Here is a 115,343-nt window from a genome sequence, read left to right as displayed (position 1 = left end):
CAGGAACGAGTGTGGCTTGGTCGGGTTTTGCTTTCAGTACAAGCTCACAAAAGCGTTCACTTGGTTCGCCTTCGATATTGTATTCTTTTTTAGAAAATCCTAATTTAGTAATTTTTTGATTGTATCCTTGTAAAAACTCCTGTAACTCGAATACATCTTGTTTGGTGATATGCCTTTCGTCAGAACGAGGGTGAACAGTGATCCCGTGAGCACCTGAATCCAAAATGAGTTCTGATAATTTCAGGAGATGGGGGAGAGAACCCCCTCGTGAATTGCGGAGAGTGGCGATCTTATTGACATTGACACTTAATTGGGTCATAGGAAAAAAAAAACTTTTCATTAATTTTCATCCAGGAGAAAACCGTCCAATTTCAAAAAGGTTGTCCCAGAGAGGGGATTCCCAAAACTGTCAAAAGTACGTTTATGGTCGCAAAAAAAGCAGCAAAGAAGCAGGCCCCACCCAAAAAGAAGGTGGTAGCCAAAGAAAAGTCGAGTAAGGACTCCAAGTCCTCTTCCCCGAAGGAAGACAACAAAAAGTCAGTAGCCGGGTCAAAAGCCCCAGCTACCAAGGCGAAAGCCGTGCCGGCGCAGAAAACAGCCCAAACCGCGAAGGAGAAACAAGCCCCCGGGGCCAAAGCTCCTGCCGTGAAAATCGATCCGAACAACCCACTCGGAAAGAAATTCAGCTGTTATTCCTGTGGAACGAAGTTTTATGATTTGAACAAACCCGAAAAAAAATGCCCCAAATGTGGAGCTGACCAGTTGGCAAAACCAGCGATCAAATCCCGAATGGCTGCCATTCGCAGTTCGGAATACGAAGTGGAAGAAGAGGAAGAACCAGTCATTGAAGATGATGAACTCTTAGAAGAAACGGAAGAATTAGAAGAGGCCGAAGAAGAGGAGGTCGTTGCCGAGGAAGAGGAGTGATCCTTCCCATCCTTGGTGGACCTACCGGTTCTGGAAAAACCTCTCTTTCGCAAGCACTCGACCCTAAACGATTTGAAATTGTTTCTTTTGACTCGCGCCAAGTCTACCGGGACCTTCCGGTAGGCACTACGGCACCCACTCCCCAAGAATCTTCCACCATACGACATTGGCTCGTCGGTTTTTTAAACGCTGATGAAAGCATCAATGCCAACCAATTTTCCCTTTTGGCCAGGGAGGCAATCAGAGACATCCAAAGTCGCGGAAAAATTCCCTTCCTCATTGGAGGGACTGGGTTTTACCTGAGAGCATTTTTACTCGGTATGTATCCCGTACCAAATGTACCCAATGAAACAAAAGTCTACGTATCCCAACTTTCTTTAGAACGAGCAAGGGAACTCTTGCAAAAGGAAGATCCGAAAGCAATGGAAACCCTTTCCGAAAAAGATGGATACCGGATCAAACGGGCTTTGGAGGTTGTACTCACAGGAGTTTTGTGGTCAGATGTTTCCAAAGAAACGGTAGGTGGGTATTTGGCAGACCATCCAACCGTGAAACTCATCGGCCATTGGATGGATTGGCCTAGAGAAATTCTTTACAAACGAATCAACGGACGTGTGGAAGAGATCGCAAGTGCAATGTTAGAAGAAACGAAACTTGTGGTTTCCAAGTATGGACCAGACTGTCCTGGACTCCGCACCTTAGGTTACAATTTTGCGCTTGCATTCCTAAATGGAATGATAGACAGTAATACATTCATTGAACAGCTGGCGCAAAGTCACAGAAATTATGCGAAGAGGCAAATTACTTGGTTCAAAAAAGAATCATTCCTTTCGCCCATTTCTTATGATGCCGCTGTCCAACTGTATACAAATATAGAACAAAGATAGAGAGAACACTCGGGATTTCCAATGTCGGCAAAAAATAACATCCAAGACCAACTTCTAAACACAGCAAGAAAGGAGAAAATTGATCTCACCATCTACTTGTTAAATGGAGTGCCTTTAAAAGGAAAGGTTGTCAGTTTTGACAATTTCACCATCATTTTAGAAAACGAAAACAAACAGAATTTGGTCTACAAACACGCCATTTCTACCATCATCCCTGCAAAACCGATCAAACTCCACAGTGAGGAAACACCGAAAGAAGCAGGTGGGGCATAACTCTTTTCTAGTTTTCCTCTCTTTCCCTTTCTAAATTCTGGTTCCAAACCCTATGGCAAAATTACCAAAAGAATCACCAGTGGTTCTGATTATGGCGGGAGGAAAGGGGGAGAGGTTTTGGCCTCGTTCCCGCACCAATTCCCCTAAACAGCTCCAAAAAGTATATTCCAACAAAACCCTCTTAAAAGAGACGATCGATAGGGCCCTCACGATCACAACCCTGGATCGGATTTACATTGGAACCAATGCCACTCTAAAAGCGGAAATCCTAAAAAAAGATCCAAAATTCCCATCGGGAAATTTCATCATCGAACCGGAAGGGAAAAATACAGCCCCCATCATCGCCCTTTCAGCCCTCTACTTCCAAAAAAAATACGGAAACCCCAATCTCATTGTTTTATCTGCCGATGCCTTCATTGATCCCATAAGAGAATTCACAAAAACCATCGAACAGGCCCTTTACGAAACGGCCAATGGAATGGTTTTACTTGGCGTCAAACCAAACCGACCAGAAGTGGGGTATGGTTATATCAGCACTGGAAAACCAACTGATGTTGGTTATACGGTTAAAGCCTTCTTTGAAAAACCTGATTTCAAAACCGCACTCAAATACATCAAAAAAAAGAATTTTTATTGGAACCCAGGGATTTTCCTTTTCCGAACCGAAACCATTCTTTCTGAACTCGAACGGCATGCCCCTCATATTTTGGGACCTCTCAAAAATGGATTTCCTTTTAAGAATTTTGGCGATTTGAAAACTGCATTCCAAATGTTGCCTTCCGAAGCGATCGATACTGCCATCATGGAAAAATCCAATCGCATCAGGATGGTGGAAGCCACCTTCAATTGGGATGATGTGGGGTCTTGGATGTCACTCGAACGAATTTTGCCTGGTGATAAAGAGAAGAACCACCACCAAGGGAAAGAAGTGCATTACCACAAAGCGTCCGGGAATATTTCATCGGTTCAGAAAGAGCTCATCGCCTTTCTCGGTGTGAAGGATCTCATCGTTGTGGAAGAACCAGATGTACTCCTAGTGACTTCAAGAGAGGGTGTGGGTGAGATCAAAGCGATGTTATCCAATATGCGGAAAAATAAAGTTTTACAAAAGTACCTCGACTAGAAATTTGACAGAACAGGCTTGATATAAGGAGGAAGGAATGCCTTCCGGAAAAAAGAGAAAGCGCAGAAAAATCGCAACCCACAAACGTAAGAAAAAACGCAGAGCCAACAGACACAAAAAGAAGAAATAATCTTTCTTCAGTGACTTAATGTTTCCTCCGATAGATTTGTTATGAAACAAGTCTGGAGGAAACAGAAACCCCGCACACCCGGTTTCATCCGAGCATTTACCATGGAAACACCTCTCGGGGATGTCCTGGAGGCTGAGTTTAATTTTCACGAACGACTCGTTCGTTTATCTGTCGAAATCAAAGAAGAGAAAGGTCGTATGTACGGCGCCACCGTGAAAAACGGAACCGTACAATCCGAGAAGGACATCACTTCTGGGCGTGCCTATCCGGTCTTTCGTAAGATATGGCCTTTTCGCGAATATTTCAGTTCCCTCCCTGACAAAGACATGTTGGCTACCTTGGGAGGAGCGTATGAAATTTACCCTCCCTTCCAACCAGATGTTTCAGAAAAAAAACGAAGTGCTCGTGGTCCAATGGAGTCGGCACTTTTCCCATCCACACGGTATGATTCCATCTTTGGGATTGTCCGTGAGACAAGGTTCCAACGTTGGAGAAGGGAAAGGAGAGAGGCAAGAGAGGCGCGAGGATCGCTCTGGACACGTTTCAAACGAAGGGTCTGGGGTGATTTACAAGATATCTGCCTCGGAGTCGGATTTGGCTGTTTGGTCTACTATGTATACTATGATTATGTCGTATTAGGTCTCAGTTTGGGGGTCTTAGGGATGGTCGCAGGCCTACTTGATTTTCTTGTGAGAAAACGCTCCGTCCTCATGACAAAAGTGTTGTCATTTCTCAGTTTCGGTTCATATTTTTTCTACAATGGTTACGTCTATTTTTAGACGTAAGTAGTAGAAATTGATATGGCAAAAGAAACATCCCAAGCAAACCAATTCATCCATGAACAGTACATCATATTCAATTTGGGCGATGAAGAGTATGCCATCCCCATCACAATTGTTGAAGAAATTGTAAAAATCACAAACCTAATCCGTGTTCCACAATCCAAAAGTTATTTTGCGGGCATCATGGACATCCGTGGCAAAGTTGTTAGGATGATTGATCTTGCCAAACGATTGAATATTAAAAATGTTTCGGAGACTTCTGATCGTGCGATTGTCATCAATGTGTCTGGCAAATCGATTGGAGTCATTGTGGACAAAGTGTCACATGTGGTACATTTTCCTGCCAACCAAGTGGACCCACCTCCACCGTCGGTCAAAGGGATTTCTTCTCGTTACATCACAGGTGTTGGTAAAAAAGATAACCGTTTTATCATCCTCATTGATATTGAAAAAATCCTCACAGTAGAAGAGATGACGGAGTTAGCAACCGTATAACCTTGGTAAACCGAATCAGAATGGATAAAACATTGATTCAATTGATGGAAGCGAATCTCGTCCCACCAAATGTGTTTTCCATTTTTGATGATTTGGTACATAGATAAAAAGTAAAATGATCATCTCAAAATTTTATTACTTACGAAAAAATTTATACTCCATGGCGGAACTCGTTTTGGAGCAAGTGATCCTCCTCAGTGAAGCACTGGAAGCAGATGATTATGAACAAGCACTCAAAATTGTCGAACGTGATGATCTCATCGATGATTTAGAAAAAGAAAATGATAACCTTTCCCAAAATGCAATATTAGAAGCGGTGAGTAACCGAAACATATTAGGCATGGGAGATGTGGACAATGATATCGTTTTGAAAAAAGACCCGTTGCGTTTTGCACTTTCAGCCATTCGGATCACAAGGAATATGGAACGAATGGGAGACCAAGTGGTGAACTGTGCTGATGTCTTCCGTCATAAAACCATTCGTAAAGGTCTTTTTAAAAATGAAGAACCGATGACGTTGATTTTATCACGAGTCACAACCCTTGCTGGTATGGCAATTGAATCCCTAGTGGAAGAAAAAGAACGGTTTATGGGGAGCGTAAATTCCTTAGAAGATGAACTGAACGACCTTTGTGACCAAGCCTTCCAAAAGTATAGAGCCGTTCCTGATATGGAAAAACAGGAATTTGCAGATGTTTACCGGATCATTCTCGCCTTAGAAAGATTAGGTGACTATGCGGTGAATGTGGCAGAAGAACTTGTACGCCTCAATACTGGAAAAGACATCCGTCACTTGGAAAATGTAAAATCAAAACCAAATTTGTATCCGTAAAATCGTAACTTTTTTTCTTTTTCACACTCCAAAGCAATTCCCAAACAATCCAATCGGGTATTTTTACCACCAAGAGAGACAAACAATTGTCCAACCTATGAACAGATTGTACAGTGGTTTGGTACAAGTTGTTCTTTGTATCGAATCCTTTCATCAGATTAGGGAATTCGAATCAAATGATTAAATTCATTTGACAACAGAAAAGGAATGCTTTTAGAATCCCTTGCTTATGAAACCAAAAGATCATGTTTCCAAACGAAAACCAAAAGGATTTTTTTTAGCATATACCCTCATCACTAATTTGGATCCGTTTCTATTTTTTTTAGGGATGTTACTGATCTTTGGATTGGCAAATTTTGAATCCATTTTGAGAATTTTACTCTATTTAGCACCTCCTATCATTGGGTTACACACAGTTGTATTTTTCTTCCAACACAAAGAGTTTAAAAAACAAATGAACCGCCCCGAAGGGATCATTCATACCGAAAAAGAACTCCAACTCATTCGTAACCTTTCTAAAAATGGTGCACTGAATATCCTCTCTACCAATGTAGGCGGACCTATTCTCACGATGTTCCTTGCTTACCATTATGGTTTGGTAAAATCCTACGGGGAAGTTTTGTTTTTTTCATTTTTAGGTGTTTTACTTGCGATGGCAATTTCTTCTTTTTTTTACATCTATGTTGAGAAAAAAATGTATGATGTATACAATGAATTGAAACTCAAACCCCTCAGTTTGTTTGCCAATTTACTATTTCCAATTTTTTCAACCTTTGTGATTGAATACTTTTTGTTTTCTTTTTATATCTATTCACAATTTCGTAACTTCGTTGATGCCAATCAATTGCAATTGATTTGTATTGGTCTTAGTTTTTTCATTTTGGTGATGATTTCCGTTTTATTTATTGTCCTGTGGAAATTGACAGGCAATACATCGGCCACCATTCGAGATGTATCCAATATTTTGAAATCTTTTGCCGAAGGAGATTTGCGATCAGATGTAAAAATCAATGAAACTCGAAATGAAATTGGTGTGATCTCTCTTTATTTAGAAGAAGCAAAAACGAAACTCAATCGCCTTTTGACTTCCATCACCAACCATTCTTCCAAAATCCAAATGGAAGCCAAAACATTGGAAGGTTTATCAAGTGAGTCTGCAGAACATTCACAGGTACAAGCAGCTTCTTTAGAAGAGGTGGCCGCCGCATTAGAAGAAAATGGTTCTTCGATCAATGGAATTTATACGGATGCCTTGGAACAAAAAAAATTAACGGCAGCAACCAATGAATCCATTGAACATTTATTTACGATTTCATCCAGCGTAAAAGAAATTTCACTTCATGCTAAGGCGAAGGCAGATTCGGTAGAAACCGAAGTGATCAAAAGTGGAAAATCCATCACCAGTGCAATCCAATCCATTGAAGAGGTGGACAAAAATGCAGTTGAGATTGGAAAAATTTTAGAGATCATCAAAGACATATCGGAACAAGTCAACTTACTTGCGTTAAATGCATCCATTGAGGCGGCACGTGCGGGTGATGCAGGGAGAGGATTTGCAGTTGTTGCTTCTGAAGTAGGAAAATTAGCTGAAAGAACCGCTTCCTCCACTAAAACAATTTCAGATCTCATCAAACGAGTTTCCATATCCACACACATGTCCGTTGATTCTGTAAAATCTGCGAGTGAAACATTTCGTTACTTATCGGAAAGTGTCATCGAGATTATCAATAACATTGATAAAGTGAACCAAGCCAATTTAGAACAAATCACTGAAGTGGAAGAAATTAGAAAACAATCGGAAAACATAGTGAACAGGTCCTCATCTGTTTCGTTTGCAACAGAAGAACAAAAAAAAGTCAATGAAGAGATGGGAACATCGGTCCACCATTTGGCAAATGACACTGCAAAATTATCAATGATGTCTGAAAAAACAGCCAAATCATCGGCTGAATTAAATTCTCTGATTGTCGAATTGAACAAAGAATTATCTTTGTTTAAATTATGATTTCTGCAACGTTCATTTTCAAACAAAAATTTACCGATCAGGAATTTGAAACTTTAGATCACTCTATTGAAACTTTTGTAACTAACCATCCTGAATATTTAGGAAGGGACCAATGGGCAAACGAGGAAAAAGGAATACTCGCCGTTGTGTATTACTTCGAAACTGAAAAAGGTTTGGATGCCTTAAAAGTTTTTTCAGATCATAAATCTGCTAAATCGAATTACAACAAATGGTATGAAGGATACCAAGTGATTGTCTCGAATGTTTTGCAATCATATGGCGATGGTAAAATGGAGCACGTAACCAATCGAAAGAGATAAAATCTAATTGATGTATTGGTGTCGGAAATGTGAATTGTGTTAACTTTGATTTTTTAAGATTTTTTTATATGTATCGAATAAGTCTTCGATGTAAAATGGTTTGCTGATAAATCCATCCATTCCCACTTCCGAACACCTTTCTCTATGTTCGTTTAATACATGAGCTGTGACTGCAATGATAATGGATTTTTTCTGTTTGGACATTTCCAATTCTCTGATTTTGAGTGTTGCTTCAAACCCATCCATGACTGGCATTTCACAATCCATTAAAATCAAATCATATTGATTTTTTTGGAACAACTCTAACGCCTCTTTTCCATTTTCTGCTAAATCAAAGGAGATGTGTTGTTTTTTAAGCAAACCACCAATCACCTTTTGGTTTAAAACATTATCTTCCACGACAAGAAATTTTTGGTTCGCGAATGGTATTGAGTCGGTGACTTCTTTTGGTTTGGTTTCCGAAAACATCCCTTCCTGGTTTGGACTGTTTTGGTTAGGAGACTCGGGAGTAAGATTCGGATTTTTATCCAAGTTTTGATGGATTTTGTTATTTTGTGTTTCGGGCATGGAGAAAGGTAATAGGCACCAAAATGTACTTCCCACTCCCTCTACACTTTCGACACCAATGGTTCCACCAAGTAGTTTTACCAATCGTTCTGAAATTGCCAAACCAAGTCCTGTTCCACCATACTTACGTGAGGTGGAAGTATCAACCTGAGAAAATTTTTGGAATAAGGATGGGAGTTTGTTTGCGGAGATACCAATCCCCGAATCCTTGATTTCAAATAAAAGGGAATTGTCTTTTATGCAAATGTTCAAACTCACAAATCCAGTTTCTGTAAATTTAATCGCATTTCCTATTAAATTGAATAAAATTTGGCGGATACGTCCTGGATCGGAGAGAATCTCCTCTGGCACATCAGAATGTATGGTATACGTAAACTCTAAATTTTTAGTACTCGCTTCAATGTGAAAAAGATCAAATATTTCTTTTACTAAATTTTGTAATTGGAATGGAAGGGTTTCAATTGTTAGTTTTCCCGCATCAATTTTAGAAAAATCTAATATATCATTTAAGATATTTAAGAGTGCCTTACCAGCATCTGCGATTGTTTTTATGTATGATTTTTGTTCTTCATCTAAATTGGTTTTAAAAAGAATCTGAGTGATGCCAATCACACCGTTTAAAGGTGTTCTAATTTCATGGCTCATGGAAGCCAAAAATTCGGATTTTGCTCGACTCGCCATTTCCTTTTCTTCGTATAATTCTTGTAATCTTTTTTGTGTGGTGTTCAAACTACTCAGAATGGATGTTGAATCTTTTGTGGGATGAATTTCTCCCGTGAATTTTCCTTCTCCTAATAGAGAAATCCGACGAAACACTTCATCTACACTTCCACCCATTATGGAGATCAGTGATCGATGAGTTAAATACAAACTAAATCCAAAAATGATTCCTGCAAAAATAAGAATGCTACGCAGGAAAAATACTTTTTCTTTGGCATCTAAAATTGCTTTGGTCGTTCTATCGTCCAATTGGTGGTACAAATCATTGATTGGTTTCATAATCTCTGCTTTGCATTTGAGGTAATGGTCATCGAATAAAATTTGGATTGCCTTTGGATTGGTTTTCCCAGTTTTTAATTCCTTTTCGATCATAGCCATCGACTCGAATTCAATTTTGGTTAGGTCATCCGATTTTTCTTTTGATAAGGATAACAAATGATAATCGGATTCTAAAAATTCAGCTTGTTTCATTGCATCATAGATGCTGATTTTTTCTCCATCTTCAGAAGGTGGAGGCAGTTCATCGGCAATCACCAAATCCCAATAAGCATAATCATAATTTTTGGGCCTTGCTCTCAATCCATTTCGAATTTCTAAAATCCTTTCAAAGTAGAGTTTGTACTTAGTTTCCTTTTGGATGGAATACAATCGCACCAAATTGGTAAGTTGGTCTGAAGATTGGCGGAGTTCATTTGCAATTTGAAGGGAACGGTGCCTGTTTTCTTCAGCAGCATCAATCTTTCGTTCGCTTGCAGTATAAAAAGTAAATGCTATGGAAACAAAAATGAATAATACAAAGTTGGTCAGAAGGTAAGGAAACAAACTCCCTTTTGGCGACGAAACTGTATCCAACATGGCGATAGTCTACATAGTTTCGAAAACTAGTAAAGGAGAATATTCGCAACACAAAAGTAAATCCAAATCTGAATGGGAAGAGCTAACCCAACAGCAAACAGAAATTTTATGCTAAGGATCAAAATACCCAATTCAATCTCTTGAGGCATTCAATCAAAAAATGAGAAATAAATGCTAATTTTTTAAGCAATAAAGTTAGTTGTTTCTACTAGGATTTTTCCTTTATGACTTACCTTCCATATATGCCTGCAATTCTTGTTGGAGGCCTTCTGGCAAACTTAAACCCCTTGCCCTGATCCGTTCATTGTATTTATTAAAAGACATTCTATGTTGGTTGGTGTTTAAGTACCCTTCCAATGCCTCCGAAGCCCAGGGGATGATCTCTTTTACAAAATCGTGATTTTCTTCTAATTGGTCACAAAATGGAATGAAAAGTGGGCGATTGACAGGCCTTCCGATGTTTCGATAAAACAATAAACAATAAAGAGTTTCGTCTCCCAAAACAGACTCGGTTCGAATTTTTTCTTCTACATATTTGAGATTGATTGCATCTAAATAATCAATGTTAAATGATTCAGGTGCCAATCGTTTCGTTACATACTTAGAGATTTCTGTTTTAACAAAAGTTAAATTATTGCAGTGAGAAGGACAAGTACCTTGGTCTTTGTGAAGGTCACATTCTAATAATAAAATGCAATCTACGTCAGAAGTGGGATCTACAATTCCAAAATTGATGGAACCCAAAAGTTCGAGGGCTACTTCATAACCTTTTCTGGATAGTTCTTGAGTTGCCAAACGAAAGGCTTGCATACGTTTCAGGGCATACTTGGTATCATAATTTCTGTATTTATTTTTTAGAACAAGATACCTTTCGACTATATTTTTGGACATGGTGTTTTGCCGAATGCGTTTAGGATTGAATTTTAGTGAACGCCATTTGTCCTAAGAATACAACACCTTTTGTATTGGGAATTTTGAAATTTCGCCGATAATTCAGAGTAGGAAGGAATGGAATTTGTTGTCACAGAACTTGGTCAATCTGGTCTCTAAAAAACATAAATCCAAGTTCACCATTATTTTCCTGTTTGGTTTGGTACAGGTGGCCCTCTATGCAGGTGAGGAAGACCGTAGGAATCCACTTTCGGGTTTGTACCTTTCTCCCTTACAAGTGATTTCTATGGACGAAGTCAAATCCCTTGATACTGAAAAACGGATCACCATTGACGAAGATTCTGGAATTGCCCTGCGTGATGAACCAAAACCTGTGGATCCGAATGCTCCTGATGTGCCAGTGGTTCCTGGTGCCGATCTTCCGGTGGATCCTGGCAGTGAAACTGGTCCTAAAAATTTAGAAACTAAGATCCGTGAGGCGGAAGGACTACTCAAACGTTATTATAGCCAATTCATAGAAGAAAAAAGGATTTGGGAAGACCGCGAAAAGGGTAATGTTTACAATTCTCGAACAGAGATGAATGACATCCGTTTATTACTCTGGCAAAGCACTCACAAACATACAGAGACCTTTATTGTCCGTGATTCCCCACTTTTATATTACCTTCATACCAAACTTGCTAAACTCTATGTTGAATCAGAAAAGTTTGCCCCAGCACTTCGGCATTATTTGGCCGCGTTTCGTTACCATCCTTTAGAAATGACAGAAGAAGGGTATCGAAACGGAGAGTGGCAAAAAGAAGATGTACTTGGATATGATGAGAGCGCAGCCAAGGAACACGAGAGGTTGTACAAAGAGTGGATCCAAGCTGAACAAAACTATAAAAAAGTAAAAGATGACATCCATATCAAGGAAAGTAATTGGATACGAGAAGGGAAAAAACTATCCGATTTGAAACTGCAAGCAAACCAATGGAACGACGAAGTACTTAGGTTAGATGGTGTTAGAAAAAAAGCAAAAACAGATTATGAAGATTCTTATAACAAAAGGTATTTGGTTTATCTAAATAAAAGAAGACAAATTGAATCAAATGATTTGTATGCATTTGCCAATGTTGTTAAAAAACTCGAAGATGATAACAAAGAAAGATTAAAAATTGTAAATAAACTTGGTACGGCAGGAAAGGGAATTTATGTACTTTTTGATTACAAACGAAATACTGATTTTTTTGCTTATGAACTGATATTGGAGCGGGCTTATCGGATTTGGAATGAAAATCCAAATGTTCTGAATGATATTGCCGAACAATACAGACAAGATGGGAAAAAGGAAAAGGCTGCCGATTTTTACGAAAAAGCATTAAACGAGTATTTAAAAAATCCAAATCCAACGGACGAAGAAAAAGACAAAATCATCAAAGCAAATTTACGTTTAGCAACGATTAATGCCGATTTAAAACGAAATATTTTGGCCGGAAATTATTATGAAACATTTTTTCGTTTGAGTGCAGATACACCTGAAAAAACACGAGTTTCTTATGAAATTGGAGTGTTTTTTAATCAGAAAATTGGAGATCCAGAAAGAGGGTCTAATTTCTTAGAGTATTGGTTGGATAAAAACAGTAAAGATTGGAATCCAGCTCTTGTGGAAGATACTGGTGTTCCTGAAATGGAATCCATTGCATATTTTTATCTTAGTAAAAAAGATAAAAAACTAAAGAAGTATGAATTAGAACAAAACAAGTTGAACATCGCACTCATGCAATGGAAAAAAATTGATGAGAAACTTATCTTAGCTGAAAAAGAAAGAATGGAGTTAATTGAGAAAAAACAAACTCTCAAAAAAGACCTGATGGTGACCACACTTGATGATGTATTGTCCCAATATCGATTGATGGATTTAAAGATTGAAGACCAAGAAGCGGTGATCCGTGTTTTGGAAACAAAACGAAACAAAATCCCTCTAATCAAAATCTTATTTCGATTGGGTGTGCTTGCAGAAGAAAATAGAGATTTTAAAAGAGCACAAGAGTATTATGAATTTGTGATCAAAGAAGGCGGGGAAACAGAGGTGCGTGTTGCCTTAAAAGAATTGGAAAGGATCAAACGTATATTAGAAACCGGTGATATCCAACCTCCGATTAACGAGAGTATTTGATGATTTCATCAGTTTGATCACCAGCTAATTCTTGTTCTAAATTTTCTTGTGTATATCCTTCGTCTGGTAAAACTCGAAACTTCACTTCATCCACCGTATCACCTTCGTATACAATTTTAATCAAATATTCTCCAGTGCGTAAAAGGGAAAATTCATCTCGAATGGCAAGGGTGTCTGGCTCCACACGTTTCTTTTTGATATCAATTTCTACAAAGTCCAATTCATACCGATTGAGTGAAATGTGGAAATCAGTTTCGAGGCCTGGATTTCTAGAAAATTGGTATACATAATGAATGGTATCACTTGGAGAAAAGATAAGGTCATCACGCATCATTTTATAATCGGTGATGGTTTGGATGTGTTTTTCTAAGATGTCCATCTCTTCCATTTTCGTTGTGGTCCAACCAAATTCCCCCTTGGGAACACCACATTGAATGAAAAATAACAAAAGTAATACGAAAAGAATTTGTTTCAGAGAATTCTGTAAAAAGTGAGCAAGGGAAGGCAATAAAAGAAACTTCTTGGACGAATTCTGTTCCATCTTACTTAAAGTTTCGTCCAAACCTAGGAAATTCCTCTTTCGAAATTCAGGTTCATTCGATAATTTTTCCCCGATCCGAGATGTCTTTTTCTTTGGATTTGGGACTGTAAGGTTGGTTTCGTAGATCTTCTCTCGGATTTTTACCAAGTTCTTCCGCAATTTTTGCCGGAAGGATTAAAATGCGACTCACAAAGCGGAGTAATAAAAACAGTAAAATCGCTAATACAATGATTTTTGCCATTTGGAGTTACCTGGAACGTAAGGTTTTGGGTAGGTAGCGGTCTTCTTCATTTTCACCCCAACCAAGCCTCGTAACACCATACAATCCGATGAGTAAAAAAAGGAAAACAGAAAGATAAAGGATGGGGTTGTATTCTTCTGAATAAAAAACCTTTCCTTCTCCAGGTTTCGGAATTTTTTTCGGTGATAAGGGAAGTCCATAACGTTTTGCCAGGGATTCAATTTGGATGAAATTGATCACGGGTGTTTCTCGTTCTAAAAAGGATTTGATGACCGAATTTGGAATATGAACTTCTTCGGGAAGATTGGTGATCAGTCCATTTTTGAAAACCTGTTTGCCAAGACTTGTTCCAAGGATTGTTGTCCCTCCTCCCACGTTGATAAAAAGTTTGATCGGTTTTCCTTGGGATAATTCATCATAATACTTCATTCGTTTTTCAATTGAGTCTTCAAAGTGGATTGGATCCAATAGTTTGACATTGTTTCGCTTTAAGGCACGTAACAAAAGTTCTTTGCCTTCTTTTGATGTTCCTGCTGCTTTGTCTTGGATTCCACCAAGAGATGCGTAACTGGAGCGAAAAGAAAAAATGCCGGAAGATTCCAATTCTTTTTCCATATCCAACCACAACATCTGTGGATGATTGGCACCAAATTGTGAGGCAGATGCACTTGAGATAATGATTGGTTTTAATTTTAATGTATCGATTGCGGCAAACAAACAAATGTTTAATGCTGGAAAGGAACCAGAAATGGCTACTGCAACTGTATCTCCTTCTTCAACCTTTGCCTTCTTTAAAAATTGGACCATAACGGCGGCAAAATTAGGATTAATCGATGTTTGTTTAGCAGGCAAAGAGCCACTATTGCTTGTTACAGGAGTTAAAAATTCGCCGATAAGTCCTGAGTTGGAAGGATCAAATTCTTTATAATCAGGTTTTTTGTGTTTTAATAATTCTGGTTTTAAGATTTGAAATCCACGTTCTGCAAGTTTTGCAGCATGTAATTTTTTTTTGAAGTATGATTGTTCTTTTTTTACCTTACAGGATTCGATGAGGAGTAAACCCAATACACCAAGTACGGCGAGTAAAAACAAAGCAATTCGCGAATGTTTCCAAGGTGACCAATAAATTTTTGTCATCATAGGGTTTCTAACTCATTTCCCAATAAAAAAATCAAAAGGATTTTGACAAAAACGGCTGCGAGGATTAGGACAGATGTTGTTTCCAAAACACCTTGTCGTTCATACCAAACCGCAATCAGACCAGGTATGATAAATCCAATCCCTCGTACTTCTGAAAGATACGATAGTTCAATTTCTGGCAATATTTGATAATTGAGTAAATATCCAAAAAAATAACCAAATAACAAGATAAAGACGATTTTTCTTTTTCCAAAAATCATTAGGAAATGTGAAAGGATCTCCACACAGATAAAAGATAAAAAAGCAATGAGAAATGTAAGGGCAATATTTTTAGGATGGTTGAGTGATAATGCCAAATATCCTGGTACAACAAGCCCAGTCCCTAAAATTCCAAAAAGTTCGGAGAATACCAAACTGATCACCAAACTAAGTCCAATGGATAGTGGAAGAATATCATTCATACGTTTGTTCTGACCTATTTTTTAGATATAAAGACAAATCCATTCCCAGTCCTACAATATTTCCAATACCGAACACTAATGCTTGTTTGGGTAAGATGGAAAGTAATGATTCAAAGATCACATCCAAATTCATGTGTTCCCAAACATAAATGGGCACATCCACTTGTGAATATGTTTTTAAGTATTGGAACGCTAGAGATGTCGAAGAGCCAATGAGAATCACTGCATCATAACCTTCCCAGTTGGCAAACTCTTTTGTCAGTTGTTTGGTGCGCTCTGGTCGGTCTTCCCTCGTGTGAAATAATATGAAACGTTTCTGGAATGAAACATATCGTTTGGTAATGGAATTCCAAATCAGTTTTGTACTACTTGGATCATTGGCAGCCATCGCATTCACATAGATGAATTCCTTCCCAAAAAAATGGATGGGTAAAACGGTAAGTGCTCCTGGATCAGGTGTGACTTTCCACATTGCTTCCAAGGCAGTTTTACGGTCGGCTCCCAATAGTTCACAAACTTTGAGAGCTAAGCAGACATTTTCTTTGTGTTCCCAATACGGAAATTTTAGTATTTCTTCATCGGTGATTGTGTTGATTTCTTTTTCTTCTATGAATACGGGTTTTGTATTTCTGTCATTACAAACATGTAAAATTTCATTTGGGAATTCATTTGGACCAACAACAAGTGTTCCTTTGATTGGAGTAGCAGATAACAATGTCCTAGCGACATCGATGAGTTCTGGTCCCATTACTTCCAAATGGTCTTCTCGGATGTTTGTGATCACTCCAATATCAGAAAACAAAATTTGTCCTTCACTTGCCCATTGGTATCTGGGTTCTAGGGCCATACATTCCAAAACAACGATATCGGCTTTAACGTCTTTTGCCTTTCGTAAGATTTTGATTTGTTCGAGGATAGACGGTTTTCCAAAACGTGAAATCGAAGTTTCCGAACCATCTGGAAAAATCATTCGTGCTAAAGTCCCTGTTGTTTTTGCAAACACGGAATACCCAGCAGAAGATAATCCTGCTCGGATCAATCTAGTGACACTGGATTTCCCTCGAGTGCCATTCACATGGATTCGATGTTTAAAATTCTTTAACGTTCGTTTGTGTAATAGTGCTTCGATTGTATAATAAAAAACCAAAACCAATAAAATCAGAAAAAATAAGGTGGCATTTGGTTTCATTAGAAAAATTCCATATGATACATTTCCTTCAAAGGAATGTCATTTGATTGTAACGTAAATTTGCGAAGATGCACGTAGTTTTCTATGAGCATACGTTACAAATTCTTATTAATATTGAGTGTGAGTCAAATTCTTCTTGTGATTGCACTCACAACCAGTTTTGCCTATCTTTTACAATCGGTAAAAAACATCCCACAAACCCAACGTGCAGAAGACTTATCTCGGAATTTCCAAAGGGAATTAGAGTTCAAAGAAGAAAAATTAAGATTATTATTAGAAGAAATTACCTTTAACGCAAGGACCAGGGAAATATTAGACAAAGGCCTTCGGGACCGCCAAGTTTTACAAAAGGAACTACCGTATTTACAAGAGATTTTAAAACGATATGGGCTTTCTATCTTTGAATTAGGTGATAACCAAGGAAAGGTGGTGTTTCGTGTCCACAGGCCAAAAGACTTTGGCGATGATAAAAAAAACCAACCGATCATCCAAAATGCATTAAATGGGCAAGCAACAGCTGCTTTAGAAGATGGGCACAGTGGACTTGGCTTTCGATTAGCGGCTCCCCTTTTTGGAAGAGGGACACTTCTCATCGGCCAAGTAGTGGATGATAATTTTACGAAAACGATTTCCAAAGACAATCGAATCCATTTGGCAATCTTCCAGGAAGGAAAAGTGAAAACCATTGGTTCTGATATGGTTCGTATGGTGATGAATGAAAATCCAAATTTACTGCTCGAAGAACAACGATTTCATTTTCAAGATAAACCATATTATTTAGTCAAAATTCCTTATCTTGGAACTTCCCAATCCATCAAACAATTAGTATTCCATGTGATGATTGATGAAAACGAAGTGGAATCAAAAACATGGAAAATTTGGTCATTTTTTGTGGTCGCTTCGTTAGTGTTATGTGGTGTTATCTTTTTGATTTCCTTTTTATTTTCTCGAGATATGGTGGAAGCAATCAAACTTTTAACTTCGGCCATGGTGGATTTAGACCAATGGAAACCTGAAACTCTTCCTACACATCGTAGTGATGAAATTGGACAAATGGGAAGGGTGTTTGTCGAAATGAAAGAAGAATTGGCAGAACACCAAAATCATTTGGAAGAGATGGTGAACCAACGAACTAGGGAATTAAATGAGACACTATCTGAAATGCAGAAAATGCAAGAGAAACAAGATGGTGATTACTTTTTGACATCCCTTTTGATAAGACCTCTCAAAGGATCCTTTGCGAAATCAGAAACCGTTTCTGTTAAAATTTTTGAAAGGCAAATGAAACAATTTAAGTTTCGTAACAAACAATCGGAGATTGGTGGAGATTTATCTGTCTCCGATTCGATTTATTTGATGGGGAAAAAATATACTGTTTTTTTAAACGCTGATGCCATGGGAAAATCCATCCAAGGGGCAGGGGGAGCATTGGTGATGGGTACAGTGTTTAAATCTATCATCACCCGTACGCAAAAACTTAGGTACATGCAAGACCGTCACCCCGAACGTTGGTTAAAGGAATGTTTCCAAGAAGTTCACAATGTGTTTATCAGTTTTGACGGACATATGTTATTATCGGCTATCTTGGGTTTGGTGGACGAAGAAACCGGAACTTTGTATTACATCAATGCGGAACACCCTTGGATTGTATTGTATCGAGATGGTGTTGCAAGTTTCTTAGAAAACGAACATTCCCTACGAAAGATTGGATTTACAGAGATGAGTGGAGATGAGGTGGTCATCCAAATTTATCCGCTAAGACCCGGTGATGTTTTGATTTTAGGATCAGATGGCCGTGATGATTTGTTTGTGGGCCATTCGGGTGGAAATCGAAAAATCAATGATGATGAAACTGTTTTCCTGCGGCACGTGACGGAAGGAGGTGGTGATTTGGCTGAGATCTGTCGTGTGCTTATGTTATTTGGTGAGCTCACAGACGATTTGAGTTTGATGCGGATTTCATTTTTAGAAGAAGTTGCATACGCTGCCAAAGAATCTACCAAAAATAATGTATATTATAAAATGTTGGGTGAAGGAATTCAATCCTACCGAGATGGAGAATGGAACAATGCCATCTATGCATTGGAACTTGCATTGGAATCAGAACCAGATGATTTATATTGTTTGAGAGAATTATCAAAACTATACATGAAATCAAAAGACTATGAGAAAGCCATTGTACTCGCGAATCGGTATTTACAATTAAATCCCGGTGATACCGATTTTTTATTTTACATTGCCTATGCCCATAAACAAAAACGTGATTCTGTTTTAGCAACCGATTATGCAGAAAGACTGAGATACAGAGATCCGAAAAATTTTAACAATTTATTGTTACTTGCAGAGATTTTAATGCACCGTCGGGACATTGAACGATCAAAAGAGGTATTACTTGCCTTACAAGAGATGGCGCCAGAAAATCCGAAACTTTTGAAACTCAAAAACTTTTGGAAAAAAATGGTCACGACATCTGTTACCTAGTTTAGGTAAAATGATGTGTACTAAGTTTTAAATTTGAAATTAAGGATTGAAAGATTGAATGGCTTCTTCTGTGGATTCAAAGATTTGGATGACAGAAGAAATTTTTGAAATTCGAAAGATTTGACGAATCGTTTTGGATACGTTTACAATTCGTAATCCTCCACCTAATTCTGTTAGTTTGTCATTAAGAGACATGATGAGCCCAAATCCAGAGGAGTCGATAAAACTCACACCTTCCAAGTCGAAAATAAATCGATGTTCGGATTGGGACGCAGATTCTTTGATCCTTTCCTTTAAAATGCCGGCATTTAACATGTCTAAGTTGCCGAAAAGTTTCAGGACGACAATCCCGTTAGATTTAGATTCCGTATATTCCATCGAATCGCTTAGAGAATAGCTAGTTTTTTGAATTGGTCAATAGTTTAATTCACAAACTTATCCCATTTTTCATCAACGGAAATGTTTCGTAAAATCCGCCAAATCAGTTTGGATCCATTTTCCGAATTGGTCATAATGACCACCCCATACCCTTTTTCGGCATTGAAGATGGCGAGCGACTTATGTCCCTTTGTATGCCCCCCGTGGAAAAAATACTCCGTTTTCCCGGTGCGGTTCAAAAAGAAACCGTGGGCCACCAGTGCATGCACCGTTAAACTGGCCGCACTCATCTTTGGTGAGAGTAGGTATTCGGCTGATTCTTTACTTAAAAATTCAGAACGTCCTTGTTTTGCTTTGGCCACCTCATTGAACACAATGCCCACTTCTTCTGGTGTTGTCCAAAGCCCTCCTGAGGAAAGTTCAGGTGTTACGAAAATTTTTTCAGGTAAAAGATTTCCTAGTTCATCATAACCATCACAACGATCATTTGTTTCTTTTAAATTCTGCCGGAATGTACTTCGTTTCATTTGTAGTGGTTGGAAAACAGTTTCTTCCATTAGAGTGGGGAATGGTTTTCCCGTACGTTCTGTAAGGATTTCTTGGACGATGCTATACCCTCCACCGGAGTATCGTGATTTCGTTCCTGGTTTGTAGTATAATTTTAATCCATTCCCTTTGGAAGTATTTGTATCTTTTAAATCTTTTAGATGTTTTTTTCCAGAGTTGATTGGATCATCCCAATTCCCTTTTTCTGTGAGCCCACTGGTATGAGATAATAACAAATCCAAATTCACCAAACTTCTTTTTTTACCTTTGGGTACGGACACTTTGTACTGTTTGAGTTTTCCAATCCAATTAGAGTATAAGTCAAGTTGACCAGTCTCTACCAATCGTAAGGTAGCCGTTGCTGTCATTGTTTTGGATAAAGAACCTGCTCGAAACAGAGTTTGTTGTGATTTTGTCCCATACATTTTTTTCCAACTCAATGTATAATTTTTAAATACGGCGATCCCTAAAGAAGGAACCTTTTCTTCTTTCATAAGGTCTTCAATGTAGATTTCGTTTGGGGAACCTGTTTTCTTTTTTAGATTCAGTTTTTTAGCACTGAAAATGATTTCGGTAAGTGTAGATTTTATAGAAGAAAGATCACCTTTACTCACTCCATAGGGACTTACAACCGAGATAAAAATTCTACTTTTTAAATCATGGTAAAGAAAATTAGAAATTCCCTTTTTTTTACCATAGGTCCAATAAAAATAATCACCAACATAAACTCCTTCTCCAAAAGAAATTGGATCTTCGGCGATCGCATCGGTTAACACAGATTTTTTGAGAATGGAATTTTTTGAGTCTGTTGAAATTTGTTTTGTTTTGCGAATGGATTCTACGAAAAGTAATAAGTCTTCGGGTGTACTTAAAATTCCACTGTTTCCGAGTAAAATTTCATTTGCATCAACGGAAGAATGTTTCATCCCAAGTGGTTGGAATATTTCTTCGTTCACAACCGTGGAATAGGGTTTGGAAGTCACAGCTTCAATGGTATAGGCCAAAAACAAATAATCCAATCGGCTGTACTTCCAATATTCTCCCGGTGAAAAATTTGGTTTTAGATTGGATTCTATGAAGGATTTTTTGATATCCTCTCGTTTGTAATTGGATTTTTCAGAATCAAAATTTGGCAAAAATTCAATGATTTTTGGTAAACCTGAAGTATGCCTTAACAAATGTTCGATGGTGGTTTTGGAATGAGGAAACCATTTGATATGGTTTTTGACAGGATCCGTAAGAGATAATTGTTTCTTTTCCACAAGTTTGTGAATGAGAAATGTTGTAAAAAGTTTGGACGACTCCCCCAGAGGGAAATTGTGTTTTTTGTAAAGTTGGGAACGTTTTTTCTGTTTTCCAGAGTAAATGGTTTCCCTAAATAAAACGGTATCATCCTGAGAGATGAGGACAACACCTTGGAAACCTTCTTGTTTGATTTTTTTTCGGATTTTTTCTTTGGTTTCTTCTGAAAAGGAACCAATTTCATCTTCTGAACAGTTGGCAAAAAACAAACTGAACAGAAGGAAAATCAAGATCCGATACATCATACAATTCGTAACAATTAATTTCTATTGATTAGACTTGGATGGTATCCTTCTGGAGCTTCAAAACCTAATAAATCCATCATTGTGGCCGCCACATTTGCAAGTCCAATGCCCTCTAGCTTAGAATTCAGCTGGATTTTTCTTTTCGGATCATAGAGTACAAATTGTACGGGATTGAGTGTGTGACTTGTTTTGGGAACCGGTTTTCCATCTTTTGCCGTTTGTGCATTTCCCTTTTTATCCAATTGGTACATTTCGTCGGCATTACCATGATCAGCAGTGATACAAAGAACGGTATTTGTTTCGTCACAGATTTTTTTGATCCGATCCAAACAAAGATCCAAATATTCCAAGCCCTTAACAGTAGCATCCATATTCCCGGTATGCCCCACCATATCTCCGTTAGCATAATTGACTCGAAGGAATGGATATTTGTGTGATGTTAAAGCTAATACCAAGTTGTCAGTGATTTCTTTTGCCTTCATTTCTGGTTTTTGATCGAAGGGAATGATGTCTGACTTTACTTCTTCATAGGTTTCAATCGTTTGATTGAAATATCCAGATCTGTTTCCATTCCAAAAAAAGGTAACATGTCCAAACTTTTGGGTTTCGGAAAGCGCGTATTGGGCAATCCCTTCATTGGCGAAGTATTCACCCATTGTCCGATCGATGGCAGGAGGAGCAACTAAGTATTGTTTGGGGATAAAAAGATCTCCATCGTATTGCATCATTCCTGCAAATTCAATTTTTGGGAAACGATTGCGATTAAATGTTGTTAGGTTTTCTTCTGTGAATGCTCTTGAGATTTCAATGGCACGATCCCCTCTGAAGTTAAAAAACACAACAGAGTCATTATCTAATACTTTACCGACAGGATTTCCAGTTTGGTCTCCAATCACAAACCCAGGTAAGTATTGGTCAATGACAGATGGGTTTTCTTTTCTAAATGTTTCAATCGCTTCTTTTGCGGAATGAAAAATCCTACCTTCCCCTTCCACATGGTGGTTCCAACCTCTTTCAACCATGGACCAATCGGCATCATAACGATCCATAGTTAATTCCATTCTACCACCGCCAGATGCGATGAAAATATCAATGCCTGCTTTTCTATGAGAATCCAAATACGTTTCGAAAGGAATTAGATAGTCTAACGCTGATTTTTCGGGAACATCACGTCCATCAAGTAAGATGTGTAATCTGATTTTTTTGATATTTTCTTTGATGGCATTGTCGATGAGGGCTTTTAGATGATCGATATGACTATGGACATTTCCATCAGAAAAAAGTCCAAGTAAATGAAAAGTGGATTGGTTGGATAAACAATTAGAAACCAATTTTTTCCAGATTGGTCCTTGGAATAAAGAGCCGTTTTCGATGGATTGAGAAACCAGTTTTGCACCTTGGTCAAAAATTCGACCAGAACCCAAAACATTATGACCGACCTCAGAGTTACCCATGTCTTCGTCACTTGGCATCCCAACGGCAGTTCCATGTGCTTTTAATAAAACAGTGGGATGGTTTTTCCATAAACCTTTTAGAATAGGCATATTGGCTTTTGCTACAGCATTGCCGTTTTCAAATCCTTTTTCTGTGTAACCAACACCATCTAATACGAGAAGTAAAACTTGTTTGGCTAGTGGGCCTTGTGGATGTTTTTTAAGCGTTAACATAAATTAGATTCCCCTGTCTTTTTCCATTTTGAAAATTAGGGAAGATTTTGCAACTGGAAGATATCAAAAGGAGTTAGTTCTACAGAACTAGGAATTGGATTTAACAAAACGTTTCCAATACTTGTATCAAAAACATAAATTCCTGGCCTTGAAAAATCGGTAGAACCTACAAGTAATTTCCCTTCGTTTGTAAGTAATAGTCCCGATAAACTGATTCCTATATTTCCTGGAATTTGTAATAAGGTTCCTAATTTTTCACCGGTGCGAGGGCGAAACACTTGGATGGTTTTGTTGAATCCTGCATCAAGTACAGATGCATATCCAAATTCTTCATTTTTAATCTGAAAGGATAAGATGTCTCCACCTGCTACCTGTTCTGCATACAACCGTTCCGGATGAAATTGTCTAGTGCTCAATCGAAAAGCAATGATGCCAGCATCAATTTGAGAAATAAATCCAACTCTCCCCACACATGAAAATACCAAATGTGGTTCTCCAAACAATATTACCTTTTGGATTTTACTACTTGGGTTACGATAAGGCAAGGTATAGACAGCTCTGATTTGGTTCAAATCCATATCTACTTCTACCAAGTAGGAATCAGAGTTAGGTGGCAAATACCCCGAAACATCGTTTCGATCAAGCCTTTGTAATAAAACAAACAAACTTGAACCATCTTGTGCCATATAAGATGCTTCTACAGATGAGTCTGGAATTCCTGAAGTGGAAAATGTTTCTTTAAGGGAAACAAATGACACAGATCCAACTTTTGCACCAGACGTCCGACTATGAATAGTTAGTTCATCCGCATTGTACAAACTGATAAAGTATTTATCATTCCAGACTGCGATGTCTTGTGGATTTTTCCCTTGTCCGACACTAAACTCTTGTTCGGTGAAAAAACCCAGTTGTGGATTTAAAACTTGGATGGAATCCCGATTGAGACGATTGACAATAAAAACTCGGTCATTGGAATAACGACCAACAGCATCAGAATGGATGGGTATGGATGTCGGGAATGTTGTGAATGAATTGGGTTCAAAGGTTTTAAACCTTCCTCCGCTGGCAAAGTCAGAAGTGACTACACCCACAGAAGTAGGTGAGGCTGATAAAAATAAAAATTGGAACAAACTAGGTTTTTCAATTTCCAATTGGCTACATTGGAAAACCAAGAGAATTAAAAATAAAATCGTATGATGAGGACTTTTATATTTGGTCATTCCATTTTCGAATGCAAGATGAAGGAGTCTGTTTGCTAGATTTTTTTCCATTAGAATCGATAACTCCCTGTTAGATAATAACTTCTACCTGGTAAAGGGTATCCCACCAAATCTTCCACTCGTTTGTCTGTTAGGTTACGGACTTCGAAACCTAAAATCAATTCATTTCCCGTTTCTTTATTTTTGTATGGCGAGTATTGGATGTAGAGGTTCCAGAATTGGCGAGCAGGCAAATATCCCAAATATTCATTGGTTCGGTCACGGAAATTGGCTCCAATGTATTGGTATTCAATTCCAATTTCAGATGATTCGTTAAAAAAGGCAAGTAAGGCACTTCCTTGGCTTTTGGAACGGAGGGGAAGGAATTTGCCGTTTAACGCTGGTGATTCGGAGTAATTCCTTGCATCTTGGTAGGTGTAATTGAAGTTAAATTTTACACCTTGATTCCAAATTAAATTTTGGTTTGTTTCCACTCCTCTGATCAAAGCTTGGTCAACATTTTCAGGCCTTAAAGTGAATTGGGAATTTGGCAAAAATAAAATCATGTCATAAATACGTTTCTGGAAATAAGAGATATCGGATTGGATTTTCCAATTGGAATTTGGTTTTGTATTAAAATAAAAACCGATGTCTCCATTTCTACTTTGTTCTGGTTTTAATGTCGTATTCCCAACAATGCTACCTCTTTCTCCAAATAACTCCAAAAAACTTGGAATTCGAAAATCTTTACTGATATTGGCCAAAGATCCAAATTCTAAATTTTCTTTTTTGACCCATACGATTTTTAATCCAAAACTTGGATTGGTGAAATTTTGTCTTACGTAAAAAACATCTGTCAGAGGATCGAGTAATTGGTTTCGTATACTTGTTTCATCTTTTCCAAATCGGTCCGTGTAACGTTCAAATCGTATTTGAGGGACAAGGAACAATCGATTGGAAAAAAGGCGTATTTCGTCTTGGAATGTAAAACTTTGAGTATCCCTCCTTTTTTTTGGTTCTTTCCTTTCGGTTTCATGATTGGCCCGTTTTTCGTAGCGTGTGAAAAATTCTTGTTCCGTTTGGACCGAAGCTCTAAGGACTTGGTAATACTCTAACAAGTACAATGTGGGTGATAATTGAAAGCCATACTGGTTAGTTTTTGTATAGGCATTGGGTGTTCCAAAACTGAACTCCGATTTTGGATCAAATAAATCATCCTTTGCAAAATTCCCATAGGTTTTGGTTTCTAAGGTTAAGTTGGTAAATAAAAATTCATTGGTTTCTGTGGTGATGGCTGAAGACAGTTTACTAAACACTCTGCCTACAGATGTGGTTTGCCTGTTACCAGGACCAGGTAAACCTTGTTTGCGATGGATGTAATCATTTAATAAATTGATTTTTGTTTTGTCTAAAACAAGGGAAAGATTCCCTGTAAATCCAGTTTTACGAAACTGTGCATTCCTCCTTTCATCTATCGTATCATCATACGTATTAAATAATACAGTTCCTTTGTTATTGAGATAGGTGAAATTTTGGTCTGAAGTTTCTTGCAGAGCCTGGAGAAAATAAGAACCACTTGAAAACTGGTCCATATGGGTAACGGTAGCTTTTGCCGTTTTAAAACTTCCTCCCATTAAATTCACACGAGTGATAGGATGATCAATTTTGGTTTTGGAAACTAAATTGATGCTACCACCAATGGCAGATCCCGAAAAACCTGCTGGTGTCCCTGATTTGTAAATCTCAATTTTTTCTAAATTATCAAATGGTAAATCAGCTAAATTGATCTCACCACCTAACGAATTATTTATAGGGACTCCATTCCAATAAATTTTGGATTGATTGGGGTTTGTTCCTCGAAGGGAAAGTGTGGAATAAGAACCGAGTCCACCAAATTGGCGCACTCTGACACCCGCTTCTCTGCTGAGTACATCAGGAAGGCTCGTATAGCGAGTGTTTGATTGATCCAAATTGATTTCTTTTTGGAAACCTGTTGGGTTTTTGCTAAAATTTGTATTTTTAGTCGAGGATTCAACATTCGCTTTGATTTCAACAGCTTCTGGTTCTTTTTGTGGGGTCACTTGTGAAAAGAGGAGATTTGGTCCGAACAAGAAACCAATAAGGAAAAAGAATTTGAATTGGGAAACCATGAAGTCGTTTTTTCTCGGTACCTTGTCAAACTGGAATAGGAAAATTGAGTGTCAATTCCCTAAAGGAAAAAAGCATTGGTATCATGAGACATTACGACGTATTTGGCGTAGGGAACGCCCTGGTAGATATCATTGCCTTCATTGATCCCAAATTTTTAGAAAAACAAAATATCACCAAAGGTGTGATGACCCTAGTTGACGAATCGAGACAAGGTCAAATTCTTGCCGACCTTCATGATGAAAAAAAGGAACTTAGGTCTGGCGGGAGTGCCGCAAACACGATGATCGCCATTGCCAATTCTGGTGGAACCTGTTGTTACACGGGCAAAGTCACTCACGACACCTATGGTGAGTTTTATAAAAAAGATATGGAAGATGCTGGTGTATTATTTGAAACAACTCCTGACAAAGCTGGTCATACAGGAACTTGTGTCGTACTCACCACACCCGATGCAGAACGTACGATGCTCACGAATCTTGCAATCTCTACATCTCTTGGACCAAATGATATCGATGTTGAAAACTTAAAAAAAAGTAAGTTTGTTTATGTGGAAGGGTATTTGTGGGATGGTGACTCCACTAAAAAAGCAAGTGAACTTACCATGAAACTTGCGAAAGAAAACAAAATTAAAGTATCCTTTACTTATAGTGATCCGTTTTGTGTGAATCGTTCCAGAGACGAATTCATCCACCTAACAAAAGAATACGTTGATGTAGTTTTTTGTAATACAGAAGAAGGACTTGCTTTAAGTGGAGCAAAAACACCAGAAGAAGCAGTACAATTTGTATCCAAACTCTGTCCTTTGGTCTTTATGACAGCTGGGAAAGAGGGAGCCTATGTTGCCGAAAATGGCAAAATTACTCTTGTTCCTGGATTCCCCGTAAAACCAATTGATACAACTGGTGCTGGGGATGCCTTCGCTGCTGGAGTACTGTATGGACTGACCCAAGGTTATTCCGCACAAAAAGCGGCACGATGGGGGAATTATGTTGCCTCGCGTATCGTGTGTGAGGTGGGACCCAGGTTATCTGTCAAACTAATGGGCCGCCAAGATGAAATTTTGGCCGGATTCCAAGAGAAATAAAACACGAAATTTTATCGATTGTGAAAATCTTCCCATAGGGTTTGGATTTTTTCAGAGATTTCAAGAGGGGCAAAGGGTTTTTCAATGACACCAATGCCCCCTCTTTTTTGGTATTCCAAGATTTCATTCTTTAACACGCGTGATGTGATAAATGCCACAGGAATTTCCTTGGTTTCTGGAAAAATTTTTAACTCTTCAATGAGTTCCATCCCATTCATACCTGGCATCAGAACGTCCAAAAGGATCAAATCGGGTTGTAGGATGATTGCCTTTTGTAATCCCTCTGGACCAGTTTTTGCAAAACTGACCTCATAACTTGAGTTAAATGCTAGAGCAATCCTTAAGATTTCAACGATGTCTTCTTCATCTTCCACAATTAACACATGTTTTAAAGTAGGTGCCGTCATTGGTTCATCCCAATTGGAATTTGCCCGGGTTTGTTTATGGGCAATTCAATGGTAAAAACAGTGCCAGTATCATCAGAAAAAAAGTAAATTTTACCATTCATCGCTTCCACAAAACCTTTTGTGATCGAAAGACCAAGCCCCGATCCTCCTACAAGTTTGTCCTTGGGAGGTGCTCCTTGTGCAAACCTGTGAAAAAGCCTTGGTGCAAAATTGGGATCAATTCCTGGCCCATTGTCTCTAATCAGAATTTTTGTTTTGGTTTCATCGGTTTGGACAGAGATGGATACTTCCGAAAACTTCGGAGTGTACTTCACTGCATTGGAAATCAAATTTGTAATGCAGTGGTTCAAACGATCTTCATCTACATAAACACTTGTTTGTGGGAAATTGGAATCAAAATTTAAAAGCACATGGTATTGTTCAGCAAAGGTTCGCATTCCATCCACGGAAGTCTGTAGGATTTCCTTCAGTTGGTAGGTTCTGAACTTAAAGTTAATGTTCCCTGAATCCAATGCTTCGATATCAAGTAGGTCAGTCACAAAGCGAACTAACCTTTGGGTATTCTTTCGGCAAATATTGAGTAAAGATTTGGTTTGGTTGGAAACTTCACCGGCAACACCAGCAAGCAATAAATCAATGGATCCTTTAATCGATGTGAGTGGGGTTCGGAGTTCATGGCTCACCAAACTGATGAATTCATTTTTTAGGGCTTCTGCTTTTTTTCGTTCTGTGATATTCCGAATGATTGCAAGTGCATCCTCATCACCTGCTTTTGTAAACCTTGCTTCAAAATATTTTTCCCCATCTGAATCGTGGATGGAATATTCTACAGATTTACTCACTCCCAAATCGATCACTTGTCTTAGGATTGCATGAACTTCCTCTAATTTATTTTCAGGGAAAATTTCTTTTATGTCTGAATAACGAAGGTTAGTGTCTTTATTTTTGCAGTCCCAACCAGTAAAATGAGGGAATTCTTTGTGATTGATGGTTTGTCCATTTCTGTGGATGCCATACAAAGAATCAGGAAGCGCATTCAAAATGGTTTTGTTTTTGGTGATGATTTGGCTAAATTCATCTTTTGCATTTTTTTGATTTGTCACTTCGGTTGCAATGATGATGGTAAAGTTTTCTTGTGGGAACACTTGCATATCATACCAACCCAAAGTTTCAAAGTAGGTTTCTTCGGATCGAAAGGTTTTTTTTTCTTTGATGGCTTCTGATAATTGGGTTCCAAATTCGATGGATTTCAAAACTGGAAATAAATTCCAAATGTTCTGCCCTAACATTTCTTCTGCGGATTTCCCTGCCATTTCCACAGCTTTTGCATTGACATAGGTGTAATTTCCGTCCTTGTCTAATACATACACCGCATTCGAACGTGTTTCTAGGATTTTGTCAAAGTATTGGGGGACAAAATTGTGCCAATTTTGGCTGAGAAGTTGCTTTGCATCAAAAAAGCTCTCTTCATCCTTGAAAAAGCTTTTGATTTTTTCTAGAAATTCATTCATAGGTGCAGGTATACGAAAACTAAACCAAAGTTATGATACAAGTCAGCAATTTATCCAAATTTTACGGCGAAAAACGAGCCATCTCAGGGCTCAATTTTAAATTAGAAAAAGGTGAGATCGTGGGCCTGCTTGGCCTAAATGGGGCGGGAAAAACCACCACCATTCGCATCCTCACTGGGTATTTGATCCCAAGTGCGGGTGATGCTTCCATCGATGGAAAGTCGATCTTTGATTTTCCATTGGAAGCAAAACAAAAGATCGGATACTTACCAGAAACACCTCCACTTTATGAGGATATGACAATATCCGAATACCTTCAATTTGTGGGTCGTATCAAAAAAATTGAAGCCTCTAAACTAAATTCAGAAATGGATAAGGTGATTGAAAAAACAAATCTCACTCATGTGAAAGATAAACTCATAGGAACCTTATCCCTTGGGTATCGCAAACGTGTGGGAATTGCGCAGGCCATTTTGGGTGATCCTGAAATTGTGATTATGGACGAACCCATCTCTGGACTTGATCCAAAACAAATTGTCGAAATCAGAAGCCTTATCCGAAGTTTGGCGGGAAATCATACGGTTCTCATCTCAAGCCATATCCTCACTGAGATTTATAAAACCTGTGATAAATTTTTATTCATCCACAAGGGAAGTTTGAAACAAGAACTCACTTTGTCACGTTTGGAAGAGGAGATGAACCGACTTGCAGGTTGGGAAGTTGGACTTTCTGGCAAACCAAAAGAGGAATTGAACCAATTTATGAAAACAGTTCTTTCTGGAAATGATACGGTTACCGAACTGGGAACAAATAAAGAAGAAGAACAATTTTTAGTTAGAACATCAAATCCGAAACAATTCAAAGAATCCTTATTTTCAAAGGCTTTGTCTTCAGGGATTCAAATTGAATCATTAAAAAAACAAGAAGTGTCACTCGAACAGATTTTTATGGAGAAAATATGAACTGGCAATCGGCTGTTTGGATCTATAAAAAAGAATTACGATTATTTTTTGGGACATATATGGGGCCACTTGTGCTTGGTGGGACAGCATTTTTAAATGCACTGTTTGTGATGATCCTCAATTTTAATGGCACTGCCAATTATGAAATCGCAACCTACATCACCTTTATCTCGTTTATGACAACCATTCTCATTGCTATGGTGATCATTTCTATGGGTTCCATTGTGGAAGAAAAAAATAAAGGAACACTGGAGCTTCTGTTCACTTCACCAATTACAGATTTGGAAATCGTTTTCGGCAAATTTATGTTTGGTGTGACAGTTTGTGGTATCATCACTGTGTTTATCAACGGACTTTTTCCACTTCTATTGTATACATTCTGGAAAGCTCCATTTTATATGGTTGCTTCTGGGAGCATTGGAGTTTTTTTACTTGGGGTTTTTACCTTCACCATAGGTATGTTTGGTTCCAGTCTTGGAAAAAACCAAATGATATCACTCCTTATATCGGTGCTTATCATTTTGACACTTTGGGTGGTTGGTTATTTTTCTCATCTTTTCCAAGCAACTACGAGAAAAGTATTATTCCATTTACATATTTTTTCACACTTTGCTGCCTTTGCAAAAGGTGTGTTACCGTTAACAGGAATTGTTTTTTTCTTAAGTGGAACTTTCCTATTTTTATACTTAACTGTTAAGGTCTTGGAATCCAGGAGATGGAGAGGTTAAATCATGTTATTATCTGCTGATAGAGTTTTACCATTTGTTAGTTTAGTTTCCCTTTTCGCCTATTTCTTGTTTGATGGAATGGTGGGGGATCCCAAAAGAAAAATCCTTTTTTTGGGTGTTGTGTTTTTGTTTTTAGCATCGGATACAATTGTCCGGGCTTTTTCCAAAGGAATCCGAAAAGAAGACCAAAATCGTTATATTGCTGCAATTTTTGGAATCACCGCATTTTTACTTTCAGTCCTTCGTGACTTTTTAGATTTAAAACCTGTTGCAGGTTTTAACGAGGAAGTGAGCGCCATTCCCAAAATCAGAGAATTTTTACTTTTATGTGTGGTTCTATTTTCTTTGGTATTTTTGTTACAAATCATTTTACTTGAGATTGGTAAGTCTTCTTTGGAAGCACAAAGTAATTTGGCAAAATCCAAAAGTTCTTTGTTACAAAATGCAGTGCTTGGGTTTTTATTTGTATTACCGATCCTTGTAGCGGTAAATTATTTTGCGATCAAACGAAACTATAACTTTGATTTGAGTAGCCAAGGGAAATTTTCATTATCACAAATTTCAAGAAACTTAATCAAACCCATTTCCCAAGATGTTACCATTACTGCTTTTTACCCAAGACCTCTCGAAGCAGATGGACCTGCCAATGGAGACAAATTAGCAGCTTTTGCATTAACTCGAGTACGACCAGATATTGAAATTTTACTCGACCAAATCAAATCCGAAAATTCACACATTACGGTTCAGTTCATCAATGCGGATGTAGAAATTGATTTATTAAAAGAGTTTGGACAAGTTTCGAATGGAACGATTTTTGTTCGTTCTAAAAAACAGTCGTTACTCTCTTCCACAACTCCATTTGCAGAAGAAAGGGTGATCGCCAAAGAACCAAAAGATTTGGAGGACTTAGAACGTAAGTTAGTTGCAGCTTTACTCAATGTCACCACAGATCAGAAAAAAGTGTATTTCACTGTTGCCAATGGCGAACGGTATGGAATGGCATTTCGGGCACTTCCCAATGAACAGGTAAATCGGTTTGTCTCTTCCTTACAGTTTTTAAACTTTAAAGTGGCAGAACTTGGATTTGCGCAAGGTTGGCCTTCCAAATTACCGGAAGATGCTGATATGCTTGTGATCCTTGGGCCAACAGTTCCTTTTTCCAAGGAAGCAAGAGAAGAATTAAACAAATATGTTTTGGAAAAAAATGGGAAAGTTCTTATCACGATGGAACCAAAAGGGAGTGAGGACTTTGGTTGGTTGTTACGATCTGCCGGTTTAAAATTTAATGCTTCTCCACTCATCGAAAGAGATGAAAAACCTGGATTCATCGTCGCAAAACGATTCCCAGACAATCGGCTGACGGACCTATTACAAAAGAAGGATATGGGAATACTTTTCCCTTACAGCGGTTATTTGGAGACGGAACCCAATGCTCCAACACCATTTGTTTGGAAATCAGAGGCCTTACTCGAATCAGGTTTTGATGCCTACCAAGACCTAAACAAAAATGGAAAGTTGGATACAAACGAAAAAAAGGAAAGTAAAATCCTGTCCACTGTCTTATCACCGATGTCTCTCACTGGTGAAAAATCTGGAAAAATCATTTTACATACGGGAACAAGTTGGATTACCGATCAGTTCATTCCGTACGTAATGAACTCTCAATTCTCTACGGTATCCATCACTGGACTTTTCCAGGATAGTATTGTGGCAGAAATTCCGTTGAAAAAAGACGAAGTGGATACCATTACATTGTCCGACAACCAAAAGTTAGTTGCTTGGGCAATTGGTGTCTTTTTGTTTCCTGGATTTATTTTAGCTGTTGGTTCTTACTTTGTGTATGCCAGACGTAAACATTCTTTGTTAGAAGTATGAAACAAAAATTAACTTTAGTAATCATTGCTTTTTTGGGTTTGTTCCTGCTTTTCTATTTGATGGAGGACCATCCAGAAAATATTTCGGAAACCAATTATTGGAAAGAAGATTGGAACGCGATTCGTTACAACCCACCTAAACCAGAATGGTGTGGGAATTTGGTTCCTAGTTTTGCAGATTCCTCTATGGTGTTCCGAAAACTTTCCAGAGGATGGAATGCTCCAGCTTTGTTCACAGTCACATCCGAAAAAAATGGAAACGTTTTGGTGTACGAAGGAAACTATAATGTCAAAAATAGTTTTTCTGAAATTAGTGTACTCAAAACAAAACTCATTGAATCTGCAACAGACGAAATCAAAAAAACATATTGTTTAAATGAATTTTCTCCCTCTTTAACTGTTTCTAAAGAAAATGGAAAGGAAATACAATTTGATTCCGAGAAACAATTGTTATTTGGAAAAAAAATTGGTGCCGATGATGGTAGAGTCGCGGTTGCAATTCAAAATGAGATCATCGCTCCTTACCAATACATCATTGAAAAATTTAGGACACCGGTTACCAATTTCCGGGAGAAGGCATACATTTCTGTTTCGGAAGGATTCATAGAAGAACTAAAATTTTCGGGACAAGGAAATCTCGTGCAGGTGGAAAACCGAGCGAAAAAAAACCAATACAATGTATATGTCAACAATTGGAGTCGGACAACTGGGGAACGAATTGTTTTGCCACCTGATGTAGGAAACCAATGGGAGAATGTAGCGAAAGGGCTTAAGGTTGAGTTTTATCCTGATGAAGCAGGGGCACCTCAGTTTCCATCCCTTCCTGAAAACGTGAACCCTGAGGCCATTTTGGAAGTGAACATTTCCAATGGCACAAAAATCAAATTGTCTTTTTTCCCCGTTTGGGAATCGCCAGAGAGTAAATGGCGCCCTGTTGTTCGCCAATTTCCTTCGCATTTTGATGAATCCATCACATGGATGAAAGAAGAATCCTTCCAAAATTTAGTGAATGCGGTCATGAAAGTGAAAAGTGCTTCCCGATACGAGCGCCCCAACCAGAAAATCCAATAAGGTGCAAAAAGTTTCAACCATCGTACAACGGACGGGACTCATCCGTGATTTATTTTATTCTCCTATGTCTGCATTTGAATCCTACTTTCAAAAATCAGACTTGGGTGGGCGTGATTTATGGTTATGCCATTTACAATTGGCATTACTTGCACCACTTGCCAAATTTCTAGGGAACTGCATCCAAATATTGATTTTTAAAGTTTCCTTTGTTGAAGAAGAAACAAAACTCACTTACACCCAAGGTGTTGGCACCGTATTCTTTTTTTATCTCGGATTTTACTTTGTAGTTAGGCTTGTCGACAGTTTTCGGATGTACCACCAAATGCGAGACCGAACAAAAGATTGGGATGGTCCAGAACCACATGTTTTTATCATTTCCTTTTTGGCATTTACAGCAACTTCTATCTTTTGGATTTTCCCAGCACCAATCCCCTTATTTATGTTAGCTGTCGGGTTCTTATATTCATTACATTTATCGTATTTTTATTTATCCATTCGAAGGGCTTGGAGTTCCCTAGACTTTTTGTTTTTTCTGATGAAAGTGGTTTTATTCTTTTTGGTTCTACTTTCAATTCCTTTGTTTTTTTATAACCTAGTTAGGACGGTACTCTTTTGAAGATTTTTTTGGTAGGAATTGGTGGAATTGCCATGGGCAATTTGGCGTATATGCTCAAACAACAAGGTCATGACGTATCTGGTTCAGATCAAAATTTATACCCACCGATGTCCGATAAATTGGTAGAGTGGGGGCTTTCACCTAAATCTGGTTATCGCAAAGAAAACGTGAAAGGGGCAGACCTTGTCATCATCGGCAACGCCATCTCAAGAGGAAACCCAGAAGTAGAAGAAGTATTAAACACAGGCATTGAATACATGAGTATGGCAGAAGCCATTGGCCATTTTTTCCTAAAAGGGAAAAAACCAATTGTGATTTCAGGAACGCATGGCAAAACCACCACCACATTTCTCACCCATTGGATTTTAGAATCGATTGGTTTAAAACCTGGACTTTTTGTGGGTGGGATTCGTAAGGATGGCTTCCCTGGCTTTGCCATTGGAGAGGGGGATTATTTTGTCATTGAAGGTGATGAATATGATTCTGCTTTCTTTGATAAAAGTTCCAAGTTTTTACATTATCGGCCATTTTACCTAGTGATGAATGCACTTGATTTTGATCACGCGGATATTTTTGCCAATTTAGATGCGATCAAAGTGATGTTCAAACGGCTGTTAAACTTAGTTCCTGGTCGGGGTAAGGTGTTTTACTGGAAAGGTTCCAAAAATTTAAGTGATATCACAAAAGACTACCAACATGCACCTGTAGAATCTTTTGAATTGGGTGATAAAAATTCCATTTTTAAATATGAAAAAGGTATTTTAACTGAGATTCGCACAAAGGCAAAAATCAAACCTTCGCTCATTGGATCACATAACTATCGTAATGCGGAAGTTGCGGTGCGTGTCTGTCTAGAAATTGCTCCACAAAAACGAAAAGAAATTTTGGAAGCTGTGGAATCCTTCCCTGGTGTGAAACGTAGGCAAGAAAACCTGTATGTTTCCGAAAACAGTTTACTTGTAGAAGACTTTGCCCACCACCCAGTTGCCATCCAAGAAACAATCAAAGCCCATAAGGAAGCTTACCCGGGTTACAAAATCATTTCTCTTTTTGAGCCAAGGAGTGCGACTTCGCACCGAAATGTATTCCAAGATGATTTTGCTAAATGTTTTAAAGGCAGTGATGTGAGTGTAGTCACAGAAGTTTACCAAGTGGACAAAGTCAGTAAAACACTACGCCTCAATGTAAAAAAATTGGTAAAGGACATCAAAACGAATACCAAAAAAGAATCATTTTATGTGGTCTCTCCCAAAGACATTCCTTCTCTATTAAAAAAGATATTACCTAAATACAAAAAAGATAAACTCATCATACTTGCCATGTCAAATGGTGCTTTTGGTGGGATTTATTCTGAATTAAAATCCTTAATGGAAACAAGAGAATCAGTATGAGTCTATCCCAAGAAATTGAATCCTTAGTCAAAGAGGCTGAGTCCGTTTTAAATGTTGTTACAACTGAACAAGAGTTAGATGCCGAGAAAAACCAGTTCCTTGGAAAAAAAGGGAAACTCACTTCTGTTCTTAAGGGTCTAGCCTCCTTATCAGTTGAAGAAAAAAAGACAATTGGAAAACAAGCAAACGAAGCACAAACGAAACTCGAAAGCATTGTAGAGGCCAAACGAGTATCGCTCAAAGAAAGTTTTTATGAAAACCAATTGGGAAAAGAATTTTTTGATTCCCTTCGTCCGCTTCCTAAAAAAGAAAGAGGCAGTTTGCATCCCATTTCCCAAATCCAATATGAGATAGAGGATATTTTTACATCCATGGGTTTTTCTGTGATGGATGGCCCAGAAGTGGAAACGGATGAAAACAATTTTGGTGCCTTAAACTTTACGGATGACCACCCTGCACGGGATATGCAAGATACGTTTTATACGGTCGATGGCAATCTGCTTAGAACCCACACTTCTGCCATCCAAGTTAGAGCTCTCCGAAAATTAAAACCACCTTTCCGTATCATTGCGCCAGGACGTGTGTTCCGTTACGAAGAAGTGGACGCTTCCCATGAAAATACTTTTTACCAAGTAGAAGGGATGGTAGTCGGTGAAAACATTTCGGTTGCCCACTTGATTTACACCATGGAAACACTTTTATCAAGAGTGTTCCGAAAGGAAATCAAAACAAGACTCCGCCCTGGATACTTTCCCTTTGTCGAACCTGGTTTTGAATTGGACATCAATTGTTTGGTTTGTAGTGGAGATGGTTGTAGTGTTTGCAAACAATCAGGATGGTTGGAACTGCTTCCTTGTGGGCTTGTCCACCCCAATGTCTTAGAATCTGCTGGTCTTGATTCCAAACAATGGACAGGATTTGCCTTTGGACTTGGGCTTGACCGTTTGGTAATGATGCGTTACGGGATCCACGACATCCGTTATTTCCAATCCGGGAATTTACGGTTTTTAAAACAGTTTTAGGTGAGAAGCCAGGCGATGAAACTTTGTTTGGTATCTGGTTTTTTCTCCGAGCCATAATGAAACTCAAGTCGCCACCATCAAGTTAGGTGGTGACTTTTTCTTGTTAAATCCTTTTGTTTTATCCCAATACCACTGCTTGGATTTTTCCTTCCATCATTTGGAATTCGACTTTGGTTTTTCCAAGTTCCAAACCATCCTTTGATACAATCTCTTTTCCTTCTTTGTCATAGAGGTTTGTAAGAACCATCTCACCATTGTCTTTGGTTGAACAAACAATGAGGTAAGGAGGTTTTTTTTCACCACCTGGATTGAAGTAGATTGTTGTGGCAGAGAGAATGGTGGCTTTTTCCTTCTCCTTGGGACTTGGAACATTTACTTCTAAAGGTTTCATGTCGATGGGTGCTTTCGGTGTTTTTTCAGTTTTGTCTTTGGCAAATAGAATCACAGAATTGATGCTATCAATCCCACCGTTACCTCCAAGCAAACTCACCTTAGGTGGTTCACTGAGAACATTAGGGATCGGATTTACGGCAAGCCCATATTGACTTGCGATATCGACAAGTCCCGTTGCCCCGGAGATGGCCATCGCCGCTTGGTAATTCAAAATCCCTCCACCCAAATTGATGGGAATTTCTTTGGTGCCATTGGAGATTTTTCCTTTGCGAAGGGCACCTGCCATTTCTTTTGGAGAAACTCCGAAGTACAATGAGGCTTCATGGATGATCATCCCTGTAAAACAATCATAAATCCAGGCATATTCAATTTCAGAGCGACTGATCCCACTCGATGCTACTGCTCGTTCACATGCAAGTCCCGCAGGGCTTTTTAAATCCTTTTTTTGGATGAGGTATTCTGCATGGGCACTATGACCCGAACCAATCACATAAATGTGTTTTGCATCAGATTTGATCACTTTGTTTTCAATTAACTTTTGTTTCATGGCCTCAGAAGTGATCAGGGTAGCAAATCCATGGTCTGTGACAATGGCAATCATCGGTGTGCTATAAACCCCAGAAAGTGGTTTTTTTAACTGTTTTTCCACCATTGGTTTTTGGTATTGAAAGGCACGAGGATTGGTCTCAGCTAAGGAACGGAAATGTTTTGTGATTTCTTCTAAGTCTTCACATGTCACACCCGTATCAAACATCATTCGTTCACATAACAAAGAATAGAGGCCGATGAGGGTTGCTCCATAAGGCATCTCCCAATCTTTATGGCATACGGTAGCTGTTAATCGTTTGAGGTCGGAAACTTGTTTGAAAACAGATTTCGGAATGTCCGCGGCAGCGACAAGCACCACAGCGTAGGGATTTGCTTTTACGATGGTATGTGCCGTTTGGATGGCACCACCCACACTAGCCCCACCAAGATCAACCGTATGGCAGGCAAGGCCCCCAAACCCCATATCGTTTGCATCTTTGATTGTAAACCCATACCCCTCTCTGCCAAGAGACTGAGCTTCTACGGAAACAAAATCGGTGAGGTAGGGTTTGAGTGTTTCTCTGGTTGTTCCGAGGAATCCAAAGAGTTTATCTACCGATGTAAAAAGTAAGGAATGGTATTTTTCTAAAGGAGAAAGGTTTTTATAAACTTCTTGGTCAAATTCAGATTCAATGGTGTCACTGACACCAAGTAAAATAGGGTCCATGGAGCCATATTTGAACTAACCTTCGATATTCATCAACGCATTCATTCGAAAATCTTGTATGATTTGTTTGCAGCGTTCAGTGATCCGATTCAAACTTTCCCCAAACTTTTTGCCATTATAAGCATTAAAGGAATTTGGGTATTCCTTTTCGTTCACTTGGACAATCATATCAGGGTTGATCCTGTTTTTTGCTGTTAGATCCTGTACGGCGACGATGATGTTTTTAAGAGCAATACATCCATCTTTTAATAGATTTTGAGAGGCCTTTTCAATCACAATGGCATTCCCATTGGCATCTAACAAAGTTTTGATGAATTCTTGCATTTTCATGGAAGGAAGGCCACGACGGGTGAGCCCAATCCGTTCCACTTGTAGTACGGCATCTTGCAAATAGGAATATTCTGGTGTACCCTTAAAGATATAAATCAGAACCGGAAGTTCCATTTCTGTAAAATCCAACATGGCACCATAAAAGTATCGAGTTTCCAGTTTTGCCAAAGGATGGAAGTCAACCTTTTTGTAATTGGCTAACTTTTCAATCGACTCATCCATAATTCGATTTAAGGTTTGGGCTTTTGCTGCTTCTTTTTTGGCAGCAAGTTCTTGGAATTTTGATTTGAGTTGTTCCAAAAAAGTCACTTCTTCGGTAAGGAATTTTGTGATATTCCCACGAAGTTTTAATACTTGGATGTAACGCTGCTCAAACCCTGTTTGGTCAAATGCTTTGGGATTTAGTTTCCCATGTTCTTTGTATTCCGATCGAATTTTTTCTAATATGGCTTTTGTTTCTGCTTCCGACAATTCTTTCATTTAGATTGTTTCCAGTGTTCAATTTCCAAAATGGTTTTATCTAAGTCCTGTGCAAAATAAAGTGAGGCATTTTTTGCATCCACAAACATCAATTGGTTGGCGTATTGCAATTGTTTCACTTGGATTTCATTTTTGAGATTCAATATATTCAATAACTGCAAACTTAACTTTTTGAGGTCTTTGATGATAGCATCTGTATGCCTTTGCATTTCAAACAAATGTAAATGATTCAATTTTTCTTTGTCTGATTCAATTAACTTCATCTCTTCTCGTTTTTCCACAGGTGATTTGGAAATGTAATAAGTGATTGGACGAGGGTAAGAGGTCATTTCTTTATGAAGATCGATCATTTTATCAATGGCTTCAAAAACTGTGGCTTCCATTTCTCTAGAAAAATTTCCCACAATATTTTTGTTTTCGGAAGGATCTCCTGTGAGTTCAAAAATCCGAGAGGATTGTAGGTTCCGAATGATGGCAGTGATGCGCTCCCGATAGGTTGCGATGATCTTTAAAAAATCGTCGATGCGTTGTTGGGCTGTTTTTTCCCCTGTCCCTTCCTCAAGCCTCATATTTGCTGTGATGGTTGAAGTGTCTTCTTCTTCCTCTGGTTTATGAGGGTCAGGTGTGTTCAGAAGGCCCTCATGGGAAAGGGTTTCTTCTGCCTTGGGAGGTTCCTCTCCTTCAAAGATATCCAAATCCACATCTTCTCGCATCAGGTTCTCTTCCGACAATGGGGTCAGTTTTTCTTTGGAGATTTCCAAAGGTTTGGTTCCTTTTTCAGGCGCGGTGAGTTTCGGATCAGGTGTAGAAATCAATTTCCCTAAAATGGGATTGGCCCTCAGGTCTTCTGAGATGATTGGTGGTGGCGTAGCAGTCGGTTTGGTTTCAGGATTTGGTTCCGTTGTGGTCTTCGTTTCTTTTGTCTGGGAAACTGGATGGAGGGGCAGGACCTCAAAATGGTTCCCCATGAGTTTTAATATTTCGATCCTTCGGATTTCTTTATTGAAACGTAAGGCGTAACGATTGTTATCTTTATCAATATAACGTTGTTGGATCTGGGAAATGGAAAGTTTTTGTGGATCGATGTCTGTGATCGAATCAATTTTAATGTAATGGTATTTTGATTTTTCAGGAGTCACAGTCGCAAAATTTCCAATAAAGCTTCTGTGAAAGCATATGAGAGTAATACGTTCGGGTCAACTTCCTTCTCCCGAGAAATGAGGCTTAAGGTAAAAAAATCATACCGTGAGAGTTCCAATCGTTCATAGTGGCCGAGCTCCCCTTGCGGGTAGTGTCCTACTTCTAATCCTTCCAATTTGAGAGACAAAATAGCCATTTTCACCACAAGGCCGATGTCGAGGTGGCGCTCGGTCAAGATCTTGTAGAGTTCGGAATCAATCCAAATGAGTGCAGAAAACATAGTCCCTCCACCTGAGGAGGTCCAAGGAATGCCATTTGGTACTCATTTTTTTCTCTTTCGCCTTGACCGGCAGAGTGGTACTCAAAAGATAAGTAAAAATTCCTCATAGGGGACATTCCTTGGCTAATTTAAAATCATCTAAAAAAGACATCCGTAGAACTGCTCGTAGAAAAGAGCGAAATGGAGAAGACCGTAGCGAATTACGTACCTACGCACGCCTTCTCATCAAAGCCATCAAATCTGGCGACAAAACGGAAGCATTGTCCGTATTTTCAAAACTTTCTTCTAAATTGGATCGAGCTGCAAAAACAAAACTCATCCACAAAAAAAATGCAGATCGTAAAAAATCCCGTATGGCACTTCGCATCAATTCCATTGAAGCAAAAGCCGCCTAACAATCGCATTTAACTCCTAGGAATGAGGCCACCATCGAGTGGCCTTTTTTATTTCTATTTCTCATTTACAGAATTCGAACACCTAGTTTACTGGTCATAACAACGGGCGATTAGCTCAGCTGGGAGAGCAGCTGCCTTACAAGCAGCGGGTCGGCAGTTCAATCCTGTCATCGCCCAAACCGTTTGCCTTCATTCTATACTGATTTCCCTTTCACAAACAGTTCGCACAAAGCAAAAAGATAGACTTACAGTGCGAATCCAAGAGCCTTGATCGTATTGTATGCATTTTACTAAAGAGTATGATCTGTCCTCTCTTATGATTTCCATCTCCGGTGTTCGGGGTAAAATCACACAAGGATTTGGATTGGAAGAGGCACTTGCTTTCTCTAAATCCTTCGCAACCATGATGAACGGTGGCACGGTTGTGGTTGGTCGGGACTCAAGACCAAGTGGTCCTTATTTAGAATCGCTTCTCACCTCTGCCTTGTTAGCTTCTGGATCTTCCGTTTTAACATTGGGCCTTGTTCCGACTCCCACAACAAAGGCAGTCGTGAATTTGGCAAAAGCAAATGGTGGGATTATGATTTCTGCTTCTCACAATCCGATGGAGTGGAACGCATTTAAATTTATTTCCAAAAAAGGATTTTTCTTTTCTGCCGAAGAAAACCAAAAACTTCTATCCATCCTCCAGTCAGGATCCTTTACCAAAGAACTTGTATCTCCAAAAGGTTATATCGATTCGGGAGAAGATTATATCGACCTCCATTTGTCTTCAGTTTTAAAACGAGTGAATGTAAACAAAATCAAAAAGAAAAAGTTTACTGTTTTTGTGGATGCAGTGGGTGGAGCTGGATCATACGTAGTTCCAAAGTTTTTACAGATGTTAGGCTGTAAGGTAATCTCACACAATTGTAATCCGGATGGAACCTTTCCGAGGCCACCCGAACCAACGGCTGCCGCTTTAAAGACGGTTGAACCTAGTTTTAAAAAATCAAAAGCAAGTATTGGTTTTGCACTCGACCCAGACGCAGACAGATTGGTTTTATTCACTCCCAAACGGGGAGCCATTTCAGAAGAGTATACCCTTCCCTTGGCGCTTTTGAACGTACTCACAAACTCCAAGAAAAAATCAAAGGTTGTGGTTAACCTTTCTACTAGTTTTTTAAACGAAGAAGTGGCTTCTCGATTTGGTTGCGAAGTGATCCGCAGTAAAGTCGGTGAAGCAAACGTTGTCGAAGAAATGATTAGAACCAAGTCAGTGTTTGGTGGCGAAGGGAATGGTGGGGTGATTGATCCCAATATCCCTTCTTTTGGACGGGATACACTCTCAGGGATTGCACATATCCTAAACGTTATGGCAGAAACTGGAAAGTCCATTGATGAACTGATGGATGAGTTGCCAAACCTATATATGGACAAACAATCGTTTCCTTTGGCAAAAGGTATGTCGTTACAAAGTTTATATGAAAAATTTACATCTGAGTTTTCTCCGAAACTCATTTCCGAAAAAGATGGGTTGTGGATGTATGTATCTGATTCTTGGATCCACATACGCCCTTCGAATACGGAACCAATCTTTCGTGTCATTACAGAAACAAAGTCCCAAACTGATTTGGAATCTACCTTAAAGAGGGTAAAACAATGTGTGGAATCGTAGGATATTTAGGTAAGAGAGAAGCTCTCCCCGTCATCATCAAAGGACTCAAACGATTAGAATACCGTGGTTATGATAGTGCCGGAGTAGCATTGTTAAATGGTGGATTGGAAATCGTTAAAAAAAAGGGCAAGGTTGCTGATTTAGAAACAGAAATTGGCAATCGAAAATTAGAAGCTAGCCTTGGAATTGGGCACACTCGTTGGGCAACACACGGTGAACCAAACGATCGTAATGCGCACCCACATACTAGTTCTGATGGAAGTCTCGCAATCATCCACAATGGGATCATTGAAAATTATGGATCCATCAAAAAAGAATTAGAAAGTAGTGGCCATAAGTTTAAGTCTGATACCGACTCAGAAGTCCTTGTCCATTTAATCGAAGAAATTAAAAAGCAAAATAATTGTTCAATTGATGAAGCCGTACGTTTGGCTTTAAATGAAGTGGTTGGAGCATATGCGATCGTCGTACTTTCAAAAGACAATGAAAGAAGTATGATTGCCGCAAGAAAAGGATCACCACTTGTAATTGGAATTGGTGAAGATGAATACTTCGTTGCTTCAGATGCGACACCTATCATTGAATACACGAATAATGTCACTTACCTCAATGACCAAGAGATGGCCATCATCAAAGAAGGAAGTCTTGTTGTTAAAAATTTAGAAAACGTAACCAAAACTCCATTCATTCAAAAACTAGAATTGGATTTGGAAGACATAGAGAAAGGTGGTTACCCACACTTTATGTTAAAAGAAATTTTTGAACAACCCAAATCTGTTCGCGATGCGATGCGTGGTCGATTGGTATCACGGGAACACCATTTGTTCTTAAGTGGGATCAATCAATACCTCAATCGATTTTTGAATGCAGATCGATTGATTTTAGTTGGATGTGGGACTTCTTGGCACGCAGGACTTATTGGTGAGTATTTGTTTGAAGACCTTGCGCGAATTCCCACAGAAGTGGAATATGCATCTGAATTTCGTTACCGTAATCCCATCGTGACCGAACGTGATGTTGTCATTGCGGTTTCTCAGTCTGGTGAAACTGCAGATACACTTGCTGCCATCGAACTTGCTAAGTCCAAAGGAGCATTGATTTTTGGAGTATGTAATGTGGTTGGTTCTTCCATTGCACGTGCTTCACATGCGGGTGCCTATTTGCATGCAGGTCCTGAGATCGGAGTTGCATCAACAAAAGCATTCACTTCCCAAGTCACAATTTTAACAATGATGGCACTTTATTTAGGATTAAAGAGAGGATCGATTTCTCTTTCTGACTACCAAACATTATTATTAGAATTAGATTCTATCCCCGACAAAGTTGCCAAAATTCTAACCAAAGATGAAGAAATCAGAAATATTTCTGAACATTTTTATAGAGCATCTAACTTCCTTTATTTGGGACGAGGATTTAACTTCCCAGTCGCATTAGAAGGTGCTTTGAAATTAAAAGAAATTTCTTACATCCATGCGGAAGGATACCCAGCTGCAGAAATGAAACATGGTCCAATTGCTCTCATTGATGAAGATATGCCTGTTGTATTCATCGCAACAAAAGATGGCTCTTACGAAAAAGTGATCTCCAATATCCAGGAAGTGAAAGCGAGAAAAGGAAAAGTCATCGCAATCGTTACAGAAGGTGATACCGAAATCAAAGGAATGGCAGATTATACCTTTGAAATTCCAAAAACGGCAGATGCACTTGTGCCATTACTGGCAGTGATCCCACTGCAGTTATTATCATACCACATAGCAATTCTTAGGGGATGCAATGTGGACCAACCTAGGAATTTAGCAAAATCGGTTACTGTGGAGTGATTTGTGAATCTCCTATTAGATGATTCAAAACGAAATTCTGCTTTAGAACCACTTTCAAGGTTCCATTCTTTTTTTGAATGGAACTTGGGAGGTATGTCCTTACTTGAAAAGTTGGAAAGGAAGTACCCTGGTGCCAAAATCTTTTACAAAGGCCCAAGTCCTGATTTTGAAACTTTAATTTTTAATCGTTATCCTCATGTGTTTCCAGCAACACTAGAATCCTATGATTCCATTTATAGTTCTGATTCCTTTTTGCCTTGGGAATTATTAGGAACAGTTACTTCCATCATCGAAGACACTCTCAATGTTGAAAAAGAATGGAAACGGTTCCGTCAAAAGTACAAAGCAAAACAATCTGGATTCCATATCGTTGGAAAAGACAAACATTTATACATCCATCCTGGTGCGACAGTGTATCCAGGTGTTGTTTTTGATACCACACATGGTCCCATCCTTGTGGAAGATGGTGTGAAAATTTCTTCCTTTAGCTTTTTGGAAGGCCCGTTATTTATCGGAAAAAATAGCCAGATTGACAATGCTCGCATCACAGGTGGAACTCTGATTGGAAACCAATGTCGCATTGGCGGTGAAGTAGAAAATTCTATCATTTTAGATTTCACCAACAAACACCATGAAGGTTTTTTGGGCCATAGCTTTGTTTCCAATTGGGTCAATTTAGGAGCTTTGTCGACTACTAGTGATCTTAAAAATAATTATGGAATCGTTAAACTAAAAATAGGTGAATCTATCGTTAATACTGGGACCATTAAATTTGGATCCATCATTGGTCCCTTTACCAAATTAGCGATTGGTGTGATGGCAAACACAGGGACTGTTTTTGATATCGCGAGTAATGTTGTAGAATCCAGAATCCAAGGTTATGTGCCAGCATTTACATGGATCAAACCTGGTGGCCGTTATCGGTTAGAAGAGTTTTTGTTTGATACAAAAAAAATCATGGCTCGTCGTAGTATGAATTTATTTGAATTTGAAGACCTCTACCTTCGAAAATTATATGGAAAGGTTACGGAGTGAAACATGACACCTAGTTTACAGGCACATATCAATTCCGGAAAGTCAGTCGAAATTGATGGGCTTAGTTTTTTTTATTTAGATGAAGGGAAGGGTGATGAAATTATTCTTTTGTTACCTGGTTTTTTAACTACTTCCTATAACTATCGTAAACTGGTAGAATTATTATCCACTCATTACCGTGTGATTGCATTAGATTTTTTGGGAATGGGTTTCAGTAGTCGGCCTGATGGTCCTTTGTCTCATAGACTTCAAGCTCATTACCTTTCCCCGTTTTTGGAAAAAGTAGTAGGTGATAAAAAAGTCCACGTTGTCGCTTATGATTATGCCTTACCGATTTTGTGTTTTGCTTGCAAAGAACATGCAAACCAATTTAAATCTCTGTCGATTTTAGGTGGGTTTATGAACTTACCAAAATTTGGATTTTATTTTCCCTTACATTTCTTACGTTTACCACTGATTGGTGAGATGTTTTCCTATTTGTTTAGGCCACCGATCCTTTCATTTTTTTATAAATGGTTTTTGGTGAAAAAAACACATCATTTCACAAGTGAATGGGAGAGAACCATGTATCACTTGTTATTCGAAGGTAAAAATCGAAAAAATACCTTGGAGTTTGTTCGGAATGTCGACCGTTCTACACATGCGTTAAGAGAGATTGAAGAAGGCGCAAAAAATTTTGTTGGCCTCAGACAAATTTACATTGGGGAAGAGGACTACCGTATCTCTCCAAAACAAACTGAGTACATGAAAGAAACACTTCGTACAAGTAGTTTGATTTTTTTACCTTGTAAACACTTGGCGATGGAAGAATGCCCTACCGTTGTTTACGAAAAACTCCATTATTTTGTAGATAGTTTTTCTCATAAAAAAACAAAAACCTTCCACTTTAACAAACAAAACAAGGAATGATATGGAACGACTGATCTCTAAAGTGAATCCCCTGTCATCGGATTTTATAGCCAATCGGACGACATATTTGGAAACCCTGGTTCCAATTCGTAAGACAATCGAACAAGTGAAGTTAGGTGGTGGAAAAAAAGCTTTGGAAAAACACAAAGCTAGAGGAAAACTCACTGCACGTGAAAGGATCGCAGAGCTCATTGATGCAAACACAGAATTTATGGAAATCTGCGGGCTTGCTGCAGAAGCAGTATACCCAGACCCTGTACCTTCAGCTGGAATCATCACAGGCATAGGAAAGGTGGAAGGGATAGACTGTATGATTGTTGCCAATGATGCAACAGTCAAAGGGGGAACGTATTACCCACTTACTGTCAAAAAACACATACGTGCCCAGGAAATTGCAGAAAACAATTTTTTACCTTGTATCTACTTAGTGGATTCAGGTGGTGCATTTTTACCGATGCAAGATGAAGTGTTTCCAGACAAAGATCATTTTGGAAGGATCTTTTTTAACCAAGCAAGGATGAGTGCGAAGGGCATCTCTCAAATAGCGGTTGTTATGGGGTCTTGTACGGCTGGCGGTGCTTATATCCCTGCCATGTCCGACGAATCCGTGATTGTAAAGGGAAATGGTACAATCTTTTTAGGTGGTCCTCCCCTTGTCAAAGCGGCAACAGGAGAGGTGGTAACGGGTGAAGAATTGGGTGGAGCTGATGTCCACTGCCGTATATCAGGCGTTACTGATCACTATGCTGAAGATGATTTCCATGCTTTGGAAATCACTCGTTCTATCGTCAAAAATTTAAATGGCAAAACAAATACTTCTGCCAGAGAAACAGAAGAACCTTTGTACCCAGCCGAAGAAATTTATGGAATCATCGAAAGAGACTCCCGTAAATCTTATGATCCAAGAGAAATCATCGCAAGGCTAGTGGACGGGTCACGTTTTCATGAATTTAAAAAGCTATATGCAACTACCATAGTCACTGGTTTTGCCGAAATATACGGATACCCTGTGGGGATCATCGCAAATCATGGTGTTCTATTTTCTGAGTCGGCTCTCAAGGCATCACACTTCATCGAACTTTGTGACCAAAGAAGGATCCCTCTACTTTTCCTACAAAACATCACAGGGTTTATGGTAGGGAAAAAATACGAAAACAATGGAATTGCACGTGATGGAGCCAAGATGGTGAACGCAGTCTCTACCACTACTGTTCCTAAGTTAACAATTGTTACAGGTGGATCGTATGGAGCAGGGAATTATGGAATGTGTGGGCGTGCCTTTGCTCCAGAATTTTTATGGATGTGGCCCAATGCACGGATTTCAGTGATGGGTGGGGAACAAGCAGCCAATGTATTGTGGACTGTGAAAAAGGACCAAAAGGAAGCCGCAGGGGAAAAAATTCTCCTTGAGGAAGAAACCACATTCAAAAAACCAATCTTGGAAGATTATGAAAAAAAATCATCTGCCGTTTACAGCTCTGCACGACTTTGGGATGATGGAATCATTGATCCTGCCGATACAAGGAATGTATTAGGAAGGGCATTGTCGATTTTAAGTCGTCGAAAAGAAGAAAGAAAACCGTTTGGTGTCTTTCGGATGTAATTTTTTTCCTTTTCATTTCCATTTAAGGTGCAAACGTAAATCAAATGGTCATCCACGAAACGTCATCTCATCAAGTAGTCGTTATCACCATTGAAGGTGAAGTCGACTTGTACAACGCAAAAGAATTGAAAGATATTTTAGATGAGAAAATGCGCAAACACCAATATGAAATCGTGGTGAATTTAGAAAAGGTTCCCTTTATGGATAGCTCTGGGATTGGAACCCTCGTGACTGCCATGTACAAACTTAAAAAATACCATGGAAATTTGAAAGTTTGCAGTGTTCATGGATCAGTTGCTAAAGTTTTCAAAATGACAGGGATGGAAAGCCACTTAGAAGTGTTTGAAACAGAAGCGATGGCAGTGCAGTCGCTCATCAATGAAAGGAATTCTCAATCGGAATGAGGGAGTTGTAGTCCTTGTTTCACAGTTTCCATCACCGTTTTCCCTTCGAATAATTCTAATAGATACAAAGCAAATTCAAAGGCCGATCCCGGGCCAATACTCGTATGCACATGGTTATGCGATTCGATTCGTTTCCCTGTATACTTTCCACCTTCTCCTTTTGCCAAATCATCTGTTGAAGGAAATGCCGTGTAAGGATCCTCTTTTGAAATGATTTTTAATTTTCGTAAAACAGCCGGAGCGGCACAGATCGCAGCAATGTGTTTTTGAGACGTATGGAATGCATCTAGAAGAGAATGGATTTCACCATCTGCCATGAGATTTTTTGTGCCATTCATTCCACCAGGTAAAATTATGGCATCAAAATCTTTTGCGTTCACTTCAGAAAAAGTTTTGTCTGCCAAATGGATGGTATTTCGTGAAGCGATGATTGGTTCTTTTGATTTGCTCGCAGAAACAACTTCTACTTTGCCACGGCGAAGGACATCAATTAAGATGATCGCTTCCATTTCTTCAAATCCAGGACAGAGGGGAACCAAAACCTTACTTGCCATACTAAGACTTGTTTTGCTAGTTACAAATTGTTCAAGTTTTTTTGTAAAAAAACGATTCCAAGAAATGGGAACTTTCCCCCCGTTTCTCGGGTCTCATACTATAGGAGAAAGTGTTCATTGTCTATGACTGAGAAAAAAACGAATCCTTTACGATACATTGCCGTTGCGTTTAGTTTTTTATTATTGGGGACTTTTTTGTCCCCCATCCTCACATGCGGAAATTCATCAGAAAACCCATTACAATTGAAAGCTGATGGTGGAGATAAGTTATCCCCTGCGCAGACCCAAGCTGTCGCCCTGGAAGATGCGTTCCAAGAAGTGTTTGATAAAGTTTCCCCAAGTGTGGTTTCGATTGCAACAGAAGGGACTGTGAATGTTCCGTTACATCCATTTGAATATTTTTTTGGACCACCCCAAAACCAGAGAAAAGGATCTCGCCAACAAAGGTTATCTGGTTTGGGTTCTGGCATTGTCTTAAACGACGATGGCTACATCATGACAAACCACCATGTGGTGGAAAACATGGATAAGTTTACCGTAAAGTTGAAAAACAAAAGTGAATACAGTGCAAAACTCATTGGTTCGGATCCCATTGCCGATATTGCCTTGTTAAAGATCAGTGCACCCAAAGGGACCCTTGTTCCCAGTTTGATTGGTGATTCGAGTAAAGTGAGAGTTGGGAACTGGGCCATTGCCATTGGAGCTCCCCTTGGGCTCGAACAATCCTTTACTGTCGGAGTTGTCTCTGCCATCCAAAGGGGAGGGCTTGACCGGTCCGGTCTTGCCTACATCCAAACCGATGCAGCCATCAACCAAGGGAATAGTGGAGGGCCACTCCTCAACATTCGTGGGGAAGTGATAGGGATCAACCGAATGATCGTGAGCCAATCCGGTGGTTCTGATGGAATTGGATTTGCCATTCCCATCAACGAAGCTCGCAGAGTGGTGGAAGAGTTAAAGGTAAATGGATCAGTGGCTCGGGCTTGGATTGGAGCAAAAGTGGATCACATCACCGAACGAGATTTGGCACAATTTGGATTGAAAAGCAAACAAGGTGCCATCATCCACCAAATCGTGAAAGGTTCTCCTGCAGACAAAGCAGGTTTGCAGGAGATGGATGTCATCATAGAAGTGGAAGGGAAACCAGTCCGAACCCCTGATGAACTCATTGGGATCATTGTGAATTCCAAAATTGGCAAACGCATTGAGTTAAAAATCATCCGAAATAAAAATGAAATCTTGACGTCCATCACTCCAGAGAAGAAACCCAATTGAGGTGAGTTTACGAGAAGATTGGATGCAAGCGGGCGAAGAAGAACCAAACCTTCGCCCCACAAAATTGTCTGAGTTCATTGGACAAAAAGAGGTATTGGCCAATCTCTCGGTCTATGTGGAGGCGGCACGCAAACGAAAAAGCCCTCTTGACCATGTGCTCATCTCAGGCCCACCTGGACTTGGGAAAACAACTCTTGCCAATATCATTGCAAACGAACTAGCCGTTGCGTTTACGCCCACATCAGCTCCAGCGATTTCGAAGGGAGCCGATTTGGTAAGGTTTCTCACCTTACTCAAAACCAACGAAGTCCTCTTTATCGATGAAATCCACGGATTCATCAAAAAACAGGAAGAACTTTTATACCCGGCTATGGAAAACTTTTTTGTGGATCTTGTTGTGGGGGAAGGTGTCACAGCAAACGCACTGCAAATCCAACTCCAACCTTTCACATTGGTTGGGGCCACCACAAGGTCGGGGCTTGTGAGTGACCCTCTAAAGTCCCGATTTGGCATCCACCTCAAACTTGATTTTTACACCGATGAAGAGATGCAAATCATCGTCGAACGATCTGCCAAACTCTTAGGTGTGGATTTGGGGGAAGGGGTTGCCATGGAAGTTGGCAAACGAAGCCGTAAAACCCCAAGGATTGCGAACCACTTACTCAAACGTGTGCGAGACTTTGCGGAGGTGAAAAACGAAACTTCTGTTAGTCTCAAAACCTGTCGGTATGCATTTGACCGTATGGGCGTGGACCATTTGGGGCTCGATGCCGTTGACCGCCAAATTTTGGACATCCTCATCTCGCGTTACGGTGGGGGGCCTGTGGGCATCAAACCCATTGCGGTTGTGCTGGGTGAAGAGGAACGCACCATAGAAGACACCTACGAGCCATTCCTTGTGCGCGTGGGCCTCATTGACCGCACTCCTCAAGGCCGGGTGGCTACGAAAAAAGCTTACGAACATTTGGGACTTCCGTATACTGGAAATACGGGAGAAAATCGTGAAAATGGCCCCACTCTCTTTTGATTTCCGATTACCCGAAAAAGAAGAAGGGGAAAAACGTCTTTTTTTCGCCTTCACCTTTGTCATTTTAATTGCCTCATTTTTTTTAGCTCACCTCATCACTCGTAATATGTTATGGAAGATGTGGGCAGAGGAACAAGCGACCGAAACCCTTGGTCCCAAAGAACAAGAAAAAATTTACGAGGTCCTCGTCGAACAACAGTTCATCAATCCAGACAAAAAAGATGAATACAAAGCTCTATCTAACAAAGATTCGGCGGGCGGTGGTGGTGTTACAGAAAAACAAGGTTTTCATACCCTAACCAAGTTCCGTGAATTTGTGATGGGAAATTCTGCTTCCACACCAAGTAAGGCACAACCCAAGTCGGAACAAACGAAAGAAGATGATATTTTTGAATTTGGAATTTTTAAAGCAGATCCAAAATCCAATTCCAATGCAGAGGAAAGTCCTAACCAATCAGCAAGTTCTGGTCAGATGACTAAAATTCCCTTTAATTATCGTTTCCAACAAGACTTTTTGTTCCGTTGGGATGGAGCAAAAGCATTAACGATTCCCACCAAACAACTCGCAGGTTATTATTATTTCAAAAACATGTTAAAACGAATTGAGGAATCCTTTGCCCCACCTGGTGGAGGAAACTTTGCATACCGAGATATGGCGGGTGTTGTGGCAAGGGAAGGGATCAAAGAAGGGGAAACCAAAGTTTTATTTATGTTAAGTGAACAAGGACAAGTTTTGGATGTTCGTTTGGTTTCTTCTCAAGGCCAGGTGGTTGTTGACCAAGCATGTATGGATTCAATTCGCGGGCAAAATTTTGGTCCTGTCCCCGAAGAAGTAAAAGCCAAAGGTCTTATCTTTGGCATCAATTTTATTTTTCCGGGAATGCGATACTATCGTTAGAGTATTAGTTTGTTCCCTCGTTTAAAAGGGTACAACCATATTCCTTTGATTGGAATTTTGCAGTATTGGTTTTACCAAGCCCCTTTACGGTAACAGAAGTATTTTCTTTGTCCAATTTGAATTCGCTAATGGGAACCCATTGCCTTGCAAAATCATGGCACTGTTCTTCCGATAACTCCATCACAAAGTAACAACTGCAATACTCTTTGGAATAAAAACTGGAGATGATGGAAGGAAAACTGGAGAGGTGTTTCCAATTCCACTGTGCCCAAAACAAAAGTAGTAAAAATAATAAGGATAAGGTCACTGAGATTTTACGTTTCATAAGATTACCGAATTACCGATTCCTTAATTAATTTTAAAAAATCATTTTTAATAAAGGCCTTTTCTCGATCATCACCAAACCGAACAATGATGAGGTCTAGGCTTGGAATCACATACATCATTTGCCCCCAATGCCCAAGAGCAGCGAACGTGTCTTTCGGTGCATCCGGCCAAGGTTCATGGATCCCTCGATCGGGTACCCCTGTGTTTGCATACCAATGGGCAGTATAATTGTCCTGGGATAAATCTTCTGAGTAGGGAGTGGTTTTGTAACCAGGAGCAGGGGTTCTAGTGAAATTCACCCATCCTTCTGGCAATAAACGTTCCCCATTCCAAACTCCATCGTTTAAATACAAATAACCTATTTTGGCAAGGTCTCTTGCTGTGAGATAGAGATAAGAAGAACCTACATAAGTACCCGATCCATCACGTTCAAACGTAACATTCGAAATTCCTAATGGTTGGAAGATTTTCTCGAAAGGGAGTTTGTCGTATTCCTCTTTGCCATACACTTTTTTTAGAATTGCGGAAAGGATATTGGTATCACAACTTGAGTAGTACACTTGCGTGCCGGGTTCTGCACGTAAAGGTAGGTTTGCACAAAAATTGCCCATATCCGATCTTCCTCTTGTATACAACATGGCGATGACAGATGATTTTAAGGGACCACTTTCATAACCTTCCTCTGCGGCAAGTCCTGAGGACATATTCAATAAATGACGGATTGTGATTTTTTTGTGGGATTCATCTCGGCTGAGTGGCTCGTAATGATAATACCCTGGGTCATCTAATTTGATAAGCCCTTGTTTGACAGCGATTCCATACATGGTTTGTAATACACTTTTGGTAACTGACCATGTTAGGTGGACTTTCTCTTCATTAAAATTACGTGCATATTTTTCATAAATGAGTTTGCCATTCCGTAAGATGACAAGTGCATCTGTCCTTCTGCCTTTGCGGTCTGTCTCATCACCGGTACGTGTGAAGGCATACTCCTCAACTAATTTGAGTTTTGTGGAAGACACACCTACAGATTCTGGAGTGACAATCTTCCAGTTTGGATTTGGCCATTCAGGTTTTAATCGTTTTGGTAAAACTTGTACAGTGACTTCTCCACCAAAGGGAGATAAATCTTTTCCACATTGGATTGTAAAAAGAACAAAGATGAAGATTAGAATTTGTTTCATAGAATTCCCAAAGATGATTCGAAAGAGAATTCTAAGCAGATAAAATCAGTTTGCAAAGGAAAAAAGTGAAAGATTATACTTTTTCTGCATAACCCTTTAGTTTTTGTACCATAGAAAAGAGTCCATTCCGTCTGGAGATGGATAAAAACTTTGAAAGACCTACTTCTTCAATAAAACGTAAGGAGGCATTTGCTATATCTTCTGGACTTTGTCCCGAAAATACGCGTATGAGAATCGCGATAAGACCTTTGGTAAGTGCTGTGTCACTGTCAGCATCAAATTCTAATTTTCCTGCTGTGAGTTTTGGTGCGACCCAAACTTTAGATTGGCAACCTGGTACTAAATATTCATCTGTTCGTTTTTCATCTGGGAACGATGGTAATCCTTCACCTAACTCGATCAAATATTGAAACTTCTCTTCCCAATCACTGAGTTCGGAAAACTCCGCAATGATTTCCTTTTGGATTTCTTCAATGTTTTGTTTCATATTTAGAACTTCCTTTTGGGACTTCTTGGAACTTATCTTTTTTTCTCATGTAAAACTGATTGAAGTTAGATGTAGAGAGGTTTTTGATTTCGACCCGATTGACAGTCGCAACTGTTAATTCATACAAATCTTCGTTTTTATGAAAGAAATAATCCATACGAAGTTTTTCATCTAATGGATATTCTACGCCTTCCCAATTTAAGATTTTGTTTTCGAAGTCTACATACAAACATTCTGGAGGTTTAGCCAATACATAACAAAACTCACCCGGTTTTGGGACACCTTTATAAAACAGTCCGCAACCAAACATTCCATAACTGATTGTCATAAATAAAAAGGAGGTTTGAATTTTACTTTGGTATGGTATCGATTTGAATGGCATAATCTTCATTAGGATGTTATTTAAATTTTTAAAAATGGAAAGATTGGATTTCATTCTTTTTTGTCCAAAGATAAATCCAATTTTGTTTTAAGACCTGGTTTTTCTTTCATAAACTTTGATACCAAATTCGGGATCTCAGGATTTTTTTTCCCCGTGGTGGTATAATACTCTTCTAAAAGATCGATTCCTTTTTGAGAAAGGTTTTGCAAATGAAAGATGGTCGCTTCTGTAATGATTGATGTTTCTGTGATCGTATCGGGGTTTGTTGTTTTGGCTTGTCTCAATAGAGACAAAGCTCCCACATAATCCTTTTTGTAATACTTTCCAAGGCCCCGCAAAAAATTTTCTTCTCTGGGTGTAAATTGGATGCCTAATTTGTAATTTGGATCTTTTGTAATGGTGATCAATTTATCCAGGCCAGTGGCATCACCAGCTAACATCGTATTGAAGGTTAGTAACCAAATGTAAACTGATTGCAGTTCCAATGAAAGTTTGGATCTATCAATGTTGCCATACTCCTGAATCAAAACTTGTGGGCGTTTGACACCGCGATGGGTTTCCCCTAAAAACAATAATACTAAATTGTTTTCCCAATCGGCAAAAGGTGAGGAGGAATAGGATTCAGCTGTCCTTGCGTTCCAAAAAATGGAATCCAAAGTGGATTCGGCCAAAACGGAACTTCCGATAAATTCTCGGAAAGGTGATCCTAAATGTAAAATCAAACTATCATGGTCAAATTGGATCCCAAGACGGTTCAAATTCCAAAACAAGCTACGGGCAATTAAGTGGAAGGCAACGGGATCCGTTGGGTCTTTTTCTGAATAGGTGATCGCAATCGATTGGAAATCTTCGATTTCCTTCTCTTTGAGGTTTCCCGATTTCCAAAGCTCAATCGTTTTTTCTTTGGTCTTTTCTGCTCGAACGCTTTGGTCTTTTGCAAAAAGAAAATAAATTTCTTTTCTATAGGTAAACCCTAAAGCGGAGAGGCCAAGCGCTAAAACCAATAAAAATAGCGGTGCCTTTGATTTCTTCTTTCTATGTGGTTCGTACCGAGAGTAAATCGCCATCGTTTGATCCCATTTTTTTTTGCCCTCCCCACTTGACACGGCTTTTTCTTTGTGATTTAGTGAGAAGGGTATGGAAGATGACTTTTTAGATGATGACGAATTCGACGCAGAGAGCCTAAACGAAGACGTCGTAACATATGCTTGTGAAGACTGTGACCATCGTTGGGAAGCAGAAGGTGAGGATGAATACCTCGATTCTTGGGAGTTAATTTGCCCGATGTGTGGATCATCCAACATTACCGAACTATAATTTGACCTTATCCCAATCTTTTTTTTGTTTTTTATTCGTCCCAACATTACTTTGGAGCGAATCCTCTGGATTTTCGCTCTTGTATACAGAATTTAAAAAAGGGAACTATTCTCTTGTTTCTAAACAATCGCTCCAGTATCTCAATGGACGCGAACCTGAAAAGGATCCTCGGATTTTTTTTCTGTATGTTTCCACGGAAGAAAATTGGTCAAATCTAAAACTACGAGTAGGGAAAGAAGTTTCACCTAACTTTCGTTACTCAGTGCATTATTGGAACGCTATCTATTTGTTTATGGAACGGGCTCTCGTATTTGGAGAATCAGACTTACTTGTTGAATGGGGAAAAGAATTCCAAAAATCGGGAAAACAAAGTCCTAAGTACAATGATGCCTTATTATTGTATGGTTTTGGCCTTTTGGACTTAAAAAATGATTCGGAAGCAAAAAAGATTTTTTCGGAAATTGAATCCAATTCACCCTCCAAACAAATTCTCTCCCAATTAGAAGAAATGAAAACGGTAACCAAATAAATGAAGGGTTTGCGCATCTCACAGGGGAAGTGGAAAGGAAAAGAAATCCCGACACCTCCCGATGTTTCTGGTCATTTAAATTTTACCAACAGTTTGGTGAAAAAAGCCATTTTTTCTCTAATGGATTCTCGTTTACTCTCTTGGGGACTGAGTTTCGATTCGATTTTGTTTTGTGACTATTTTGCAGGGAGTGGTCAGATCTCTGCCGAAGCGTACAGTTTGTCCGTAAAACGACTGCTCACTTATGAACTCGATCAAACTAGATTTCGGAATTTACATAATTTGTTTCGTGGGTTGCGTAATGTGCAATTATTTCGGAAAGATGCCACAAAACATGTATTAAAATGGGAGATAGGTGACGAAACTGCTTATATTTTTTATTTAGATCCACCGTATACCTATTGGTCAGTAACACCAGCTCGTATGCAAACGATGTTGGAAGAATTGTATCAGTTTTGTTTATCCACTGGAAAACCTTATTTAATACTATGTCAAATCCCCGAACATCAAACTGTGCAAAATATCTGGGTAAATGTTCCCTATAAAATCAGAGAGTATGGAAGCCATCTCATCATTGAAACAGGTTATGAAACAAATCAAACATTGGAAGATTGATGTTTCTCTTTCGTATGTTTTTCTTAATTTAAATTTTTTTAATTTTCAAAAATTCATTATTATTGTTTCGATTTTTTATTTATTCTTTTTCACAACAACGTTATTTGCCTTCCCTACTTATACGGAAGTAAAATCCAATTACCAACCTTCCGACATTCGATTTTATGATCGGAAGGGAGAACTCATCCAACGTTTGCGCATACGTAAAGACTATCGATCTGAAGATTGGGTTGAATACCAAGAATTTCCAAAGTATTTAGTAGATTCGATTTTACACGCTGAAGACAAACGGTTTTTCCAACACAATGGTGTGGATGGGAACGCCATCATCGCATCGTTTTGGACAAGTCTTAAAGGGTCTTCCCTTCGCGGAGCATCTACAATTTCCATGCAACTAGCCACGATTTTAGACCCCGAGTTGCAACCAAGTCCGAACAAACGTAAGTCGATCTTTCAAAAAATAAAACAAATCAATCGGGCAAGGGAACTGGAATCATTTTGGACCAAGGAAGAAATTTTCACCGCTTATGTAAATTTGATTTATTTTCGTGGAGAATTAAAAGGGATATCCGCTGCTGCAAATGGACTTTTCCGAAAGTCAGTGAGTGCACTCACACCAAACGAATCCTACTTACTTGCCGCACTCATTCGATCTCCTCAAAGTCCCATTGAAACGATTGCCAAACGCGTGTGTGCCCTTAAATGGGAAAGAGATGGTGGTAACTCTGATTGTGAAGATGTCTCAAGATTTGTAAGGGAATCGTTATTTCGTAACACAGATTATGTACAGTATCCATCTTTTGTCCCTCAATTTGCGAAATCCATTTTAGGATGGATGCCTTCCTTGGAAAAAAGTTCCGACAAAATTGAAACTACTTTATCCTTTTTTTACCAAAAGAAAGTAGAAGAAATTTTAATTAGAAATATCAAAACTTTAGAAAATCGAAATGTTAAAGATGGAGCTGTGATTGTTTTAGAAAACAAAACAGGAAATGTTTTGGTTTATGTTTCTAATATTGGAAAAGAAAGTTCTGTTTCGCATTTGGATTTAATTCGCACCAAACGACAAGTAGGTTCTACTCTGAAACCTTTTGTATATGCTTTAAACTTTCAAAAGAAAAAATTAACACCAAATTCCATCTTATCCGATTCACCCATCGGGATTTCCGTGTACCAGGGTATTTATAGGCCTCTCAATTATGATAAATCTTACAAAGGGAATGTTACGGTGAGAGAAAGTTTGGCATCGTCTCTTAATATTCCAGCAATTCGTGCTTTGTCATATTTAGATGTGAATGAGTTTGTTTCATTATTGGAAGACCTTGGAATCCAAGGATTACAATATCCTGAATACTATGGACCTTCACTTGCTTTGGGTGCAGCTGACATTAGTTTATTAGAACTTACCAATGCGTACCGTGTATTTGCAAACGGTGGAACGTATTCTCCGGTGAATTGGGTACAGGAGTCTAATGTTAGAATTGCAAAACCAATATTTTCACCCCAAGTGAGTTATATGATCTCCGATATCCTTTCTGACCGAGAAGCAAGATCTCTTGGTTTTGGTTGGGATAATTTTTTATCAACATCGTATTATACCTCTGTTAAAACAGGTACAAGTCAAGATATGCGTGACAATTGGTGTATCGGTTATTCAGAACATTATACAGTAGGAGTATGGGTTGGCAATCCCACAGGTGCACCGATGTTAGATGTTTCAGGGATCACCGGTGCCGCACCTGTTTGGCGAGAGACGATGGACCTATTACACGAATCATTGGGTTCCAAATTACAATCTCCGTCGGAAGCAATATGGACAGAAGAAAACAAATCAAATGAGGAAAAATCTTCGTCTAATCCAAACGAGATAGAAAAAACAAAATCATTTAGAATTTTGACACCTGTGAGTGGAAGTATTTTTGCAGTGGATCCGGATATCCCAAGTGGCCGACAAAAAATCCTCTTTACAATTAGTTCTTATGATGTTTCCTATTCGTATTATTTGAACGATATGTTTCTCGCAAACGCAAAAGGTCCATACCTGTGGGAACCTAAAAAAGGAGAGTATCGTTTGGAAATCAAAGACAAAGAAGAGAGAGTGGTTTCATTGTCTTTTTTTGAAGTTCGGTAGGTACCATGTCAAAACCAACAAAATACAAACATAAATTCATCCAACAAGTTGTCTGGGGAGAGATGGATGCTTTTGGTCATGTCAATAATGTAACCTATGTTCGTTATTTTGAATCCGCAAGGGCGGATTATTTTACCAAAGAAGGACTTTGGGATTCTCCACTTAAACCAGTGAAAGCTGGCCCTGTGTTAACTCATTTGGATATGGACTATCGCAAACAAGTAGTTTTTCCCGCCACACTCGAAATCACGTTAGAAGTTTCTTCGATTTCTTCTCGCGCATTTTCTGTAATTTGTTCTATGTGGAATGAAGCCGATGAATGTGTGTTAACGGGAAATGCTTCTTTTGTTTGGTTTGACTTTTCTTTGCAAAAACCTTCTGCATTGCCAGATTATTTTAAAACAAAATTCGGAAGTACTCATTTGGTATGAAAAAAGAAAGTAAGCAAGATGATTTTAAATTAGACGATGAAGTTCTAAAAATTTCAAGAATCTGCCTTGCTGTGTTTTCTGGATTCATTGGGTTTGGGATCTTTGCTCCTGTGGACGAACTAGGTCTTTATGACCCAAAGTGGATTCGAGTGGCCCACGCTTCAATTACGATCAGTTTTTTTATTGCCACCTACTTTATCAAATGGGTTCGGAAAAATATCCAAGCCATTATGTTTGTTTTCTTTTATACAATGAGTGCTCATTCTCTCATTCTATTGTATTGGAACTCACTTTACATCGGTTATCTGGTTGGGATGATTTTGGTTTTAACTTGTATCGGAGTCAGTTTTGTGGACAGACGTTCACTTGTTTCGTATTTGGGAACCGTCACCTCTGCAGGAATTTTAGTTGGGATTTATTCTAAAGAACACCAAGTGGATTTACCACTTTATTTATCTGCCATCATCACTCCTGCTTTAGTTTCTTACCTAACACTCAATATACGATTGAGTTCAGTCGAGAAATTAAGGATATCCGAATCTCAATTAAAAAAATTCCAGGATCGAATGTTAAGTGAGTTGGAACTTGCCAATGAAACCCAATCCAATTTGGTGACAACCGATTGGCCAAAAATAAAGGCAGTCAAAATCCATTCTTTTTTTCGTTCTTTTGACCAAGTGGGAGGAGACGCCATCAGTTACTTGGAACGTGAGGATGGAAAAATGGCGATTTTTTTTGCCGATGTTTCTGGCCACGGGATTGCTTCGGCTATGGTTTCTGCAATGGCAGTCCTTGCTTTCAAAATCCATGGGAACAAATCGTTACCTTCTGAATGTTTAAAAGCGATCCATGACGATCTTCAATCTTTAGTTCCCAATAATCACATCAGTGCTTGTGTTTTATTTTTTGATTTTGAATCAAAGCAGTTACAGTATTCCATTGCTGGCCATCCTCCCATCATCCATATTACAAATGAAACCGGTCCAAAATTTTTGGAAGGTCTCGGGACTCTGATTGTTAGTTTTTTGAAACCACAATTAAAGAATTACGAAATCACCCTCACAAAAGGAGACCGGATTTTATTGTATTCCGATGGAATTTTAGAAGTATTTGATGAATCGGGTGAAATGTACGGGGAGGAACATTTGTTCTCTGCCATCAAAAATCATTCTGACAAAAAAGGTGATGAATTTTTAACTGCTATTTATGAAGACTCAATGTCATATTCTGCAAAGCAGATTTCCGATGATATGAGTATGTTGTTATTGGAAATACAATGAACCTTATTTTAACACCGTTTCTCTGGTTCAAAAGAGAGTTTATTCCGTTTCGAACTCTCGATCGATATTTGTTTTTTGATTTTTTTAAAACATTTTTAGGCACACTCATCATGTTAACATCGATGATTGTAATTTATAAATTCACTGATGTGATGAAGTATCTGGTTTCATCCAAAGTGAGCCAATCTCATGTGTATTTACATGTCTTGTATTCCTTACCATCCATGGTGGACCAAGTAGTTGCACCTGCACTTATGTTCTCCGTTTGTTTTGTCATTGGACAATTTAGTGTGAATAAAGAGTTGGTTGCCATGATGGTTGCGGGAGTATCATTCATTCGTATCATCACTCCAATTTTGTTTTTTGGAATCATCATTTGGCTTGTTATGACGCTTTTTGGTCAGCTGGTTGTGATCCCTGCCAATAAAAAAGCTCAAGTCGAATTTAGTATCATGGCAAAAGGTTCGAATCGTTTGATCGATTTTGTCTACCAACTACACATCAAAGGCAAAAAAGGTTTTTATTACGTGTATTGGATCGATGAAAAAGAAAGCACAATCAAAGGTGGATTCAATTATATCGAAATATTAAGTGATGGTCATCCCACTTATACTGTGACTTCACAAAAAGCAAAGTTCATTCCAAACCCACATTCTTGGATTTTGTATGACGCAGAAGAAGTTCGTTTCAATGAAAATTTGGAACTGGTATCAAGGACCAAATACGCTGAAAAAACTTATGACTTCCCTGAGGATTTGGCTTATTTTTCCAAACCGATACGTAACCCAGAAGAGATGAATTTTTTTGAACTTTCGGATGAAATCGAATCAAGGATAACAAAAGGGATCCCGTATCGAAACGTCATTGTCCAACAACACTTGGCTTTTGCCATGCCACTCATGTCGTTTGTCGTTGTGACACTTGGTGCCCTTGCTGGTGCCATCACCAAACGTTCTGCAGGTGTCGCAAGCCTTGGTCTTACCATAGCTGTTGTATTATTGTATTATATTCTAAATTCTATTGCAAAAACATTGGCTGAAAATGGTGCACTGCCGATTTGGATTGGTATGTGGATGACTCCTGTGATTTTTACCTATGCGGCTTATTTTTTATACAGAAGGATGAATATCTAACTTGAAGAGTGATTTTATCTCTTTTGGTTGGGAAGTGGATTTGGCTTTTTAGAAAAGAATTTATCTTTGTCAGGCATGACTAAAAAAGATGTTACCTTCCCCTTTGTTTGGAAAAGATAACACCTATTGAATGGATCTGTTTCGTTTTCTAAAAAGTTACTTATGTTAAAAACACTCGTTTGTATAAATCCGTTTGTAAAATTCCTTTTGGATCATACTTTTTCTTCAAACTATAAAACTTTTTTAGATTCTCTTTTGGAAAGTAGGATTCCATCACTCGTTTGCGAAGAGTTGAATCCTTGGCAAAGTAAAACCTTCCTTTGTATTTCAAAACAATTTCATCTAACTCATAACACAAAGCCCATAATTTTTCGCGGTTACTTTTTGTCACAGGGAAGTCCATTGCCATTGAAAATCCGTCCACCGCATGTGTGAGTAAAAATGGATCTGGTTTGTGTTTTTTGAAGACAGATAAATAATTCACAATCCCACGTTCTTGGCATTTTGTGAATATTTCACGGAATGCTTGTTTTGCGCCTTCTTTTGGAATGAACACTTGGTATTGGATCATCGCTCCAGGTTTGTAAACAAATTTCCAATTTGGCACATAGTCCAATAAAAATGCATACTCAGCATGTCCTTGGTAATATGCTTTATGGTTTACTAAAATACTGGCAATGCATTTGGCCAAATTGATCATTCGCATTCCAAAATTGAAGCTGAAAGGCCGCATCAGGATCCACATCCATTTTTTTGGGATCACATAAAACAATCGTGAAGGTAAGTGTTGCCTTTCTAATAAACAATTACCTGGAAAATCAGGATCTTCCCCTTCTTTAAGGTTTGTTGCTTTGTGGATTTGACCTCGACCAAGAGACTTTCCAGAAGCAAATGCATCAATCCAACCCACTAAATAATCTGCGGATTTGTAATGTTCTTCAAAGTATTCAAATAACTCATCGAAGTTACGAACATAAACAGGATCAATTTTCATTTTTCCAGAATAGATTGGTTTCATTTTGATTTGGACTGTTAAAAAACAACCTAACATTCCGAAGCCGGAGATCGCTGAATAAAATAGGTCTGAATTTTTTTTAGGAGAACAAGTGAGAATTTCTCCCTTTGCAGTTAAAAAAGTGAATTCTTTAATGTGTTCCCCAATGGTGCCCACTTTAAAATTATTTTTTCCATGGATGTTCATGGAAAGAGCACCACCAAGTGTAGGCATCATGGTACCAGAAACAACCGGTGGCCAAAAACCATTTTCAATCCCTGTTTCCCATAGGTCTTTGATCCTTGCACCTGACTGGACAGTCATCACCCCGGTTTTTAAATTAAAATCTAATACCTTATTAAAACGAGTTAAGTCCAAAACGATCCCATCGTTATTTGTGGATGCATCACCGTAACTACAACCACCGCCACGTAACGCGACTTTGGTGCCAGTTTGGTTTGCCCACACAAAAAGTTCTTGGATTTCTTCTTCTGTTTCGGGACGAAACACAGGAGACATGGAAAAAGAACTCATGCCCCATGCTTCCACTTTTTCTTTTTGAGGAACTTTGAAATTAGGAATGGATTTTGATTTTTTTGTGACCATATTAGATACTCAATTTTTTAAAAATAAAATTGGGAATGTTTCGGATGATGAGACCCACAAGTGCCCAAATCCCAGGGACAAAAGCTTCGTCTTTCCCACTGGCTACAATGGCTCGGATTTTTTTTGCGGCTTCCTCAGCCGTGATTGCTTTTAATAATCCTTTTTCAGGTAAAACCAAACCCTTTGTCATATCTGTTTTTACAAAACCAGGTTTAATCGTTGTTACTTGAACATTTACTTCTGATAAACGATTGCGTAGTGCTTCCAAGTAAGTATTGAGACCGGCTTTAGAAGTATTATAAACAGGATTTCCTTTCCTGCCCCTTTCCCCTGCAATGGAGGAGATACCTACAATTTTGCCCGATTTTTGTTTGGTAAAGTAGGTGGCTACTGGGTTTAGAAATGCAACGGCACCCAATAGGTTGACATTTAACATTTCCAAATCTTTGGCTGTGTTGTATTCTTCTTTGGAAATTTCAGGCATCACACCTGATGCAAAATACACTTCGTCCAATCCTCCGAGAAGGGAGACTGCTTTTTGAAAGGTTTTTTCAGCAGTTGCATATTTGGTCACATCAAAGACCAAAGGAAAGGCGCGTTTCTCTTTGGTCTGGTTGCCAAGTTTTGCGATTGATTCCAGGGACTTTTCCCGTCTCGCTAAAAGGACCACCGAGGACCCAGCGTTCAATTCTTGTTCAGCAATGGCTTTTCCGATCCCACTCGAGGCACCGACGATGATTATTTTTTTCCCCATGTTTACGTTTTTTTGGTTTAATCGAATCTGGCAAGTGGTTTCAATAGGGTTGTGCCCGTAAATGAGAGAATCCTGATCGACGGGATGAATCTAATGTATAAATTCCCAGACCTGGCTTTTTGTTTGGGCGAATACCGCCTGCAAGATGCAAGGCTTGGACTTCTTGTCCATTTGAAACGGCATTTTCCAGACCTAGGCCACCGCAAAATCTTAGTCTTTTTTGATGGGAAGAAGGAGTTACTTTCCGAATGTTATTCGGAAGAATGGGAAGGTTTTTCCATCCATTACAGCCATGAAAAAAAGGCGGACGAACTCATCATTGGTTACTTAAATTATTGTGAAGTACCTTCGCAATGTTTGGTGGTAACATCCGATAAAGAAATTCTAAGTTTTGCTAGAAAACTCCGAGCCAAACGCAAATCCTCAGAAGAATTTTATGCAGAATGGGTAAAACGGGAAACGGAAGAGGATGAAACTGAATTTAACCACTTGAAAGAAGGATTGACACCGAGCAAAGAAAGCGATTACTGGGAGAGACAATTCCTTCCTTGATATGTTGTTCAATTCAATACCATTTTTAATCTTTTTTTCGGTTGTTTACCTTCTCTATTGGGCAATCCCAAAAGAATTTCGTAAATACTTTCTTCTGGCTTCAGGTATCAGTTTTTATGCTTACTTTTCGTTGGCATTGACCATACATTTTCTAATTGTCATCAGCATCAATTATTTCCTTTACCGAAAAATCCAGTCTGAGCCCACGAAATTTTGGATTGGACTTACCGTTTCACTTAACTTAATCAACTTAGGTTTTTTTAAGTATGTGTATTTTTTTAGTCGGGTACTTGCAGATGTAACAAGTTATCCATTTTTTGCACAAGTTCCAAACCTCATTCATATCGCGCTTCCGCTTGCGATTAGCTTTTATACCTTCCAAGTCATTGCAGCAGCCGTTGATACATACAGAAATCCAAACCTACCCACTGTAAAGGTAGAAGACTATTTTCTCTTTGTTGCATTTTTTCCTGTACTGATTGCGGGACCAATCATGCGGATGTCAGATTTTTTTCCAAACTTGGACAAACTGACACCAAACAAAGAAAAGATGTACCGGGCTTCCTATTTATTGATGTCAGGCCTTGTGAAAAAAGTGTTAGTTGCAGATCCAATGTCTCTAACCATCTCACCTGTTTTTAATTCACCTGCTGAGTATGATTCCTTTTCTTTGTTCATTGCAGGGATTTGTTATTCGATCCAAGTATTTAGCGATTTTTCTGGTCTGACAGATATGGCAAGGTCAGTGGCACTATTTTTAGGTTTTGAAACTCCAGAAAATTTTAAGGCTCCATTTTTCTCAACTTCGGGAAGGGAACTCTGGAAGAGATGGCATATCACACTATCGTTTTGGTTACGAGATTACATTTACTTTCCGTTAGGTGGTTCAAAAAAAGGGGAACTCAGAACCTATTTAAATTTGATCATCATCATGACACTTGGTGGATTTTGGCACGGAGCAGATTATACATTTATCTGTTGGGGGTTTTATTGGGGAGTGATCTTAGCTGGTGAAAGATTTTTGGAAGGGAAACTAGGCCTAAAACTCACTCCCGAAAAAAATAAATTCTTAATGGTTATCAAAGCAATGATAGTTTTTGTTTTGTTTTCGATTTCAGGACTTATGTTCCGTTCGAATAACGCATCCAATATGGTAGACCATTTCCATGGAATTTTCACTCATTTTTCCTTTAGTTTAGAACAACTTTTAGTTGGAAGTCAAAACGAATGGTTAGTCTCTGCCACTTCCATTTTGGGAGATGGTTCTTCTTTTCGTTACTTACATATCGAAAACTTAGAACGAATTTTTTATACTTCGTTTGCAGTATTACTTTTCCACCATATCCAATACGTTCCTGAATCATGGGAAAAAATTCGTAAACACGATGTTTGGCTTGTACCAGTCCTCGGTGTGATCACTATCTTTTTACTAGCTACCTTATCACAAGATGGTGGTGAGTTTATTTATTATCGGTTTTAGGAGGAAAATGTGGATTTAATTCGAAATCGTTTTTTATTTGTCCCTTTCCTAGTTGTCTTTTTAGCATTTTGTCTCGATAAATTACTCATTTTAGAAAACGTTCATACGTATTTTTCTAAATCATTGTCTGATATCAATTACATCCAAAAAAATGAATTGTATGAAGATTTGAAAGACTACCTAAAAGAAAAAAATCGAGACAAGGTCCTTGTTTATTTTGGGAACTCTAGGGCACTGCTCTTTGATAATGATTACATCCATCAAAAATACCCAGGTTGGGTGATGTTTAATTTTTCAGTACCCGGTGGAAAACCTGATTACGTACTACAATGGATGGAACAATTTGAAAAGGACAATGTCAAACCTGATTTCTTTTTGTTTGATCATTCAGTTGAAATGTTTAATTCGAGTGCTACTTTAAAGGTAGATGAAACATTAACCAATGGACTGAATGTTTCGTTTGTTTTAAAACATTTTTCATCCTTTTCTACCGATGAAATTTCTACCTTAATCGCAAAACGTATGTTTCGTGCCTACCAATACCGACCTAAATTGGAAGTGATCATCACTCGTGCTAAAAACAGAAACAATATGTTGATCCCATATCGTACACTCAGAAACAATCTGATGGCAAACTTAAAAAAAGGGAAAGGTTCTGCGATGACTCCGGGAACTCATGAAGCGGTTTTACCTCCCGAACTTTTAAAAAAATCAGCGTATGGCGATTTCCACTCCTACCTTGTACCATTTCGATTTTCAGATCATATACTCAGTTTTACAGACCAATCCTTACAATTGGCAAAAAAACTAAATGTACCTTCGGCAGTCATTTGGGTGAGGTTGTCTCTACCTTATATGGATCATATTCGTAAGATGAAAGTGTCTGTGGGTGAGAACAAAGAAGGGACAGTGTATGAGGATTGGTATCCTCGTATGGAGAGATACCATTCACAAAACGGGATTCCTTTTTGGAATATGAATGATGATCCAGAATATTCCTGCAACGAGTTTAGTGATGCAGGGCATATGTCACCGTCTTGTTATGATGAGTATACGGATTATATCTTTAAAAAACTAAATCAATCTTTCGTGATGGGTGTCCGGTAAAATTCCGTTCGATTTTGTACATCGTTCGGAGATAGTTTTTCAGGTTCCGTTGGGTTTGGTTTGATTGGACTTTGCGGTTGTGGTTTCGCATTGTTTTCTTTATCAATCGAATACCCATAATAATAACCATGAACGATCTCTACAACGGCAACGGGAGTTTCTGAATTTGTATTTTGGATTTCAATTGTAATTTCATCAGGTGGTGCCAGTAACTCAAACACCCATTGAGTTTCTGCTTCGATTTTTTCTTTGCGAAGGATGGTTGGGTTTTCGTTTTGGCCATTCCCAGCATACACAGTCAATACCCATTCTTTTAATTTTCCATCCGTTGCTATACCAATTCCTACCGATTGAGGAGATGCTTCACTTGCCTTCAGATCAAAGCGAATCGCTCCACCTTTTGCAACAGCACCATAAAGACGTTTTTTCGAAAGAGAAGGGTAAAGTGCCAAATCTTGGATCCTTGTGGTCACTTCCTTCACATTTTGATTTAGGACAGATGGTTCGGAAAAAATCACCTGGCTAGATACAAACAGAAGGCCAAGGAAGAGGGAAAACGGATGTTTCATTCTCTTAATTGGACTAAAAAACGGATTCCTTACAAGCAAAAGAAATGAATTTTATCTCGTACAAGCACGAAATTTTGGCAATTCCACGGCTAAGGATTGGCGTTCTTCCGGATCTAAATTCGTTCGATTTTTCCATTGTAATTCCATTCGTTCTAAAGCTGGTTTGAACACTGGGTTACAATTTTTTGAAAAGTATCGGTAAGCACTGATTCGATTGGATTCATTATCACTTACCAATTTATAAAATTCAAAAACCGATTGGTTGTCTTCGCTTGCAAAGTTTAGGATAACATACGTTTTGTGGCACTCACCTAAAGTGAAAGCAGGAATTTTTGTGTTTTTACAATTAACTGCCACATCAGTCTCTAAGAACACCATCATCTCTTCATAAGTGAAATCATGAAACGATTTACCTTTTGGTAAGTTTACCTTCTGTTTGGTTGTGACAGGAGGTGTGATTTGTTTTTGAGATTGATTTAAATCAGATGGTTTGGTGACGGAAATGGATTTGGTAGAATCACCATTTTTTTCTTCATTTTGGCGAGAGGATTCTACGTTGGATTTGACTCGTTCATTTTTTTTGATTTCTTCTAGGTTTTCTTTAGAAGTTTGTTTTGGATCTTGTGCATTCGATTTAGGTTCTTCTACTTGCACAAAGTTTTTGACTACTTTGGGTTTTTGGTATGGATTGGTGACCGTTAGATCATAAGGCCCAGTTTTTGCTTCCGTTGTATCCACTTTGAGATCAATTCGTTCTGATGTTTTCACTTCCTTGCTAACAATCGGAAGTTTATCCCCTTTTTTGGAAAGGTCTACATTTGTAGCTTCTAAAAAATGTTCCCCTTCAATGGTGAGTTCCTTGATCGTAGGTTCTGATTTTGATTCTTGTTTGGAGAGAATGACTGGAGTTTCCGTTTCTTTCACTACTTTTGGAGGTTCTGAAATGATGATTTCGAGATCTTTCCAAGCAGACCAAACCACAGGTTTTTTAAATAAATTTAAAGGTGCCGTGCGTACCATGTACATGCCCGATGGTAATTCTTCAATGGATTGGTAAGGAGTATCAATTTTTTTATCTAAAATGATTTTCCCAACTTTATCTTTGATTTGGATTTGGTATCCACTCGCATCACTGATCGGTTTCCATGCAATGAGTTTCGTACCTTCTTCAGCAAACAGAGCGGATACGATTGTGAACCATAATAGGGAAAAGAAATACTTTGTAAAAATAGACCGTTTCATTTTTTTTCTTTATACAACCGTTTGGGAGAGATAAACTCTATGTCCGTTGGTTTGAGTGACTTCAATTGGTCAAGTGCCAAGATAAATGTACCTTTCCTTGAAAGAAGTAAGTTGGCATTTTTATACACACTCAAATCCCAAGAAAAACTGCCTTCATCTAAAATACTGAGGTCTTTTAAGTGGTAAAAGGAATCTTTTGTACTCACTTTATAAATCGCAATTTTTTTATCAGGAAGGTGTTGGTACAGGACGATGTCATAACGATCGGGAACAGCACCTGAAACTTTCCATTGGAAATCCAAACTTGTTTTTCCTTTCATTTGGATCATGGCTCCGTTAGGTGACATACTTTCCAGTTTTGGATCTTGGTTTGTTTGTGGTTTCGGTTCCTCAATCGTTGTGACAACTTCGATTTTTTTCTTTTTGTCAATCAATGTAAAACTCAATGACTGCGAACTTTCCGTTTCCTTTCCTTCTTTTGTTTTCCCAATGATTTTTGCAAAGAATGTTCCAAAGCCTAAGGCATTCCAATTGGGAACAAGGTAGTTGGTGGTTGTATCTACATTCACTATCGGATTGTTGAATTTTGTGTCTTTGGCAATGAGAACTGTATACGAATGGATTTCCGCATTACCTTCCCAGATGAGAATGGCTTGGTTTTGTTTGATATCATCCAAACTGATTTCTGAATCTGGCATCGGTCTTTGCCATTTAGGAGCTGGTACTTGGTTCCCTTTTTTGATGGCAAAGGAATATACCTTGGTTTCTCGGTCCTTGGTGTCGGGAAAAGACGATTTCGCAATCACCTTCCAATAATACGTTCCTTCTTTTAGATCATCGAGTGAGATTTGGTTGGCAGATGTTTCAATTCTTTTGATCGGATTTTGGAACTGGTTGGAATCAGATAGCAAAAGTTGGTAAGAATTGGCTGTTGTTAACTTACTCCATGAAATCGTAACGAGAGGATAGGTTTGTACAAAAGGAATCACTGTCCCAGGATTTGGTGATTCGGCAAGGAAGGGCTCCAGTTTTGAAACAAACAATTTATTGGTTTCACTTGTTTCCGTTCCAGATTTGTTTTTCACTTTCACTCGCCAGTAAAATGTACCTTCTTTTAGGCTAACGTTTGTTTGATTCCCGTTAATCGGTTCTGAAAAAAAAGTCATTTGGAAAGTAGGGGACCTTGAAATTTCCAGAATTGGTGATTCGTATCCTGATTCTACCTTCCAAGTGAAGTTTACAAGGGCTTCCGTGGGATCAGTATAAAATAATTTTTGAGATGCAGGAGTTAGGAGCACAATAGGAATTTTTTTGATTTCAATTCCAGATGATTTGAATTCTGCTTTTTTACCTTGGTCGACGGAAACGGTTTTTCCGTTTTGTTTGACAGTGGTTTTCCCTTTTTCGACAAACAAACTCAACTCTTGGTCTTTTGCTTTTTCAATTTTTACATTACCAGAATCAACATTGATTTCATTCCCTGAACTTGTGATTTTGATTTGATTTGCATTCGAATCATTTTTTTTGACCTCAAGCGAACCTTCAGAAAATTCTAAATTGGGTTCATCTCCCGTCAAATCCAGGTTAAACATTGAGTTTTCGTCGATATTAATTTCTGTTCCGTCCTTAAGGCGAATGATGGCATCAGAAAATGCTTCGGAACGGATTGTATCTTTGTTGATGAGAGGACTATTGTTTTCGAGTTTTTCCCAAATCACTTCATCTTCAAATTTTCTTTGTACGATATTGTTTTTAAAGAAAATGGTTCCTACTACTTCTCTATCTCCGATATCAATTTTTCGATTTAGGTCCAAATAAAATAGAACACTAAAAAATATCGCAATGCTTGTTAGGCCTATCAATACAAATGAATCACGTTTGTCAAAATTCATTTTTTTGCCTTTTTTGATGTTGGTTCGATGCCAACCATGGATTGTAATTCAGCGAGATTTTTGGGAGATTTGGGATCGGATTTCCTTCCTAATACTGCGTAAACTTTTTGAGCTTTTGATTTTCCTTTAAATTCGATTTCTCCCATGCTGAGCAAATGAAATTCAGATTTGATTTCTTGGTAAGTAGTTTCTGTGACGAGAATGTCTGTATGTGTTTCTTTGTTCAGTGATTCCACTCGAGATGCCAAGTTTACGGAATCACCAATCACAGTGTATTCCATTTTGTCAGAACTTCCAATTTGGCCAGCAATCACATAGCCAGTGTTAATCCCACATCCGATTTTGATGAGAGGTTTTTTTATTGTTCCACGACCTTGATTGAATTCGATTAATTTTTCTCGCATACGAAGTGCTGCATCGACAGCAGCTTTTGCATGCTCTTTGTGGTCTCGCAGGGCTCCCCATGTGGCCATGATGGCATCCCCAATGAATTTATCCACTGTGCCACCAGTTTCTTGTACACATTTTACCATCTCTGACATATACGAATTGAGAAATTCAACGACTTCTTCTGGTTGTAATTTTTCTGAGATAGCAGTGAAACTTCTGATATCAGAAAAAAAGATGGTACAATATTTTTTATGTCCACCGATTGCAAGTTTTCCCTTCGCCGCTAGTTCGGCAATGTCTTGGTTGACAAATCGACCAAAGGAATCTTTTAATTTTTCCCTTTCTTCTAGTCCTCGTCCCATACTCACAAAGGACTTTGTTAGAGTCCCAATTTCGTCATGAGTGGTTGCGTGTAAATTGATATGGTAATTGCCTCTCCTGATTTCTTCCGAAGCATCTACCAATTTGAGAATGGGTATAGAAAGGGATTTTGCAAAAATATAAACAACAATAAACGAAAGAGATAAAAACACAATGAGAAGGTAAACATTCCGTTTTTGGATATTATTCACTTCTTCGAAAATTTTTGTTTCTCGGACTTGAGAGATGACTCCAACACCTCCAATCCCTAATTTTTTAAAGGAAGCTAAGTAAAACTCACCGTCTTTATTTTCATAACGGAATTGCCCATTGTCTACCGTTGACTTTTTCATACGTTCAACGATTGGTAAGTCATTTAAGTTATTCCCAGACAGTACAACTTTTGCATCAGGATGAGCTAACACACTTCCATCTTCACTTACCAAAAACGTTTCAACAGGTCCTGATGTTTGGAAGGCATCTAATAAACTATCAAGTTTGACTAACGTGACCAAAATTGTGTGTGTGTCTTTCGTTTCTGATAATGGGAAGCTAATGCAAAGGATTGGATTTCTAAAATAAGGGCTGATATTCCAAATAACAGTTGTTCCGCTAAATGATTTTTTAAGTTTCGGTTGGATGTTTTTTAAAATATTTTTAACTTCTTGCTTTTGGTAATCATATTTTTGTAAAAAGTTTTCGTTGATGGATTCAAATTTTGCATTAAAACTTGAATCATAAGCTCCAATAAAAACAAAATTTTGGTCTTCTTCAAATAACTCTTTTGCAATTCCATTTGCAGATTGTGTATTTCTAAAAATGGCAGATGCTGTGATGTGAACATCTTGCCTGATTGAATGTAGGTCTGATTTTACTTTAAGAGAGAGGATTTCATTGATTTTGATATTGTTTTCTTTGACTCGGACTTCGCTATCCTTACGAAAAAAGTATGATGCAAGAAAGATCACTCCCGAAACAGAAACTAAAAGTACGATGGAAGTGATTAACAGCAGTTTGTATCGAATTGGGAATTGGAATTCCCCTGAGGAGTTTTTGTTTTTGCTGAGAATGTTTCGTAATTGAAATAAAAACGTTTTCATATGGTTCGTACTTTAACCTATACCAAGGAAAACCCTAGTAAAAAAAAGTAAAATTGAACTATGAAACTATTTTTTTCCTAAGGACAGGCCAAATCAACGTTATATGTCTGTCGGAACGGATATTCTGGAATGGTAAAGGCAGTTTCCCTTACAACTGTGTCAGGATATCCGTCTCTTTTGGACACATCACCTAAACACACAACTTTATAGGTTCCAGGATTTAGGTATTTGATTTTTGCAGTTTGTTTAGCAGGTGTCGCAGCAACAGGCAATTCGTTGATAAATTCAGTTTCTTCAAATCGGAAGATTCCGTAATAATGTAAAAGTGAATTGGTACCACCGGAGATCGTAAGGCTTGATGCTGTTTCAGGATAAATCACACGTGCTCTTGAGAGGATGTTTCCACCTGCATCACCTTCTCCTTTGTGATCAAAAAAGATATCACTTACACCTACATACGTCACGGTAGTGGAACGGCTGGAAGTGTATGAGTGTAACATTAAATTTTCTTTTAAGTTGATACGTACTTCCAAGATATAAGGATCAAAACCTTCTCGGATTCTCATATCAGATTGTACGGCTTGTTCAAAGGTTTGAGAAAAAAGACTTGGAAACATTTTGGGAACAATCGCACTTTTTTCTGCAGTGGTTGTCCCTGGTGCATAGTTATTCCTTGGGACAATATTGAGACCAAAGATATTCGGTCTGTTGTCAAAACGAAGGGTAACAGGAAGCCCCGCATCTAAGGCAAAACCAGTCACAAGAGAACGAAAGTAGATACCAGAATAATAGTATTCCCTTCCGAGCCATGCCTTACCCAGGGCAGCAGCTTCTTCCCAACTGAGGGTTTCTGCAGAGGGATCATTGGAAGGGAATTGGGCTCCAATGCCATTAAAGAAGTCATACGCTTTTAAGATACCATCACTTTCCAGACAGGTATTATTATCTAAGGAATAAGTTCTTGTACAAAACACTTGTCTGTTTGGGGCAATGAAATCCCAAAACTTATTGGAATCAATCGTATCACGAATTTGTGTTAGGTCATTAAATCCCTTCTCAAATTTACTTGAGATCCTCACTTCTCCAATGTCCAAAAAAATCGGTAGGTCGGCAGCCTTCGGAAGGTTGGTTAGGGTCATGACGGGATCAAGACCATCCCCTTGGGAATCAATGTACAAATCCCCAGTTCCATTATTTAACTCAGACCAATCCAATGGATTGTCTGTTGCATAAGTTCCTTTTAAGAGTAACAACATACGGTTGTTAAAGAGAGTGGAGATGACGGGGAATTTTGTTTCTTTACCCAAATCTACATCTGTTTTGCAGTTCGGGAATAAAAAGAAGCAGGAGAGTAACAATAGGAAATAGTAATATTGCAAACGGTTCAAAACAAAACTCCTACTGTTAGACCAAAATAGAAAAAATCTACGTTCTGTAATGTGTAATTTGCCGGATTTTGTAACCTTGGGTCATCGTAGGGACTTGCAAGAGGGAAACGGTATTGGTTTGGCACATCCATTTGGGTTTCAAAAATCTTATAATAATCCAATCGTACCCCAATTCGGATTCTACGACCAGCAATAAAACTCGCTTCTAACCCACCAAAGGCGGTTGGGTTCCAACGTGCCGTATCGGCAGGCCTTGCCACCACATAGGAAGAACCACCCCCTCCCTTCACAAAAAATTGGATGGGTAACTCTAACGGGAGTTTGTAGGCAAGTGCCGCATAGAGTGGCATGGCTGTTAATGCCCTTTCGGAACGTGATAAAAATACGGCATAAGACCCACCGAGTTCCGTGTAAAAGATCCAAGGCCAAGGCATCCTAGCGTAAAACCCGCCGCCGAGAGTGGTCTCTAGGATCTGCGCACTCGGAGTTCCAGGCATGGGATTGGCAGCTCCCACCCAACCACCGATTTCATACCGGCGTTTGTTGTACTCTTCGAGGGTTTGTGCGGAAAGGAGACCGGAAAAGAGAGTGAGTGCGAAAAGGATGCTAAGGAAGAGGGATTTTGTACAATTCATGAATTTCCGGATGATCTTCGTAATACGCGCGGACAAAATAGAGCCCATCGGGAGGGAGGGTGACACCTGCCTTCGTTCGGTTCTTTTCTTCCAAAATGGAGTCTATGGATCTAGATTCCCAACGTCCCTTTCCGATGTCTAGTAAAGTTCCGACTGTGATTCGCACCATATTGTGCATAAATCCATTCGCTCGGATCCGAATTTGGTACCATTCTGGAGTGATTTTCTCTAATTGGATGGAAAAGATCTCTCGCACCGCCCTTTTGCCAGACATCGATTTTGCCTTTGTGAAGGAACGAAAATCTTTTTCACCCACAAGGACTTGGAGTTGCCTTTCGACTTTTTCCCAGTCGATATGGGATTTTACCCAGAACGCTCGCCCTTCGACAAAACTACTTTCATACTTACTATAGTATAATTTATAAATGTATTCTCTTCCGGTACAACTAAACCTTGCGTGAAATTCGGGTGGAACTTCGATTACATTTTTTATGGAAACACCACTTTCTGTGAGAGAGTTAAGAGAAACGAGAAGTTTGTGAAAATTGGGAATAGGGTCTCTTGTTTTGAAATTGCAAACCATTCCCAGAGCATGGACCCCTGTGTCGGTTCTTCCTGCAACTGTTAGGCGTGAGGCGGGGTTCTTTCTTAGGATGATGCCAAGTGCTGATTCAATTGATCCTTGGACAGTGGGGAGGTTTTTTTGTTTTTGCCACCCATTGAAATGGGTGCCGTCATATTCGACAAGAAGTGCGTAATTGGGCAAACCCTTACTTCTCGCCTCCCATTGCTTCTAAAATGGCATTGTATTCATCATACAATTCACGTGTCATTTCCACAATTGGACCTGGTTTTCCTTTACTGGCTTTCCCTGATCCATACAACCTAGCAAGTGTTCGTTTGGCACGGGACAATAACAAAACTTGGTCTTCTGGTTTGGGTGCCATTTGGTCTTTGAATTTTTTCGTTAAGAAGGCATTGAGATAAATAACACCATCAAAGCCCCAGTTGTTGTCAGTATCTGGGCCAAGCATCCCTGCCGCTTGGTCCACTGGTTCGTTCCCATTTTGCATGAGCTCTAAGGTGTATCCATAAATGACGGCGGCTTTTTGGTAGAGTAGGTCTCGGATTTTATCGTACCCAATATGAGGGAACTCTTCATGGAGGTCAGAGAAATACCATGCCGCACGAATGGCACAAACTGCTTTTTTAGGAGTGGGTGCCACACTCACTCCACGCAATTGGTAACAATCCATCCCAAGTAGATAAGATGCAGCACCTAACACAATTTGGCGGTCCTGGGTAAAATCGAGTGGGCCAAGGATTTTTTCGATATAACTTCTGCGAGCATCGGTGGCCATACGGATGGCTTCGTTGTCTGCCGGATTTAGAGCATTCCAATCTTTTGGAAACGAGGAGTAAAGGCAACGTGGACAGACAGTCATGACATAATCCAGAGGGCTTACCCTGCCGAATTTTTTGTTTTTTTCATACAAACGACGTAAGTCCTGGGCTAGTTTCCCAGCGATCAGCCGTCCACCACCTTGGAACATCTGCTCCTTTTGGTGATTTTCATCACAAATTGGGCAAGCTGTAGACTCTTTGGCACGAAAAGATACTTTTTTTGACTGGGCAGCGGCTTGGGACATAGGAAAAATCTAGGAAAAGGCTCAATTTTAAAATACAATCTGTCAATCCAATATCATAAATCTCCGATAATACTCACAGGGGACACCCTGAAATTACTTGTAAGATTCTTCTAACGAAGGAAAGTACGGAAACGGAATGAATGGCAGAGCAATGAAACAATCCCTTCTTATTCTCATGATGAGTCTCGTGATGCAGGCACCAATGTTTGCAGAATCAGTCTCTAGTAAATCCTACCAAAAACGTATCGAGCTTTTGACGTACCTCCGTGAGCTTGAGCCAATCATTAAAAACTTTCGTGGCGAAGATGCGGAAGGGAAACCTACGGAGTTAAATGCTCCTGAAGGCAAAGAAGGTTTCCGTATGAAAAAATACTTAGAAGCCAAACGAATTTACCAAGAAGGTTTACAATACCATTTTGAAGGTAATTTCTCTTCTGCCTACCAACGTTTCCTCGAATGCCAACTTGGTATCGAAAAGATGACAGAAGAACTTTCTCAACTCTATATCCTTCGTGCGGAAGAGATGATGAAAGTAGCAATGGAACGTAAAAATCCAAACAATCCAATGGACAAAGCTCTCCTTGATATCTCCATTGAATATGGAAAAGGATCTTATTTCCGCCAAGACGTGATGGACCTTCCTCGTGAAGCTCCATACCAAAGGCGTATGTATGACCCAAAAGAGGCGCATTACAGTTACAATAAATACGATATTGAAAAGAATATGGAACTTGGTTACAAACATTTAGGTCTTGCCAAAGAAGCAAGAGCCAATGCTTTGAAAGTGGAACGTAATTTGGAAAAACACCAAAAACTCCAACCGAACCATAGAAAGTATCGTATTGAATTGTATTTTGGTGCGATCAACTTGGCTCGTGATTCCAAAGCCAATGCGATCAATATCTATAAATTAAAATACCCTTACGATAATTACTATTTAAACAATTCACTCGCAAAATCAGAAGGATCGAAAGATGAATCTGGTGCCACCGTGGAAGGCCAACCAGTGAAAATTGATGGTGTGACCTATGACTTCACCAAAAATCCTTATATCAAATATGACAACCGTCTCCAAGCAATGTTTGATATTAGAGTGCCAGAAGACTACCGAGTGGACCATGCAGACGTAAGAGGCCGAGTGTATGAATATGATTCCAATAATATGGTGTTCATGAAGTACGACCAAGAACGTAAAAAAGCCCTAAATGTTCCACCAAAACCTGCTCAAGGAACAACCACAACTCCGCAACAATAAGAAACATTATCTAACACTGTTTCCGAATGATTGAGCCCAAGAAATTTCTTGGGCTTTTTTATATCCATAGAAACGACCCTTTTGTCTAATTGTTGCTATGGCGAAAATTCCAGTTGTTGACAACCTAATTGAAAAAAACTTACACGGGCTAAGTGTTCACTACGGACGTTTGGTAATGAAAGTGTATTTACGAATCACCTTACTTGTGTTTGGAAAGGCCAGTCCCTTTTTGATCCGTGGTGTGTTCCAAGCGATCACCGGGAACAAAGAGAAACGTATCAAGGAATTTTTAGAAGGCACAAAGGTTTGGGCAGAAGACGTTAAAAAAATTACCAAAACCACAGTCTTAGTGTTAAATGAATTCAAAGTTCCTGAAAAAGGACATATGATATTTTTAAATCACGTAAACGAAATGGATTTCCCTTACGATTGTTATGTGATAAGAAAACCTTTTTTAGCGAATCAAGTCATCAAAAAAGCATGGTTTGCCTATTGGTGGATGACTGCGATGGGTTCACAAGTATTTGATAACTCAAAAGCGATGTCCATAGCAGTATCTGTAAAAAATTTAATCGAGGGATTAAAAACAACTTCTTATATCGTATACCCCGAAGGCAAAAATACCTATAGTGAAGAAATCCAACCTTTAAAAAAAGGAATGGTGAAAATTGCTTTTGACCAAAAAATTCCTGTATTTGTGGCTGTGAAGTCGGGTGTCGCTACCTACCAAGAATACCAAAAAGGGAATGTGGTAGGGTATTTGGCGCTTGGTGTTCACAACCCAAGTGAGTTTTCTTCTTGGGAAGAGTTCCAAACTCATCTTTACCAATTGATGCATTCCAAGAAACTTGAGTTAGATGGAATGTTGGAAAAAGAAAGATTAAAACTACAATCTAATTAATGTTTGAAAGACCTTTCCCAAGTTTCTAGGAATCGAATTTGTTCGTGAGATTCTACTGCACGTTCACTTCTTGATTCCCTTACTTTTTGGATAGCGGTTTCCGCATTCATTCCATATTTCCAAATCAAATAAGCAGCAGCCACAGTCCCAGATCGGCCCAGCCCTCCAACACAATGGACAAGAACCTTTTGATTTTGTGTGAGGATAGAATCGATCCAAACCACAATTTCTTCCATTTGTGTATGGCTTGGCACTCGTTGGTCTAAAATAGAAACTTGTTTTTGGTTGATCCCATTTGAAGGAAGTTCCGATTTTAAATCCGTAACGCCATACTGGATATACTCTTGTTCGGTGATGAGGCTAAGGACATTTGAGATACCTTCTTTTTTGATTGTTTCCAAGTCATCGGATAACACTCGGTTTCTGTCCTTCCTTCCTGGCAAAATGGTAAGGCCAATTTGTTTTACAAGTTCACCATTGTTTCCATGAAGAGGTTTTAGATAATCAATGCGTAGTACTTTGGATTTTTGGATGAAGGATTTGATTTTCAGAATGAGTTTGGCACCCGCATACAAAGCCCATTTTTTTTGAAGTTCGTTACATTCATCAAACGATAGTGTATGCATGGCGTAGCGTAAGGCTCCCACATGCATTTGGTAAGGGTCTCGGTCTAGTTTGACCAATTTAGGGTAATAGGATCTTAGTTTTGCGATGACACGGTAAGCTTTTTTTAACTTTTCATTGGTGATTTCTTTTGGAGGATCAAAGGAAAGTGGAATTCCTAAATCCTCTTGGTTGTGTAAAAAATCGGTGAGAAGGATTGCTTCTTTCCATTCCAATTCTGTTTCGATCTTACAGAATATATACAATATATCATTTTCCAATTTTAATAAATCACGAATGATATGCCCTCGGTGGGTATGGAAAAAATCAATCATCCACACATTGTCTTGGGCATCAATGATGATATTGGCACCATTCAAATCCCCATGCACATAAGACGTATTATGTGTTATTGCATTATATTCTTTTAAGGCTAGTAAATCAGTTTCATAAAAAAGGCAAGGATTTGGAACGATGTGGCCAGGAAAAATTTCAATGTTAGGTCCATTTTGTGGGCCACCAAGAATCGTTTCGACCCGATTACGTACAGATTTTGCATATTTGTGTTGGAAGTCGTAATACTCGAGTAAATTGAGTTTTTCAGAAGAAGCCGCTTCAAATAACCTTCCTAATTGCTCACCAAACACGGTATCGATGACACGATCAAGGCCAGTCCCATCCGAAATGGTGCCATATAATTTTTGAAAGGTTTTTACATTCCCATCTAACATAGCTGCGTATCGGTACTTGATCGCACCCCTGTCACCCAATTCACAAAAATCAACAATGGAAGGTGCGTTATTCCCCAATACCTCTTGGATCCTTTCAAATGAGGTCCTTTCTTTTGCAATGAGATCACGATTTCCAATTTTCACTACACAGGGTACCTGCACATGTCCCAAATGGTCGATGGATTTGGTTTTTAACACTACATTTCCCGAAAACCCACCATCCAAGGTTTTGCATTCTACTTCTTTACAATCTCTGAATAGATAAAGTAAGATCTGTTTGTCGAGTTCAGTGATGGGGTATTTTGGATCTAAATTTAATTTGTCACTTGCGATCCTGGCATTGGTGGAAATACGTTTTTTGAGATTAGGTTGGTCTCCAGTTAAAAATTCAGTAAAGGCACCAATGGAGGAAAATACATTAACTCCTAAGATTTGTTTGAGTTGGTCAAGGGCAATAAAATGCATCGATAAGGAAGAACTTGCGGTGAGTGCCGAACAAACTGCAATTTCAAATTCAGGGTATCTTGTTTTTAAGTCATAACATAAAAAGGTTACCTTTGCTTCTGTCCAAACACCTGTGATGCCTACACGAATGGATTTACCTTTGTAGGGTTTTAAAATGGATTCTAAATTCGTATCTACAAAATCATTTAATCCTGACGCGTTTACAATCTCTGCTCGGTTTGGATTTTCTTCGATCCAGTTTTGGAAAACAAACTCAGCACCTTTAGTGTCCATCAAACAATGTTCTCCAAACTGCAGGAGGTGGTCTTCTTGTGATTTTGATTTGGGATCATGCCAATCTCTGATATGGATTAATTTTAATTCCTCAGGTTTTTTTTCATACGCCCAATCCATTAAGGAAAACACAGGGCCATCTTCTACCATTTCACCAAGCAAACGATTCGCTTCTGCATAACCAATATGCAAAGAATTCGGAAGTGGATCATACTTATCTAAAAGGGATGTAAAATCATTTTGCAAACATTGGGTAAATAAAATGGCCGATTCTGAATTCATGAACAAAAGGATTGACATCCTTAAAAATAAATCGAGAATTTATTTCTTAAATTTTGGAGGAAACATGAAACAAGGAATGATTTTAGTTCTCTCTGTCATTTTGACCTTGGGTCTCTCGGCAGGTGAAGTTGGCTCTGATTGCACATTCAAAGGAAAAAAATTGGCAGGAAAGGTGCAGTTCGTTACCAGTTTTCCAGATTTTAAAGTCCAGATCGTTGATAGTTTTCCAGACCTAAAGGTCAAAAAGGTTACTAGTTTTCCATCGGATTGTGGTCAATGGCAGGAAGTCACATCCTTTCCCGATTTTAAAGTCCAAATTGTAACAAGTTTTCCAGATTTTAAAGTGAAGTATGTGGATTCATTTCCTGGAGTACCGTAGTCGTCCTTCCAATGGATAAACAGAATTCCGATTCATTAGATCCAGTGACAAATTAAAAAACGCTTTTGCTTTTAAGGTTTGTGCCGTACATTTTGTACGATCTGTTCGGCAAACTGGATCTTCTTCATAGGGAGGCACCATTTGGAAAATAAATTGTGTGTCTCCATCCACACTTTGGTATAAAATCTTTTCTTCATCAATCCAACCACATGCACTTCCATAGGCAAAGTAAGTACTACCAGATTTCAGATTCGGAGCAAATAGATTTTTACCAAACCCTGCGAAATAGGTTTCTTTTCCGATAATACCCAAAATGGTTGGCAATACATCGAGTTGTGATGCGATCCTTTCATCTAACTTTGGTTTGATATATTTTGGAGCATAAATTAAAAAAGGAACCATACGATCTTCAAAAAAAGTCAAATACCGATGGTGGGTATGGTCTCCCACAAAAACAAAAATGGTTTCATCAAAATATTTCTTTTTTTCCATCTCGTTCATAAATTTTTCTAAGGCACTATCGGAATAATGGTAGGTATTGAGATAATCATAATCCGTTATACTTGAATCAAAAATTTCATATTTGGGATCTGGGACTTTGTAAGGGTAGTGGGTTGTCATTGTTAGGATTGTCATAAGGAATGGTTTTTGTTTTTCCTGGTAAAAATCCATTTCTTCCAAAGCTTTACTATAGAGGTGTTCATCATCATACCCCCATGCCCCAATCTGGTAGAGTCCAGATTTTCGAAAGTCTTCTTTGCCTATCAATGTTTTGAATCCAAAGTGAGGTAATATTGTTTCTAAACTATCAAACTTCAAATCATCACCTGTGATAAAACTTGTTTCATACCCAAATCCAGAAAATAGATTTCCAATCGCAGAAAAATGACTGAGGATTTGTGGTGTTCGGATGGCAGTAAGGCCTGGCCGATCAGGGATGCTTGTTAACACGGAAAGTAATGCATTACTAGTCCTACCTCCATTTGCATAAAACTTCCGAAAACTATGTCCTTTTTTCGCCAAACGATTGTAAAATGGAGTGATTTCCTTTCCCATCCATATTCCATCAGACATCGGCCAAACAAATTTTCCTGTCCAAGATTCTTGGATCACAAGTACAACGTTTGTAGGTTTTTTCCCTGGGACTGGACTTAGTTTGCGGACTAATGGGAATTCAGGGTCATTTATGAATTCAGAACCTTCAAATCGGATTTCTTCTTTGACAACTGCCATCATTTCCGCTTCACTCATCTTTAAATGTTTGGGAATGGATTGGCTTTTGAAGTCGTTAATGGTTGTGTAAATTCCATTTAAGGCAAGTTGGTTGATGAGAGCATCATCGGAAATAATAGCTTCGCTGGCTCGGAGTGGTGACTCTTGTGGCCCACCTCGAAAGGAGATGAAAAAAAACAAAATCCACAAACTGTTTTTTAGAATTGTATATTTTTTTGGAATGGGTTCCTCCCTTTGTATCCCTATCTTTTGTTTTCGAAACCAATACCGAATGCCTATGATATAAATCATTATAAAAAGTATAAATGAAAGGATTTTAAGTGGTGCTTCCGCGAAGGCAGAAGATACCAAAACATCTAAGTCTCCTAAAAATACTATGGCTTCATATCCGATGTGTTTGTTTGCATTTTCAAAGTACAAAAGATCTGCAAACAGATGCAAAACACAAAATGGATAAACCAAAAGAGGTGTGATTACCCAAAGATTTTTGTAAAATTGGAATCGAGACAAAGAATGAAACATGGAAAGAATAAAAAAACCAGCTAACAACATTGAGATGGTTGTAAGATCAAATCGAAACCCAATCAGGAACGCTTTTAATATCAATAGAAATTGGAAATCTTCTAAACGATAAGAATAAACCAGAAAAAATAATATTCGATGGAGGAAAAGTGTGATGAATCCAAAAACAAAATAGGTAATAAAAATTCGATCTGAAAAACTAGGTTTGAAAATCTGTTTCACCATAAAAAAAGAATTGTTGGCTCGTTTCGATGGTCAATTCACTTCCTATGTTTCTGTTGATTTATTTTCGCCATTCTTTAGTTTTGATCCTACTCGTATGAAGCCGATCCAAAAAATACTTATCGCCAATCGAGGCGAAATTGCCGTCAGAGTCATTCGCACAGCCAAAAGAATGGGAATCAAAACTGTTGCTGTTTATTCAGACCCCGATGCAAACAGTTTGTTTGTTCACTCTGCTGACGAAGCCTATCCATTAGGTGGGACTGATGCACGTTCTTCTTATTTAAATGTAGATAAAGTGATAGAAGCATGCCTAACCACGGGTGCGGATGCAGTTCACCCAGGGTATGGTTTTTTATCGGAAAACACAACCTTTGCCAAAAAATTAGAACAAAATGGAATTCGGTTCATTGGCCCAAAACCTCATTCCATTGAAGCAATGGGAGATAAAATCGGTTCACGCGTGTTAGTTGCAAAGAACGGAGTACCAGTTGTCCCTGGATATGAAGGGGAATCCCAAGAGATGTCTGTTTTCAAAACAGAAGCGGCAAAAATAGGATATCCAATCATGGCCAAAGCAAGTGCAGGTGGTGGTGGGAAAGGGATGCGCCGTATCAATTCACCTGAAGAATTGGAAGCGGGGATTTTATCAGCCAAACGGGAAGCCATGTCTTCTTTTGGTGATGATCGCATTTTATTAGAAAAGTACATTGTGAACCCAAGGCATGTCGAATTCCAAATCTTTGGTGATACAAAAGGAAACATCATCCACTTACATGAAAGGGACTGCTCCTTACAACGAAGGCACCAAAAAGTTGTAGAAGAAACGCCAGCACCAAATTTCCCATCCCAACTCAAAACCAAAATGGCAGAAGCAGCCATTCTTGCTGGTAAATCGGTACAATACGAAGGAGCCGGCACCGTTGAATTCATATTAGGTGAATCAGGTGAGTTCTATTTTTTAGAGATGAACACTCGGTTACAGGTAGAACATCCAGTTACAGAAATGACAACAGGACTCGATTTAGTGGAATGGCAAATTCGTGTTTGCCAAGGAGAACCCCTTCCTTCCCTCCAAACACCTCCCCAAAAAGGACATGCAATCGAAGTGCGGATTTATGCAGAAGATCCCAAAGAAGGTTTTTTACCTTCCATTGGAAAAATCCATCATTTGTCGTTTCCCACACGTGAGGACTTAAGGATTGACTCAGGTGTTGTGACAGGTTCCGAAATCACAATGTATTATGATCCTATGATTGCCAAACTCATCGTTTGGGGAGAAGACCGATTAACGGCGATTCAGCGACTCGTTGAATGTTTATCAGAAACCATAGTGTTTGGTCCCAAAACCAATCTTCAATTTTTGCAGAAATTGGTATCTACTGAAGAGTTTGCGAAAGGGCAGGTTTCCACTCATTTCATTGCCGACAAAGAGTCCGAACTTTTAAAAGAAAACAACAAAGAAGAAATGAAATACGCATTGGCAGGACTTTTTTTCTCTCATGTGGAAGTGAAAAACCCATGGAAGGCGAAGGTAAATTAAAATGGATTACAGATTCGAATCAAAACAAACCCCTGTCTCAGTTCATCTAAGTGGTGATCGCATCAAGGTTCGCCTGGGAAGTGAAACCTTCCAATTCCGAACAGATGTTATGGTGGATGGATTCAAACCAAACGAACAAAATTTAACAACCGTTCAAATGAAAGACGGTTCCCTTTTGAAATTTATGAAAGTGAGAAACGAAGTATTTTTCCATTGGAATGGGGAAACATGGAGTGTAAAACTTGCAGAACGCTCGTATGAACTTGCAGGACAAACCTCACCCGAAATCAAAAGCCCCATGCCCGGGAAGGTAGTGCAAATTGCAACGGCAGTTGGAAGCGAACACAGTGTAGGGGAAACGTTGTTAATTTTGGAAGCGATGAAAATGGAAAATGCGATCAAAGCTCCTTATCCATGCCGAGTGGAAGAGATCCGGAAACAATCGGGAGATTTGGTCCAACAAGATGAGGTCCTCCTCATTTTACACAGAATCGAAGCGAAAATAACATAAATTTCCGAATCTATTTGACATATATTTCAAATTTCCCAACATGAGTCAGTTTCTTTGGCGAATAGGTAGAGAATGTACAATTCCATTTTAAGAAGTTTACTGCTTCTGTTATTTTTTTCACTGGTATCGGGTTTGTCTGCTCAGGAAAGACAACCACGAACCGACCTTCCGTTCGAAATCTCTGAGAAAAGGAGATTAAGCGAACGTGATATTAAAATTAAAAAAGAGGGTGGTTACTTCACTGGGCTTCCTCTCATTAACTCCGATCCAAACGTAGGGATAGGCTTTGGGGCAAGGGTTTTGTATTTCTATAATGGAAATCGAACCTCTCCCATGTTTGAATACACTCCGTACCGAGTCCGGGTATTTGCGCAGTATTTTAATACCACAAAACGAGCGCCTTACCACCAGCTGAGTTTGGATGCACCTTATATCTTTGACACCAAATGGCGGTTACGCGCTGATTTAGTGTATGAAAGGAACCCAAATTCCTTGTACTTTGGTTTCGGGGAAGGAACACTCCAACCACTTTCCTATTTGGAAAGGAATGATCCCAATGGTAGAATCCGAAGGAACGCACCATTTGCCGATTATGAAGATAACTTGAGTTTCAGAAGGCCAGGGGATGCGGGAGTCGGCGAAGCACCAATCGTTAGCGATAACAAATACAACCGTTATGACATTGAAAACCCTAACTTTAGTACTTCAGGGGAATACTCTTTCTTCGGAGGAACCCTCCGTGCGGTAACAGGGATTCGTTTATCAAAACAAATCATTCGTACATTTGATGGCAAATACAACAACGCCTACTTAGGGCCAGCAGATGGAGTCCTAGGGTTTTTGGATAAAGATCGGACGTTTGGAACTCCACAAGGGGAAACAAAATTAACCCGAGATGACAAAGACGGAAAGATTCGTGGGATTAATGGTGGTTATACGAACACGGTTCGTGCCGGTATTGTTTTTGACACTCGTGATTTTGAGCCAGACCCTAACCGCGGTTTGTTTTTAGAATACACTCACGAACGTTCAACAAAAGCCATCGGTTCGACTTCCGAGTTCAATAAAAACCTAGTCTCCGGTCGTATTTTTATGAGTCCAGTCACATGGTTTACGAATAAACCACCTGAAATTTTAGAGAAATTTGTTCTCGCGGCTCGTGGGACCATGGTCCAAACAAATGGGGATGCTCCTTTTTACGAATACCGAAATATGTGGGGAACGGAAGTGAACCAGTCAGGTCTCGGTGGTAGGACAACCATTCGGGGTTACAAACAAGATCGATTTGTGGGCCAAACCATGGCGTACGCTAACTTTGAAGTTCGTTGGAAGTTTGCCGAAGCTGAATTTTGGGGGCAACATTTTGATTTCCAATTGGTTCCCTTTTATGACGTAGGACGAGTTTGGGATCGCACACAAGATGCAAACCTAAAAAACTACAAACACTCTAGGGGTATTGGATTACGGATTCCTTGGAACCAAGCAACTGTTATCTACTTTGATTATGCAGAATCAAAAGAAGATAGGCAATTATTTGTTAACTTTAACCATATTTTCTAAAGGGAGCCATAAGATTATGAAAATACTTCATTCCTGTTTTGCTCTTTTGGCCTTATCTTTTTTCATCAATTGTGAAATGAAACCTGTAGAGGATGTCTACGGTTTAAGTCCAGAAGAAACCAACCAACTGATTGCAGGCCTCATTGCAAACCAAAGTTTACGTGACAATGGCAATGGAACCATATCAGACCCAGTTGCTAATTTAGTTTGGCAAAAATGTACCCATGGACAAGTTTACCGTGCAGGATTTAACGATTGTTTGGGGGCCCCACAAGGTTCCCTATTTAATCCAAACGATGTAAATCGCGCAGGTGCCATCCAAGTTGCATTCTGTGATTCTCAAACACATGCATGTAACTCCATCTCTTACCCACAAGTGATCCAAGGGACTTCTTCGATCTCCATCGCTGGGTCAAGTGAGTTGTTTGCTGCTTGCCAAAATAGCAATTACCTAGGTGCGACATGGCGTGTTCCAACACCGCTTGAATACCAAAGGTTGGTGATTCCTGGTCGTGCGGCCACCTTACAGTATTTCCCTTCCACCCAAGAAGAGGACTACTGGACAGCTTGGTCCAACCAAGATGATCTTCCGGGGGAAACTGCTTTTGCGATTTCCTTTGACCGCCAATCCTACGGGGTCGAGCGCTCTGTTGTCAAAACACAAAGGAATTATGTCCGCTGTGTGAGACAAGGTCCATAGGCCTTAACCTAGTTTTTTCGCACTCTCCCGAACAAAACGGGAGAGTTTTTCCTTTTCAAAATTCCAATTTCGTACTAATCTTTTCTTAAGACAAACCGAAGTACCCATTAGGTGGTGAGGTTTCCATGAGAATTGACGAGTCCACATTCAGTCGCATGAATGTCGATCTGCAAAAGGATCGAAGGGTGAACTATGTCGGTCATGGAAGATTGGAAAGTGCCCCTGAATCTTTATCCGCCTTACATGTGATCTCACATGAACTTGGCCATGCACAAGAATTCAAAAACGAAGCCTACCTCAAAGGACGAGAAGTCCAATCAGTCCATGTAAAAATTAACTACGAGTTACGAGATGGTCGTATGGTGGCAGTGAGTGGGGAAACGGAAGCTGTTACCAAACCAAAATCCAAATCGGCAGAGGACCCAAGTTTACGGCCATATTCTGATGGTAAGTCCATTCAAGACTTGTTCCAACAGAAAGAAGAAGATCAAAAAGGAACAAAGAATCCTTCCTTAGAAAAATCAGACAGGAACAATCCAAAAGAAATCCAGAAACGAAGTTACGAAAAAAACTTAGAAACCAAAATCAAAGAATTAGAAACTCGATTAGAATCGGAAAAAAGTAAAAAGACTTCCGATACCGAATCAACAGAACGCCAAAAAGAATTAGAGTCTGAGAAAAAACGATTAGAAGAAGAAGTGCGATTACTTCGTATTAAAGAACAATTAAAAGAAACCTTTGCCTTACTCACTGACTTTCGTAAAATGATGTCTTCTAATTTATTTGGTATGATCAACTACCAAGTGGATTCACGTTATGGTTCTTCGTTAGATACTTTTGTTTGAACTCCAAGTGTTTCCAAAATAAATTCTTTTAATTCTCCCACACCTCGGCCGGTTGTTGCTGATAGATAAAAGACTCGGAAGGGAACTCCAATTTCATTCATAGCTCCTTCCATTTCGGACCTCACCTTATGCAATTCACTTTGATTGAGTTTGTCAATTTTTGTACGAATCACAACAGGTTTGATTTTTTTTTCCATTGCCACTTCGATGGTAGACAATTCTTCTTCTGGAAAATCTCTTTGGGAATCACATAAGATAAATAGAATTTTGAGTTGTTTCCAAGAGTTGAGGAATCCTTCTAAAAGTTTCATCATTTCTTTATGTTCTTTATGAGAAGCTTTTGAATAACCAAATCCTGGTAAGTCGATTAGATTAAAACCAACTTTCGTTTTAAAGATATTGATGAGTTTTGTTTTGCCTGGAGTTCTTGAAACTTTTGCAAGTCCTCTATGGTTGGATAATGCATTGAGCAAACTCGATTTTCCAGAGTTGGACCTTCCCATAAATGCAATCGAAGGAACGGAATCCAATTCTTCTTTTTCTTCTAACTTTGCGATAGAAGTGAAGAATTTGGTTTCAGGAAAGGGGATTTCTTTAGAATATTTATGCATCTAGATCATCTTTCCAAATAGATTCGTTTCGGATAATTCTTTTCGTTTTTGAAAAAGAGGGAAAATAAAATTTGAATGGGTTCGTTTTCAAAATAAAGGATAGGAATGAATGTTCTTAGAAAAAAGGGAATTCCGTTTTCCCTCATACATTCGGAAATTTCCTTATTCCCCGAACGGATTTGGATTTTTTGCCCATGGTGCCAAGACCCAAGGTGGTACTTTTCATCTGGGTCACTCAGTTTAAATCGGTTTTGGTTCCATTCAATGACCAAGTGGTTTCCATCGCGGTAGGAAATTGCTTTTTTGAAAGCAGGGGATTTTTTATCAATGATAAAGAGATCACCAAACTTTGATTTGTATAAATAACAGTTTTTATTTTCTAAAAATGCCCTCTCTCCTTCAGATTGTAAATGGAAATTTTCAAACCCTGATTTATAAAGTGGATACATTCCTAAGAGTTTGAGGTGAAAATCGATCAGATCTTTTTTTGCTGGTAAACCCAAACTCACCCATGTTTCGTGTGGAATCCGGAAAAGATGAGGAGGATGCCTTGTTGTGTTTTTGTTATGTCCATCAAATTGTAAATTGAGTTGGGACTTATCATGGAAATTCCAATAGGTTTTGAAAAAGTTCCACTTTTCCTTTTCTAAAATGGGAAGTAATTCGAGGCGGATTCGATTTCGTTTGTAAATGGGATCGGCATTGGATTCATCTTCAAAGATACGCATTTCAGTTTCTACAAACTGATACAATTCTCTGAGTTCCGAATCTTCCAAAAATACCAAAGGTAAAAATCGTTCCCCATCAAATGGAGGGAGTGTATAAAAAGATTTTTTTCCACCTCCCCTTGTTAGGTGTAAGAAAATTGATTCTGTATAATCTTTACAATGGTGCCCAGTAAGGATGATGGATTGATATTTTTGGCTAATTTTTTTTAATTGGTGGTAACGAACGAGTCTACCTGTCTCTTCAAGACCTCGTTTTAATTTGAGAGAAAGTTTTGGGATTTTTTTTTTACAAAATGAAGTGGGAAACCAAAGTTTTTGATATAGGTTTCCATATCCGATTCTTCTTTTGTGATTTCTCGGATTCCATGAGAAAGATAAAAAAGACTAGGGGATTCAATATTGTATTTCTGTTTTAGATAAAACAAAAACAAAACGAGGATACTCGAGTCTTTCCCACCTGAATAAGACAATAAAAACTTGGTTTTATTGTCTCTCCAAAGGAGTGGCAGTTGGTTACCCATTCGATGGAGCATGGATTCAAAATGTTTGGAAATCGAATTGGGGATTTCTGGAATCATACCTTTCTCACTGCCACCATTGTGATATCATCGTGTTGTTCCTTTTCTTTGACAAATTCTTTTAAATCCGAATAAATTTTCTCCAAAATCTTTTTAGGTTCTAATTGGATGTTTGTAAGAAAACTTTTTTCTAAATTCACCTCTCCAAATTGCGTTTCTTTTGCGTTTAAAGCCTCTGTAACCCCGTCTGTAAAAAGTAAAATGGTATCTCCCGCACCAAATCGTAATTTGGATTCATTTTTAAAATGAGAGATATCGGGGCTTATTCCTAAAATCACACCACCAGTTTCGATCGAACGTAAGACTTTGGAACTTTCCTGGTAATGATAAAAACTTCCATGGCCTGCCCCCGATACTTCTACTTCCCCTGAAATGAGATTCCAGCGGATAAGGATCATACTCATAAAACGAGGTGTAATGGCCTCTTTGTAACTACTGTATAAGTAATTATTGATATCATTTAGTATTTCCCAAGGAGAATCTTTGACCCGAACCAGTGAATGCAGAATGGTACGAACTGTTGCCATGACAAGCCCAGCAGCCACTCCCTTTCCACTTACATCTCCAATGCAAACAAATAATTCATTTCTGTTAGGTGATAAGATGAAGTCATAATAGTCACCTCCAATTCCACGTGCAGGTACCATAAGTCCACCAAAGGAAAACCCTTCTGCTTCCGGTGTATTTCGTGGTAATAAATTACTTTGGATTTCTTTAGCAATTTCGATTTCTTTTTCCAATCGTTCTTTGATGGAAAGGTTTTGGTACAAACTGGAGTTTTCCATAGTAATTCTTGCAAGGGAAACAAATGCATTTAATGCTTCTATTTCTTCATGTGGAAATCGAGATTCTTGTTTAGATAAAATAAATATGCATGTCGTTTGGTTTTCGAGTTGGACTGGAACGATGATGGATTCTTTGCCAGTGATCCCAATATTTCTTAAAACAGGATTTTCGAAAGGGTTAACGGTTATAATTTCCCTTCCCGCAGCCAAGGAAATGATTTCATCAGTATCTATCGAGTCTGTTTGTGTTTTGAGTTCATAATTATCGATATCACGGTAAACTTTAAAAACTTTTGCTTTAGATGTATTTGGTGGAATTTCGACTAAACACGAAATTGATAAATCAACGATTCCTGATAATGTCAAAAGGATCATTCTTATCATCTCGTTGTGGTTATTGAGATAAAGTTGGCTTAAGGTAAGGGCTGCAGTGTGTAAACTTTTGAAATGTTTTGATTGATTTTTTGATTTAAAAAATAATAAAGAATTTCGTAAAGAGACGGCAAATTGACCCACAACAATTTTTAAAATCTCTTCGTCTTCGATATAATCTAATGTGTTTTCATCATCGTAATCAATTGTAATCATTCCTACGGCAATGTCTGCATATAAAATTGGTAAGACTAACTGTGATTTGGTGCCAGTCAATTTAGAATAAAAAGAATAAAATGGATGTGATTGGTCACTAAATTTGTAAAAACAAGGCTCTCGTTTTGCCATGGCTTCAATTAATATCCCATAACTCAAATCGTAATCGATTGTAATACGTTTAATGGCCCTTTCTAAATGTTTTTGTTTGGAATAATAATTGGCTAACTTGATCTCACCTAATTCGAGATTTATGATGAAAATAGCAATTTTATCTCGTTTGAGTCGATCTGAAATGAGTTCGCTGAATCGAAACATCAAGTCTTCGAGTCCAAGGCTTGAATTGAATAAAGATAGGTTTTCTAAGAGGAATTCGGTTTTTTCGACTGAGTTGAGAACGTTTTTCCCAACTCGGGGGATTTTGCGTTTTTCTAGGATCCATTCTCTTTGGCATGTTTGGCAAAAAAAGCGGCCTTGTTTTGTCATCCCACTGGGAACTCGAGGTTCAGCGCAAAGCAAACAGATTCGTTCAAATTCCGATTCCTCGTTCATCCCATGCCAGGGTATCCGATTTCTTTTTTGGTATGCTACAAGAATTTCGCTCCCTACCAAGAAACCTGGTACGATTCATGCTTAATCTATAAGCAAATGTTGTTTTTTCTGCTGAAACTGAAAGGAAGGCAAGTGAAATGATGAAAAATTCATTTATTTGTTTGCTTGTGGTACATTGTGATCAAAAAATAAGCAAATTGGTTCTGTGTTCCTTTCCAGCAATCCGTAACGACCAAGAGCAAAACCTATGAGCACGAAGAAATTCAATCCCATCCAATCCATCCATGACGTGGCGACCGCTATGAATTCCACCCAGGACCCTGACGGTCTCCTGGAGCTGATTTTGGATCGTTGCATCCAAATTTGTGGGGTCGAATCTGGCTCCCTTATGCTCATCGATGAAAAACAAAGTGTACTAGACGCGGTCACTTCCAGGGGGATGAACCAACAGTTGCTCCGAGAAACCAAACTCAAAATTGGACAGGGGATTACGGGTATGGCCGCTTCTACTGGGAAAGCAAAGTTGGTGAATGATGTTTCAAAAGATCCTGACTATATCCAAGTAAAAGAAGAAATCAAATCAGAGTTAGTTGCTCCTATGATCGTGGAGGATGATATCATCGGCGTGATTTCTCTTGATTCAAATCGTTTGAATGCATTCACTCCAGAGATGTTGGAAATTGTGAGTGTTCTTGCCAACCAAGCAGGTCAAATTTTTAAAAACTTACAAACCATTCGATCTCTAGAACAACGAACAAAAATCCAAGCCACTTTGATTGAAATTTCTAAAGTGGTCAGTTCCACCTTAGACCAAAATGAAGTATTTGATTCGATTATGGTAACGATGGAAAAATCACTTCGTTTGGAAAAAGGAAGTATTGTATTATTTAATAAAGAAGAAGCTTTGTTACGAATCGTCGCTGCTTCTGGACTTTCACCGGAAGAAATCGAAAAAGGAACTTACCAGCCAGGTGAGGGAATCACCGGAAAAGTGTTTGAATCTGGTGAACCCATTATCATTGAATCCGTTGCAACCCATCCAGACTTTTTAAATCGAGTTGGGTATTTGTCTCATTTTAAACACGATCCACATAACGTGAGTTTACTTTGTGCTCCCATTTTAAGCGAACAAACAACATTAGGTGTTGTGAATGCATTCATTGTTCAAAACAAACATACTGATTTAAAATCATTTTTAGATTTTTTACAGGTTGTTGCTTCCATCATATCTCAATCCATAAAAATCCAAAACCTTGTGGAAGAGGCTAAAAAAGAAATTTCTCGAGAGAATATCCAACTAAAGAGAGAACTTAAAAATAAATATAAATTTGGTTCTTTGATTGGAAAAGCAGCAAGTATGGAAAAGATGTTTGAAAAAATTCAGTTGGTAGCTGATTCAAGAGCATCAGTTCTCATTACCGGAGAATCGGGAACAGGAAAAGAAATGATTGCGAATGCAATCCATTACAATAGTTCTCGATCTGAAAATCCATTCATCAAAATCAACTGTGCCGCAATCCCTGAAAACCTTTTGGAAAGTGAATTATTTGGTCACAAAAAAGGTTCTTTTACTGGTGCTGTGACAGATAAAAAAGGAAAGTTCGAACTCGCAGATACGGGAACCATATTCTTAGATGAAATCGGGGAAATGGATTTGAATTTACAATCTAAATTACTTCGAGTGTTGCAAGAGAGAGAGATTGAAGCAATTGGTTCCACCAAAGCAAAAAAAGTGGATGTAAGGATTATCGCTGCTACAAACGCCGAATTAGAGCAGTTAGTTGCTGAAAAGAAATTTAGAGCAGATTTGTTTTATCGATTGAATGTTGTAAAAATCAACACACCACCGCTTCGTGATCGAGTAGAAGATATCCCACTCTTAATGAATCACTTTTTGGAAAAATATACTAAAGATAATAACAAATCCATCAAAGGGATTTCACGTGAGGCATCTAAATTATTGCTTAAGTATCGTTGGCCAGGAAACGTACGGGAATTGGAAAACGTAATCGAACGAGCAGTTGTCTTGGCCCAAGACGAAATCTTAAACGAAGAAGATTTTTCGGATATTTTGTCCAATATGGAAGAAATCCCAGAAAATGCTGTAGAAGTTTCGCATCCAAATCATGTGGAAACAGTGAATGGTGCAGAACCATTGGATTTAGGTTCTGGACGTCTGACTTCGGGCCAGCTTGATGGATTGGATGGGCGCGCGATGGAAATCGTTGTGAGTGAAGTTGAGTCTCGTCTCATCCAATATGCTATGAAAAAGTTTCGTTATACCAAAACAAGAGTGGCGAAGTTTTTGGGAATCAATCGAAACACATTAGATAAAAAAATCAAAGAATTGAATATTGAATATTAAACACTTTCAGAGATACTTCCAAATTTTCTACGATTCGTTAATCATTGTTTAGTGAGTTGGGTCTGGAAAATGATTCAAATGGTGGGTTGGGCCTGTAATGATATCATCTTCCAGACTTAAATGGAGGTATTCTTTTGCAGATCCTACTGCCTCGGATAAACTTTTTCCATGAGCCAAAAAGGAAGTGATGGCTGCTGAATACGTACAACCTGTACCATGAGTGTGTTTTTCCTTTAGGTAAGGTTTTGAAAATTCATAAATCGATTTTCCATCAAAGAGAACATCTGTTGCCACACTGGCATTAGGAAGGTGTCCACCCTTTAACAAAACAGGTACATTGTATTTTTGGAATAATTTTTTTGCCATCGGAACCAATTGGTCATATTGGTTGATTGTTTCGCCAAGTAGAAGGGACGCCTCATCTAAGTTAGGTGTAATGAGTTTTGCCAATGGAATCAGATCTTCGGTCAGTGATTGAATGGCATCATCACGCAAAAGTTTTGCACCACTGGTAGCAACCATCACTGGATCAAGAACCAATTGGATTTCAGGGTTATCATAAAAGAAAGAACTCACTGCTTTGATAATGTCTTTGGAATACAACATTCCTGTTTTGGCTGCTTTGATCGGAAAAAAATTGGAAACCGTTTGGAGTTGGTTGGATACAAAGTCAGGAGAAATTTCATAGATTCCAGTGACTCCGTCAGGATTTTGTGCAGTGAGGCAGGTAAACGCCGTGGTTCCAAAGGTAGCAAGGGAGGAAAAGGTTTTGAGATCCGCTTGGACACCTGCACCCCCACCAGAATCAGAACCAGCAATTGTCAGTGTGATAGGGTATTCTTTTTTCATTTTATGGAAACCATCCGTACTTGCCAAAATCCAATTGATTATCCCCTAAATCAAAGAAAACACCTTCCGATTCTAAGATTTTTTTTTGTAAATTGGCTCTTAAAACATCTCCTTTAAATGAAATCCTTCCTTGTCGATTGATGACCCTTTGCCAAGGGATTTCGGTTTCCCTATTTTTTTTTAATGAGTTGAGAGCATACCCAACTGCTCTCGCTGCCCTTGGATTTCCAAGTAATAAAGCAATATGACCATAGGTAGTGACTTTGCCTTTCGGAATTTTTTTTACCACTTGGTAAACAGATTCATAAAAATTCGGACTTTTCGAATTGGAAGTGTTCATTGAATTTGGAAATATCAACGGATGATTTTACATTTTTGTAAACCCATTTTCCTAATATAGAAACAATGAAACTCAGCGAATACGCAAAACATTTGTTACTTGCTAGCAACTTGGAAGATAAGTTGTTACCTCCCTCAAAACATTGGGATGAAGAAGTAGAATTCAATAGTATTCGTATTGAAAAACCAAATAGAGACCCAAAACTACAGTTTTCCGATAGAAAAATAAAAATACCCAGGCTTGAACATTTGAATTTAGAATCAAATCGAGGGTTAACTCTGCACCATTTTGCCAATCATGAATTGATGGCGATTGAACTATTCGCTTGGGCCATCTTAGCATTTCCAGATGCACCCAAATCCATTCGGAATGGCTGGATCAAAACCATTGGAGAAGAACAAATACATTTAAAAATGTACATCAATCGTATGAATGATTTTGGAATCCAATTTGGTGATCTCCCATTAAATTATATTTTTTGGAAACAACTAAAACAATTTAATAGTTTGGAGTCCTTCTCTGCAGTGATGTCTTTATCATTTGAAGGTGCTAATTTGGATTATTCACAGGTGTATGCAAAAGTATTTTCGTATTTTGGAGACCAACTAACATCTGATATCATGTTATATATCTTTGAAGATGAAGTGAAACATGTAAAACGAGGTGTTCGTGCATTTGAAAAATCAATCCCTGGAGATAAAAATTCTTGGGAACACTATTTATCCTTAATACAATTTCCTTTCACTCCACGAAGGGCCAAGGGATATTTATATTTTCCGGAAACTCGAAGTTTAGCGGGATTGGATGCTAAGTTTACCAAAGAATTGGAAACCTATGAAGATGAATACACCGGACGAGTAAATTTGGAATCGGTCAAAAAATTTGGACTTGGTTCTGGACTTATGCGCAAAAACAGACTTGATTCTCAATCCAATTCAGATTAGGATTTCTCGAGAAGGTGACTATGAAAGTAAAGATACTTTTGAGCTTAGGATTGGTCTTTGTATCTTTCGGATTTGTACTAAATGCCGAAAAAAAAGCAAAGTCTGTGAAAGAAATGAATCTCCATGATTTTATGGAAGAGTACACAAAGCCAGCGACCAAGTTGTATGACAAAAAGGATAACGCTGATTACCTCAATAAAATCCTCGAGAAAGTGCCTGACATGGCCCCCGAAGACCAAAAAGCAGAATGGAAAGAAATCATCGATGCGAAACTAGCCGTAGGCAAACCAGATGAAACTTGTAAGTCTTGTCATACAAAGTTCAAAAAAGAGTACAAAAAGAACTATCGTAAAAAATTAATCCAAGTTCCTGAAGAATTGTTAGGATTTCCAAAAGAGATCAAAGAATTACTCAAAAAATAAATTTCATTTCCGCTCCTATGGAGCGGATTTTCATGATAACTCGAATCAAACCTGTATTGATTTTTTCCATCTTTTTCCTATTCCTTTTCTTTTTTATCAATGAAACTATAGATGCGATTGAAAATGAGGATTCACTTCCCAAACAAGTAGGAAAAGAAGAGGCTCAGTTTCAATCACAAAACCCACCTAACGAAAACAAAGAAAATAAATCGAATGGAAATACCATCGTAATGCCAAATAGTTTAAAATTTGGTGCCTTTGTAGATACATATTATTCGCATAATGCAAATCATCCAAATGCAAAAGAACGTGCGTATACAACGCAAGCGGTTCGTAATGATGAGTTTAATCTCAACTTAGGTTTTGTAGATGCGAAATGGCAGGAAGAAAAAATTCGAGGTAGATTTGCTTTACAATTTGGAACATCAGTTAATACTAATTATGCATCAGAGAGCAATAAAGACATTAGCTCAAATCAAAACTCGGTAAAGCATATCCAAGAAGCATACGTCGGATTTAAAATTACGAAAAATACATGGTTAGATGCAGGGATCTATTTTGGGCATATAGGCCACGAGTCTTGGATTTCTTCGGATAATTGGAATTATACGAGAGCACTAGCACTTGATTACGTACCATATTATTCTTCAGGTGTGAGAACTACAACGAAATTCACAGATAAATTCCAATTTCAATTCCACGTGATGAATGGATGGCAAAATATAACCGACCAAAACAAAGACAAATCCCTTGGAACCCAATTTAAATACCAATTCACTCCAAATTTTGCCATCACTGCCAATCAATTTGTTGGGAATGAAGCTCCAGATTTTGAACGCAAACAAACTCGTTTTTATAATAATACAATCCTAGAGTGGAAGGCATTCGATTGGTTGGCCTTTGCCTTGTCGGGTGATGTAGGTGCACAAAAAACAAAAGAATCTTTGTCTTATGAACCATGGTGGAAAGAGGTAAATTCCGTTTTGCCCATTTACATCAGTCGTGAATCAAAAGTTTACCACCAATGGTATCATGGAACATTTTGGACAAGTTTTCGTTATGAAGATTCCTATCGATTGAGTTTACGATTCGAACGGTTTTATGATCCAAAACAAGTTTTGGCACAAACTTATACCAGGAATGGATTTTTAACAAACGGATACACGGTCACCTTTGATTTTTTACAGTGGCAACCAGGATTGTTGCGATTGGAAGCGATCCAAAGAGAATCCATGGACCCAGTTTTCGAAACAGACCAAAACAAAAGGACTCGAGTTGAACGACTGTTTGTTGTGGCCGCATCCATGCGAATTTGAAATTAGTCCGGAAATGGAATCGAATCGAACCGATCCCATCCCATCCATCCCATCCATTCCATTCCATTAAAAACCAATCCTATCATCTCAAAAATGAATCTCAAGTAATGGAGACTTGTCCTTCTTAAAAAAAGGACAAAATGAATGTGTAAAAAAGAACCTGTTTATGATTTAGAAATGATTTCTCATTTCTAAATCACCAGAAGGATGATACTTATGTTTTTTTCCTTTTTTTAGAGGGTTTTTTCTTCTTTTGGCTAAGCGTTTCTTCTTCCTCTTCTTCTAGAGGTTCATCGCTCAGCTCATTCACAAAGTCAATGAACGGAATGTGTTTTTTATGGCTCATTTCTTCTAATTCCTTTGCGTTTGGTTTTCTTTCGCCAACAACAACGAGATACAAGGAAGGTAGTATCGTTAGAACGAGGCACATCGCAGAAAAAAGGCCACCTACAATTACGGTAGCAAGAGGTCTTTGCACATCAGAACCCACTCCTGTTCCTAAAGTAGCAGGGATAAGACCGAGTAATGCAAGTAACATGGTCATCAGCATGGGACGTAATTGGATCACTGCTGCTTTTTTGACTGCGGCTTTTGTAGAAATATCTGGTTCTTCTATAAGGAGGTGGTTGGTTCTGGATACGAAGAGGACACCTGCCATGGTCGCAATTCCAAATAGAGAGATGAAACCAACTCCTCCAGAAACATTAAAGTAATACCCACGAAGGAGTAGTGCGTATATTCCACCGAGTAATGAAAGTGGAATGCAAGCAAGGGCTACATACACATACTTTAAGTTACGGTATAAAAGGTACAATACTCCAAAGATAATGAGTACTGTGATTGGGATGACAATCGCTAATTTTTTACCGACACGGGATAAGTTTTCGTATTGCCCACCAAAACGAATTTCATACCCATCAGGTAGTTTGATTTTTTTCTTCACTCGCTTTTGGAGTTCTGCCACGAATCCACCTTGGTCACGGCCACGGATATTGGTACGAACAGTCACAACCCTTCTTCCTTCTTGACGAAAGATCATTGTGGGTCCATCGATGACCTCTATGTCCGCTAACTGAGATAAGGGGATCCTTTCTCCTTTTGGAGAGATAATTGGCATATTTTCAATCGCTTGTTTGGAAGCTCTGTAATCCTTCGAAAACCGAACCACAATTCCAAAACGTGCAGGAGTTTTGGGAGGGATATCCGACGGTCCTTCATACAAAGTGCTGATCCTTTGCATACCAATTGCTGCTTCAATCATCTGTTGGATATCAATCACATTGATGCCAAAACGTGCTGCGGCTTCCCTGTTGATATTAATCGTAAGTTGCGGACTTTCTGCTTCTTGTTCAATCCCGTACTCACTTGCACCTTTCATCTCTTTGATTTCTTTGAGAACTTCGTTTCCGATCCCTCGCATGATTTTTAAATCATTACCAGAAACAAAGACGGCAAGGTCAGCAATTGTTCCCATGATCGCTTCTGATAAGTTGTCCATAATCGGTTGAGAGAAACTGATCCTTGCACCTGGTAGTGTCGCTTCCAAATCATTTTTCATGCGAAGTAAAAGTTCTTGTTTTGTAATCTTTTCTTTCCATTTACTATAATCTTTTAGTCCAATTAGAACCTCTAATCGGTTAGGTGGAAGTGGGTCAGTCCCATCATCGTTCCTTCCTAGTTGTGAAATGACAACACTGACTTGTTCATTTTTATATATCGTCTGTCGAATTTTTGGCATAAACTTTCTTGCTTCGGGTAAGGAAATCCCAACTGGAAAAAAAATACGGATGTTAAATCCACCTTCGTCCATTTCAGGTAAAAATTCTGTTCCCAATGAAAACATTCCGATAGCAAGAAAAATGGTTACGACACTAAACGTATATTGCACTGCTTTTTTGGATCTGTCGACGATAAACTCAATCAGTCGTTTGTAACGTATTTCGACCCAATCATAAAATGGATTGTGCCATTCAATTGGACCAGGGTTCTTTGATTCAAAGTAATGTTTATAAATGATCGACATGATCACAGGGATCACTGCCATCGCAAAAATTAAAGCACCTAATATGGCAAAGGAGATCGTAAATGCCATTGGTTTGAATAATCGTCCTTCTATCCTTTCAAAGGAAAAGATAGGAAGGTATGCTAAGATGATGATTAAAATGGAAAATAGAATTTCTGTTCCCACTTCGGATGCGGCATCTCTCGTAAAGGCAAGGATACCATGAGATTTTTCTTCTGGCGTTGCATCGCGGTAACGCCTCATGATATTTTCCACCATGATGACGGCCCCATCTACAATGATTCCAAAGTCGATTGCACCAAGGGAAAGTAAACTGGCGGGGATACCTGTCATGTTCATCAGTAAAAACGCAAACAACATGGCAAAGGGAATGGTTGCCACAACGACAAGTGATGCTCTTACACTTCCGATAAAGAATATCAAAACCAAACTAACAACAACAACACCTTCCACCAAAGTTTTACCAATGGTTCGTAATGTATAATTGACTAAGTCTGTTCGGTCATAAGTGTTTCGAAGTTGGACACCTTTGGGAAGGTAGTTCTCGTTGATTTCTTTTACTTTTTCGCGAATCCTTTCTCCCATTTCATTTGAGTCACCCCAACGTCGCATGGCCACCAAACCTTGCACAGACGAATCGACTTCGATAAGTCCTTCTTCGTCGTTTTGAATGGTATATCCTAAAACACCACTAGGGATCGGATGTGATATCTCAACAGAACCTAAATCACGAATGAAAACGGGAACTCCATTCACGGTTTTCACAACAATATTTTCTATGTGTTTGGGATCGCGAATGGCACCAAGCGAACGAATTGGAAATCCTTGTTCCCCTTGTAGGAGTAAGTTTCCACCTGTATTTAAATTGTTTTCTTGGATGGCTCTGATCACATCGCCAATGGTTAATTTGTATCGAATGAGTTTATCTGGAGATGTAACAACATGGTATTGTTTCGGAAGACCACCAAACGTAACTACATCGGCAATGCCTGGGATTTGTAACATCTTAGGCATCACAATCCAATCTTGGATGGTTCGTAATTCCATTGGTGTATGGTTTTCAGTTGATTCCAATACATATCGGTAAATTTCACCGACAGGTGAACTCATTGGGCCTAAAGCTGGATGGACATCTTCTGGCAAATCGGCATCCGCCACTCTTTCCATAAGGCGCATCCGAGCAAAATAATCGTCAGTTCCGTCTTCAAATACGAATTGGAAAACCACTAATCCATTGATAGTTCTAGACCTTCGGACAGCGACTTTTGGAATTGCATTTAATACGCGTTCAATGGGAAGAGTAACCCTTTCTTCTACTTCTACGGCAGCTTTGCCTGGAAATTTCGCAATGAGTCGTACTTGAGTGTCTGAGATGTCAGAATATGCTTCTTTTCGTATGTCGATCCAAGCCCAAATACCAAATAAAACTGCAACGATGGCTGCAATGATCGTGGTGACACGATTTTTTAATGCTGTTTCTATTAAATCTTTAATCATGATATTCCCTCGTATTGAAGAGGTAACCCATCTGTAATAATAATTGTGGGTTTCGGTAGTCACCTTGTCCAATTCCCCCACCTAACTGGAGGAAGAAATTACCAAGTAAAAAGTCGTAAGTGAGTCCAATGTACCTTTGGGTGAGATGTACCTTTTGCCTTTCACGGCTTTCATACTCAAGATAGGTTGCCACATTGGAATCAATCGAATTGATATAAGACCGAATCAGGAGGTCTTCTTGTGTTGGATCCCTTCTGTTATAACCAGGTATATTCACACCTGTAGGATAAGAGGATTGTCCTCCACGACCAACCTCGGGAGCAAAAGGGTTTACTTCAAAATATCCACCAACAATTGAAATGCTATGAGAGATAACAGGTGTTTTCCAAAAGGTATAACCCAAATCAATTTGGCCACCTTTCCATTGTGGTCCCCAAACACCACCTGATCCTCGTAATACGATATCTTTCCAATAATAACCTAAATTGAAATTGATACTGGCAGGTGAACCAATGGAAGCACCGTAAACCCAAAAATTAGTTGTTTTCGGTAATCGTTTTTCATCCAGGCTTTTTGGGTTAAGAGTTTCATCTGCACCGAATGCCGAATCCTTTGGATTCGATGGTGTCCAATCTGGTTTGATTTCGTTTCCATTTTTATCCTTTGGATACGGAGAGGTTTGTGAAATCAAATTGGTTCCAATGAAGAAAAGAAATATGATTAAGAAGAATTGATATTTCATTTTAAAACCCAAAACTTAAACCTTTGAGAAGAATGGAACCTTGGATTGCGACTTTTTCTCCTGGAGCCAAACCTTCAATGATATTCACTCGTTCTTTGGTTGATATCCCAAGGACAACTTCTCGTCTTTTGAATGTAAGTGGTTTTTCTTCAACGAATACATAGTTTTTCCCTTCGACTGTTACGATTGCTGTGTATGGCAATACAACACTATCTCCACCAGTTTGTTCAGGAAATTTTACGACACCAAACATCCCTGGTTTCAAACGGTATTTTTCGTTAACAACGATAATACGCATTTTAGCTGTTCTTGTGAGAGGGTCTACGTTATCTCCGATGGCTTCTGCGGTTCCGACAAATTCTTCATCTGGGAATGATGCAAAAACAACTTTGACTTTTTTACCTTTTTTTAATGTTGAAATTTGTGATTCAGGAACATCTGTGATGATCCATGCTTTTAAACTTCCAGCAGTACTCAGCTCACTTGGATTTAATCCTTGGGCGCGGAGTTTCCCTTCAAATTCAGCAAGTTCTGCTGCATCATTGCCTGCATCTGTTTCCGATTCCACCAAGTCTTTTTCTGTTGCGACACGATGGACAAACATGTCTTTGATACGACTTAAGTTTTTATTGGAACGATGGAGTTTGTTTTTGGCGTGGACATAACCAACATAAAGATCGTTTAACTCTGCCGATTCGAAGAGTATGATCCTTGCTCCATTACTCACAGAAGGAGAAGTGGAGGCAATCAGTCGTGCAGGAGCTTCCAAACTCACAAATTCACCACCACCACCTATCACAGTTGATTTTACGATTTCAAGGCCAGGGCTATTCGGTTTGAATACAATCCGTAGTCCGTCATCAAATACTTCTGCTTTTTCAGGATGTTTGTGAGCTGGTTTCGCAGATTTGGAAAAGACCATAAATAAAATCGCGATAACGATTAGAACAACTCCGGAAATCAGGAGGATTTTTGCTTTTTGATTTAATGATTTTAATGTGATTAACATTTTATTCCTCAGTACTTGGCGAAGTTTGGTTTTCAGATTTTGGGATAAAGATGCCTTTACCCACAGCATAGTTTACATTTTCAATGGCTTCCATACGATCTGTTTGGAGTTTTAACATCTCTACTACACTGGAACGATAGGTTTCAAAGAAGTCGGCAAACTCTAAGATTGTGATGTATTTCTTTTCATAACTCATGATCATATCTAAAGATAAACTTCCATAATCTTTTATATATGCATCGATGAATCGTTTGTACAAAGCGTCTTTGATTCGTGCAGATTGATAAGCAACTGCCACTTCATTTTCCACTTCCAAGATATTGTTTTTTAATTCTTGTTTACGAACTAAAATTGCTTTTTCAGCCGCTTGGATGTTCCCCTGGTTCCTATCAAAAAGGGGAACACTGAGTTGTGCTGTAACTCCCCAATAATTTTGGAAGGCAGTACCACCTCTGTTATAAACCGGACCAAAGGATAAATCAGGAATTGCATTTGCATATTGTAATTCTAAATTTGCTTCTTCGTATCGAAGTGTTTGTAAGGCTTTTTTTAAGTCAGGACGATTTTCACGAGCGATCTCAACCAAATCTTCCAGCTTGACTGTGTTTGGAATGATGGCATCCAATTGCCTTTCATTGATTTTTGGGATAAATTCAACTCGTGCATCACGATAGAGGTCATCATTCACCAAAACTTTAAGTTCTGCTTCTTTTTCATAAACTTTAATGGCAAGGTCTTCTCTTTCCTTTTTTAAAAAGAAGAGGAGGGCCTTTAGACGAAGGTGTTCCGCTTGGAGCAGTGCCCTTCTTTTGTAAGCAAGTTCGGATGAGTCCACAGTTTTTTCGATGGATGCAATACTTTGGTCATAAAAGACAACTGCCTTTTTGTAGAAGTAAATTGTATAAAATGTCCTTCTTAGTTTTGTTATGAGGGCTCTTGTTAAATCATAAAACTCTTGTTCTGAAATTTTTGCGTTTAATTCAGCAACCTTAACTCGTTTGTCGATTTTCCCACCTAACAAAAAAACTTGTTGCACTTGGACAACAGATTGACCCGAACGCGTGGTATCAAAATACCTTTGTGTTGGTTCCGCATACACACTCTGGTCAATGGCAATGTTTGGATTTGCATACAAACCCGCTTGTAAGATTCCAGCTTTTTTTACATCGATTTGAAACCGAGAGGCAATGAGTAATAAGTTGTTCTTCCATAAAAGAGATTCTGCAGTTTCTAAATCAATTTCCTTGGAAAATTTTTGATCTTCAGGGTATAAACTAGAACCAAGGGATGTCCTTGGATTTTCATCGGTCAATTGCCTCCGAAGGGCTTCACTTGCTTGTGCGACCTTCATCCCTTCCGATAAAAGGGAGGTCACCAAAAAAAGTGATAAGTAGATACCTGTTTTGTAATAAACGTTCATAAGTTACCAAATGTTTTATATTCTTTGTGTGAAGCGAATATGGGTGTCCTAACTTAAGTTAGGGGAAAGTACTCAGATTCGTCCGCAAATGCGAAAAAGGTTTAAACGAAGCAGAAAGGAGGAGGAATGTTCAGTAAGAGAGAAGAGAGAAGGTTTGGAATGTTGATTCCGTACGAAAGTAGGTCGATGTAGGATACAATTAAATCTTCAGAGAGATCTTGGTTTTTGTATTCTGAAATAAAATCTAAAAAGTCAGCCCTGGAACGGCTTAGCGCTGCATGATCATCGATGGATGTAATTTGAGGGATATCAATGGTTACATCTTCTGTTGCTTCATCGAGTTCAACTGTTTTGGAATAGGACTTTATCTGCTGAAGATTAGCTTCAAAGTATTCAGAAACTGCATCAGACGTACTATCAAACGGGAAACCTACGGTTGCCACAAGCAGCAGAGCGATGAGTTTGTTTGACCAGTGTCCCGTCATAATGTCCACGAATTCCTAGTTCGGTTTGTACTCAATCGATAAATCGATTTGATTGTTCGCATTTACTAATAAAGTCAACAATTTGTACAGTTTCTAAGAAAGCAGACGAAAAGATTGTTAAAAAAAAGACTGTCCAGAGAGAGAAAACACTCTGGTACAGTCTGGAAAGTTTTGGCAAATGAGAAACATTTCTATAGGAAATGAATATAAAAACATCCTGTGCCCCTAACGGGACACAGGTTAAAGCGGTAGAGAGGAGTTATACGGGTGGAGGTAGATTTAAGTATTGGTGGGAAAGGAGAGAAGAATTCCATTCAGTAGAATCTTTGAAACGAGAAGTGAGTATATGCCCCCAAACTCCTGTTAGGCCTCTGCCATTCCATGCAACAATGTCTTCTAAATCTTTTGTGCCAGTCCCTTCTTCCGAGGAGGTTTTGTTAGAAGAAAGCAAATGGGATCCTGAAACTTGTGATTTTCCCGAAACTCGTGAGGATTTGGCTCCCCGAGTCCGGATCAGGACGTTTTCTTCCGAAAGGAAGGCACTGCCCAGAGAGAACGTAAGGAGTGTGACTCCCAATATTTTTGTGATCTTTCTGAACATAGTTACAGTTTAGACGGTCTCTGATTAAAATCTAGCATTTTTTTGGTCTTTGCTTATCAATTAAGCAGATCGACCAAAAAAAATATGAATTTTGCAATCTGCCTTGGTTTAGAGCACTTTTCCTGGATTCAGGATCCCTTTGGGGTCAAAAGCGGCTTTGATGGCCCGCATTGTGTCCAATTCCCCTTGCGAACGCGAGAATCCCAAATAATCCTTTTTTAAAAGTCCAATCCCGTGTTCTGCCGAAATGGATCCTTTGTATTTTTGGATGAGTTGGAACATATCGGGATCCACTTGTTTGCATTGTTTGAAGAAATCAGAATCGGAAAGTTCTTTTGGTTTTACGATGTTGAGGTGGAGGTTCCCGTCCCCAATATGCCCAAAAAGGGCAATGGCAAATCCCTGGTATTGGTTCGAAAGTAGGGCCGACATTTCATCTAAAAACGACTCCATATTCCGGAGTGGGAGAGAGATATCATTTTTATGGACCGTATAGGCAAGGGACAACGACTCAGAGATCCCTTCTCGGTACTTCCAGAAGGTTTCGTTTTGTCTGGAATTTTGTGCAATGGACCCATCGGCAATGAGTTCTTTTTCGGTGATGGATTCTAAAATCGAATAAAGTTTTTCTTCGTCGGTTTCATCATTCACTTCGAATTCCATCAAAACATAATACTTGCTAGGTGATTGGAATGGATCGGGTACTCCTAAATGTTCTTTTACTTTTTCTAAACAGTAGTCTGTTAAAAATTCAAATGCTAAGAGTGGTAAATCAAAGTTATGTGTTTCTTTGAAAATTTCTAAAATGTTTTTGTATTCGGGGACTGCTAAAAATATCACTCGAATGTCTTTGGGTGGTTTTGTCAGTTTCACAACTGCTTCAGTGATGATGCCAAGTGTTCCTTCAGAACCAATAAACAAATGTTTGAGGTCGTAACCTGTATTATTTTTTAAGATTTCTCCATTGAAACGAAAAACTTCGCCTTTTCCTGTTACAACAGTAAGGCCTAATACCCAATCACGAATGAGACCATATCGTACAACACGTACACCACCAGCATTGGTTGCAATGTTCCCTCCGATATGACTGGAGCCCGTTGCCGCAAAATCAACGGGAAAATAAAATCCTCTTTCTTCCGCTTCTTTATGAAGGTTTTTTGTGATCATACCAGCTTGGATCTGTAAGGTGCCAAGGAAGGGATCAAAATCTAATACCTGGTTCATTTTGGAGAGAGATATCACAATTTCTTCATCTTTTGCAACAGCTCCGCCCGCATATCCAGTCCGACCTCCCGAAGGAACAATAGAAATCCCATTTTGGTAAGCATAAGAAACAACTTTGGCAACATCGTCTGTGTTTTCCGGAAATACCAACACTTGGTAGTTAGGTGAGTATACTTTTGTTCGATCTGTACCGTAAGAATTAAATAACGATTCATCCATCGTACCATCATTTTTTTGGATGATCTTTTTTTCTCCGATGAGTTTCCCTAGTTCTATTTTTGTTTTTGTAAAATCCATTTTGGTTCCTTTAAATATCAACCATATCAATTTGAGAATTCACAGCTGGATCATCATCTCCAGGAGTGAGTCTTGTATAACTTCCATCTGATTCTAATACACGTGCTTGGGTATTGTCTCGGAGTAGGAGTTCTAATATCTTTGCGATTCGTTTTTTGTGTTTGTCTTGTAAAATGGGAAACATCACTTCAATGCGGCGAAGGAAGTTCCTTGGCATACAATCCGCAGAGGCCAAATATACTTCTGGTTTGCCACCATTTTCAAAACTATAAATCCTAGAATGTTCCAAATACCTGCCCACAATCGAACGAACATTTATTCGATCCGAAACCCCCGGAATTCCAGGGCGCAAACAACAAATCCCTCGGATGATTAAATCAATTTTTACACCCGCTTGGGATGCTTCATAAAGTTTGAGGATCACATCTGGATCAACGAGTGAATTCATTTTAAATATCACTCGAGCTTGTTTTCCCACTTTGGCATTTTCCGTTTCCCTTTGGATGAGTCGTAAAAACTCTTCCTTTAAGAAAGTTGGGGCCGCATAAATTTTAGACAACCTTGGCATCTTACCCGAGCTTGTGATGGTGTTGAAAAGGATGGCAACATCTTCCGTGATCTCTGGATTTGCTGTAAACAAACTGATGTCTGTATAATACCTTGCCGTTGTGGAATTGTAGTTTCCTGTTCCAAGGTGGACATATCGATTGAGTTTGTCTTCTTCTCTTCGGACAATCAGTAACATCTTACAATGGATTTTGAGACCTACTACACCGTAAACAACGTGTACTCCGCTATCCTCTAATTTTTTGGCCCACCGGATGTTTCGTTCTTCGTCAAACCTCGCTTTGAGTTCGACAAGTACCGTTACCTGTTTTCCATTTTCAGCGGCTTCACCTAAGTATTGTATAATGGGAGAATCCCCTGAGGTTCTGTATAATGTCATTTTGATCGCAAGAACTTTAGGGTCCTGGCTTGCTATTTTTAGCATATCCTCGATGGATTTAAAACTTTCGTAAGGATGGTGGAGGAGGTGATCGTTTTTGCGAATCTCTGAAAAAATAGATTCACTTTTTTTTGCTGCAAATCCTGATTTTGGAACTGGATAGGAAAACTTTAAGTGACTTGTTTTTTCTAGTCCTTGGAAGAACATCATGTCGTTTAAACTAAGTAAGGTGGGTATCTCCATGACTTGGTATTCTTCGAGTTCCAAAAGCCCTCTTAATAGTTCCTTGATATGGCCTGCTCCGGAATGGACATCCAACCGAACTGCATCACCCCACATTCTATTTTTAAGTTCGTTTTTCATTGTGGTGAGAAGGTCACCAATGTTTTGTTCTTCATTGATAGAGATATCAGCATCTCTTACAATTTTAAATGTATGAATTTGTTTTACATTCATTCCGTAGAACAAGTCACCTAAGTGTAGTTTGATGATCTCTTCTAGTGGGAAATACCTTCTGGTATCTGATTCTTGGTTGGGAGGTAATTGCAAAAATCTAGGCAAAACACTTGGCACCTGGACAATCGCAAACAGTTCTTTGATTTTGTTTTTGTCATCATCAGAATAGAGGGTGATGCCTAAATTGAGAGTTCGGTTCAGAATGTGAGGGAAAGGGTGTGACGGATCGATGGCAAGTGGAGTGAGAATGGAAGATACTTCCCTTTTGTAATAGTTTTTTACAAATTGGATGTCATCCCCTGCCAGTTCACTTGGGTCTTGCACCACGACAATTTTGTTTTCCTTCAGTTCGATTAAGATTTCATCTAAGGATTCGTATTGTTTTTTGACAAATTGCCCAACTTTGGAATAAAGTTCCGCGATGGTTTCGGAAGTTCGTTTTCCATTTAGGCTTTTTTCTTCGATCCCAGCATTTTTTAAATTGAGAAGCCCCGCCACACGCACCATAAAAAACTCATCCAAATTGGACTCAGTGATGCATAAAAATTTAAGGCGTTCTAAGAGTGGATTTTCTTTATCAAAGGATTCTTCGAGTACGCGGTAATTGAAGTCGACCCAAGAAAGTTCGCGGTCGAAAAAGATATTTTGGTTCCCCAGTTCTATTTTTTCTGTAGGGTTAGCAGTCATAATTCTAGGATTTGGGAAGGAAAAAATTCTGTAAATTCCTAATCCTTTTGTAGAATTCGACGACACTAGATTCAGAGGGATTTGGGACGATATGCCAGCATACACCATGCCGGGTTTGATGACCGGGCAAAACACAAACGATATCGTTAAAAAACTGGTCGAATTGGAACGACGGCCCATCAAACGTTGGGAAACCGAAAATGAATATGCCAAAATGCAGATTCAAATTTGGGGAGAAGTGAAAAATCTCACAACCAACCTCCAAACGAAAACGAGAGCCCTTGTTTCGTTCACTGCCCCCTTTGCCACAAAGTCAGTTTCCTCATCCGTGGAAGGAGTGATCACTGGCGAGGCTTCCAGAGCCGCGAAATCCGGAAACCGCGCACTTGAAATCATAGAAATGGCAAGTAAACACCAGTTATCTGGTGTTGAAATTGATACCGACATTCGTTTGCCAGAAGGTAGTTTTACTGTTTATTCAGGAAAATCCAAGGAAACAGTTACGTTTCCTGGTGGTGGGCTTTCGGAACTTTCCAATGCCATTAAAAATATGGCGGGCAGCCTAATGGATGCCTCCATTATCAAAATTGATAAAGATTCTTCGATAATTACGTTAACATCTGTTAAAACTGGTAAAAAAAACCAACTTCAGTTTTCGGATCCCAATGGAATTTTAAAATTGGCAGGCCTTGTAGGAGAGAACAAAGCCCAAGGAGAAGATACAAAACAAATCCTCTCACTTGATGGAACAAAAGCCAAAGCTTGGGATACTTCTAAGTTTAAAAAATCGGAACTTGAAACCGATAAACTCACGCAAAGCGAAGAGGGAATCTTTTTAAAACCGGATACTGCATATACCATTCCGATTGCTGTGACAGAAATCAAAGAACGAGCTTTTTTTGAAGTAGAAGTTGTGGGTGAGGCTCCCGCGGTGATGGAACTTGGAATGAGTTTTGAAAAAGAAGGGAGTGTTCGTAACAAATTCCTTCCCATCACAAAAACGGAATCGAAATACATTTTCCAAGCCGGAGATTTGGCGACTGACAAAAACCTCACTGGTATCATTCTCTCTAACGCAGCAACCACTCCAATCCAAATCAAATCTGTGACTCTAGTCACTCCAGAGGCTCCAGGCACTGCAGAACCTCTAAAAGTATTACAAGAAGCAAAAGACCTCAAAATCAAAATTGATGGTGTTGAAATCACACGTGAAACAAATGAAGGCATTGCTGATGTATTAGAAGGAATTTCATTTAATGTCCATAAGGTGACAGAAGAACCCGTTACACTCAAAATCCACGTGGACCATGCTAAAGGTTCTGCACTGATCAAAGAATGGGTGGATGCCTATAATGAACTGATGAAATTTTCCAAAGAAATCACCTCGGTGGAAAAAAATGGGAAAATTTCAGATAAAAAGGAAAGTGATGATACCAAGGCAACTGATATCTCAAGAGATTTTTGGGATAACAAGTCTAAGTCGGGACTTTTGGCTGGTGAAAACTCCATCTTAAGGCTCATTGCTTCTTTAAAAACAACTGCCAATTCCTATTACCCTGCAACCAAAGAAAATGGATTTCGAGTGTTAACAGACATTGGAATTTCCACAGGTGCCGTTGGTTCCAATTGGGAAAAAATCCAAGATGGACTATTGCAGATTGACCAGGAAAAACTCATTGCAGTTTTGTCTGAGAACCCTGATGGAGTGAGAGATCTTTTTGCATCTGATCCAAATAACGATGCAAAGATGGAAGAAGGGGTTGGAATCAAATTACTTGAAATTTTAAAACCTTATAACCAATACGCTTCGGGCATTGTCACAAGTAAGGTAAAACTTTTAGAAGAAAGTGTAGCTGGTAATAATAAAAAAATCAAAGAACATGAGTCTCATCTCATTAGTTTTGAATCCAAATTGAAACAACGATTTCTCTACATGGAACAAGGTGTAGGCAAAAACAAATCAGTTGGAAATTACTTACAGAATAATATGTTTAGAGGGAACGGTGGAGAATGATGGATATTTTTATCAATGAACAACAATTGGATACTAAATTGGATGGGGAAACAAACCTAGGTCAAGTGTTTGATCAAATCCAAAAATGGATCGAATCCAATGGTAAATACCTTCGTCATTTCACTGTAAATGGAAAGGAACTCAATCGTTCCGATTTAGATTCTTTTGGAATCGATGAAACAGAGCGATTGGATTTGTATGTTGGGGAAGAACTTGATGTCATTGAAGACAGTTTAGTCGAAGTAGACAATTACGTAGACAAAGTAGGTTCCACACTTGTAGGCCGTGATTCATTAACAGAAAAAGAAGCAGAGGATTTAAAGGAAGGAATCCCTTGGATCATTTCTATGATTCGAACTACAACCAAACTTTTAAACCTCAATTTGAACCTTATCCAACCAATGGGGAAAGGGAAAAACGTAGAAGAAATTTTAACTTCATTACAAAACGGGGCCTTGGTGCTCGATTCTACAAAAGCGATTGAATCCTTTTTAGAGGACCTTCGCGATGTAAAATTATTTTTAATGGACCTAAGCGCAAGACTTGCGGTGATGCGACTTGATGAATCTGAACTCATTGAAATCATTTCTCGTTTTGTGAATGAAAAAGATAAAGTGATCAAAGACTTTATGTTGGTGAATGAAAATTTCCAATCTGGAAAGGATCACTTAGCGTCAGAAATTTTAAACGATGCAGTGGGTCGATTAACAGGTCTTATGTCAGCTCTTGTTTCCATCCAAACGCGCCATACAGAACTTGATTGGCAAACCTTGTCCTTTGAAGATAAAAAACTATCGGATTTGGTTGGAGAACTCAATGTTACACTTTCCAATATTGCACAAGCAATGGAAAAAAATGACATTGTATATGCAGGGGATATTTTGGAATACGAATTACCTGAAATTTTGGAATCACTCGTTCCATTTCTCTCCCTTGTCCTAGAGAAAGTGACAGTTTAATTTTTTTCTTTTTGGGGGATATGGTTTGCGAACCAATTCCCCAATGCAAACAAAACACCTACACCAAATACAACACTCCCCCAAATGATGTTTAAATTCCAACCAAGGGATTTGACATACATCGGATCACCATCTGTCAAATACCCATGCCCCATTAAAATGGATCCTAATAGAAGAAATAAGGCAGAGAGGATGGATGATAAGGAAATCATACGAAAATCCTAACATCCTATCCGTAGATGACAAGTCATAATTCTCAACCAAACCGTTGACAGAAGGAATTGGATTCGTTTCACTTTCCGATATGGCTTTATTTTTAGATTTGGACAATACCCTTTTGCCTTCCAAAAAAGCTTACAATTATGCCATCACACAATGTGCAACTGACTGGAGGGAGCGCGGGTTAGGTGACAATTTTTTGGAATTGTATGAATTGGCAAGAAAACAAGTAAAATCGCAACTCAAACACCATAGTTCGAATCGTTTGCGTTTGTTATGTTTTAAATTGGTATGGGAACATTTACGATCGAAAGACTTTGGAAAAAACTCAGAGATTTTAAAGAATACTTCTCAAGTTTCACTGTCTTCCCAAATTCGTTTCGGTTTCCAAACCGAAGACATCCAAGAGATCCTTTGGATGGAAGAAAGGTATTTTTTTCATTTCTTACATTTTTATGCAGAAGAAAAAAAGAAATTAAGTTACAAAGACAGTTTGTTTCCCCTCTTAATTTCCCTTTCTCATGAATTTCCAATTTACCTCACTACCAATGAAACACTTCGTACCCAACTCTTGAAAGTCCAAGGGTTTTTGCCAAAAGGTTTTCGTTTTACAATCATCACTTCAGAGGAAGTTGGATTTGAAAAACCAACAACAGAATTTTTCCAATATGTGATCCAGAAAGCAGGTGAAGACCCCAACGATTGTATTTTACTCGGTGACAATTGGGATGATGATATCATTGGAGCAAGTTCTCATGGAATTTCGTGCATCCATATCCCCGATATGTGGGGAGAAGGAGACGAGATAAATGAAATACATGGATCTGAAGGATCCATAGAAGGAAACAATCGAGTTCCTGGTGCCAATCCAAAGAATATTTGGCGGGCTTCCAATATTATCTCTGGACTAACCTTTGCTAGGTCATGGCTTCTGGAGCGTCAAAAATAAAGTATTGTTCCAATTGACGGTCTTGAAGCTGAGAGTGAATACAAGTTTGGTGAAGAAATAATAGGCTAACTTTACATAAACGGCGATTTTACTTTTGCTACCAGACACTGATAAAATTGGCATTAGCACTTTGTATTGTGGATTCGTAAATCCGCATTGTTTGCCAAGTTCGGCCAAGGTGGACATTTTGTAATTGTTCACATGGTCTTTGGCTTCTAAATAATGAACCCCTTCTTTCATTCCTTTTAGTTTTACCTTGAGGTTTGCTTTTGCCAACTGAATGGGAAAATTTGGAGTTTGTAAAAACAATATGCCACCTGGTTTTAATAAACTATGGAGGTAGGTGAGAAGGGAGTGGGGTTTTGGAATGTGTTCAATCACATCCCAAAGGGTAATGGTATCAAAACTTTCTTTTGGCAGTTTGGAATCTTGGACAAGGCCTGCATACACGGTCTTCATTCCATTTTGTTCATTGGCAAACTTCACTGCTTGTTTGGAAATCTCATAACCTACAGCCGTCCAACCTGGTTTTTCCGTTAGGACCGCTTTCA

At 38.8% G+C, this 115,343-nt stretch carries 107 protein-coding genes and 1 tRNA gene (2 of these 108 cut by a window edge); 55 read left to right on the top strand and 53 right to left on the bottom strand.

The window, feature by feature from the left end; genetic code table 11:
* Nucleotides 1–319 carry the start of a pyridoxine 5'-phosphate synthase gene (locus EHQ62_RS10740; RefSeq protein WP_135642677.1) on the bottom strand. The gene continues 461 nt to the left of window position 1, outside the view, so only the first 319 of its 780 coding nucleotides appear in the window; the start codon lies at nt 317–319; its stop codon lies beyond the left edge, outside the window.
* Nucleotides 320–423: 104 nt separating this feature from the next.
* On the opposite strand from EHQ62_RS10740, the gene EHQ62_RS10735 reads away from it, so the two are divergent.
* The 9 genes from EHQ62_RS10735 to EHQ62_RS10695 all read left to right on the top strand — a co-directional run bounded on the left by EHQ62_RS10735 (nt 424) and on the right by EHQ62_RS10695 (nt 7,774).
* Nucleotides 424–927 (top strand): FYDLN acid domain-containing protein, encoded by a 504-nt coding sequence (locus EHQ62_RS10735; protein WP_135642675.1) that lies wholly within the window; start codon nt 424–426, stop codon nt 925–927.
* A complete protein-coding gene (gene miaA, locus EHQ62_RS10730; RefSeq protein WP_135642673.1) occupies nt 924–1,814 on the top strand; it encodes a tRNA (adenosine(37)-N6)-dimethylallyltransferase MiaA in 891 nt (296 codons plus the stop codon). The genes EHQ62_RS10735 and miaA overlap by 4 nt, the downstream gene beginning before the upstream one ends.
* A gap of 21 nt (nt 1,815–1,835) precedes the next feature.
* A complete protein-coding gene (gene hfq, locus EHQ62_RS10725; protein WP_015676555.1) occupies nt 1,836–2,087 on the top strand; it encodes an RNA chaperone Hfq in 252 nt (83 codons plus the stop codon).
* 52 nt (nt 2,088–2,139) lie between these two features.
* Entirely contained in the window at nt 2,140–3,210 is a 1,071-nt protein-coding gene (locus tag EHQ62_RS10720; protein ID WP_135642671.1) for a mannose-1-phosphate guanylyltransferase, read from the top strand.
* A 231-nt stretch (nt 3,211–3,441) separates the two neighbouring features.
* Nucleotides 3,442–4,119, top strand: a complete 678-nt coding sequence (locus EHQ62_RS10715) for a hypothetical protein (protein WP_244241742.1) — start codon at nt 3,442–3,444, stop codon at nt 4,117–4,119.
* A gap of 21 nt (nt 4,120–4,140) precedes the next feature.
* Nucleotides 4,141–4,617: a chemotaxis protein CheW gene (locus EHQ62_RS10710; protein WP_015676414.1), complete on the top strand. Its 477-nt coding sequence runs from the start codon at nt 4,141–4,143 to the stop codon at nt 4,615–4,617.
* Nucleotides 4,618–4,735: 118 nt separating this feature from the next.
* Nucleotides 4,736–5,449: a phosphate signaling complex PhoU family protein gene (locus tag EHQ62_RS10705; RefSeq protein ID WP_208720687.1), complete on the top strand. Its 714-nt coding sequence runs from the start codon at nt 4,736–4,738 to the stop codon at nt 5,447–5,449.
* Nucleotides 5,450–5,678: 229 nt separating this feature from the next.
* Nucleotides 5,679–7,454, top strand: coding sequence for a methyl-accepting chemotaxis protein (locus EHQ62_RS10700; RefSeq protein WP_135642667.1), 1,776 nt, complete (start codon nt 5,679–5,681; stop codon nt 7,452–7,454).
* Complete coding sequence (locus tag EHQ62_RS10695) at nt 7,451–7,774, top strand: hypothetical protein (RefSeq protein WP_135642665.1); 324 nt, start codon at nt 7,451–7,453, stop codon at nt 7,772–7,774. The genes EHQ62_RS10700 and EHQ62_RS10695 overlap by 4 nt, the downstream gene beginning before the upstream one ends.
* A gap of 39 nt (nt 7,775–7,813) precedes the next feature.
* On the opposite strand, the gene EHQ62_RS10690 is transcribed toward EHQ62_RS10695, so the two are convergent.
* Nucleotides 7,814–9,916, bottom strand: coding sequence for an ATP-binding protein (locus EHQ62_RS10690; RefSeq protein WP_135642663.1), 2,103 nt, complete (start codon nt 9,914–9,916; stop codon nt 7,814–7,816).
* Between the two features lie 222 nt (nt 9,917–10,138).
* Complete coding sequence (locus tag EHQ62_RS10685; protein ID WP_015677048.1) at nt 10,139–10,807, bottom strand: hypothetical protein; 669 nt, start codon at nt 10,805–10,807, stop codon at nt 10,139–10,141.
* A 124-nt stretch (nt 10,808–10,931) separates the two neighbouring features.
* Between EHQ62_RS10685 and EHQ62_RS10680 the strand changes: the two genes are divergently transcribed.
* Nucleotides 10,932–12,965 (top strand): tetratricopeptide repeat protein, encoded by a 2,034-nt coding sequence (locus tag EHQ62_RS10680; RefSeq protein ID WP_135642661.1) that lies wholly within the window; start codon nt 10,932–10,934, stop codon nt 12,963–12,965.
* On the opposite strand, the gene EHQ62_RS10675 is transcribed toward EHQ62_RS10680, so the two are convergent.
* Genes EHQ62_RS10675 through pgsB form a run of 5 tightly spaced genes read right to left on the bottom strand, consistent with a single transcriptional unit; the run spans nt 12,949 to nt 16,537 of the window.
* Complete coding sequence (locus EHQ62_RS10675; protein WP_135642660.1) at nt 12,949–13,506, bottom strand: LIC_12238 family plasminogen-binding lipoprotein; 558 nt, start codon at nt 13,504–13,506, stop codon at nt 12,949–12,951. The two genes, EHQ62_RS10680 and EHQ62_RS10675, sit on opposite strands and share 17 nt — an antisense overlap.
* Before the next feature lie 52 nt (nt 13,507–13,558).
* Nucleotides 13,559–13,747 (bottom strand): hypothetical protein, encoded by a 189-nt coding sequence (locus EHQ62_RS10670; RefSeq protein WP_135642658.1) that lies wholly within the window; start codon nt 13,745–13,747, stop codon nt 13,559–13,561.
* 6 nt (nt 13,748–13,753) lie between these two features.
* A complete protein-coding gene (gene pgsW, locus EHQ62_RS10665) occupies nt 13,754–14,884 on the bottom strand; it encodes a poly-gamma-glutamate system protein (RefSeq protein WP_135643722.1) in 1,131 nt (376 codons plus the stop codon).
* Entirely contained in the window at nt 14,884–15,348 is a 465-nt protein-coding gene (pgsC, locus tag EHQ62_RS10660; RefSeq protein WP_135642656.1) for a poly-gamma-glutamate biosynthesis protein PgsC, read from the bottom strand. The genes pgsW and pgsC overlap by 1 nt, the downstream gene beginning before the upstream one ends.
* On the bottom strand, nt 15,341–16,537 hold the full coding sequence (gene pgsB, locus EHQ62_RS10655) for a poly-gamma-glutamate synthase PgsB (RefSeq protein ID WP_135642654.1): 1,197 nt from the start codon (nt 16,535–16,537) through the stop codon (nt 15,341–15,343). Before pgsB ends, pgsC begins: the two co-directional genes overlap by 8 nt.
* Nucleotides 16,538–16,621: 84 nt before the next feature.
* Here pgsB and EHQ62_RS10650 point away from each other — a divergent pair, with 84 nt between their 5' ends.
* On the top strand, nt 16,622–19,018 hold the full coding sequence (locus tag EHQ62_RS10650; protein WP_135642652.1) for a SpoIIE family protein phosphatase: 2,397 nt from the start codon (nt 16,622–16,624) through the stop codon (nt 19,016–19,018).
* Nucleotides 19,019–19,057: 39 nt separating this feature from the next.
* On the opposite strand, the gene EHQ62_RS10645 is transcribed toward EHQ62_RS10650, so the two are convergent.
* From EHQ62_RS10645 to EHQ62_RS10625, 5 genes are read right to left on the bottom strand one after another with little or no spacing between them, the layout of a single operon-like run.
* On the bottom strand, nt 19,058–19,396 hold the full coding sequence (locus EHQ62_RS10645; RefSeq protein ID WP_135642649.1) for an STAS domain-containing protein: 339 nt from the start codon (nt 19,394–19,396) through the stop codon (nt 19,058–19,060).
* A 44-nt stretch (nt 19,397–19,440) separates the two neighbouring features.
* Nucleotides 19,441–21,489: a serine hydrolase domain-containing protein gene (locus EHQ62_RS10640; RefSeq protein ID WP_135642647.1), complete on the bottom strand. Its 2,049-nt coding sequence runs from the start codon at nt 21,487–21,489 to the stop codon at nt 19,441–19,443.
* 14 nt (nt 21,490–21,503) lie between these two features.
* A complete protein-coding gene (gene gpmI, locus EHQ62_RS10635) occupies nt 21,504–23,156 on the bottom strand; it encodes a 2,3-bisphosphoglycerate-independent phosphoglycerate mutase (RefSeq protein WP_135642645.1) in 1,653 nt (550 codons plus the stop codon).
* A 35-nt stretch (nt 23,157–23,191) separates the two neighbouring features.
* On the bottom strand, nt 23,192–24,376 hold the full coding sequence (locus tag EHQ62_RS10630; RefSeq protein ID WP_135642643.1) for a hypothetical protein: 1,185 nt from the start codon (nt 24,374–24,376) through the stop codon (nt 23,192–23,194).
* Between the two features lie 50 nt (nt 24,377–24,426).
* Entirely contained in the window at nt 24,427–26,505 is a 2,079-nt protein-coding gene (locus EHQ62_RS10625) for a TonB-dependent receptor plug domain-containing protein (RefSeq protein WP_135642641.1), read from the bottom strand.
* Nucleotides 26,506–26,588: 83 nt separating this feature from the next.
* Between EHQ62_RS10625 and EHQ62_RS10620 the strand changes: the two genes are divergently transcribed.
* Nucleotides 26,589–27,590, top strand: coding sequence for an adenosine kinase (locus tag EHQ62_RS10620; RefSeq protein WP_167482868.1), 1,002 nt, complete (start codon nt 26,589–26,591; stop codon nt 27,588–27,590).
* An 11-nt stretch (nt 27,591–27,601) separates the two neighbouring features.
* On the opposite strand, the gene EHQ62_RS10615 is transcribed toward EHQ62_RS10620, so the two are convergent.
* Together EHQ62_RS10615 and EHQ62_RS10610 are read right to left on the bottom strand one after the other, a co-directional pair.
* Nucleotides 27,602–27,997: a response regulator gene (locus EHQ62_RS10615; protein ID WP_135642639.1), complete on the bottom strand. Its 396-nt coding sequence runs from the start codon at nt 27,995–27,997 to the stop codon at nt 27,602–27,604.
* Nucleotides 27,994–29,508, bottom strand: coding sequence for a PAS domain-containing sensor histidine kinase (locus EHQ62_RS10610; RefSeq protein ID WP_135642637.1), 1,515 nt, complete (start codon nt 29,506–29,508; stop codon nt 27,994–27,996). The genes EHQ62_RS10615 and EHQ62_RS10610 overlap by 4 nt, the downstream gene beginning before the upstream one ends.
* 32 nt (nt 29,509–29,540) lie before the next feature.
* On the opposite strand from EHQ62_RS10610, the gene EHQ62_RS10605 reads away from it, so the two are divergent.
* The 7 genes from EHQ62_RS10605 to pheS are packed head-to-tail and all read left to right on the top strand — an operon-like array spanning nt 29,541 to nt 37,172.
* The gene (locus EHQ62_RS10605; RefSeq protein ID WP_135642635.1) at nt 29,541–30,470 is read left to right on the top strand and encodes an ABC transporter ATP-binding protein; all 930 of its coding nucleotides are present in this window, start codon (nt 29,541–29,543) and stop codon (nt 30,468–30,470) included.
* Nucleotides 30,467–31,198: an ABC transporter permease gene (locus tag EHQ62_RS10600; RefSeq protein WP_135642633.1), complete on the top strand. Its 732-nt coding sequence runs from the start codon at nt 30,467–30,469 to the stop codon at nt 31,196–31,198. Before EHQ62_RS10605 ends, EHQ62_RS10600 begins: the two co-directional genes overlap by 4 nt.
* A gap of 3 nt (nt 31,199–31,201) precedes the next feature.
* Complete coding sequence (locus tag EHQ62_RS10595; protein WP_135642631.1) at nt 31,202–33,073, top strand: motility-associated ABC transporter substrate-binding family protein; 1,872 nt, start codon at nt 31,202–31,204, stop codon at nt 33,071–33,073.
* Nucleotides 33,070–34,143 carry a hypothetical protein gene (locus EHQ62_RS10590; RefSeq protein ID WP_135642629.1) on the top strand — a complete coding sequence of 358 codons (1,074 nt, stop codon included), beginning with the start codon at nt 33,070–33,072 and terminating at the stop codon, nt 34,141–34,143. Before EHQ62_RS10595 ends, EHQ62_RS10590 begins: the two co-directional genes overlap by 4 nt.
* A gap of 1 nt (nt 34,144) precedes the next feature.
* Nucleotides 34,145–34,759 carry a hypothetical protein gene (locus EHQ62_RS10585; protein ID WP_135642627.1) on the top strand — a complete coding sequence of 205 codons (615 nt, stop codon included), beginning with the start codon at nt 34,145–34,147 and terminating at the stop codon, nt 34,757–34,759.
* A complete protein-coding gene (locus EHQ62_RS10580) occupies nt 34,756–36,150 on the top strand; it encodes a UDP-N-acetylmuramate--L-alanine ligase (RefSeq protein WP_135642626.1) in 1,395 nt (464 codons plus the stop codon). The genes EHQ62_RS10585 and EHQ62_RS10580 overlap by 4 nt, the downstream gene beginning before the upstream one ends.
* Entirely contained in the window at nt 36,147–37,172 is a 1,026-nt protein-coding gene (gene pheS / locus EHQ62_RS10575; RefSeq protein ID WP_135642624.1) for a phenylalanine--tRNA ligase subunit alpha, read from the top strand. Before EHQ62_RS10580 ends, pheS begins: the two co-directional genes overlap by 4 nt.
* Before the next feature lie 118 nt (nt 37,173–37,290).
* On the opposite strand, the gene EHQ62_RS10570 is transcribed toward pheS, so the two are convergent.
* Genes EHQ62_RS10570 through EHQ62_RS10555 form a run of 4 tightly spaced genes read right to left on the bottom strand, consistent with a single transcriptional unit; the run spans nt 37,291 to nt 41,050 of the window.
* Nucleotides 37,291–38,820 carry a thiolase family protein gene (locus EHQ62_RS10570; RefSeq protein ID WP_135642622.1) on the bottom strand — a complete coding sequence of 510 codons (1,530 nt, stop codon included), beginning with the start codon at nt 38,818–38,820 and terminating at the stop codon, nt 37,291–37,293.
* A 15-nt stretch (nt 38,821–38,835) separates the two neighbouring features.
* Nucleotides 38,836–39,630, bottom strand: coding sequence for a hypothetical protein (locus EHQ62_RS10565; RefSeq protein WP_135642620.1), 795 nt, complete (start codon nt 39,628–39,630; stop codon nt 38,836–38,838).
* The gene (locus EHQ62_RS10560) at nt 39,627–40,769 is read right to left on the bottom strand and encodes an LIC_10450 family protein (RefSeq protein ID WP_135642618.1); all 1,143 of its coding nucleotides are present in this window, start codon (nt 40,767–40,769) and stop codon (nt 39,627–39,629) included. The genes EHQ62_RS10565 and EHQ62_RS10560 overlap by 4 nt, the downstream gene beginning before the upstream one ends.
* Nucleotides 40,766–41,050, bottom strand: a complete 285-nt coding sequence (locus EHQ62_RS10555; protein WP_135642616.1) for a hypothetical protein — start codon at nt 41,048–41,050, stop codon at nt 40,766–40,768. Before EHQ62_RS10555 ends, EHQ62_RS10560 begins: the two co-directional genes overlap by 4 nt.
* Before the next feature lie 119 nt (nt 41,051–41,169).
* Here EHQ62_RS10555 and rpsT point away from each other — a divergent pair, with 119 nt between their 5' ends.
* From rpsT to EHQ62_RS10515, 8 genes are all read left to right on the top strand, one after another.
* Nucleotides 41,170–41,445, top strand: coding sequence for a 30S ribosomal protein S20 (rpsT, locus tag EHQ62_RS10550; protein WP_100715767.1), 276 nt, complete (start codon nt 41,170–41,172; stop codon nt 41,443–41,445).
* Nucleotides 41,446–41,549: 104 nt separating this feature from the next.
* Nucleotides 41,550–41,622, top strand: a tRNA-Val gene (locus EHQ62_RS10545).
* A gap of 103 nt (nt 41,623–41,725) precedes the next feature.
* Entirely contained in the window at nt 41,726–43,102 is a 1,377-nt protein-coding gene (gene glmM / locus EHQ62_RS10540) for a phosphoglucosamine mutase (RefSeq protein ID WP_135642614.1), read from the top strand.
* Nucleotides 43,087–44,922 (top strand): glutamine--fructose-6-phosphate transaminase (isomerizing), encoded by a 1,836-nt coding sequence (gene glmS / locus EHQ62_RS10535; RefSeq protein ID WP_135642612.1) that lies wholly within the window; start codon nt 43,087–43,089, stop codon nt 44,920–44,922. Before glmM ends, glmS begins: the two co-directional genes overlap by 16 nt.
* 3 nt (nt 44,923–44,925) lie before the next feature.
* Nucleotides 44,926–45,957 (top strand): GlmU family protein, encoded by a 1,032-nt coding sequence (locus EHQ62_RS10530; protein WP_135642610.1) that lies wholly within the window; start codon nt 44,926–44,928, stop codon nt 45,955–45,957.
* Nucleotides 45,958–45,960: 3 nt separating this feature from the next.
* A complete protein-coding gene (locus tag EHQ62_RS10525; RefSeq protein ID WP_135642608.1) occupies nt 45,961–46,866 on the top strand; it encodes an alpha/beta fold hydrolase in 906 nt (301 codons plus the stop codon).
* A gap of 1 nt (nt 46,867) precedes the next feature.
* On the top strand, nt 46,868–48,469 hold the full coding sequence (locus EHQ62_RS10520) for a carboxyl transferase domain-containing protein (RefSeq protein WP_135642606.1): 1,602 nt from the start codon (nt 46,868–46,870) through the stop codon (nt 48,467–48,469).
* Between the two features lie 44 nt (nt 48,470–48,513).
* The gene (locus EHQ62_RS10515; RefSeq protein ID WP_135642604.1) at nt 48,514–48,873 is read left to right on the top strand and encodes an STAS domain-containing protein; all 360 of its coding nucleotides are present in this window, start codon (nt 48,514–48,516) and stop codon (nt 48,871–48,873) included.
* Here the strand turns inward: EHQ62_RS10515 and EHQ62_RS10510 are convergent.
* Nucleotides 48,861–49,427 (bottom strand): DJ-1 family glyoxalase III, encoded by a 567-nt coding sequence (locus tag EHQ62_RS10510; protein ID WP_135642602.1) that lies wholly within the window; start codon nt 49,425–49,427, stop codon nt 48,861–48,863. The genes EHQ62_RS10515 and EHQ62_RS10510 overlap by 13 nt on opposite strands.
* Before the next feature lie 123 nt (nt 49,428–49,550).
* Here EHQ62_RS10510 and EHQ62_RS10505 point away from each other — a divergent pair, with 123 nt between their 5' ends.
* The 3 genes from EHQ62_RS10505 to EHQ62_RS10495 are packed head-to-tail and all read left to right on the top strand — an operon-like array spanning nt 49,551 to nt 52,627.
* Nucleotides 49,551–50,702, top strand: coding sequence for a S1C family serine protease (locus EHQ62_RS10505; protein ID WP_208720665.1), 1,152 nt, complete (start codon nt 49,551–49,553; stop codon nt 50,700–50,702).
* Between the two features lie 22 nt (nt 50,703–50,724).
* Nucleotides 50,725–51,729: a Holliday junction branch migration DNA helicase RuvB gene (gene ruvB, locus EHQ62_RS10500; protein ID WP_208720686.1), complete on the top strand. Its 1,005-nt coding sequence runs from the start codon at nt 50,725–50,727 to the stop codon at nt 51,727–51,729.
* On the top strand, nt 51,710–52,627 hold the full coding sequence (locus EHQ62_RS10495) for an energy transducer TonB (RefSeq protein ID WP_135642597.1): 918 nt from the start codon (nt 51,710–51,712) through the stop codon (nt 52,625–52,627). The genes ruvB and EHQ62_RS10495 overlap by 20 nt, the downstream gene beginning before the upstream one ends.
* A gap of 4 nt (nt 52,628–52,631) precedes the next feature.
* Here the strand turns inward: EHQ62_RS10495 and EHQ62_RS10490 are convergent, their stop codons facing one another.
* From EHQ62_RS10490 to EHQ62_RS10470, 5 genes are all read right to left on the bottom strand, one after another.
* Nucleotides 52,632–52,952, bottom strand: coding sequence for a hypothetical protein (locus EHQ62_RS10490; protein ID WP_135642595.1), 321 nt, complete (start codon nt 52,950–52,952; stop codon nt 52,632–52,634).
* A gap of 4 nt (nt 52,953–52,956) precedes the next feature.
* A complete protein-coding gene (locus EHQ62_RS10485; protein WP_135642593.1) occupies nt 52,957–54,138 on the bottom strand; it encodes a serine hydrolase domain-containing protein in 1,182 nt (393 codons plus the stop codon).
* Nucleotides 54,139–54,211: 73 nt separating this feature from the next.
* Nucleotides 54,212–54,625, bottom strand: a complete 414-nt coding sequence (locus tag EHQ62_RS10480; protein WP_135642591.1) for a SufE family protein — start codon at nt 54,623–54,625, stop codon at nt 54,212–54,214.
* Nucleotides 54,609–54,953 (bottom strand): LIC12806 family lipoprotein, encoded by a 345-nt coding sequence (locus EHQ62_RS10475; protein WP_135643718.1) that lies wholly within the window; start codon nt 54,951–54,953, stop codon nt 54,609–54,611. The genes EHQ62_RS10480 and EHQ62_RS10475 overlap by 17 nt, the downstream gene beginning before the upstream one ends.
* A 104-nt stretch (nt 54,954–55,057) precedes the next feature.
* Nucleotides 55,058–56,074: a hypothetical protein gene (locus tag EHQ62_RS10470; protein WP_244241738.1), complete on the bottom strand. Its 1,017-nt coding sequence runs from the start codon at nt 56,072–56,074 to the stop codon at nt 55,058–55,060.
* A 70-nt stretch (nt 56,075–56,144) separates the two neighbouring features.
* Between EHQ62_RS10470 and EHQ62_RS10465 the strand changes: the two genes are divergently transcribed.
* From EHQ62_RS10465 to EHQ62_RS10435, 7 genes are all read left to right on the top strand, one after another.
* Nucleotides 56,145–56,324 (top strand): hypothetical protein, encoded by a 180-nt coding sequence (locus EHQ62_RS10465; protein WP_015676599.1) that lies wholly within the window; start codon nt 56,145–56,147, stop codon nt 56,322–56,324.
* A gap of 79 nt (nt 56,325–56,403) precedes the next feature.
* Entirely contained in the window at nt 56,404–56,853 is a 450-nt protein-coding gene (locus tag EHQ62_RS10460) for a hypothetical protein (protein ID WP_244241737.1), read from the top strand.
* Nucleotides 56,854–57,468, top strand: coding sequence for an RsmD family RNA methyltransferase (locus tag EHQ62_RS10455; protein ID WP_135642585.1), 615 nt, complete (start codon nt 56,854–56,856; stop codon nt 57,466–57,468).
* Entirely contained in the window at nt 57,440–59,599 is a 2,160-nt protein-coding gene (pbpC, locus tag EHQ62_RS10450) for a penicillin-binding protein 1C (protein WP_208720664.1), read from the top strand. The genes EHQ62_RS10455 and pbpC overlap by 29 nt, the downstream gene beginning before the upstream one ends.
* Nucleotides 59,600–59,604: 5 nt before the next feature.
* Nucleotides 59,605–60,030: an acyl-CoA thioesterase gene (locus tag EHQ62_RS10445; RefSeq protein WP_135642583.1), complete on the top strand. Its 426-nt coding sequence runs from the start codon at nt 59,605–59,607 to the stop codon at nt 60,028–60,030.
* Entirely contained in the window at nt 60,027–61,310 is a 1,284-nt protein-coding gene (locus EHQ62_RS10440) for a PP2C family protein-serine/threonine phosphatase (protein WP_135642581.1), read from the top strand. The genes EHQ62_RS10445 and EHQ62_RS10440 overlap by 4 nt, the downstream gene beginning before the upstream one ends.
* Complete coding sequence (locus EHQ62_RS10435) at nt 61,307–62,443, top strand: LptF/LptG family permease (RefSeq protein WP_135642579.1); 1,137 nt, start codon at nt 61,307–61,309, stop codon at nt 62,441–62,443. The genes EHQ62_RS10440 and EHQ62_RS10435 overlap by 4 nt, the downstream gene beginning before the upstream one ends.
* A gap of 160 nt (nt 62,444–62,603) precedes the next feature.
* On the opposite strand, the gene EHQ62_RS10430 is transcribed toward EHQ62_RS10435, so the two are convergent.
* Nucleotides 62,604–64,043, bottom strand: coding sequence for an FAD-binding oxidoreductase (locus EHQ62_RS10430; RefSeq protein ID WP_135642577.1), 1,440 nt, complete (start codon nt 64,041–64,043; stop codon nt 62,604–62,606).
* Between the two features lies 1 nt (nt 64,044).
* Entirely contained in the window at nt 64,045–64,797 is a 753-nt protein-coding gene (locus tag EHQ62_RS10425; protein WP_135642575.1) for an SDR family NAD(P)-dependent oxidoreductase, read from the bottom strand.
* Nucleotides 64,798–64,848: 51 nt separating this feature from the next.
* Here EHQ62_RS10425 and EHQ62_RS10420 point away from each other — a divergent pair, with 51 nt between their 5' ends.
* Genes EHQ62_RS10420 through EHQ62_RS10410 form a run of 3 tightly spaced genes read left to right on the top strand, consistent with a single transcriptional unit; the run spans nt 64,849 to nt 67,936 of the window.
* Nucleotides 64,849–65,349: an NYN domain-containing protein gene (locus tag EHQ62_RS10420; RefSeq protein WP_279638325.1), complete on the top strand. Its 501-nt coding sequence runs from the start codon at nt 64,849–64,851 to the stop codon at nt 65,347–65,349.
* Between the two features lies 1 nt (nt 65,350).
* Nucleotides 65,351–66,829, top strand: a complete 1,479-nt coding sequence (locus EHQ62_RS10415; protein WP_135642571.1) for an MBOAT family O-acyltransferase — start codon at nt 65,351–65,353, stop codon at nt 66,827–66,829.
* Between the two features lie 9 nt (nt 66,830–66,838).
* Nucleotides 66,839–67,936: a DUF1574 domain-containing protein gene (locus EHQ62_RS10410; protein ID WP_135642569.1), complete on the top strand. Its 1,098-nt coding sequence runs from the start codon at nt 66,839–66,841 to the stop codon at nt 67,934–67,936.
* Here EHQ62_RS10410 and EHQ62_RS10405 read toward each other — a convergent pair.
* The 8 genes from EHQ62_RS10405 to EHQ62_RS10370 form a co-directional block, all read right to left on the bottom strand.
* Nucleotides 67,909–68,505 carry a hypothetical protein gene (locus EHQ62_RS10405; protein ID WP_135642567.1) on the bottom strand — a complete coding sequence of 199 codons (597 nt, stop codon included), beginning with the start codon at nt 68,503–68,505 and terminating at the stop codon, nt 67,909–67,911. The two genes, EHQ62_RS10410 and EHQ62_RS10405, sit on opposite strands and share 28 nt — an antisense overlap.
* A 51-nt stretch (nt 68,506–68,556) precedes the next feature.
* On the bottom strand, nt 68,557–69,747 hold the full coding sequence (locus tag EHQ62_RS10400) for a hypothetical protein (RefSeq protein WP_135642565.1): 1,191 nt from the start codon (nt 69,745–69,747) through the stop codon (nt 68,557–68,559).
* Nucleotides 69,744–71,639, bottom strand: coding sequence for a FecR domain-containing protein (locus tag EHQ62_RS10395; RefSeq protein ID WP_135642564.1), 1,896 nt, complete (start codon nt 71,637–71,639; stop codon nt 69,744–69,746). Before EHQ62_RS10395 ends, EHQ62_RS10400 begins: the two co-directional genes overlap by 4 nt.
* A complete protein-coding gene (locus EHQ62_RS10390; RefSeq protein ID WP_135642562.1) occupies nt 71,636–73,489 on the bottom strand; it encodes an adenylate/guanylate cyclase domain-containing protein in 1,854 nt (617 codons plus the stop codon). The genes EHQ62_RS10395 and EHQ62_RS10390 overlap by 4 nt, the downstream gene beginning before the upstream one ends.
* 77 nt (nt 73,490–73,566) lie before the next feature.
* Nucleotides 73,567–74,877 (bottom strand): LIC11270 family surface protein, encoded by a 1,311-nt coding sequence (locus EHQ62_RS10385; RefSeq protein ID WP_244241736.1) that lies wholly within the window; start codon nt 74,875–74,877, stop codon nt 73,567–73,569.
* Nucleotides 74,874–75,512: a hypothetical protein gene (locus EHQ62_RS10380; protein WP_135642560.1), complete on the bottom strand. Its 639-nt coding sequence runs from the start codon at nt 75,510–75,512 to the stop codon at nt 74,874–74,876. The genes EHQ62_RS10385 and EHQ62_RS10380 overlap by 4 nt, the downstream gene beginning before the upstream one ends.
* The gene (gene truA, locus EHQ62_RS10375; RefSeq protein WP_135642558.1) at nt 75,484–76,278 is read right to left on the bottom strand and encodes a tRNA pseudouridine(38-40) synthase TruA; all 795 of its coding nucleotides are present in this window, start codon (nt 76,276–76,278) and stop codon (nt 75,484–75,486) included. The genes EHQ62_RS10380 and truA overlap by 29 nt, the downstream gene beginning before the upstream one ends.
* A gap of 4 nt (nt 76,279–76,282) precedes the next feature.
* Nucleotides 76,283–77,161 carry a DUF2225 domain-containing protein gene (locus tag EHQ62_RS10370; protein WP_135642557.1) on the bottom strand — a complete coding sequence of 293 codons (879 nt, stop codon included), beginning with the start codon at nt 77,159–77,161 and terminating at the stop codon, nt 76,283–76,285.
* A gap of 136 nt (nt 77,162–77,297) precedes the next feature.
* Between EHQ62_RS10370 and EHQ62_RS10365 the strand changes: the two genes are divergently transcribed.
* Complete coding sequence (locus tag EHQ62_RS10365) at nt 77,298–78,416, top strand: LIC11274 family protein (RefSeq protein ID WP_135642555.1); 1,119 nt, start codon at nt 77,298–77,300, stop codon at nt 78,414–78,416.
* 97 nt (nt 78,417–78,513) lie between these two features.
* On the top strand, nt 78,514–79,317 hold the full coding sequence (locus EHQ62_RS10360) for a lysophospholipid acyltransferase family protein (RefSeq protein ID WP_135642553.1): 804 nt from the start codon (nt 78,514–78,516) through the stop codon (nt 79,315–79,317).
* Here the strand turns inward: EHQ62_RS10360 and EHQ62_RS10355 are convergent.
* Nucleotides 79,314–81,671: a phosphatase domain-containing putative toxin gene (locus tag EHQ62_RS10355; RefSeq protein ID WP_135642551.1), complete on the bottom strand. Its 2,358-nt coding sequence runs from the start codon at nt 81,669–81,671 to the stop codon at nt 79,314–79,316. The two genes, EHQ62_RS10360 and EHQ62_RS10355, sit on opposite strands and share 4 nt — an antisense overlap.
* Nucleotides 81,672–81,735: 64 nt before the next feature.
* Between EHQ62_RS10355 and EHQ62_RS10350 the strand changes: the two genes are divergently transcribed.
* Nucleotides 81,736–82,050, top strand: coding sequence for a 7(1) septoil knot domain-containing protein (locus tag EHQ62_RS10350; protein ID WP_135642549.1), 315 nt, complete (start codon nt 81,736–81,738; stop codon nt 82,048–82,050).
* Here the strand turns inward: EHQ62_RS10350 and EHQ62_RS10345 are convergent.
* Nucleotides 82,030–84,030 (bottom strand): LTA synthase family protein, encoded by a 2,001-nt coding sequence (locus tag EHQ62_RS10345; RefSeq protein WP_135642547.1) that lies wholly within the window; start codon nt 84,028–84,030, stop codon nt 82,030–82,032. The two genes, EHQ62_RS10350 and EHQ62_RS10345, sit on opposite strands and share 21 nt — an antisense overlap.
* Before the next feature lie 94 nt (nt 84,031–84,124).
* Here EHQ62_RS10345 and EHQ62_RS10340 point away from each other — a divergent pair, with 94 nt between their 5' ends.
* From EHQ62_RS10340 to EHQ62_RS10320, 5 genes are all read left to right on the top strand, one after another.
* A complete protein-coding gene (locus EHQ62_RS10340; protein ID WP_135643712.1) occupies nt 84,125–85,570 on the top strand; it encodes an acetyl-CoA carboxylase biotin carboxylase subunit in 1,446 nt (481 codons plus the stop codon).
* A gap of 1 nt (nt 85,571) precedes the next feature.
* Nucleotides 85,572–86,081, top strand: a complete 510-nt coding sequence (locus tag EHQ62_RS10335) for an acyl-CoA carboxylase biotin carboxyl carrier protein subunit (RefSeq protein ID WP_135642545.1) — start codon at nt 85,572–85,574, stop codon at nt 86,079–86,081.
* 72 nt (nt 86,082–86,153) lie between these two features.
* Nucleotides 86,154–87,641, top strand: coding sequence for an Omp85 family outer membrane protein (omp85, locus tag EHQ62_RS10330; protein ID WP_135642544.1), 1,488 nt, complete (start codon nt 86,154–86,156; stop codon nt 87,639–87,641).
* Between the two features lie 16 nt (nt 87,642–87,657).
* Nucleotides 87,658–88,341, top strand: coding sequence for a surface adhesin Lsa25 (lsa25, locus tag EHQ62_RS10325; RefSeq protein ID WP_135642542.1), 684 nt, complete (start codon nt 87,658–87,660; stop codon nt 88,339–88,341).
* Nucleotides 88,342–88,466: 125 nt separating this feature from the next.
* On the top strand, nt 88,467–89,186 hold the full coding sequence (locus EHQ62_RS10320) for a hypothetical protein (RefSeq protein WP_135642540.1): 720 nt from the start codon (nt 88,467–88,469) through the stop codon (nt 89,184–89,186).
* Here EHQ62_RS10320 and yihA read toward each other — a convergent pair.
* From yihA to EHQ62_RS10300, 4 genes are read right to left on the bottom strand one after another with little or no spacing between them, the layout of a single operon-like run.
* Nucleotides 89,156–89,797, bottom strand: a complete 642-nt coding sequence (gene yihA / locus EHQ62_RS10315) for a ribosome biogenesis GTP-binding protein YihA/YsxC (RefSeq protein WP_135642538.1) — start codon at nt 89,795–89,797, stop codon at nt 89,156–89,158. The two genes, EHQ62_RS10320 and yihA, sit on opposite strands and share 31 nt — an antisense overlap.
* Nucleotides 89,798–89,802: 5 nt before the next feature.
* Nucleotides 89,803–90,804: a tRNA lysidine(34) synthetase gene (locus EHQ62_RS10310; protein WP_135642536.1), complete on the bottom strand. Its 1,002-nt coding sequence runs from the start codon at nt 90,802–90,804 to the stop codon at nt 89,803–89,805.
* Nucleotides 90,780–91,103, bottom strand: coding sequence for a tRNA lysidine(34) synthetase (locus EHQ62_RS18790; RefSeq protein ID WP_135642534.1), 324 nt, complete (start codon nt 91,101–91,103; stop codon nt 90,780–90,782). The genes EHQ62_RS10310 and EHQ62_RS18790 overlap by 25 nt, the downstream gene beginning before the upstream one ends.
* Nucleotides 91,100–93,028 carry a SpoIIE family protein phosphatase gene (locus EHQ62_RS10300; protein ID WP_135642532.1) on the bottom strand — a complete coding sequence of 643 codons (1,929 nt, stop codon included), beginning with the start codon at nt 93,026–93,028 and terminating at the stop codon, nt 91,100–91,102. Before EHQ62_RS10300 ends, EHQ62_RS18790 begins: the two co-directional genes overlap by 4 nt.
* 301 nt (nt 93,029–93,329) lie before the next feature.
* On the opposite strand from EHQ62_RS10300, the gene EHQ62_RS10295 reads away from it, so the two are divergent.
* The gene (locus EHQ62_RS10295) at nt 93,330–95,393 is read left to right on the top strand and encodes a sigma-54-dependent Fis family transcriptional regulator (protein ID WP_167482879.1); all 2,064 of its coding nucleotides are present in this window, start codon (nt 93,330–93,332) and stop codon (nt 95,391–95,393) included.
* A gap of 48 nt (nt 95,394–95,441) precedes the next feature.
* Here EHQ62_RS10295 and thiD read toward each other — a convergent pair whose 3' ends face one another.
* Both thiD and EHQ62_RS10285 read right to left on the bottom strand, forming a co-directional pair.
* Nucleotides 95,442–96,242: a bifunctional hydroxymethylpyrimidine kinase/phosphomethylpyrimidine kinase gene (gene thiD / locus EHQ62_RS10290; RefSeq protein WP_135643710.1), complete on the bottom strand. Its 801-nt coding sequence runs from the start codon at nt 96,240–96,242 to the stop codon at nt 95,442–95,444.
* 1 nt (nt 96,243) lies between these two features.
* Nucleotides 96,244–96,582, bottom strand: coding sequence for an MGMT family protein (locus EHQ62_RS10285; RefSeq protein ID WP_135642528.1), 339 nt, complete (start codon nt 96,580–96,582; stop codon nt 96,244–96,246).
* A 65-nt stretch (nt 96,583–96,647) separates the two neighbouring features.
* On the opposite strand from EHQ62_RS10285, the gene EHQ62_RS10280 reads away from it, so the two are divergent.
* From EHQ62_RS10280 to EHQ62_RS10270, 3 genes are read left to right on the top strand one after another with little or no spacing between them, the layout of a single operon-like run.
* Entirely contained in the window at nt 96,648–97,526 is an 879-nt protein-coding gene (locus EHQ62_RS10280; protein ID WP_135642526.1) for a ferritin-like domain-containing protein, read from the top strand.
* Between the two features lie 20 nt (nt 97,527–97,546).
* Nucleotides 97,547–97,948, top strand: coding sequence for a hypothetical protein (locus tag EHQ62_RS10275; RefSeq protein ID WP_135642525.1), 402 nt, complete (start codon nt 97,547–97,549; stop codon nt 97,946–97,948).
* Between the two features lie 32 nt (nt 97,949–97,980).
* The gene (locus EHQ62_RS10270) at nt 97,981–99,264 is read left to right on the top strand and encodes a porin (RefSeq protein ID WP_244241735.1); all 1,284 of its coding nucleotides are present in this window, start codon (nt 97,981–97,983) and stop codon (nt 99,262–99,264) included.
* 214 nt (nt 99,265–99,478) lie between these two features.
* Here EHQ62_RS10270 and EHQ62_RS10265 read toward each other — a convergent pair whose 3' ends face one another.
* The 8 genes from EHQ62_RS10265 to ppk1 form a co-directional block, all read right to left on the bottom strand.
* On the bottom strand, nt 99,479–102,784 hold the full coding sequence (locus EHQ62_RS10265; RefSeq protein WP_135642523.1) for an efflux RND transporter permease subunit: 3,306 nt from the start codon (nt 102,782–102,784) through the stop codon (nt 99,479–99,481).
* Nucleotides 102,777–103,526, bottom strand: a complete 750-nt coding sequence (locus tag EHQ62_RS10260; protein WP_135642521.1) for a hypothetical protein — start codon at nt 103,524–103,526, stop codon at nt 102,777–102,779. Before EHQ62_RS10260 ends, EHQ62_RS10265 begins: the two co-directional genes overlap by 8 nt.
* Before the next feature lies 1 nt (nt 103,527).
* Nucleotides 103,528–104,535, bottom strand: coding sequence for an efflux RND transporter periplasmic adaptor subunit (locus EHQ62_RS10255; RefSeq protein ID WP_135642519.1), 1,008 nt, complete (start codon nt 104,533–104,535; stop codon nt 103,528–103,530).
* 1 nt (nt 104,536) lies between these two features.
* The gene (locus tag EHQ62_RS10250) at nt 104,537–105,955 is read right to left on the bottom strand and encodes a TolC family protein (protein WP_135642518.1); all 1,419 of its coding nucleotides are present in this window, start codon (nt 105,953–105,955) and stop codon (nt 104,537–104,539) included.
* Nucleotides 105,956–106,056: 101 nt separating this feature from the next.
* Nucleotides 106,057–106,440 (bottom strand): hypothetical protein, encoded by a 384-nt coding sequence (locus EHQ62_RS10245; protein ID WP_135642516.1) that lies wholly within the window; start codon nt 106,438–106,440, stop codon nt 106,057–106,059.
* 259 nt (nt 106,441–106,699) lie between these two features.
* Nucleotides 106,700–107,041 carry a hypothetical protein gene (locus tag EHQ62_RS10240; RefSeq protein WP_135642514.1) on the bottom strand — a complete coding sequence of 114 codons (342 nt, stop codon included), beginning with the start codon at nt 107,039–107,041 and terminating at the stop codon, nt 106,700–106,702.
* Between the two features lie 108 nt (nt 107,042–107,149).
* Nucleotides 107,150–108,562: an FAD-binding oxidoreductase gene (locus EHQ62_RS10235; protein WP_135642513.1), complete on the bottom strand. Its 1,413-nt coding sequence runs from the start codon at nt 108,560–108,562 to the stop codon at nt 107,150–107,152.
* Nucleotides 108,563–108,572: 10 nt separating this feature from the next.
* Nucleotides 108,573–110,651: a polyphosphate kinase 1 gene (ppk1, locus tag EHQ62_RS10230; protein WP_244241734.1), complete on the bottom strand. Its 2,079-nt coding sequence runs from the start codon at nt 110,649–110,651 to the stop codon at nt 108,573–108,575.
* Nucleotides 110,652–110,742: 91 nt separating this feature from the next.
* Between ppk1 and fliD the strand changes: the two genes are divergently transcribed.
* Both fliD and EHQ62_RS10220 read left to right on the top strand, forming a co-directional pair.
* Entirely contained in the window at nt 110,743–112,665 is a 1,923-nt protein-coding gene (gene fliD, locus EHQ62_RS10225) for a flagellar filament capping protein FliD (RefSeq protein ID WP_135642509.1), read from the top strand.
* On the top strand, nt 112,662–113,624 hold the full coding sequence (locus EHQ62_RS10220; RefSeq protein WP_135642507.1) for a hypothetical protein: 963 nt from the start codon (nt 112,662–112,664) through the stop codon (nt 113,622–113,624). The genes fliD and EHQ62_RS10220 overlap by 4 nt, the downstream gene beginning before the upstream one ends.
* On the opposite strand, the gene EHQ62_RS10215 is transcribed toward EHQ62_RS10220, so the two are convergent.
* Nucleotides 113,621–113,836: a hypothetical protein gene (locus EHQ62_RS10215; RefSeq protein ID WP_135642504.1), complete on the bottom strand. Its 216-nt coding sequence runs from the start codon at nt 113,834–113,836 to the stop codon at nt 113,621–113,623. The genes EHQ62_RS10220 and EHQ62_RS10215 overlap by 4 nt on opposite strands.
* A gap of 92 nt (nt 113,837–113,928) precedes the next feature.
* Here EHQ62_RS10215 and EHQ62_RS10210 point away from each other — a divergent pair, with 92 nt between their 5' ends.
* A complete protein-coding gene (locus tag EHQ62_RS10210; protein ID WP_135643706.1) occupies nt 113,929–114,792 on the top strand; it encodes an HAD family hydrolase in 864 nt (287 codons plus the stop codon).
* Here EHQ62_RS10210 and EHQ62_RS10205 read toward each other — a convergent pair.
* A protein-coding gene (locus EHQ62_RS10205) for a class I SAM-dependent methyltransferase (protein ID WP_135642502.1) crosses the window boundary here: on the bottom strand, nt 114,766–115,343 show its 3' portion. It continues 274 nt past the right edge of the window; only the last 578 of its 852 coding nucleotides appear in the window; the start codon falls outside the window, past its right edge; the stop codon is at nt 114,766–114,768. The genes EHQ62_RS10210 and EHQ62_RS10205 overlap by 27 nt on opposite strands.

The sequence above is a fragment of the Leptospira jelokensis genome, from assembly GCF_004769635.1.
GTDB lineage: Bacteria > Spirochaetota > Leptospiria > Leptospirales > Leptospiraceae > Leptospira_A > Leptospira_A jelokensis.
This window is presented reverse-complemented; position numbering and strand designations above follow the sequence as displayed.

Coding starts and splice junctions, on each gene's coding strand:
- EHQ62_RS10215 (WP_135642504.1), bottom strand. CDS start 113,836: ATGATTTCCTTATCATCCATCCTCTCTGCCTTATTTCTTCTATTAGGA.
- EHQ62_RS10380 (WP_135642560.1), bottom strand. CDS start 75,512: ATGAATTGTACAAAATCCCTCTTCCTTAGCATCCTTTTCGCACTCACT.
- pgsB (WP_135642654.1), bottom strand. CDS start 16,537: ATGAAACCAAATGCCACCTTATTTTTTCTGATTTTATTGGTTTTGGTT.
- EHQ62_RS10525 (WP_135642608.1), top strand. CDS start 45,961: ATGACACCTAGTTTACAGGCACATATCAATTCCGGAAAGTCAGTCGAA.
- EHQ62_RS10610 (WP_135642637.1), bottom strand. CDS start 29,508: ATGAATGAATTTCTAGAAAAAATCAAAAGCTTTTTCAAGGATGAAGAG.
- EHQ62_RS10685 (WP_015677048.1), bottom strand. CDS start 10,807: ATGTCCAAAAATATAGTCGAAAGGTATCTTGTTCTAAAAAATAAATAC.
- EHQ62_RS10650 (WP_135642652.1), top strand. CDS start 16,622: ATGAGCATACGTTACAAATTCTTATTAATATTGAGTGTGAGTCAAATT.
- EHQ62_RS10485 (WP_135642593.1), bottom strand. CDS start 54,138: ATGAAACAAATTCTAATCTTCATCTTTGTTCTTTTTACAATCCAATGT.
- EHQ62_RS10250 (WP_135642518.1), bottom strand. CDS start 105,955: ATGAACGTTTATTACAAAACAGGTATCTACTTATCACTTTTTTTGGTG.
- pgsW (WP_135643722.1), bottom strand. CDS start 14,884: ATGACAAAAATTTATTGGTCACCTTGGAAACATTCGCGAATTGCTTTG.
- EHQ62_RS10600 (WP_135642633.1), top strand. CDS start 30,467: ATGAACTGGCAATCGGCTGTTTGGATCTATAAAAAAGAATTACGATTA.
- EHQ62_RS10355 (WP_135642551.1), bottom strand. CDS start 81,671: ATGAATTCAGAATCGGCCATTTTATTTACCCAATGTTTGCAAAATGAT.
- EHQ62_RS10570 (WP_135642622.1), bottom strand. CDS start 38,820: ATGGACCCTATTTTACTTGGTGTCAGTGACACCATTGAATCTGAATTT.
- EHQ62_RS10400 (WP_135642565.1), bottom strand. CDS start 69,747: ATGAAACGGTCTATTTTTACAAAGTATTTCTTTTCCCTATTATGGTTC.
- EHQ62_RS10565 (WP_135642620.1), bottom strand. CDS start 39,630: ATGAAAGAATTGTCGGAAGCAGAAACAAAAGCCATATTAGAAAAAATT.
- EHQ62_RS10615 (WP_135642639.1), bottom strand. CDS start 27,997: ATGACGGCACCTACTTTAAAACATGTGTTAATTGTGGAAGATGAAGAA.
- ppk1 (WP_244241734.1), bottom strand. CDS start 110,651: ATGACTGCTAACCCTACAGAAAAAATAGAACTGGGGAACCAAAATATC.
- thiD (WP_135643710.1), bottom strand. CDS start 96,242: ATGAAAAAAGAATACCCTATCACACTGACAATTGCTGGTTCTGATTCT.
- hfq (WP_015676555.1), top strand. CDS start 1,836: ATGTCGGCAAAAAATAACATCCAAGACCAACTTCTAAACACAGCAAGA.
- EHQ62_RS10345 (WP_135642547.1), bottom strand. CDS start 84,030: ATGGTGAAACAGATTTTCAAACCTAGTTTTTCAGATCGAATTTTTATT.
- EHQ62_RS10320 (WP_135642540.1), top strand. CDS start 88,467: ATGAGAATTGACGAGTCCACATTCAGTCGCATGAATGTCGATCTGCAA.
- EHQ62_RS10390 (WP_135642562.1), bottom strand. CDS start 73,489: ATGAAAACGTTTTTATTTCAATTACGAAACATTCTCAGCAAAAACAAA.
- EHQ62_RS10455 (WP_135642585.1), top strand. CDS start 56,854: ATGAAGGGTTTGCGCATCTCACAGGGGAAGTGGAAAGGAAAAGAAATC.
- EHQ62_RS10405 (WP_135642567.1), bottom strand. CDS start 68,505: ATGAAACATCCGTTTTCCCTCTTCCTTGGCCTTCTGTTTGTATCTAGC.
- EHQ62_RS18790 (WP_135642534.1), bottom strand. CDS start 91,103: ATGATTCCAGAAATCCCCAATTCGATTTCCAAACATTTTGAATCCATG.
- EHQ62_RS10235 (WP_135642513.1), bottom strand. CDS start 108,562: ATGGATTTTACAAAAACAAAAATAGAACTAGGGAAACTCATCGGAGAA.
- EHQ62_RS10285 (WP_135642528.1), bottom strand. CDS start 96,582: ATGAACACTTCCAATTCGAAAAGTCCGAATTTTTATGAATCTGTTTAC.
- EHQ62_RS10360 (WP_135642553.1), top strand. CDS start 78,514: ATGGCGAAAATTCCAGTTGTTGACAACCTAATTGAAAAAAACTTACAC.
- EHQ62_RS10425 (WP_135642575.1), bottom strand. CDS start 64,797: ATGGGGAAAAAAATAATCATCGTCGGTGCCTCGAGTGGGATCGGAAAA.
- EHQ62_RS10630 (WP_135642643.1), bottom strand. CDS start 24,376: ATGACCAAATATAAAAGTCCTCATCATACGATTTTATTTTTAATTCTC.
- EHQ62_RS10435 (WP_135642579.1), top strand. CDS start 61,307: ATGAACCTTATTTTAACACCGTTTCTCTGGTTCAAAAGAGAGTTTATT.
- EHQ62_RS10240 (WP_135642514.1), bottom strand. CDS start 107,041: ATGTTCAGAAAGATCACAAAAATATTGGGAGTCACACTCCTTACGTTC.
- EHQ62_RS10245 (WP_135642516.1), bottom strand. CDS start 106,440: ATGACGGGACACTGGTCAAACAAACTCATCGCTCTGCTGCTTGTGGCA.
- EHQ62_RS10275 (WP_135642525.1), top strand. CDS start 97,547: ATGAAAGTAAAGATACTTTTGAGCTTAGGATTGGTCTTTGTATCTTTC.
- EHQ62_RS10495 (WP_135642597.1), top strand. CDS start 51,710: ATGGCCCCACTCTCTTTTGATTTCCGATTACCCGAAAAAGAAGAAGGG.
- EHQ62_RS10430 (WP_135642577.1), bottom strand. CDS start 64,043: ATGGTCACAAAAAAATCAAAATCCATTCCTAATTTCAAAGTTCCTCAA.
- EHQ62_RS10255 (WP_135642519.1), bottom strand. CDS start 104,535: ATGTTAATCACATTAAAATCATTAAATCAAAAAGCAAAAATCCTCCTG.
- EHQ62_RS10265 (WP_135642523.1), bottom strand. CDS start 102,784: ATGATTAAAGATTTAATAGAAACAGCATTAAAAAATCGTGTCACCACG.
- EHQ62_RS10555 (WP_135642616.1), bottom strand. CDS start 41,050: ATGTTTTCTGCACTCATTTGGATTGATTCCGAACTCTACAAGATCTTG.
- EHQ62_RS10415 (WP_135642571.1), top strand. CDS start 65,351: ATGTTGTTCAATTCAATACCATTTTTAATCTTTTTTTCGGTTGTTTAC.
- EHQ62_RS10715 (WP_244241742.1), top strand. CDS start 3,442: ATGGAAACACCTCTCGGGGATGTCCTGGAGGCTGAGTTTAATTTTCAC.
- EHQ62_RS10280 (WP_135642526.1), top strand. CDS start 96,648: ATGAAACTCAGCGAATACGCAAAACATTTGTTACTTGCTAGCAACTTG.
- EHQ62_RS10475 (WP_135643718.1), bottom strand. CDS start 54,953: ATGACAATCAGTTATGGAATGTTTGGTTGCGGACTGTTTTATAAAGGT.
- EHQ62_RS10505 (WP_208720665.1), top strand. CDS start 49,551: ATGACTGAGAAAAAAACGAATCCTTTACGATACATTGCCGTTGCGTTT.
- EHQ62_RS10210 (WP_135643706.1), top strand. CDS start 113,929: ATGGCTTTATTTTTAGATTTGGACAATACCCTTTTGCCTTCCAAAAAA.
- EHQ62_RS10445 (WP_135642583.1), top strand. CDS start 59,605: ATGTCAAAACCAACAAAATACAAACATAAATTCATCCAACAAGTTGTC.
- EHQ62_RS10590 (WP_135642629.1), top strand. CDS start 33,070: ATGAAACAAAAATTAACTTTAGTAATCATTGCTTTTTTGGGTTTGTTC.
- EHQ62_RS10720 (WP_135642671.1), top strand. CDS start 2,140: ATGGCAAAATTACCAAAAGAATCACCAGTGGTTCTGATTATGGCGGGA.
- EHQ62_RS10670 (WP_135642658.1), bottom strand. CDS start 13,747: ATGGCAAAAATCATTGTATTAGCGATTTTACTGTTTTTATTACTCCGC.
- pheS (WP_135642624.1), top strand. CDS start 36,147: ATGAGTCTATCCCAAGAAATTGAATCCTTAGTCAAAGAGGCTGAGTCC.
- glmM (WP_135642614.1), top strand. CDS start 41,726: ATGCATTTTACTAAAGAGTATGATCTGTCCTCTCTTATGATTTCCATC.
- EHQ62_RS10470 (WP_244241738.1), bottom strand. CDS start 56,074: ATGGCGATTTACTCTCGGTACGAACCACATAGAAAGAAGAAATCAAAG.
- EHQ62_RS10620 (WP_167482868.1), top strand. CDS start 26,589: ATGAGACATTACGACGTATTTGGCGTAGGGAACGCCCTGGTAGATATC.
- EHQ62_RS10595 (WP_135642631.1), top strand. CDS start 31,202: ATGTTATTATCTGCTGATAGAGTTTTACCATTTGTTAGTTTAGTTTCC.
- EHQ62_RS10340 (WP_135643712.1), top strand. CDS start 84,125: ATGAAGCCGATCCAAAAAATACTTATCGCCAATCGAGGCGAAATTGCC.
- EHQ62_RS10695 (WP_135642665.1), top strand. CDS start 7,451: ATGATTTCTGCAACGTTCATTTTCAAACAAAAATTTACCGATCAGGAA.
- EHQ62_RS10440 (WP_135642581.1), top strand. CDS start 60,027: ATGAAAAAAGAAAGTAAGCAAGATGATTTTAAATTAGACGATGAAGTT.
- EHQ62_RS10270 (WP_244241735.1), top strand. CDS start 97,981: ATGATAACTCGAATCAAACCTGTATTGATTTTTTCCATCTTTTTCCTA.
- EHQ62_RS10395 (WP_135642564.1), bottom strand. CDS start 71,639: ATGAATTTTGACAAACGTGATTCATTTGTATTGATAGGCCTAACAAGC.
- glmS (WP_135642612.1), top strand. CDS start 43,087: ATGTGTGGAATCGTAGGATATTTAGGTAAGAGAGAAGCTCTCCCCGTC.
- EHQ62_RS10510 (WP_135642602.1), bottom strand. CDS start 49,427: ATGGCAAGTAAGGTTTTGGTTCCCCTCTGTCCTGGATTTGAAGAAATG.
- yihA (WP_135642538.1), bottom strand. CDS start 89,797: ATGCATAAATATTCTAAAGAAATCCCCTTTCCTGAAACCAAATTCTTC.
- EHQ62_RS10645 (WP_135642649.1), bottom strand. CDS start 19,396: ATGGAATATACGGAATCTAAATCTAACGGGATTGTCGTCCTGAAACTT.
- pgsC (WP_135642656.1), bottom strand. CDS start 15,348: ATGAATGATATTCTTCCACTATCCATTGGACTTAGTTTGGTGATCAGT.
- ruvB (WP_208720686.1), top strand. CDS start 50,725: ATGCAAGCGGGCGAAGAAGAACCAAACCTTCGCCCCACAAAATTGTCT.
- pbpC (WP_208720664.1), top strand. CDS start 57,440: ATGAAACAAATCAAACATTGGAAGATTGATGTTTCTCTTTCGTATGTT.
- EHQ62_RS10675 (WP_135642660.1), bottom strand. CDS start 13,506: ATGGAACAGAATTCGTCCAAGAAGTTTCTTTTATTGCCTTCCCTTGCT.
- EHQ62_RS10490 (WP_135642595.1), bottom strand. CDS start 52,952: ATGAAACGTAAAATCTCAGTGACCTTATCCTTATTATTTTTACTACTT.
- EHQ62_RS10700 (WP_135642667.1), top strand. CDS start 5,679: ATGAAACCAAAAGATCATGTTTCCAAACGAAAACCAAAAGGATTTTTT.
- EHQ62_RS10625 (WP_135642641.1), bottom strand. CDS start 26,505: ATGGTTTCCCAATTCAAATTCTTTTTCCTTATTGGTTTCTTGTTCGGA.
- gpmI (WP_135642645.1), bottom strand. CDS start 23,156: ATGTTAACGCTTAAAAAACATCCACAAGGCCCACTAGCCAAACAAGTT.
- EHQ62_RS10690 (WP_135642663.1), bottom strand. CDS start 9,916: ATGTTGGATACAGTTTCGTCGCCAAAAGGGAGTTTGTTTCCTTACCTT.
- EHQ62_RS10515 (WP_135642604.1), top strand. CDS start 48,514: ATGGTCATCCACGAAACGTCATCTCATCAAGTAGTCGTTATCACCATT.
- EHQ62_RS10710 (WP_015676414.1), top strand. CDS start 4,141: ATGGCAAAAGAAACATCCCAAGCAAACCAATTCATCCATGAACAGTAC.
- EHQ62_RS10260 (WP_135642521.1), bottom strand. CDS start 103,526: ATGAAATATCAATTCTTCTTAATCATATTTCTTTTCTTCATTGGAACC.
- omp85 (WP_135642544.1), top strand. CDS start 86,154: ATGTACAATTCCATTTTAAGAAGTTTACTGCTTCTGTTATTTTTTTCA.
- EHQ62_RS10605 (WP_135642635.1), top strand. CDS start 29,541: ATGATACAAGTCAGCAATTTATCCAAATTTTACGGCGAAAAACGAGCC.
- EHQ62_RS10640 (WP_135642647.1), bottom strand. CDS start 21,489: ATGATGTATCGGATCTTGATTTTCCTTCTGTTCAGTTTGTTTTTTGCC.
- EHQ62_RS10365 (WP_135642555.1), top strand. CDS start 77,298: ATGAATGGCAGAGCAATGAAACAATCCCTTCTTATTCTCATGATGAGT.
- EHQ62_RS10480 (WP_135642591.1), bottom strand. CDS start 54,625: ATGAAACAAAACATTGAAGAAATCCAAAAGGAAATCATTGCGGAGTTT.
- EHQ62_RS10350 (WP_135642549.1), top strand. CDS start 81,736: ATGAAACAAGGAATGATTTTAGTTCTCTCTGTCATTTTGACCTTGGGT.
- lsa25 (WP_135642542.1), top strand. CDS start 87,658: ATGAAAATACTTCATTCCTGTTTTGCTCTTTTGGCCTTATCTTTTTTC.
- EHQ62_RS10295 (WP_167482879.1), top strand. CDS start 93,330: ATGAATTCCACCCAGGACCCTGACGGTCTCCTGGAGCTGATTTTGGAT.
- EHQ62_RS10465 (WP_015676599.1), top strand. CDS start 56,145: ATGGAAGATGACTTTTTAGATGATGACGAATTCGACGCAGAGAGCCTA.
- EHQ62_RS10735 (WP_135642675.1), top strand. CDS start 424: ATGGTCGCAAAAAAAGCAGCAAAGAAGCAGGCCCCACCCAAAAAGAAG.
- EHQ62_RS10370 (WP_135642557.1), bottom strand. CDS start 77,161: ATGTCCCAAGCCGCTGCCCAGTCAAAAAAAGTATCTTTTCGTGCCAAA.
- fliD (WP_135642509.1), top strand. CDS start 110,743: ATGCCAGCATACACCATGCCGGGTTTGATGACCGGGCAAAACACAAAC.
- EHQ62_RS10335 (WP_135642545.1), top strand. CDS start 85,572: ATGGATTACAGATTCGAATCAAAACAAACCCCTGTCTCAGTTCATCTA.
- EHQ62_RS10220 (WP_135642507.1), top strand. CDS start 112,662: ATGATGGATATTTTTATCAATGAACAACAATTGGATACTAAATTGGAT.
- EHQ62_RS10300 (WP_135642532.1), bottom strand. CDS start 93,028: ATGAACGAGGAATCGGAATTTGAACGAATCTGTTTGCTTTGCGCTGAA.
- EHQ62_RS10520 (WP_135642606.1), top strand. CDS start 46,868: ATGGAACGACTGATCTCTAAAGTGAATCCCCTGTCATCGGATTTTATA.